At 59.0% G+C, this 105,261-nt stretch carries 92 protein-coding genes and 2 pseudogenes (1 of these 94 running past the window's edge); 58 read left to right on the forward strand and 36 right to left on the reverse strand.

What is annotated here, in order from left to right:
• The 7 genes from iscA to sseB all read left to right on the forward strand — a co-directional run.
• Positions 1-243: the 3' portion of an iron-sulfur cluster assembly protein IscA gene (iscA, locus tag ABLV54_RS21410; RefSeq protein WP_002913979.1), read on the forward strand. The gene continues 81 nt to the left of window position 1, outside the view; only the last 243 of its 324 coding nucleotides appear in the window; the start codon falls outside the window, past its left edge; it ends in the stop codon at positions 241-243.
• Positions 244-317: 74 nt separating this feature from the next.
• Entirely contained in the window at positions 318-833 is a 516-nt protein-coding gene (gene hscB / locus ABLV54_RS21415; protein ID WP_023290644.1) for a co-chaperone HscB, read from the forward strand.
• 15 nt (positions 834-848) lie between these two features.
• Positions 849-2,699 carry a Fe-S protein assembly chaperone HscA gene (hscA, locus tag ABLV54_RS21420; RefSeq protein WP_064155251.1) on the forward strand — a complete coding sequence of 617 codons (1,851 nt, stop codon included), beginning with the start codon at positions 849-851 and terminating at the stop codon, positions 2,697-2,699.
• A 1-nt stretch (position 2,700) separates the two neighbouring features.
• Positions 2,701-3,036 carry an ISC system 2Fe-2S type ferredoxin gene (gene fdx, locus ABLV54_RS21425; protein ID WP_004201872.1) on the forward strand — a complete coding sequence of 112 codons (336 nt, stop codon included), beginning with the start codon at positions 2,701-2,703 and terminating at the stop codon, positions 3,034-3,036.
• Between the two features lies 1 nt (position 3,037).
• Entirely contained in the window at positions 3,038-3,238 is a 201-nt protein-coding gene (gene iscX / locus ABLV54_RS21430) for a Fe-S cluster assembly protein IscX (protein WP_002913954.1), read from the forward strand.
• Positions 3,239-3,345: 107 nt separating this feature from the next.
• Positions 3,346-4,632 (forward strand): aminopeptidase PepB, encoded by a 1,287-nt coding sequence (pepB, locus tag ABLV54_RS21435; protein WP_023290642.1) that lies wholly within the window; start codon positions 3,346-3,348, stop codon positions 4,630-4,632.
• A 96-nt stretch (positions 4,633-4,728) separates the two neighbouring features.
• Complete coding sequence (sseB, locus tag ABLV54_RS21440) at positions 4,729-5,505, forward strand: enhanced serine sensitivity protein SseB (RefSeq protein ID WP_023290641.1); 777 nt, start codon at positions 4,729-4,731, stop codon at positions 5,503-5,505.
• Between the two features lie 66 nt (positions 5,506-5,571).
• On the opposite strand, the gene ABLV54_RS21445 is transcribed toward sseB, so the two are convergent.
• The 3 genes from ABLV54_RS21445 to sseA form a co-directional block, all read right to left on the reverse strand.
• On the reverse strand, positions 5,572-5,979 hold the full coding sequence (locus tag ABLV54_RS21445; protein ID WP_101881300.1) for a hypothetical protein: 408 nt from the start codon (positions 5,977-5,979) through the stop codon (positions 5,572-5,574).
• A gap of 101 nt (positions 5,980-6,080) precedes the next feature.
• Positions 6,081-6,731: a DUF5066 family protein gene (locus tag ABLV54_RS21450; RefSeq protein WP_023290639.1), complete on the reverse strand. Its 651-nt coding sequence runs from the start codon at positions 6,729-6,731 to the stop codon at positions 6,081-6,083.
• 164 nt (positions 6,732-6,895) lie between these two features.
• A complete protein-coding gene (gene sseA / locus ABLV54_RS21455) occupies positions 6,896-7,753 on the reverse strand; it encodes a 3-mercaptopyruvate sulfurtransferase (protein ID WP_023290638.1) in 858 nt (285 codons plus the stop codon).
• Positions 7,754-7,959: 206 nt separating this feature from the next.
• Between sseA and ABLV54_RS21460 the strand changes: the two genes are divergently transcribed.
• From ABLV54_RS21460 to ABLV54_RS21515, 12 genes are all read left to right on the forward strand, one after another.
• A complete protein-coding gene (locus ABLV54_RS21460; protein ID WP_135704383.1) occupies positions 7,960-12,909 on the forward strand; it encodes an alpha-2-macroglobulin in 4,950 nt (1,649 codons plus the stop codon).
• A complete protein-coding gene (gene pbpC / locus ABLV54_RS21465) occupies positions 12,910-15,234 on the forward strand; it encodes a peptidoglycan glycosyltransferase PbpC (protein WP_101881302.1) in 2,325 nt (774 codons plus the stop codon). It abuts the gene before it with no gap.
• A 160-nt stretch (positions 15,235-15,394) separates the two neighbouring features.
• Complete coding sequence (gene ndk / locus ABLV54_RS21470; RefSeq protein ID WP_004144312.1) at positions 15,395-15,826, forward strand: nucleoside-diphosphate kinase; 432 nt, start codon at positions 15,395-15,397, stop codon at positions 15,824-15,826.
• 414 nt (positions 15,827-16,240) lie between these two features.
• The gene (locus ABLV54_RS21475; RefSeq protein ID WP_002913894.1) at positions 16,241-17,407 is read left to right on the forward strand and encodes a bifunctional tRNA (adenosine(37)-C2)-methyltransferase TrmG/ribosomal RNA large subunit methyltransferase RlmN; all 1,167 of its coding nucleotides are present in this window, start codon (positions 16,241-16,243) and stop codon (positions 17,405-17,407) included.
• Between the two features lie 276 nt (positions 17,408-17,683).
• Positions 17,684-18,676, forward strand: coding sequence for a cytoskeleton protein RodZ (gene rodZ, locus ABLV54_RS21480; RefSeq protein WP_023290635.1), 993 nt, complete (start codon positions 17,684-17,686; stop codon positions 18,674-18,676).
• A 26-nt stretch (positions 18,677-18,702) separates the two neighbouring features.
• Positions 18,703-19,824 (forward strand): flavodoxin-dependent (E)-4-hydroxy-3-methylbut-2-enyl-diphosphate synthase, encoded by a 1,122-nt coding sequence (gene ispG / locus ABLV54_RS21485; RefSeq protein ID WP_004201890.1) that lies wholly within the window; start codon positions 18,703-18,705, stop codon positions 19,822-19,824.
• A 91-nt stretch (positions 19,825-19,915) separates the two neighbouring features.
• Positions 19,916-21,190: a histidine--tRNA ligase gene (gene hisS, locus ABLV54_RS21490; RefSeq protein ID WP_012540880.1), complete on the forward strand. Its 1,275-nt coding sequence runs from the start codon at positions 19,916-19,918 to the stop codon at positions 21,188-21,190.
• Positions 21,191-21,224: 34 nt separating this feature from the next.
• Entirely contained in the window at positions 21,225-21,845 is a 621-nt protein-coding gene (locus tag ABLV54_RS21495; protein WP_023290633.1) for a YfgM family protein, read from the forward strand.
• Between the two features lie 10 nt (positions 21,846-21,855).
• On the forward strand, positions 21,856-23,034 hold the full coding sequence (gene bamB, locus ABLV54_RS21500) for an outer membrane protein assembly factor BamB (protein ID WP_023290632.1): 1,179 nt from the start codon (positions 21,856-21,858) through the stop codon (positions 23,032-23,034).
• A 113-nt stretch (positions 23,035-23,147) separates the two neighbouring features.
• Positions 23,148-24,626, forward strand: a complete 1,479-nt coding sequence (gene der / locus ABLV54_RS21505) for a ribosome biogenesis GTPase Der (RefSeq protein WP_004144309.1) — start codon at positions 23,148-23,150, stop codon at positions 24,624-24,626.
• Between the two features lie 118 nt (positions 24,627-24,744).
• The gene (locus ABLV54_RS21510; RefSeq protein WP_101881304.1) at positions 24,745-25,827 is read left to right on the forward strand and encodes a Gfo/Idh/MocA family oxidoreductase; all 1,083 of its coding nucleotides are present in this window, start codon (positions 24,745-24,747) and stop codon (positions 25,825-25,827) included.
• Positions 25,828-25,876: 49 nt separating this feature from the next.
• Entirely contained in the window at positions 25,877-26,095 is a 219-nt protein-coding gene (locus tag ABLV54_RS21515; protein ID WP_004201901.1) for a zinc ribbon domain-containing protein, read from the forward strand.
• Here the strand turns inward: ABLV54_RS21515 and xseA are convergent.
• Positions 26,079-27,470, reverse strand: coding sequence for an exodeoxyribonuclease VII large subunit (gene xseA, locus ABLV54_RS21520; protein WP_101881305.1), 1,392 nt, complete (start codon positions 27,468-27,470; stop codon positions 26,079-26,081). The genes ABLV54_RS21515 and xseA overlap by 17 nt on opposite strands.
• A gap of 158 nt (positions 27,471-27,628) precedes the next feature.
• Here xseA and guaB point away from each other — a divergent pair, with 158 nt between their 5' ends.
• The 3 genes from guaB to ABLV54_RS21535 all read left to right on the forward strand — a co-directional run bounded on the left by guaB (position 27,629) and on the right by ABLV54_RS21535 (position 31,230).
• Complete coding sequence (guaB, locus tag ABLV54_RS21525) at positions 27,629-29,095, forward strand: IMP dehydrogenase (RefSeq protein WP_004151980.1); 1,467 nt, start codon at positions 27,629-27,631, stop codon at positions 29,093-29,095.
• A gap of 67 nt (positions 29,096-29,162) precedes the next feature.
• A complete protein-coding gene (guaA, locus tag ABLV54_RS21530; protein WP_008803811.1) occupies positions 29,163-30,740 on the forward strand; it encodes a glutamine-hydrolyzing GMP synthase in 1,578 nt (525 codons plus the stop codon).
• A 331-nt stretch (positions 30,741-31,071) separates the two neighbouring features.
• The gene (locus ABLV54_RS21535; protein ID WP_032700880.1) at positions 31,072-31,230 is read left to right on the forward strand and encodes an AraC family transcriptional regulator; all 159 of its coding nucleotides are present in this window, start codon (positions 31,072-31,074) and stop codon (positions 31,228-31,230) included.
• Here ABLV54_RS21535 and ABLV54_RS21540 read toward each other — a convergent pair.
• The 4 genes from ABLV54_RS21540 to mdlC all read right to left on the reverse strand — a co-directional run bounded on the left by ABLV54_RS21540 (position 31,227) and on the right by mdlC (position 37,032).
• Positions 31,227-32,135 (reverse strand): 2-dehydropantoate 2-reductase, encoded by a 909-nt coding sequence (locus ABLV54_RS21540; RefSeq protein ID WP_101881306.1) that lies wholly within the window; start codon positions 32,133-32,135, stop codon positions 31,227-31,229. The genes ABLV54_RS21535 and ABLV54_RS21540 overlap by 4 nt on opposite strands.
• Positions 32,136-32,524: 389 nt before the next feature.
• Positions 32,525-34,003: an aldehyde dehydrogenase family protein gene (locus ABLV54_RS21545; RefSeq protein WP_101881307.1), complete on the reverse strand. Its 1,479-nt coding sequence runs from the start codon at positions 34,001-34,003 to the stop codon at positions 32,525-32,527.
• A 34-nt stretch (positions 34,004-34,037) separates the two neighbouring features.
• Complete coding sequence (locus ABLV54_RS21550; RefSeq protein ID WP_101881308.1) at positions 34,038-35,372, reverse strand: aromatic acid/H+ symport family MFS transporter; 1,335 nt, start codon at positions 35,370-35,372, stop codon at positions 34,038-34,040.
• 70 nt (positions 35,373-35,442) lie between these two features.
• Positions 35,443-37,032 carry a benzoylformate decarboxylase gene (mdlC, locus tag ABLV54_RS21555; protein WP_046881834.1) on the reverse strand — a complete coding sequence of 530 codons (1,590 nt, stop codon included), beginning with the start codon at positions 37,030-37,032 and terminating at the stop codon, positions 35,443-35,445.
• 119 nt (positions 37,033-37,151) lie between these two features.
• On the opposite strand from mdlC, the gene ABLV54_RS21560 reads away from it, so the two are divergent.
• Positions 37,152-38,057 carry a LysR family transcriptional regulator gene (locus ABLV54_RS21560; protein WP_101881309.1) on the forward strand — a complete coding sequence of 302 codons (906 nt, stop codon included), beginning with the start codon at positions 37,152-37,154 and terminating at the stop codon, positions 38,055-38,057.
• Between the two features lie 157 nt (positions 38,058-38,214).
• On the opposite strand, the gene ABLV54_RS21565 is transcribed toward ABLV54_RS21560, so the two are convergent.
• Positions 38,215-39,498 carry an MFS transporter gene (locus tag ABLV54_RS21565; RefSeq protein WP_101881310.1) on the reverse strand — a complete coding sequence of 428 codons (1,284 nt, stop codon included), beginning with the start codon at positions 39,496-39,498 and terminating at the stop codon, positions 38,215-38,217.
• A gap of 73 nt (positions 39,499-39,571) precedes the next feature.
• On the opposite strand from ABLV54_RS21565, the pseudogene ABLV54_RS21570 reads away from it, so the two are divergent.
• Positions 39,572-40,484: pseudogene (locus ABLV54_RS21570) on the forward strand (LysR family transcriptional regulator).
• A gap of 97 nt (positions 40,485-40,581) precedes the next feature.
• Here the strand turns inward: ABLV54_RS21570 and ABLV54_RS21575 are convergent.
• Complete coding sequence (locus tag ABLV54_RS21575) at positions 40,582-40,755, reverse strand: YfgG family protein (protein ID WP_017900441.1); 174 nt, start codon at positions 40,753-40,755, stop codon at positions 40,582-40,584.
• A 370-nt stretch (positions 40,756-41,125) separates the two neighbouring features.
• Here ABLV54_RS21575 and ABLV54_RS21580 point away from each other — a divergent pair, with 370 nt between their 5' ends.
• Entirely contained in the window at positions 41,126-43,354 is a 2,229-nt protein-coding gene (locus ABLV54_RS21580) for an EAL domain-containing protein (protein WP_048297997.1), read from the forward strand.
• 54 nt (positions 43,355-43,408) lie between these two features.
• Here the strand turns inward: ABLV54_RS21580 and ppx are convergent, their stop codons facing one another.
• The 4 genes from ppx to purM form a co-directional block, all read right to left on the reverse strand.
• Positions 43,409-44,941 (reverse strand): exopolyphosphatase, encoded by a 1,533-nt coding sequence (gene ppx / locus ABLV54_RS21585; protein WP_004201914.1) that lies wholly within the window; start codon positions 44,939-44,941, stop codon positions 43,409-43,411.
• A 3-nt stretch (positions 44,942-44,944) separates the two neighbouring features.
• Positions 44,945-47,005: a polyphosphate kinase 1 gene (ppk1, locus tag ABLV54_RS21590; protein ID WP_002913838.1), complete on the reverse strand. Its 2,061-nt coding sequence runs from the start codon at positions 47,003-47,005 to the stop codon at positions 44,945-44,947.
• 179 nt (positions 47,006-47,184) lie between these two features.
• Entirely contained in the window at positions 47,185-47,826 is a 642-nt protein-coding gene (purN, locus tag ABLV54_RS21595) for a phosphoribosylglycinamide formyltransferase (RefSeq protein ID WP_023290625.1), read from the reverse strand.
• On the reverse strand, positions 47,823-48,860 hold the full coding sequence (gene purM / locus ABLV54_RS21600; RefSeq protein WP_101881313.1) for a phosphoribosylformylglycinamidine cyclo-ligase: 1,038 nt from the start codon (positions 48,858-48,860) through the stop codon (positions 47,823-47,825). Before purM ends, purN begins: the two co-directional genes overlap by 4 nt.
• Before the next feature lie 263 nt (positions 48,861-49,123).
• Between purM and bglK the strand changes: the two genes are divergently transcribed.
• The 5 genes from bglK to ABLV54_RS21625 all read left to right on the forward strand — a co-directional run bounded on the left by bglK (position 49,124) and on the right by ABLV54_RS21625 (position 54,483).
• The gene (gene bglK / locus ABLV54_RS21605) at positions 49,124-50,017 is read left to right on the forward strand and encodes a beta-glucoside kinase BglK (RefSeq protein WP_023290623.1); all 894 of its coding nucleotides are present in this window, start codon (positions 49,124-49,126) and stop codon (positions 50,015-50,017) included.
• A 9-nt stretch (positions 50,018-50,026) separates the two neighbouring features.
• Entirely contained in the window at positions 50,027-51,457 is a 1,431-nt protein-coding gene (locus ABLV54_RS21610) for a 6-phospho-beta-glucosidase (RefSeq protein WP_023290622.1), read from the forward strand.
• Between the two features lie 226 nt (positions 51,458-51,683).
• Positions 51,684-52,310 (forward strand): uracil phosphoribosyltransferase, encoded by a 627-nt coding sequence (gene upp / locus ABLV54_RS21615; RefSeq protein WP_004201927.1) that lies wholly within the window; start codon positions 51,684-51,686, stop codon positions 52,308-52,310.
• 86 nt (positions 52,311-52,396) lie between these two features.
• Complete coding sequence (uraA, locus tag ABLV54_RS21620; protein WP_023290621.1) at positions 52,397-53,683, forward strand: uracil permease; 1,287 nt, start codon at positions 52,397-52,399, stop codon at positions 53,681-53,683.
• Positions 53,684-53,781: 98 nt separating this feature from the next.
• A complete protein-coding gene (locus tag ABLV54_RS21625) occupies positions 53,782-54,483 on the forward strand; it encodes a DnaA inactivator Hda (RefSeq protein WP_020947395.1) in 702 nt (233 codons plus the stop codon).
• Here ABLV54_RS21625 and ABLV54_RS21630 read toward each other — a convergent pair.
• From ABLV54_RS21630 to bepA, 3 genes are all read right to left on the reverse strand, one after another.
• The gene (locus ABLV54_RS21630; protein ID WP_023290620.1) at positions 54,480-55,403 is read right to left on the reverse strand and encodes an Rpn family recombination-promoting nuclease/putative transposase; all 924 of its coding nucleotides are present in this window, start codon (positions 55,401-55,403) and stop codon (positions 54,480-54,482) included. The two genes, ABLV54_RS21625 and ABLV54_RS21630, sit on opposite strands and share 4 nt — an antisense overlap.
• A 126-nt stretch (positions 55,404-55,529) precedes the next feature.
• Positions 55,530-55,889, reverse strand: a complete 360-nt coding sequence (gene arsC / locus ABLV54_RS21635; protein ID WP_101881314.1) for an arsenate reductase (glutaredoxin) — start codon at positions 55,887-55,889, stop codon at positions 55,530-55,532.
• Positions 55,890-55,898: 9 nt separating this feature from the next.
• Positions 55,899-57,362 (reverse strand): beta-barrel assembly-enhancing protease, encoded by a 1,464-nt coding sequence (gene bepA / locus ABLV54_RS21640; RefSeq protein ID WP_004201932.1) that lies wholly within the window; start codon positions 57,360-57,362, stop codon positions 55,899-55,901.
• Between the two features lie 51 nt (positions 57,363-57,413).
• Between bepA and ABLV54_RS21645 the strand changes: the two genes are divergently transcribed.
• Entirely contained in the window at positions 57,414-57,530 is a 117-nt protein-coding gene (locus tag ABLV54_RS21645) for a hypothetical protein (protein WP_032429201.1), read from the forward strand.
• A 54-nt stretch (positions 57,531-57,584) separates the two neighbouring features.
• Positions 57,585-58,649 (forward strand): AI-2E family transporter, encoded by a 1,065-nt coding sequence (locus ABLV54_RS21650; protein ID WP_004201933.1) that lies wholly within the window; start codon positions 57,585-57,587, stop codon positions 58,647-58,649.
• A gap of 60 nt (positions 58,650-58,709) precedes the next feature.
• Here the strand turns inward: ABLV54_RS21650 and bcp are convergent, their stop codons facing one another.
• Both bcp and ABLV54_RS21660 read right to left on the reverse strand, forming a co-directional pair.
• Complete coding sequence (bcp, locus tag ABLV54_RS21655) at positions 58,710-59,180, reverse strand: thioredoxin-dependent thiol peroxidase (RefSeq protein ID WP_004201935.1); 471 nt, start codon at positions 59,178-59,180, stop codon at positions 58,710-58,712.
• A gap of 3 nt (positions 59,181-59,183) precedes the next feature.
• A complete protein-coding gene (locus ABLV54_RS21660) occupies positions 59,184-59,750 on the reverse strand; it encodes a glycine cleavage system transcriptional repressor (protein ID WP_002913804.1) in 567 nt (188 codons plus the stop codon).
• Positions 59,751-59,903: 153 nt separating this feature from the next.
• Here ABLV54_RS21660 and dapA point away from each other — a divergent pair, with 153 nt between their 5' ends.
• The 6 genes from dapA (at position 59,904) to ypfH (ending at position 66,552) form a co-directional block, all read left to right on the forward strand.
• Entirely contained in the window at positions 59,904-60,782 is an 879-nt protein-coding gene (gene dapA, locus ABLV54_RS21665; RefSeq protein ID WP_023290616.1) for a 4-hydroxy-tetrahydrodipicolinate synthase, read from the forward strand.
• 16 nt (positions 60,783-60,798) lie between these two features.
• The gene (gene bamC / locus ABLV54_RS21670; protein WP_195805876.1) at positions 60,799-61,833 is read left to right on the forward strand and encodes an outer membrane protein assembly factor BamC; all 1,035 of its coding nucleotides are present in this window, start codon (positions 60,799-60,801) and stop codon (positions 61,831-61,833) included.
• Between the two features lie 228 nt (positions 61,834-62,061).
• Positions 62,062-62,775 (forward strand): phosphoribosylaminoimidazolesuccinocarboxamide synthase, encoded by a 714-nt coding sequence (purC, locus tag ABLV54_RS21675; protein WP_002913801.1) that lies wholly within the window; start codon positions 62,062-62,064, stop codon positions 62,773-62,775.
• A gap of 119 nt (positions 62,776-62,894) precedes the next feature.
• Complete coding sequence (locus ABLV54_RS21680; protein WP_023290614.1) at positions 62,895-63,767, forward strand: neutral zinc metallopeptidase; 873 nt, start codon at positions 62,895-62,897, stop codon at positions 63,765-63,767.
• A 9-nt stretch (positions 63,768-63,776) separates the two neighbouring features.
• The gene (locus tag ABLV54_RS21685; protein ID WP_348814223.1) at positions 63,777-65,780 is read left to right on the forward strand and encodes a GNAT family N-acetyltransferase; all 2,004 of its coding nucleotides are present in this window, start codon (positions 63,777-63,779) and stop codon (positions 65,778-65,780) included.
• A 76-nt stretch (positions 65,781-65,856) separates the two neighbouring features.
• Positions 65,857-66,552 (forward strand): esterase, encoded by a 696-nt coding sequence (gene ypfH, locus ABLV54_RS21690; protein ID WP_023290612.1) that lies wholly within the window; start codon positions 65,857-65,859, stop codon positions 66,550-66,552.
• Positions 66,553-66,600: 48 nt separating this feature from the next.
• On the opposite strand, the gene ABLV54_RS21695 is transcribed toward ypfH, so the two are convergent.
• The 3 genes from ABLV54_RS21695 to ABLV54_RS21705 are packed head-to-tail and all read right to left on the reverse strand — an operon-like array spanning position 66,601 to position 68,315.
• A complete protein-coding gene (locus ABLV54_RS21695; protein ID WP_002913768.1) occupies positions 66,601-66,804 on the reverse strand; it encodes a YpfN family protein in 204 nt (67 codons plus the stop codon).
• Between the two features lie 26 nt (positions 66,805-66,830).
• Entirely contained in the window at positions 66,831-67,958 is a 1,128-nt protein-coding gene (dapE, locus tag ABLV54_RS21700; RefSeq protein ID WP_023290611.1) for a succinyl-diaminopimelate desuccinylase, read from the reverse strand.
• A gap of 3 nt (positions 67,959-67,961) precedes the next feature.
• Positions 67,962-68,315, reverse strand: a complete 354-nt coding sequence (locus tag ABLV54_RS21705; RefSeq protein ID WP_023290610.1) for an ArsC family reductase — start codon at positions 68,313-68,315, stop codon at positions 67,962-67,964.
• A gap of 366 nt (positions 68,316-68,681) precedes the next feature.
• Here ABLV54_RS21705 and ypfM point away from each other — a divergent pair, with 366 nt between their 5' ends.
• A complete protein-coding gene (gene ypfM, locus ABLV54_RS21710) occupies positions 68,682-68,741 on the forward strand; it encodes a protein YpfM (protein WP_100181659.1) in 60 nt (19 codons plus the stop codon).
• 127 nt (positions 68,742-68,868) lie between these two features.
• On the opposite strand, the gene acrD is transcribed toward ypfM, so the two are convergent.
• A complete protein-coding gene (gene acrD / locus ABLV54_RS21715; RefSeq protein WP_101881317.1) occupies positions 68,869-71,982 on the reverse strand; it encodes a multidrug efflux RND transporter permease AcrD in 3,114 nt (1,037 codons plus the stop codon).
• Positions 71,983-72,358: 376 nt separating this feature from the next.
• Between acrD and aegA the strand changes: the two genes are divergently transcribed.
• The 3 genes from aegA to ABLV54_RS21730 all read left to right on the forward strand — a co-directional run bounded on the left by aegA (position 72,359) and on the right by ABLV54_RS21730 (position 76,106).
• Positions 72,359-74,341, forward strand: a complete 1,983-nt coding sequence (aegA, locus tag ABLV54_RS21720; protein ID WP_135704375.1) for a formate-dependent uric acid utilization protein AegA — start codon at positions 72,359-72,361, stop codon at positions 74,339-74,341.
• A gap of 58 nt (positions 74,342-74,399) precedes the next feature.
• Complete coding sequence (gene nudK, locus ABLV54_RS21725) at positions 74,400-74,996, forward strand: GDP-mannose pyrophosphatase NudK (RefSeq protein WP_002913754.1); 597 nt, start codon at positions 74,400-74,402, stop codon at positions 74,994-74,996.
• A 63-nt stretch (positions 74,997-75,059) separates the two neighbouring features.
• The gene (locus ABLV54_RS21730) at positions 75,060-76,106 is read left to right on the forward strand and encodes a DUF1176 domain-containing protein (protein ID WP_101881320.1); all 1,047 of its coding nucleotides are present in this window, start codon (positions 75,060-75,062) and stop codon (positions 76,104-76,106) included.
• On the opposite strand, the gene tkt is transcribed toward ABLV54_RS21730, so the two are convergent.
• Together tkt and tal are read right to left on the reverse strand one after the other, a co-directional pair.
• Positions 76,096-78,090, reverse strand: a complete 1,995-nt coding sequence (tkt, locus tag ABLV54_RS21735; protein WP_023290606.1) for a transketolase — start codon at positions 78,088-78,090, stop codon at positions 76,096-76,098. The genes ABLV54_RS21730 and tkt overlap by 11 nt on opposite strands.
• Before the next feature lie 16 nt (positions 78,091-78,106).
• Positions 78,107-79,063, reverse strand: coding sequence for a transaldolase (tal, locus tag ABLV54_RS21740; RefSeq protein WP_101881321.1), 957 nt, complete (start codon positions 79,061-79,063; stop codon positions 78,107-78,109).
• A 294-nt stretch (positions 79,064-79,357) separates the two neighbouring features.
• Here tal and maeB point away from each other — a divergent pair, with 294 nt between their 5' ends.
• Positions 79,358-81,637 (forward strand): NADP-dependent oxaloacetate-decarboxylating malate dehydrogenase, encoded by a 2,280-nt coding sequence (gene maeB / locus ABLV54_RS21745; protein ID WP_023290604.1) that lies wholly within the window; start codon positions 79,358-79,360, stop codon positions 81,635-81,637.
• Between the two features lie 54 nt (positions 81,638-81,691).
• Here the strand turns inward: maeB and hemF are convergent, their stop codons facing one another.
• Both hemF and amiA read right to left on the reverse strand, forming a co-directional pair.
• On the reverse strand, positions 81,692-82,591 hold the full coding sequence (gene hemF / locus ABLV54_RS21750) for an oxygen-dependent coproporphyrinogen oxidase (RefSeq protein WP_101881322.1): 900 nt from the start codon (positions 82,589-82,591) through the stop codon (positions 81,692-81,694).
• On the reverse strand, positions 82,591-83,463 hold the full coding sequence (gene amiA, locus ABLV54_RS21755; RefSeq protein WP_060590130.1) for an N-acetylmuramoyl-L-alanine amidase AmiA: 873 nt from the start codon (positions 83,461-83,463) through the stop codon (positions 82,591-82,593). Before amiA ends, hemF begins: the two co-directional genes overlap by 1 nt.
• A gap of 211 nt (positions 83,464-83,674) precedes the next feature.
• Here amiA and ABLV54_RS21760 point away from each other — a divergent pair, with 211 nt between their 5' ends.
• The 4 genes from ABLV54_RS21760 (at position 83,675) to ABLV54_RS21775 (ending at position 86,167) form a co-directional block, all read left to right on the forward strand.
• A complete protein-coding gene (locus ABLV54_RS21760) occupies positions 83,675-84,100 on the forward strand; it encodes a GNAT family acetyltransferase (RefSeq protein WP_002913637.1) in 426 nt (141 codons plus the stop codon).
• Positions 84,087-84,536: a DUF2919 domain-containing protein gene (locus ABLV54_RS21765; protein WP_032453690.1), complete on the forward strand. Its 450-nt coding sequence runs from the start codon at positions 84,087-84,089 to the stop codon at positions 84,534-84,536. The genes ABLV54_RS21760 and ABLV54_RS21765 overlap by 14 nt, the downstream gene beginning before the upstream one ends.
• A gap of 61 nt (positions 84,537-84,597) precedes the next feature.
• Complete coding sequence (locus tag ABLV54_RS21770) at positions 84,598-85,173, forward strand: RpoE-regulated lipoprotein (RefSeq protein ID WP_032453689.1); 576 nt, start codon at positions 84,598-84,600, stop codon at positions 85,171-85,173.
• A gap of 94 nt (positions 85,174-85,267) precedes the next feature.
• A complete protein-coding gene (locus ABLV54_RS21775; RefSeq protein ID WP_048297987.1) occupies positions 85,268-86,167 on the forward strand; it encodes a Dyp-type peroxidase in 900 nt (299 codons plus the stop codon).
• Positions 86,168-86,245: 78 nt separating this feature from the next.
• On the opposite strand, the pseudogene ABLV54_RS21780 reads toward ABLV54_RS21775, so the two are convergent.
• Positions 86,246-86,542 (reverse strand): annotated as a pseudogene (locus ABLV54_RS21780) (DUF559 domain-containing protein).
• 200 nt (positions 86,543-86,742) lie between these two features.
• Here ABLV54_RS21780 and cysP point away from each other — a divergent pair.
• The 5 genes from cysP (at position 86,743) to cysM (ending at position 91,581) form a co-directional block, all read left to right on the forward strand.
• On the forward strand, positions 86,743-87,759 hold the full coding sequence (gene cysP / locus ABLV54_RS21785) for a thiosulfate/sulfate ABC transporter substrate-binding protein CysP (RefSeq protein ID WP_032444750.1): 1,017 nt from the start codon (positions 86,743-86,745) through the stop codon (positions 87,757-87,759).
• The gene (gene cysT, locus ABLV54_RS21790) at positions 87,759-88,592 is read left to right on the forward strand and encodes a sulfate/thiosulfate ABC transporter permease CysT (RefSeq protein WP_002913626.1); all 834 of its coding nucleotides are present in this window, start codon (positions 87,759-87,761) and stop codon (positions 88,590-88,592) included. Before cysP ends, cysT begins: the two co-directional genes overlap by 1 nt.
• A complete protein-coding gene (gene cysW, locus ABLV54_RS21795; protein ID WP_004201990.1) occupies positions 88,592-89,467 on the forward strand; it encodes a sulfate/thiosulfate ABC transporter permease CysW in 876 nt (291 codons plus the stop codon). The genes cysT and cysW overlap by 1 nt, the downstream gene beginning before the upstream one ends.
• Positions 89,457-90,551: a sulfate/thiosulfate ABC transporter ATP-binding protein CysA gene (cysA, locus tag ABLV54_RS21800; protein ID WP_004201991.1), complete on the forward strand. Its 1,095-nt coding sequence runs from the start codon at positions 89,457-89,459 to the stop codon at positions 90,549-90,551. The genes cysW and cysA overlap by 11 nt, the downstream gene beginning before the upstream one ends.
• A gap of 118 nt (positions 90,552-90,669) precedes the next feature.
• Positions 90,670-91,581, forward strand: a complete 912-nt coding sequence (gene cysM, locus ABLV54_RS21805; RefSeq protein WP_101881324.1) for a cysteine synthase CysM — start codon at positions 90,670-90,672, stop codon at positions 91,579-91,581.
• On the opposite strand, the gene ABLV54_RS21810 is transcribed toward cysM, so the two are convergent.
• Positions 91,578-91,973, reverse strand: a complete 396-nt coding sequence (locus tag ABLV54_RS21810; protein ID WP_023290596.1) for a nuclear transport factor 2 family protein — start codon at positions 91,971-91,973, stop codon at positions 91,578-91,580. The genes cysM and ABLV54_RS21810 overlap by 4 nt on opposite strands.
• Before the next feature lie 163 nt (positions 91,974-92,136).
• Positions 92,137-93,435: a transcriptional regulator PtsJ gene (gene ptsJ, locus ABLV54_RS21815; RefSeq protein WP_248861037.1), complete on the reverse strand. Its 1,299-nt coding sequence runs from the start codon at positions 93,433-93,435 to the stop codon at positions 92,137-92,139.
• An 82-nt stretch (positions 93,436-93,517) separates the two neighbouring features.
• Here ptsJ and pdxK point away from each other — a divergent pair, with 82 nt between their 5' ends.
• Both pdxK and ABLV54_RS21825 read left to right on the forward strand, forming a co-directional pair.
• Complete coding sequence (gene pdxK / locus ABLV54_RS21820; protein WP_023290594.1) at positions 93,518-94,384, forward strand: pyridoxine/pyridoxal/pyridoxamine kinase; 867 nt, start codon at positions 93,518-93,520, stop codon at positions 94,382-94,384.
• Positions 94,381-94,620 (forward strand): hypothetical protein, encoded by a 240-nt coding sequence (locus ABLV54_RS21825; RefSeq protein ID WP_044524307.1) that lies wholly within the window; start codon positions 94,381-94,383, stop codon positions 94,618-94,620. The genes pdxK and ABLV54_RS21825 overlap by 4 nt, the downstream gene beginning before the upstream one ends.
• Positions 94,621-94,660: 40 nt before the next feature.
• Here the strand turns inward: ABLV54_RS21825 and crr are convergent, their stop codons facing one another.
• The 5 genes from crr to cysZ all read right to left on the reverse strand — a co-directional run bounded on the left by crr (position 94,661) and on the right by cysZ (position 99,529).
• Positions 94,661-95,170, reverse strand: coding sequence for a PTS glucose transporter subunit IIA (gene crr, locus ABLV54_RS21830; RefSeq protein ID WP_000522253.1), 510 nt, complete (start codon positions 95,168-95,170; stop codon positions 94,661-94,663).
• Between the two features lie 42 nt (positions 95,171-95,212).
• Complete coding sequence (gene ptsI / locus ABLV54_RS21835; RefSeq protein WP_004201998.1) at positions 95,213-96,940, reverse strand: phosphoenolpyruvate-protein phosphotransferase PtsI; 1,728 nt, start codon at positions 96,938-96,940, stop codon at positions 95,213-95,215.
• 44 nt (positions 96,941-96,984) lie between these two features.
• Complete coding sequence (ptsH, locus tag ABLV54_RS21840; protein ID WP_002913505.1) at positions 96,985-97,242, reverse strand: phosphocarrier protein Hpr; 258 nt, start codon at positions 97,240-97,242, stop codon at positions 96,985-96,987.
• Between the two features lie 380 nt (positions 97,243-97,622).
• Entirely contained in the window at positions 97,623-98,594 is a 972-nt protein-coding gene (gene cysK, locus ABLV54_RS21845; protein WP_023290592.1) for a cysteine synthase A, read from the reverse strand.
• Positions 98,595-98,767: 173 nt separating this feature from the next.
• Entirely contained in the window at positions 98,768-99,529 is a 762-nt protein-coding gene (gene cysZ / locus ABLV54_RS21850; RefSeq protein ID WP_023290591.1) for a sulfate transporter CysZ, read from the reverse strand.
• A 230-nt stretch (positions 99,530-99,759) separates the two neighbouring features.
• Here cysZ and zipA point away from each other — a divergent pair, with 230 nt between their 5' ends.
• The 3 genes from zipA to ABLV54_RS21865 all read left to right on the forward strand — a co-directional run bounded on the left by zipA (position 99,760) and on the right by ABLV54_RS21865 (position 103,111).
• A complete protein-coding gene (zipA, locus tag ABLV54_RS21855) occupies positions 99,760-100,806 on the forward strand; it encodes a cell division protein ZipA (RefSeq protein WP_164481522.1) in 1,047 nt (348 codons plus the stop codon).
• Between the two features lie 69 nt (positions 100,807-100,875).
• Positions 100,876-102,891: an NAD-dependent DNA ligase LigA gene (ligA, locus tag ABLV54_RS21860; protein WP_032453683.1), complete on the forward strand. Its 2,016-nt coding sequence runs from the start codon at positions 100,876-100,878 to the stop codon at positions 102,889-102,891.
• A 1-nt stretch (position 102,892) separates the two neighbouring features.
• A complete protein-coding gene (locus ABLV54_RS21865) occupies positions 102,893-103,111 on the forward strand; it encodes a DUF3820 family protein (protein ID WP_004202007.1) in 219 nt (72 codons plus the stop codon).
• Here the strand turns inward: ABLV54_RS21865 and ABLV54_RS21870 are convergent.
• Positions 103,108-104,106, reverse strand: coding sequence for a bile acid:sodium symporter family protein (locus tag ABLV54_RS21870; protein ID WP_023290588.1), 999 nt, complete (start codon positions 104,104-104,106; stop codon positions 103,108-103,110). The two genes, ABLV54_RS21865 and ABLV54_RS21870, sit on opposite strands and share 4 nt — an antisense overlap.
• 88 nt (positions 104,107-104,194) lie before the next feature.
• Here ABLV54_RS21870 and ABLV54_RS21875 point away from each other — a divergent pair, with 88 nt between their 5' ends.
• The gene (locus ABLV54_RS21875; RefSeq protein ID WP_060590115.1) at positions 104,195-105,121 is read left to right on the forward strand and encodes a LysR family transcriptional regulator; all 927 of its coding nucleotides are present in this window, start codon (positions 104,195-104,197) and stop codon (positions 105,119-105,121) included.
• Positions 105,122-105,261: the final 140 nt, after the last annotated feature.

Below are 105,261 nucleotides of genomic sequence, written 5' to 3' on the forward strand. Positions count from 1 at the left end.
CTGGGCGTGAGAACCTCCGGCTGCTCAGGTATGGCCTATGTACTGGAGTTTGTTGACGAGCCGGCGGCTGAAGACACCGTGTTTGAAGACAAAGGCGTGAAGGTCGTGATCGACGGCAAAAGTCTGCAATTCCTCGACGGCACGCAGCTGGACTTCGTCAAAGAAGGCCTTAACGAAGGGTTCAAGTTCACTAACCCTAACGTCAAAGATGAGTGCGGCTGCGGCGAAAGCTTTAACGTATAATCGGTACTCCCCAACCCCACCGCGGTCACGCCGCGCGTGGGGTTTTCGTTTAGATGCATGACCCTGAGGTTACTATGGACTATTTCACCCTCTTCGGGTTACCAGCCAGCTATACCCTCTCGCTTGAACAACTGGCTGTCCGGTATCAGGATCTGCAGCGCCAGTACCATCCGGATAAATTTGCCAGCGCGCCCGCTGCGGAACAGCTTGCGGCGGTTCAGTATTCCGCCACCATTAACCAGGCCTGGCAGACGCTGCGCCATCCCCTGACCCGCGCAGAATACCTCCTCTCGCTGCATGGCTTCGATCTGGCCAGCGAGCAGCATACCGTTCGCGATACCGCGTTCCTGATGGAACAGCTGGAACTGCGCGAAGAGCTGGATGAGATCGGCCAGGCGAAAGACGAAGCGCGGCTGGAAGGCTTTATCAAACGAGTGAAAGCGCTGTTTGATACCCGCCATCAGCTGATGGTTGACCAATTGCATAATGAGAGCTGGGAGGCGGCGGCGGACACGGTTCGTAAGCTCCGTTTCCTCGATAAACTGCGCAGCAGTGCTGAAGAACTCGAAGAAAAACTGCTCGATTTTTAATTTTCGGAAGCAATTATGGCCTTATTACAAATTAGTGAGCCCGGCCTGAGCGCCGCGCCGCACCAGCGTCGTCTGGCGGCCGGTATCGACCTGGGCACCACCAATTCTCTGGTGGCTACCGTGCGTAGCGGCCAGGCCGAGACTCTGCCCGATCATCAAGGCCGCTATCTGCTGCCGTCGGTGGTGAATTACCACGCATCGGGGCTGACCGTCGGCTATGACGCCCGGGTGAACGCCGCCCAGGATCCCGCCAATACCATCAGCTCCGTGAAACGGATGATGGGGCGCTCCCTCGCCGATATCCAACACCGCTATCCGCATCTGCCGTATCAGCTGCAGGCCAGTGAAAACGGCCTGCCGATGATCCAGACCGCCGGCGGCCTGCTGAACCCGATTCGCGTCTCCGCCGATATCCTGAAAGCGCTGGCCGCCCGGGCCACTGAAGCGCTGGCCGGCGAGCTCGACGGCGTGGTCATCACCGTCCCCGCTTACTTTGATGACGCCCAGCGTCAGGGGACCAAAGACGCGGCGCGTCTGGCGGGTCTGCACGTGCTGCGACTGCTTAATGAACCGACCGCGGCGGCTATCGCCTATGGCCTTGATTCCGGCCAGGAAGGGGTGATTGCGGTCTACGATCTCGGCGGCGGCACCTTTGATATTTCTATTCTGCGCTTAAGCCGCGGGGTGTTTGAAGTGCTGGCCACCGGCGGCGACTCGGCCCTCGGCGGCGATGATTTCGATCATCTGCTGGCGGACTACCTGCGCGAGCAGGCGGGCTTCAGCGACCGTAGCGACAACCGCCTGCAGCGTGAGCTGCTGGATGCCGCCATCGCGGCGAAAATCGCCCTTAGCGATGCCGAGGTGGCGCACGTTGAGGTCGGCGGCTGGCAGGGCGATATCACTCGCAGCCAGTTTAACGATCTGATCGCCCCGCTGGTAAAACGCACGTTAATGGCCTGCCGCCGGGCGCTGAAAGACGCTGGCGTTGAGGCGCAAGAGGTGCTGGAAGTGGTGATGGTCGGCGGTTCCACCCGCGTGCCGCTGGTGCGCGAGCGCGTCGGCGAATTCTTCGGTCGCACCCCGCTGACCTCCATCGACCCTGACAAAGTCGTCGCCATTGGCGCGGCGATCCAGGCCGATATTCTGGTCGGCAACAAGCCTGACAGCGAACTGTTGCTGCTCGACGTTATCCCGCTGTCGTTAGGGCTGGAAACCATGGGCGGCCTGGTGGAGAAAGTGATCCCGCGTAATACCACCATTCCGGTGGCCCGCGCCCAGGAGTTCACCACCTTCAAAGATGGCCAAACGGCGATGTCCATTCATGTGATGCAGGGCGAGCGTGAGCTGGTGCAGGATTGCCGCTCCCTGGCGCGCTTTGCGCTGCGCGGTATCCCGGCGCTGCCGGCGGGCGGGGCGCATATTCGCGTCACCTTCCAGGTGGACGCCGATGGCCTGCTGAGCGTCACGGCGATGGAAAAGTCGACCGGCGTGGAAGCCTCTATTCAGGTGAAACCGTCTTACGGTCTGACCGATGGCGAAATCGCCACCATGATTAAAGATTCGATGAGCTACGCCGAACAGGATATTCAGGCGCGCATGCTGGCTGAACAGAAAGTGGAAGCCGCACGCGTCCTGGAGAGCCTGACAAGCGCGCTGGCCGCCGACGCCGCGCTGTTAAGCGCCGCGGAGCGTCAGGCTATCGATGCCGCTGCGGAGCAGGTACGCGCCGCCGCGGCAGGCGACGACGCCGACGCCATTAAAGAAGCGATTAAAAATATCGACACACAAACCCAGGAATTCGCCGCCCGCCGTATGGATCAGTCGGTCCGTATCGCGCTGAAAGGCCAATCCGTGGACGAGGTTTAAAATGCCAAAAATTGTATTTCTGCCCCACCAGGACCTGTGTCCGGATGGCATCGTTGTGGAAGCTGAGACCGGTGAAACTATTCTGGATGCGGCGCTGCGTAGCGGCATCGAGATTGAACACGCCTGCGAAAAATCCTGTGCCTGCACCACCTGCCACTGCATCGTGCGTGAAGGCTTTGACTCGCTTGCGGAAAGTACCGAAGATGAAGACGATATGCTGGATAAAGCCTGGGGACTGGAGCCTGACAGCCGCCTGAGCTGCCAGGCGCGCGTCACCGACGAAGATCTGGTCGTTGAGATCCCGCGTTACACCATCAACCACGCACGCGAGCACTAATATGGCACTGAAATGGACCGACAGTCGTGAAATCGGCGAAGCGCTGTATGACGCTTACCCTGACCTCGACCCAAAAACCGTTCGCTTTACCGACATGCATCAGTGGATTTGCGATCTGGAAGAGTTTGATGATGACCCGAACGCATCCAATGAAAAAATTCTCGAGGCGATTCTGTTAGTCTGGTTAGACGAAGCCGAATAATTTTCGCATCATGATTTATGCGGCGGTATAAAGTCGGATGAATCATTGAGCGAGAGAACGTTACGGGCTGCCATACGGTGGCCCGTTTGCTAAGAAGGATAATGATAATGACCGAAGCCATGAAGATTACGCTTTCCACTCAGCCAGCCGATGCGCGCTGGGGAGAAAAGGCGTCTTACAGCATTAATCATGACGGCATCGCCCTGCATCTCAACGGCAAAGACGATCTGGGCTTGATTCAGCGCGCGGCGCGTAAAATTGACGGCATGGGAATCAAACATGTCGCGTTAAGCGGCGAAGGCTGGAACACCGACCGCGCGTGGGCGTTCTGGGCGGGTTATAAAGGCCCGAAAGGCACTCGTAAAGTTGAATGGCCGACGCTGGACGATGCGCAGAAAAGCGAGCTGGATAACCGTCTGACCATTATTGACTGGGTGCGCGACACCATCAATGCGCCGGCGGAAGAGCTGGGCCCGGAACAGCTGGCGCAGCGCGCCGTCGACCTGCTGTGCAGCGTGGCGGGCGAGAAGATGAGCTATCGCATCACCAAAGGCGAAGATCTGCGTGAGCAGGGCTATCTCGGCCTGCACACGGTGGGCCGCGGCTCCGAGCGTCCGCCGGTTTTGCTGGCGCTGGACTATAACCCGACCGGCGATAAAGAAGCCCCGGTATACGCCTGTCTGGTAGGTAAAGGCATCACCTTTGATTCCGGCGGCTACAGTATCAAACAGAGCGCCTTTATGGATTCAATGAAATCCGATATGGGCGGCGCGGCGACTATCACCGGCGCCCTGGCCTTCGCTATTACCCGCGGGCTGAACAAGCGCGTGAAGCTCTATCTGTGCTGCGCCGACAACCTGATCAGCGGTAACGCTTTCAAACTGGGCGATATTATTCATTATCGCAACGGCAAAACCGTCGAAGTCATGAACACCGACGCCGAAGGTCGTCTGGTGCTGGCGGATGGCCTGATTGACGCTTCGGCGCAGAAGCCGGAGCTGATCATCGATGCCGCCACCCTGACCGGCGCGGCGAAAACCGCGCTCGGCAACGACTACCACGCGCTGTTCAGCTTTGACGATGCGCTGGCGAATCGCCTGCTGGCGAGCGCCCAGGCGGAAAATGAAGCGTTCTGGCGTCTGCCGCTGGCCGAATTCCACCGTCATCAGCTGCCGTCTAATTTCGCGGAACTGAACAATACCGGCAGCGCCGCCTATCCGGCCGGCGCCAGCACCGCGGCGGGCTTCCTGTCCCACTTCGTGGAAAACTACCACCAGGGCTGGCTGCATATCGACTGTTCGGCAACCTACCGCAAATCTGCCGTTGAGCAGTGGTCGGCGGGCGCGACGGGGCTTGGCGTACGTACTATCGCCAATCTGCTGACGGCTGAGTAATGGCCTTGCCGGGTGGCGCGACGCCTACCCGGCCTGGAAAATCCGCAGGCCCGTGCGGACGTAGCGCCGCCGGGCGATTTTTGAAGTAGCCAAACTATGTCCGAAACCAAAAACGAATTAGAAACCCTGCTGGAAAAAGCGGCTACCGAACCCGCTCATCGTCCGGCATTTTTCAGCGCGCTGCTTGAGGCCACCGTCTGGGTACCAGGCCGCGCAGCCGATGGCGAGCAGATTGTCGAGGATAGCGCGCTGGATCTACAGCACTGGGAAAAAGATGACGGCACGTCGGTCATTCCGTTCTTCACTTCGCTTGAGGCCCTGCAGCAGGCGGTGGAAGATGAACAGGCTTTCGTGATGATGCCGGCCCGCACGCTGATGGCGATGACTCTCGGTGAATCGCTGTTCCTCAACCCGAAGCTGCCGAACGGTAAAGCGTTTACCCCGCGCGAAATCAGCCATCTGCTCGGGGAAGAGGGCAGCCCGCTCAGCACCCAGACGGTGCTGGAAGGGGGCGAAGCGCTGCTGCTGTCTGAAGTCGCCGAGCCGCCGGCACAGATGGTGGATTCGCTGACCACGCTGTTCAAAACGCTGAAAACCGTCAAGCGGGCGTTCCTGTGCTCGATCAAAGAGCACGCCGACGCGCCCGCTAATCTGCTGATCGGCATTGAAGCGGAAGGGGATATCGAGTCCATCATTCAGACCACCGGCAGCGTGGCCACCGATACCCTGCCCGGCGATGAGCCGATCGATATTTGCCAGGTGGTGGAAGGCGAGAAGGGCATCAGCCACTTTATGATTGCCCATATCACGCCGTTCTATGAAAAGCGCTGGGGCAGCTTCCTGCGCGATTTCAAACAAAATCGCATTATCTGACAGCGGGGGCGGTTGCCCCCGGTTTCGGTATGCTTTCAGCTCGATGCAAAAGCGGAATTGCAAAGGTTAATGCAGGGCGGCAACGATCCGCGGATAGGCTGACACCATGTTATAGAGCAGAAATCCCGTCACGCACAGCGTGACGACGCCGTTGAAGAGCGCCATATCACCGCGCCAGGCACGGCACCTTTCCTCTCCCAGCAGATAGCGTAGCGCTGCTACCAGCCCGGCGAGCAGCACCATCAGAAAACCCAGCAGCGCCTGATGACCATAGGTGATCAGCGGGACGTCTTCCAAAGTGACGCCGAGAAAGCGGGTATAAACGGAAACTGGCGCAGGAACCAGGCTTAACCATGTCCGGTTCCATTGCGGCCAAAAATAGAGGATTGCGCCGCCGACCAGCAGGCCAGCTATGCCTCCCAGCCAGGGAAGGCGCGGGGAATAAGCAGAATGTGGGTTGGAGACTAATGCCATTTTCACGCCTTGTGGTGCCATCAGGTTATAGATTAAACGCTCAATCCTGGCGCTGGCCCCGACGGCGCGCGTTAATCGCGCTATCGGTGGGAGATGGTGAATTAGTCAGGACAACCTTCGAGCCTGGCGTAAAGATCCTCATGAATATATTCCAGCTCCAGCAAGGCGCCATCGCGTGACTCGTTGAGGGCTTGTTGATGCTGCCATTCGTCGTGGCTCTCCTTTCCACCGGTAAAAATCCCCTGCAAATATTCAATCAGCGACGATTCTGCCAGCCAAAGCTCATTCTCTTTACCCTCGAAGCGGACGACAGGATATTCACCCTGTTCATCACGCTCGGTGACATAGATAAATACCTGCTGATCCCCGGGATGGCAGAGGCGAATCAGGGCAGGAAGACGCGGATCGTCGTTCCAGACGGGCATTAGCTCTTCAAAATCCAGCCCGATCATATCAAGGCCATTCATATAATAAGCCTCTTCATCCAGTGAGTCGGAAAGCAGGACGCCATGTTCATCAATGGCGTTCAGAACTGATTCCAGCACCCGTTGACCGTAGGGGCTTGTCAGCTGGCAATCGTAGGCCAGCAGCGCTTTCAGACTCTCCGGAAGCGCCACGGTTTCGCTATTTTGCGGATCACGGTATTTCCGGACGCGCAGGCGATCCACTTCGTCTACGGGCATCGGTTTCGGGGTGGGATTGCGGTTGTGCTTGTGTACGACATCCATGAGATCCGCTAATGAAAAAGCCATCATTCAATTTCCTTATATAGTGGGCGGCAGTAAAGCCAACAGGGCAGGCGCAAGCCCTGCGGCAGCACAGAGTAGCTGGTTTAGCGACTGGCAGGAGAATGAGGCGGAGAAAATCAGAAATTATTTAGTGGCCGCGGGACGGGACGTCCGCGGCCATGCGGCGTTTACTGAGCGGCAGGAGCCGGTTCAATCGGCAGATCGCTGCGCGCCCCCCATTCGCTCCATGAGCCGTCGTACAGGCAGACGCCGTTCACGCCAAGCGTGGTGAGCGCCAGCACGACCACCGCCGCCGTCACGCCGGACCCGCAGCTGGCGATAATGGGCCGATCAAAATCGACGCCCTGACGCAAAAAGATGTCGTTCAGCTCGTCGACGGTCTTCAACTCGCCGTTAATCACCAGCTCTGTCCACGGGACGTTCAGCGCGCCGGGGATATGCCCGCGCCGCAGGCCCGGGCGCGGTTCGTCAGCCTGGCCGTTAAACCGGGCTGCCGGACGCGCATCGACAATCTGCGCCGATCCTTCATGGCTGACCAGCAGCACGTCGGTCAGGCGCTTAATTTGCTGAGGATCGAATCGCACGTCGAATTCTCCTTCGGCCACCTCCGGCACCCCTTGTTCCAGCGGCAGCTCGTCGCGACGCCAGCCCTCCAGCCCACCGGCCAGAATCGACACTTTCTCCACGCCAAAGGCGCGCAGCATCCACCAGGCGCGCGGGGCGGAAAACAGATTGCCTTCGTCATAGACGACCAGGTGCTTATCGCTGCAGACGCCCAGTTCGCGCATGGCCACGGCAAACGCCTCGGCGCGCGGCATCATATGCGGCAGCGGGCTGGTGTGATCGGACAGCGCCTCGATATCGAAAAACAGCGCGTTCGGCACGTGGCCGGCGCGGTACTCCGCGGCCATATCGCGCAGGGCCTCCTGCCCGGCGGGCGCCATGCGGGCGTCGATAATCTGGATCTCCGGGTCATCAATATGTTCCGCCAGCCAGTCGGCGGCGACAAAAAACGAGGTGGACATAGGTGCCTCCGTTTTACTATTCATGACTGAATTGTCGGCGTTTTATCGGGTGCTGACAAGTTAAGGACGCCAGAGTGGGGACGACGTCACGGCACTTTTCTGATTAATCGGCAGAAACCCGCGTCATCACTGTTGAGAAGCGCCGCCTTAACGCATAATAAAAAGTGATAATTTGCATCAGGCCCACCGGCCGAGGGGTTAGAAGGATGAAACCATTTCGTTTAGCGGCGCTGTCACTGGCGCTCCTTACCGCATTTTCATTAACCGGGTGTGATGACAGCGGTACACCGCAGGCTACGGCCCCGACGCCGGCCGCCGATAGCGGCCCTGGCGCGGCGGCAAAACCGGACAGCGCCCAGCTGGCGGCGCTGGCGGAAAAAAGCCAGGGCAAAGCGCTGACGCTGCTCGACGCCTCGGAGGTGCAGCTGGATGGCGCCGCGACCCTGGTGCTGACCTTTTCCGTACCGCTGCAGCCGGACCAGGATTTCTCCCGCAGCGTGCACCTGGTGGATAAGAAGAGCGGTAAGGTAGATGGCGCGTGGGAGCTGGCGCCGAACCTGAAAGAGCTGCGTCTGCGTCACCTTGAGCCAAAGCGCGAGCTGATTGTCTCGGTCGACCCGACGCTGACCGCCCTGAACAAGGCGACGCTCGATAAACCGTTCGAGAAGACCCTGACTACCCGCGATATCGCGCCAAGCGTCGGATTTGCCAGCCGCGGCTCGCTGCTGCCGGGCAACGTGATCGCCGGGCTGCCGGTGATGGCGCTGAACGTCGATAACGTCGACGTGAACTTCTTCCGCATTAAGCCGGAATCGCTCTCGGCCTTCGTCAGCCAGTGGGAATACCGCAATTCATTAAGCAACTGGGAATCCGACGAGCTGCTGAAGATGGCCGATCTGGTATACAGCGGCCGCTTTGACCTCAATCCGGCGCGCAATACCCGCGAAAAGCTGCTGCTGCCGCTGAGCGACATCAAGCCGCTCCAGCAGCGTGGCGTCTACGTGGCGGTCATGAACCCGGCGGGTCATTATAGCTACAGCAACGCGGCGACGCTGTTTACCCTTAGCGACATCGGCGTGTCGGCGCATCGCTACCACAACCGGCTGGACGTCTTTACCCAGAGCCTGGAAAACGGCGCCGCCCAGTCTGGTATCGATGTCCAGCTGCTCAACGCCAAAGGGCAGACCCTGGCGCAGGCGAAAAGCGATAGCCAGGGCCACGTCACCCTGCAAACCGATAAAGAAGCCGCGCTGCTGCTGGCGCGCAAAGAGGGACAGACCACGCTGCTCGACCTCAAACTGCCGGCGCTGGATCTGGCGGAGTTCTCCATTGCCGGCGCGCCAGGCTTCAGCAAACAGTTCTTTATGTTTGGCCCACGGGATCTCTATCGTCCGGGCGAAACGGTGATCCTCAATGCGCTGCTGCGCGATAGCGATGGCAAACCGCTGGCGGAACAGCCGGTGAAGCTGGAGGTGGTCCAGCCGGATGGCCAGGTGATCCGCTCGGTGATGAGCAAACCGGTTAACGGCCTGTACCAGTTTACTTATCCGCTCGACAGCGGCGCGGCCACCGGCATGTGGCACATTCGCGCCAGCACCGGCGACAACCAGCCCCGCGAGTGGGATTTCCACGTCGAAGACTTTATGCCGGAACGCATGGCGCTGAAGCTGACGCCGCAGGCGGCGCCGGTCGAGCCGAATGCCGATGTCGCCTTTGACGTCAGCGGCGCTTATCTCTACGGCGCGCCGGCCAGCGGCAACACGCTGCAGGGCAAACTGTTCCTGCGCCCGCTTCGCGACGCCGTCGCCGCGCTGCCGGGCTTTGAGTTCGGCGATATCGCAGAAGAAAATCTCTCCCGCAGCCTTGATGAAGTCCAGCTGACGCTGGATGAAAAAGGCCATGGCGAAGTGACCACCTCCAGCCAGTGGCAGGATAGCCATTCGCCGCTGCAGGTGGTGTTGCAGGCGAGCCTGCTGGAGTCCGGTGGGCGTCCGGTCACCCGTACGGTTAAGCAGCCGATCTGGCCTGCCGAGGCGCTGCCGGGGATCCGCCCGCAATTTACCCTGAAGGACGTTTACGACTACCGCACCGACACCACGGTGAAGCAGCCGGTGGTGGATGAAAACAGCAACGCCGCGTTCGATATCGTCTATGCCGACGCCAAAGGCGAGAAAAAAGCCGTTTCCGGCCTGCAGGTACGGCTGATCCGCGAGCGCCGGGATTATTACTGGAACTGGTCCGATAGCGAAGGCTGGCAGTCGCAGTTCGATCAAAAAGATCTGCAGGAGGGCGAGGAGTCGCTGGATCTGCAGGCCGGCCAGATCGGTAAAGTGAGCTTTCCGGTAGAGTGGGGCTCCTATCGCCTGGAGGTGAAAGGACCGGACGATGTCGTCAGCAGCGTGCGCTTCTGGGCGGGCTACAGCTGGCAGGATAACAGCGAAGGCACCGGCGCAGCGCGCCCGGACCGGGTCACCATGAAGCTGGATAAACCGAGCTATAAGCCGGGCGACACCATCAGGCTGCACATCGCCGCCCCGGCGGCGGGTAAAGGCTACGCGATGGTGGAATCCAGCGAAGGGCCGCTGTGGTGGCAGGAGATTGACGTACCCGCCGAGGGGATGGACCTGTCGATCCCGGTGGATAACGCCTGGAATCGCCACGACCTCTACCTCAGCACGCTGGTGGTTCGCCCCGGCGATAAATCCCGCTCGGCGACGCCGAAACGCGCGGTGGGCCTGCTGCATCTGCCGCTGGGCGATGAAAACCGTCGCCTGACGCTGGCGCTGGAGGCCCCGGATAAAATGCGCCCCAACCAGCCGCTGACGGTGAAAGTGAAAGCCAGCGTCAAAGAGGGAGAGGCGCCGAAGCAGGTTAACGTTCTGCTCTCGGCTGTCGATAGCGGGGTGCTGAATATTACCGATTACGCCACCCCGGATCCGTGGAACGCCTTCTTCGGCCAGAAACGTTATGGGGCGGATATTTATGATATTTACGGCCAGGTGATTGAAGGGCAGGGGCGTGTGGCCAGTCTGCGCTTCGGCGGCGATGGCGACGAGTTAAAACGTGGCGGTAAACCCCCGGTTAACCATGTGACCATCATCGCCCAACAGGCGCAGCCGGTGGTGCTGAACGATCAGGGCGAAGGGACGGTGACGCTGCCGATCGGTGATTTTAACGGCGAGCTGCGTGTGATGGCTCAGGCCTGGACGGCGGATGACTTCGGCAGCAGCGAAGATAAAGTGGTGGTGGCCGCCCCGGTCATCGCCGAGCTGAATACCCCGCGCTTCCTCGCCAGCGGCGACACCACCCGTCTGGCGCTGGATCTCAGCAACCTGACCGATAAACCGCAAACTCTGCAGGTACATCTTGCCGCCAGCGGACTGGTGACCTTGACCGAGGGTCAACTAACGTCGGTGCAGCTGGCGCCGGGGGCGCGCAGCACGCTGTTTGTGCCGGTGAGCGCGCTGCCGGGCTTTGGCGATGGCCAGGTGAGCGCCACTATCAGCGGCCTGAGCCTGCCGGGGGAAACCTTCGCCCCGCTGCAGAAGCAGTGGAAAATCGGCGTTCGTCCGGCGTTCCCGGCGCAGACCGTCAACAGCGGCGCCGTGCTGCAGCCCGGCGAAAGCTGGCAGGCGCCGGCGGCGCAATCGGCAGGTTTCGCCCCGCAGACGCTGCAGGGCCAGCTGCTGCTCAGCGGCAAGCCGCCGCTGAATCTCGCGCGCTATATCCGCGACCTGAAAGCCTATCCTTACGGCTGCCTTGAGCAGACCGCCAGCGGCCTGTTCCCCTCCCTGTATACCAGCGCGGCGCAGCTAAAAGCGCTGGGCATCAGCGGGGACAGCGACGAAAAACGTCGCGCGGCAATCGATGTCGGGATCTCGCGCCTGCTGCAGATGCAACTGGAAAACGGCGGCTTTGCGCTATGGGATAAAGAGGGGCCGGAAGAGTACTGGCTGACCGCTTACGCCATGGATTTCCTTGTTCGCGCGGGCGAGCAGGGCTATAGCGTACCGGTCAACGCCATTAATAAAGGTAACGAACGCCTGCTGCGCTATCTTCAGGAACCGGGGCTGATGACCGTGCGCTACAGCGACGACGCCCAGGCCAGCCGCTTTGCCGCTCAGGCCTATGCCGCGCTGGTGCTGGCGCGTCAGCAAAAAGCCCCGCTCGGCTCATTGCGTGAAATCTGGAGCCGTCACGACCAGGCGCGATCCGGCCTGCCGCTGCTGCAGCTCGGCATTGCGCTGAAAACCATGGGCGATGCGCCGCGCGGCGATGAGGCCATGAAGCTGGCGGTTGCCACGCCGCGCCACGGTGAGAACCGCTGGCTGGGCGATTACGGTAGCCCGCTTCGCGATGACGCGCTGAAGCTGGCGCTGCTGGAAGAGAACAAGCTGCTGCCGGAGGCGCAAAACACGCTGTTGAGCACGCTGTCGGAAGAGGCCTACGGCCAGCGCTGGCTGTCGACCCAGGAAACCAACGCCCTGTTCCTTGCCGGACGTACGCTTGCCGACCTGCCGGGCAACTGGCAGGCGCAAACCTCGCTGCAGGCTGAGCCGCTGGCCGGCGATAAAGCGCAAACCCGTAACCTCGACGGCGATCGGCTGGCGACGTTGCAGGTGAGCAACACCGGCAGTCAACCGCTGTGGCTGCGTCTGGACAGCAGCGGCTATCCGCAAAGCGCGCCGCAGCCAGGCGGCTACGTCCTGGGGATTGAACGCGCCGTTTTCGATACCCAGGGGCGGCAGAAGTCGCTGTCGTCGCTGCGCAGCGGCGAACTGGTGCTGGTCAAGCTGGAGGTGACCGCCAGACGCAACGTGCCTGACGCGCTGGTGGTTGACCTGCTGCCGGCGGGACTCGAGCTGGAAAACCAGAATCTGGCCAACAGCAGCGCCAGCCTGCAGGAGAATGGCGAAGCGGTGCAAAACCTCCTTAACCAGATGCAGCAGGCCGATATTCAGCATATCGAGTTCCGCGACGACCGCTTCGTCGCCGCTGTCGCGGTCAATGAAGGTCAGCCGGTGACGCTGGTCTACCTGGCGCGGGCGGTCACGCCGGGCACCTACCAGGTCCCGCAGCCGCAGGTGGAATCGATGTATGTGCCGCAGTGGCGGGCGACCGGGACCGCCAGCGGTCCGCTCACCGTGACGCCGTAAATGCGCGTAGTGCATCGGGTAAAACGCCGCTGGCGCTGGCTGGCGGCGTTTATTTTTCTGCTGTGGCTGGCGGTTATGACCGCCGATCGCCTGTGGCCGCTGCCGCTGCATGACGTCACGCCTGCCCGGGTGGTCGTGGCGGAGGACGGGACCCCCCTGTGGCGGTTTGCCGACGCGCAGGGCGTCTGGCGTTATCCGGTGACTCTCGCCGACGTGTCGCCGCGCTATCTGCAGGCGCTTATTCAGTATGAGGACCGCTGGTTCTGGCGCCATCCGGGGGTCAATCCCTTCGCTGTAGTGCGCGCCGCCTGGCAGGATCTCACCTCCGGGCGGGTCATTTCCGGCGGCAGTACCCTCACCATGCAGGTGGCGCGCCTGCTCGATCCCCACCCCCGCACTTTCGGCGGCAAGCTGCGCCAGCTGTGGCGGGCGCTGCAGCTGGAGTGGCATCTGTCAAAGAGCGAAATCCTGACCCTGTATCTGAATCGTGCGCCCTTTGGCGGCACCCTGCAAGGGATCGGCGCGGCCAGTTGGGCTTATCTCGGCAAGCCGCCCGCGCAGCTCAGCTACGGCGAGGCGGCGCTGCTGGCGGTGCTGCCCCAGGCGCCCAGCCGTTTACGTCCGGACCGCTGGCCGCAGCGGGCCCAGGCGGCGCGGGATAAAGTCCTTGCGCGCATGGTCAGCCAGGGCGTCTGGCCGAGGCTGGTGGTAAAGGAGGCGATGGAGGAGCCGGTGTGGCTGTTTCCGCGGCAGATGCCGCAGCTGGCGCCGCTCTTCGCCCGCCGGGCGCTGGCGACCAGTCGTGAGGAAAAAGTGGTGACGACCCTCGATGCCGGACTGCAGCGGCAGCTCGAGGATCTGGCGCTGAACTGGAAGTCGCGCCTGCCGCCGCGCAGTTCGCTGGCGATGGTTGTCGTCGACCACACGGATATGAAAGTCCGCGGCTGGGTGGGGTCGGCGGATATTACGGACGACAGTCGCTTTGGCCACATTGATATGGCGTCGGCGGTCCGTTCGCCGGGGTCGGTGCTGAAACCCTTTATTTATGCGCTGGCGATGGATGAAGGGCTGATCCATCCGGCGTCGTTATTGCAGGATGTGCCGCGGCGCTTTAGCGATTATCGCCCCGGTAACTTTGACAGCGGCTTTCACGGCCCGGTGAGCGCCAGCGACGCGCTGGTGCGCTCCCTGAATCTGCCGGCGGTCCAGGTGCTCGAAGCCTACGGGCCCAAACGTTTCGCGGCGAATTTGCGCAATGCCGGGTTGCCCCTGATGCTGCCCGCCGGCGCCGAGCCGAATCTGTCGTTGATCCTCGGCGGCGCCGGGGCGAGGCTGGAAGATATCGTCGCGGCGTACAGCGCCTTTGCCCGCCACGGGAAGGCGGCGCGGCTGCGCATGACGCCCGGAGACCCGCTGGTGGAAAGGGCGCTGATATCCCCCGGGGCGGCGTGGATCGTCCGGCGCATCCTGGCCGGCGAAGCGCAGCCGGTTCCCGATGCCTCACTCCCGCAAGTGGTGCCGCTGGCCTGGAAGACCGGCACCAGCTACGGGTATCGCGATGCGTGGGCGGTGGGCCTCAATGCGCGTTATCTGATTGGCATCTGGACCGGGCGTCCGGACGGTACGCCGGTGGTGGGGCAGTTTGGCTTCGCCAGCGCGGTGCCGTTGCTCAATCAGGTCAATAATCTGCTGCTCGCCCGCCCGGCGATGAGCCGCGGCGGCCTGCCGATCGATCCGCGACCGGCAACGGTCAGCCGAGGGACGCTCTGCTGGCCCGGCGGCCAGGCGCTGCCGGCGGGCGACAGCAACTGCCGTCGTCGCCTGGCCAGCTGGCTGCTGGAAGATAGCCAGCCGCCGACCCTGCTGTTGCCGGGGCAGGAGGGCGTGCGCGGGATCCGCTTCCCGGTGTGGCGCAATGAACACGGAGAACGGGTGGCGGCGGATTGTTCCGGGGCGCGCGAAAGTGTGGTGGAGGTCTGGCCGCTGCCGCTGGATCCCTGGCTACCGCCGGGGGAACGTCGCTCCGCGCGTCTGGGGCCGGCATCGAAGGCATGCCCACCGTTGCAAACTCAGGATGCCGCGCCGCTGGTGCTCTCCGGGGTCCGCGAGGGGGCGGTGATTAGACGTCTGCCGGGGGAGGCGCGGGTGATGTTGCCCCTGCAAACCAGCGGTGGTGAAGGGCGGCGCTGGTGGTTTATCAACGGCCAGCCGATAGATGCCGCCGGCGCGAGAACCACGCTAACTCTGGATAAGCCCGGCGAGTGGCAGCTGGTGGTGATGGATGAGGCAGGACAAACGGCGGCCGCGCGTTTTACCCTGCAATAACCAGGGTAAATTTGTTGTTGGCGGTTTGTGTTTTCAATACTCATCTTATTTTAACAAAATGTTACCTTCAGCCGTAGGCAGGGGCGGGGATGCTCATTATAATGCGCGCCAGGCCATACGATCGTATGCGCAACAACAGAACATTTAATTAGAGGTAATCATGGCTATTGAACGTACTTTTTCCATCATCAAACCAAACGCGGTGGCAAAAAACGTTATTGGCAGCATCTTTTCCCGCTTTGAAGCTGCAGGGTTCAAAATCGTCGGCACCAAAATGCTGCACCTGACCGTAGAGCAGGCTCGTGGTTTCTATGCTGAGCACGAAGGTCGCCCGTTCTTCGACGGTCTGGTTGAGTTCATGACCTCCGGCCCGATCGTGGTTTCCGTCCTGGAAGGCGAAAACGCCGTTCAGCGTCACCGTGACCTGCTGGGCGCCACCAACCCGGCAAACGCCCTGGCGGGTACCCTGCGCGCTGACTACGCTGACAGCTTCACCGAGAACGGCACCCACGGTTCCGACTCTGTAGAATCCGCTGCACGCGAAATCGCGTTCTTCTTTGCTGAAGGCGAGGTTTGCCCGCGCACTCGCTAATCTCCTGCGTCTTTCACGCCACAGCATTGTTGGCTTCCTTCGCGCACCCCGGTCACATAGTTATCTATGCTCCCGGGGATTAGCGAACTCGCCGCCTCGCTGTGACCTGAAATACTTTGGAGATACGAACCTCGTCTTTTCGACCGTCGCGGCGTTGGCTACGCGCGTTCACCCCGGTCACATAGTTATCTATGCTCCCGGGGATTCACTTGCTTGCCGCCTTGCGACAATCGAAAAGCCATAGAGGATTATGTACGCAGTAACAGATTTTTTATCATTGCTTTGTGCAAACGTGGCAATGATCCGCCAGAATTTGTAGAATATAGCGCCCCTGGACGAGCTGTCGCTCTCCGGGGCGTTTCTTTTTCAACCCACCTGGGGCCATAACGTGTAATAACGAGGCCGGAAAACATTATGTCTGAACAAATTGTCACGCCTGATACCGCCGCTCTGACGGTGCCGAACAAAGATGCCAAAATCAACCTGCTGGATTTAAACCGTCAGCAGATGCGCGAGTTTTTCAAAAACATGGGCGAGAAGCCTTTCCGCGCCGATCAGGTGATGAAATGGATGTATCACTACTGCTGCGACGACTTTGATGAGATGACTGACATCAACAAAGTCCTGCGCAGTAAACTGAAAGAAGTGGCGGAGATCCGCGCCCCGGAAGTGGTTGAAGAGCAACGCTCAACCGACGGGACCATCAAATGGGCGATTGCCGTTGGCGATCAGCGCGTCGAGACCGTCTATATCCCGGAAGAAGACCGCGCCACCCTGTGCGTCTCCTCCCAGGTAGGCTGCGCGCTGGAGTGTAAATTCTGCTCCACCGCCCAGCAGGGCTTTAACCGCAACCTGCGGGTTTCCGAAATTATCGGCCAGGTCTGGCGCGCGGCGAAAATCGTCGGCGCGGTGAAGACCACCGGCGTACGTCCGATCACCAACGTGGTGATGATGGGCATGGGCGAGCCGCTGCTGAACCTCAACAATGTCGTTCCGGCAATGGAAATCATGCTCGACGATTTTGGCTTTGGCCTCTCCAAACGTCGCGTCACCCTGTCGACGTCCGGCGTGGTGCCGGCGCTGGATAAACTCGGCGATATGATCGACGTCGCGCTGGCCATCTCCCTGCACGCGCCGAACGACACCATTCGTGACGAAATCGTCCCGATCAACAAAAAGTACAACATCGAGACCTTCCTCAACTCGGTGCGCGGCTATATTTCGAAGTCCAACGCCAACCAGGGCCGGGTGACCATCGAGTACGTGATGCTGGATCATGTCAACGACGGCACCGAGCACGCCCACGAACTGGCGGCGCTGCTGAAAGATACGCCGTGCAAGATCAACCTGATCCCATGGAACCCGTTCCCGGGCGCGCCGTATGGCCGCAGCTCCAACAGCCGCATCGACCGTTTCTCCAAAGTCCTGATGGAGTACGGCTTTACGACCATCGTGCGTAAAACGCGCGGCGACGATATCGATGCCGCCTGCGGTCAGCTGGCGGGCGACGTCATCGACCGTACCAAGCGCACGCTGCGTAAGCGGATGCAGGGCGAAGCGATTGACGTAAAAGCGGTCTGACAAATGATGGCCCGTGCAGCGCAGGCGGCACGGGTCATATTTATGACCAATAGCCAGGCGAAATACGCTGATTCGGTTAATAATTACGGTGCGTTTTTGTCGACTTTGAGGCAGTATGTAGCGGCACAACAACCGCTTAGCATTCAATTTTGATTCGTCTCTGTGATCGCGCGGCTGACAGTCCTATACTGTGAGGCTGACGTACCACAGATGTCTCGCGGCGCCGGCTTTTTCCCGCGCTGAACTTTAAATTTCACGTACCAGTAGTTGTAGCGAATGAATACTGAAGCCACTCAAGATCATCAAGAAGCAAACACCACGGGCGCGCGTCTGCGTCACGCCCGCGAACAACTCGGACTTAGCCAGCAAGCGGTGGCAGAACGCTTATGCCTGAAGGTGTCCACGGTTCGTGATATTGAAGACGATAAGGCGCCTGCCGACCTCGCTTCCACCTTCCTGCGCGGGTACATCCGCTCCTATGCTCGCCTCGTACATATCCCGGAAGACGAGCTGCTGCCGATGATGGCCAAGCAAGCGCCCATCCGCGCGGCGAAAGTCGCGCCAATGCAGAGCTTCTCTTTAGGTAAACGTCGCAAAAAACGCGACGGCTGGCTGATGAGCTTCACCTGGCTGGTGCTGTTTGTGGTTATCGGCCTGAGCGGCGCCTGGTGGTGGCAAGACCATAAGGCGCAGCAGGAAGAGATCTCCACCATGGCCGATCAGTCTTCCGCTGAGCTGAACAGCGGCGACACCAGCAGCCAGAGCGTGCCGCTGGATACCAGCGCCCCGGCAGCCCCGACCGCCGATAGCGCTGCGAACAGCGCGCCAACCGATACCGCCAGCGCCCCGACCACCAGCGCCCCGGCCCAGACGCCGGCGGACAATAACGCCGTTGTCGCGCCTTCCCAGGCCAATGTCGATACCGCAGGCGCGGCGCCGACGGCGCCGGCTACCCCGGCCTCGCCATTGCCGACCGATCAGGCGAACGTGACGAACCCGGCGGCGGCGGCGCAGGATCTGGTGATGAACTTTTCCGCCGATTGCTGGCTGGAAGTGAGCGATGCCACCGGCAAAAAACTGTTCAGCGGCCTGCAGCGTAAAGGCGGCAACCTGAACCTGAGCGGTCAGGCGCCGTATAAGCTGAAAATTGGCGCCCCGGCTGCGGTAGAGATCCAGTATCTGGGCAAGCCTGTCGATTTAAGTCGTTTTATCAGAACTAACCAGGTTGCGCGTCTGACCCTTAATGCCGAATCATCACCGGCGCAGTAACAGACGGGTAACGCGGGAGATTTTTCATGCATAACCAGGCTCCGATTCAACGTAGAAAATCTAAACGTATTTACGTTGGTAATGTGCCAATTGGCGATGGGGCTCCCATCGCCGTTCAGTCAATGACTAATACGCGCACCACTGATGTGGCGGCAACCGTAAATCAAATCAAAGCGTTAGAGCGCGTGGGCGCGGATATTGTCCGCGTCTCTGTTCCGACGATGGACGCCGCCGAGGCGTTCAAACTGATCAAACAGCAGGTCAACGTCCCGCTGGTCGCCGATATCCACTTTGACTACCGTATTGCGCTGAAAGTCGCGGAATACGGCGTCGACTGCCTGCGTATCAACCCGGGCAACATCGGCAACGAAGAGCGCATCCGCATGGTCGTAGATTGCGCGCGCGATAAAAATATCCCGATCCGCATCGGCGTTAACGCCGGCTCGCTGGAAAAAGATCTGCAGGAAAAATATGGCGAGCCGACGCCGCAGGCGCTGCTCGAATCCGCCATGCGCCACGTCGATCATCTCGATCGCCTCAATTTCGATCAGTTTAAAGTCAGCGTTAAAGCCTCCGACGTCTTCCTGGCGGTAGAGTCTTATCGCCTGCTGGCGAAACAGATCGATCAACCGCTGCACCTCGGGATCACCGAAGCGGGCGGCGCGCGCAGCGGCGCGGTGAAATCGGCGATCGGTCTTGGGCTGCTGTTGTCCGAAGGGATCGGCGATACGCTGCGCGTCTCGCTGGCGGCGGATCCGGTGGAGGAGATCAAGGTCGGCTTCGATATCCTCAAATCGCTGCGTATTCGTTCCCGCGGTATTAATTTCATCGCCTGCCCGACCTGTTCGCGTCAGGAGTTTGACGTTATCGGGACGGTGAACGCCCTGGAGCAACGTCTGGAAGATATCATCACTCCGATGGATGTTTCGATCATCGGCTGCGTGGTGAACGGCCCGGGCGAAGCGCTGGTTTCCACCCTCGGCGTGACCGGCGGCAACAAGAAAAGCGGCCTGTATGAAGACGGCGTGCGTAAAGATCGCCTGGACAACAACGACATGATCGACCAGCTGGAAGCGCGGATCCGCGCCAAAGCCTCGATGCTCGATGAAGCCCGTCGGATTGACGTTCAACAGCTTGAAGCAAAATAACGTGTTGGGAAGCGATACGCTTCCCGTGTATGATTGAACCTGCGGGCGCGAGGCGCCGGGGTTCATTTTTGTATATATAAAGAGAATAAACGTGGCAAAGAACATTCAAGCCATCCGTGGCATGAACGATTATCTGCCGGGCGAAACCGCTCTCTGGCAGCGCATTGAAGGCTCACTGAAGCAGGTGCTCGGTAGCTACGGTTACAGCGAAATCCGTTTGCCGATTGTAGAGCAGACCCCGTTATTCAAACGCGCGATCGGCGAAGTGACCGACGTGGTTGAAAAAGAGATGTACACCTTTGAGGACCGCAACGGCGACAGCCTGACGCTGCGTCCGGAAGGGACGGCGGGCTGCGTACGAGCCGGCATCGAACATGGTCTGCTGTACAATCAAGAACAGCGCCTGTGGTACGTCGGGCCGATGTTCCGCCACGAGCGTCCGCAGAAAGGCCGTTACCGCCAGTTCCATCAGATCGGCGCCGAAGTTTTCGGCCTGCAGGGGCCGGACATCGATGCGGAGCTGATCATGCTGACCGCGCGCTGGTGGCGTGAGCTGGGCATCTCCGATCATGTCAGCCTTGAGCTGAACTCCATCGGTTCTCTGGAAGCCCGCGCCAACTACCGCGACGCGCTGGTGGCTTATCTCGAGCAGTTTACCGATAAGCTTGATGAAGACAGCAAACGCCGGATGTATACCAATCCGCTGCGGGTGCTGGACTCCAAAAACCCGGACGTGCAGGCGCTGCTGAACGACGCGCCGGCGCTCGGCGATTATCTCGACGAAGAGTCGAAAGCCCACTTTGCCGGCCTGTGCGCGTTGCTTGACGATGCCGGGATCCGCTATACCGTCAACCAGCGCCTGGTGCGCGGCCTCGACTACTATAACCGCACCGTGTTTGAGTGGGTGACCACCAGTCTCGGTTCTCAGGGCACCGTCTGCGCCGGCGGCCGTTACGACGGCCTGGTTGAGCAGCTTGGCGGTCGTGCCACCCCGGGCGTGGGCTTCGCCATGGGTCTGGAACGTCTTGTTTTACTGGTCCAGGCAGTGAATCCGGAATTTAAAGCCGATCCTGTTGTCGATATATACCTGGTAGCCTCCGGGACCGATACTCAGTCCGCCGCCATGCGTCTGGCTGAGCAGGTTCGCGATGCGCTGCCCGGCGTGAAACTGATGACCAACCACGGCGGCGGCAACTTTAAGAAGCAGTTCGCCCGTGCCGATAAATGGGGCGCACGTATCGCCCTGGTGGTGGGTGAGTCAGAGATCGCTGACGGAAACGTGGTAGTGAAGGATTTACGCTCAGGTGAGCAAACTACCGTAACGCAGGAGAGCGTTGCCGCGCATTTGCGCACACTTCTGGGTTAATCTCCCGGGAATTATTAGTCAGGAGAAGGACTGCGTGGAAACTTTTAACAACGAGAACGATCAGGTCGATGCGCTGAAGCGCTTCTTTGCCGAAAACGGCAAAGCGCTGGCGGTCGGGGTGATTTTAGGGATTGGCGCGCTGGTTGGCTGGCGCTACTGGACCTCCCATCAGCAGGATACCGCCAGAGACGCGTCGCTGGCTTACGAAAAGGCGACTTCCGCGCTGAAATCAAATACGCCAGACGTGCTGTCAGGGGCGGAGAAGTTCGCGGCTGACAATAAAAATACCTACGGCGCCTTCGCCTCTCTCGAGCTGGCACAGCATTTTGTTGAACAGAACGATCTGCCGAACGCCGAAAAGCAGCTTCAGCAGGGGCTGGCGGCCGCGTCTGATGATAACCTGAAATCGGTTATCAGTATGCGTCTTGCCCGCGTTCAGCTGCAGATGAAGCAGGCTGATGCGGCGCTGAAAACCCTCGACAGCATTAAAGGCGAAGGTTGGACCGCGATTGTGGCTGATTTGCGCGGCGAAATTCTGTTGAGCAAAGGCGATAAGCAAGGGGCCCGTGCGGCGTGGGAAGCTGGCGTGAAAAGCGATGCTTCTCCTGCGCTCAGCGAAATGATGCGTATGAAAATGAATAATTTGTCCATCTGAGAGGGACTCGATGCAATTGCGTAAATTACTTTTGCCAGGGCTGCTTTCCGTTACCTTGCTGAGCGGGTGTTCGCTGTTTAATAGCGAAGAAGATGTGGTGAAAATGTCACCGCTGCCGACGGTAGAAAACCAGTTTACGCCGTCCACGTCCTGGAGCACCTCGGTTGGCGATGGTATCGGCGAATTTTACTCTAACCTTCATCCGGCCTTCGCCGACGGCGTGGTCTATGCCGCTGACCGTAAAGGCACCGTCAAAGCGCTGAGCGCTGACGACGGCAAAGAGGTGTGGTCGGTGAATCTGGCGGAGAAAGATGGCTGGTTCTCGCGCACCCCGGCGCTGCTTTCCGGCGGTGTGACCGTCTCGGGCGGCCATGTTTATATCGGCAGTGAGAAAGCGCAGCTGTATGCGCTGAATACCAGCGATGGTACCGTTGCCTGGCAAACCCGCGTCGCCGGCGAAGCGCTGTCGCGCCCGGTGGTGAGCGATGGCATGGTGCTGGTCCACACCAGTAACGGCCAGCTGCAGGCGCTGAATGAGACCGATGGCGCCGTGAAGTGGACGGTTAACCTGGATATGCCTGCGCTCTCCCTGCGCGGCGAATCCGCTCCGGCCACCGCCTACGGCGCGGCGATCGTGGGCGGCGACAATGGCCGCGTCAGCGCGGTATTGATGCAGCAGGGGCAGATGATTTGGCAGCAGCGTATTTCCACGGCCACCGGGCCGACGGAAATCGACCGTCTGAGCGACGTCGACACCACGCCGATTATCGTCAACGGCGTTGTCTATGCGCTGGCTTACAACGGTAACCTGACCGCGCTGGATCTGCGCAGCGGCCAGATTATGTGGAAGCGCGAGCTGGGTTCGGTGAATGATTTCATCGTCGATGGCAACCGTATCTATCTGGTTGACCAGAATGACCGCCTGCTGGCGCTGACTACCGATGGCGGCGTGACCCTGTGGACACAAAGCGATCTGCTGCACCGTTTGCTGACCGCGCCGGTGTTGTATAATGGCAATCTGGTGGTCGGCGATAGCGAAGGCTATATGCACTGGGTGAACCCGGAAGATGGCCATTTTGTGGCGCAGCAGAAAGTGGACAGCTCCGGTTTCCTGACCGACCCGGTTGTGGCCGATGGTCGACTGCTGATCCAGGCGAAAGACGGTACGCTGTACGCGATTACGCGTTAATTACCGCTGTCGTGAGTGATTAAGAAACGGCCCCTGGCAGACAGGGGCCGTTTTGACTTTTTTAAAAACGTCGTTATGACGATGTTGCTTAGTGATTGTATGAGGCATTTAACATGATACCTGTGGTCGCGCTTGTCGGGCGCCCTAACGTTGGAAAATCCACGCTCTTTAACCGCCTGACGCGCACTCGTGATGCGCTGGTTGCGGATTTCCCGGGGCTGACTCGTGACCGTAAGTACGGTCGGGCCGAAGTCGAAGGCCGCGAATTCATCTGTATCGATACCGGTGGTATTGATGGTACGGAAGAGGGCGTGGAAACCCGGATGGCGGAGCAGTCGCTGCTGGCAATCGAAGAGGCCGATGTGGTGCTGTTTATGGTCGATGCGCGCGCGGGCCTGATGCCGGCGGACATCGCGATCGCTAAACACCTGCGCTCTCGTGAAAAGCCCACCTTCCTGGTGGCTAACAAAACCGACGGCATCGACGTCGACCAGGCGATGGCGGACTTCTGGTCGCTCGGCCTGGGCGATATCTATCCTATTGCCGCTTCGCACGGCCGCGGCGTGACCAGCCTGCTTGAGCAGGCCCTGCTGCCATGGGTCGATGAGGTTAATCCTCAGGAAGAAGTGGATGAAGACGCCGAATACTGGGCAAAATTCGAAGCTGAGCAGAATGGTGAAGCGGAAGAAGAGCCGGAAGACGATTTCAATCCGCAGGATCTGCCGATCAAGCTGGCGATTGTCGGACGTCCTAACGTCGGTAAATCGACGCTCACCAACCGCATCCTCGGCGAAGATCGCGTGGTGGTCTACGATATGCCGGGCACCACCCGCGACAGCATTTACATCCCGATGCAGCGTGACGAGCGCGAATACGTGCTCATCGATACCGCCGGGGTGCGCAAGCGCGGCAAAATTACTGACGTGGTGGAGAAATTCTCGGTCATCAAGACGCTGCAGGCGATTGAAGACGCCAACGTCGTGCTGCTGGTGATTGATGCCCGCGAAGGCATCTCCGATCAGGATCTGTCGCTGCTGGGCTTTATCCTCAACAGCGGCCGCTCCCTGGTGATCGTCGTCAACAAATGGGACGGCCTGAGCCAGGAAGTGAAGGAGCAGGTGAAAGAGACCCTCGACTATCGTCTGGGCTTTATCGACTTTGCCCGGGTGCACTTCATCTCCGCCCTGCACGGCAGCGGCGTCGGCAACCTGTTTGAATCGGTACGTGAAGCCTACGATAGCGCAACCCGCCGCGTAAGCACCGCGATGCTCACCCGGATCATGAACATGGCGGCGGAAGATCATCAGCCACCGCTGGTTCGCGGCCGTCGCGTGAAGCTGAAATATGCCCACGCCGGGGGCTACAACCCGCCTATCGTGGTGATCCACGGTAACCAGGTGAAGGATCTGCCGGATTCCTACAAGCGCTATCTGATGAACTATTTCCGTAAATCCCTGGACGTGATGGGTACGCCAATCCGTATCCAGTTCAAGGAAGGGGAAAACCCGTTCGCCAACAAGCGCAACACTCTGACGCCGAACCAGATGCGGAAACGTAAGCGCCTGATCAAGCACATCAAGAAAAGCAAATAATCATTAAACCCGCTTCGGCGGGTTTTTTTGTGGCCGCCATGCCGGTAAATGTCAAAACCATCCGCCATAATCCCGCGATACTTCGCCGGGAACAGATCGGCTCAGGGGTGGACTAAACATGCAAATAGGATTTATCGGCCTCGGCGCGGTGGTGGAAACCGCCTATTTACCGGCGCTGCGTCGCCTCGGATACCGTATTGACAGCTGCCAGGGCTATGACCTGGACAGCAGCAGAGCGCTGCCGGGGATCCAGCGCTGCAGTTCGCTGTCGGCGTTGCTGGCCAAACCCCTGGATACGCTCTTCATCACCACGTCATCCCTCCAGCACCTGCCCGTGCTGGAGAGGGCGTTAGCCAGCGCCATTCCCCGCATCGTGGTGGAGAAACCGATAGTGGCCAACCTTGAGCAGGCCGCGCGGCTGCGGGCGCTGCTGGCGCCGGCGGGGGAGGCCGGTCGGGTGCTGGCCCTGGACCACTGGATGGCGCGTGGGTTAGCCCTGAACGCTCTTGCTCCGCCGTGGCAGGCGGAAGAGGAGGGCAGCGGCCTGCCGCCGCCGCACCTTTCATCAGCGCAGGATATCGCCTGGATAGAAGGCTATTTGCAGGAGCCAAGCGGCTTTAACGCTGCCGGAGAACCGGTCGCGCTTAACTTTGCCACCGGCGAGCTGGATAGCCGGCGGCTGCGTCATCCTGACGGCGTGATCCTCGATATCGGTACCCATGTCCTGGCGATGCTGCGGGAAACGTTGCTCGACTGCGGGGGCGATGTGACGCTGGACCTCGCCGTTCGGGCGGCGAAAGACCGTCTCGGCCGAGATATTGCTCATGGGGATACGGTCACTGCCGAGGGAGAGGCGCATCTGCAGGGACGCCTGGGCGATATCCCGCTGAATATCTGGCTTAACAAATATGCCGGTCCCGCGGGCGGGCAAAAGGGAATGCGGATAGGGCTGCGGGACGGGCGACTGCTTGCCCTCGATCGCGCCCCTGATGGCGAGGTGGCGACGCTACAGGACGGCGAGCGGATCCAGCGCTGGACCCGGCCCGGAGCGATCTATGCGCACTGTCTCGATGAGCAGATCCTTGGCGCGGAGAATGTGTTTACCCGGGCGTCCGAAAGCGTGGCCGGGCTGACGCGGCGTCGGCTTGAGGAAGTGGAATGGCTGCTCAGGTTGCAGCAGCAATTACGCGGCCCTCATTAAACCCGGAACATGATAAAATAGGTGCAGATAAACGTTGAAAGGAATGGTTATGGAACTTGATTGCCCTCTGTGCCACGCGCCGTTAGATGTCAAAGGCAGCAGCGCGCATTGCGCTCAGTGCGAAAGGGTATTTGCCCTTGAGGCGCGCTGCCCGGAATGCCACCAGCCGCTGGAGGTGCTGAAGGCGTGCGGCGCGGTGGATTACTTTTGCCAGCACGGGCACGGCCTGATCTCGAAAAAACGGGTGGAGTTTATTCCGCTGGTTTAGGCGGCGATGGCTTTCTGGCCCGCGTTTTTTTCACCGGCGCAATCTGCCTCACTTCGCTTTCGACCCAGCCGTCTTTCAGGCGGGTGGTGAGCAGATCGCCGGTTTTGACCTGTTTTGTCTGCTTCAACACCGTGCCGTCGCTCACCGAAGTGACGCTATAGCCGCGCGCCAGGGTGGCTAAGGGACTCACCGCCTCCAGATGGGTCACCGCGTGACCAAACCGTTCACGCCGCTCGCTGAGGCGGCTACGCATCGTTTCCGCCAGCCGGTATTCCAGCTGCTGGACGCGCGATTGCGCCCGGTGGATACGCGGCTGCGGGTTATAGTGATTCAGGCGCTGAACAGTGCGCTTTTGCCGCTGCTCGGCGCGTTTAAGCTGCGATTCCATGGCGATGCGCATCCGCTGGCGCAGGCGTTCCAGTGCGGTCTGCTGGCGGGCCAGCCGCAGCTGCGGGTGCTGCTGCTGCAGACGATGGAACAACTGGGTAAAACGGCGCTGGCGACTGGCGAGGAAATAGTCCATCGCCATCTCCAGCCGCTGCTGCCCGGCCTGCAGCTGGCGCAGCAGCTCCTGCTGATTACGGCTGACGATCTCCGCGGCGGCAGAAGGGGTCGGCGCTCGCAGGTCGGCAACAAAATCAGCGATAGTGACGTCGGTTTCATGGCCGACGGCGCTGACGATAGGGATCTGGCTGGCGAAAATAGCGCGCGCCACCCGCTCATCGTTAAAACTCCACAGATCCTCCAGCGAACCGCCGCCGCGTCCGACAATCAGCACGTCACACTCCTGACGCGCGTTCGCCAGCGCGATAGCGCGCACAATCTGCCCGGGGGCATCGTCACCCTGGACCGCGGTCGGGTAGACGATCACCGGCAGCCCGGGGTCGCGGCGTCTGAGGACATGAAGAATATCGTGCAGCGCGGCGCCGGTTTTCGAGGTGATGACCCCGACGCAGCGGGCGGGGGAGGGGAGCGCCTGCTTATGTTTTTGATCGAACAGCCCTTCCGCGGTTAACTGCGCTTTCAGTTGCTCATACTTCTGCTGCAGCAACCCTTCGCCGGCGGGCTGCATGCTTTCGACGATAATCTGGTAGTCGCCGCGCGGCTCATACAGGGTGATGTTGGCGCGAACCAGCACCTGCTGCCCATGCTGTGGGCGAAACGTGACCCGGCGGTTGCTGTTGCGGAACATCGCGCAGCGCACCTGGGCGTTATCGTCTTTTAAGGTGAAGTACCAGTGGCCGGAAGAAGGCTGGCTGAAGTTAGAGATCTCGCCGCTGATCCAGACCTGGCCCATTTCGCGCTCAAGCAGCAGACGCACCGTCTGATTGAGGCGGCTAACGGTAAAAATTGCGGGGGATTGAGAGGGTAACATGTGAGCAAGATCAAACTTTAAATCAGCAGGTTATTCAGTCGATAGTAACGCGCTCAGAGGGGATGGCAAGTATTATTTGCAAAAAAGGGTAGATGCAATCGGTTACGCTCTGTATAATGCCACGGCAATATTTATCCACCCTGGTCGAGATATTGCCCATGCTACGTATCGCTAAAGAAGCCCTGACGTTTGACGACGTCCTCCTCGTTCCCGCTCATTCTACCGTTCTGCCGAATACAGCCGATCTCAGCACTCAGCTGACGAAAACCATTCGTCTGAATATTCCTATGCTCTCCGCAGCCATGGATACCGTAACGGAAGCGCGTCTGGCTATTGCCCTGGCACAGGAAGGCGGCATCGGCTTTATTCACAAAAACATGTCCATCGAGCGCCAGGCGGAAGAAGTTCGCCGCGTGAAGAAACATGAGTCCGGCGTGGTCACCGACCCGCAGACCGTTCTGCCGACCACCACCCTGCGTGAAGTGAAAGAGCTGACCGAGCGTAACGGCTTCGCCGGCTACCCGGTGGTTACCGAAGAGAACGAGCTGGTCGGCATCATCACTGGCCGCGACGTGCGTTTCGTCACCGATCTGAACCAGCCGGTCAGCGTCTACATGACCCCGAAAGAGCGTCTGGTTACCGTTCGTGAAGGCGAAAGCCGTGAAGTGGTCTTTGCGAAGATGCACGAAAAACGCGTTGAGAAGGCGCTGGTTGTGGATGAGAGCTTCCACCTGCGCGGGATGATCACCGTAAAAGACTTCCAGAAAGCGGAACGTAAACCGAATGCCTGTAAAGATGAGCAGGGCCGTCTGCGCGTAGGCGCTGCGGTCGGCGCCGGCGCGGGCAACGAAGAGCGCGTTGACGCGCTGGTGGCTGCGGGCGTTGACGTCCTGCTGATCGACTCCTCTCACGGCCACTCCGAAGGCGTTCTGCAACGTATTCGTGAAACGCGCGCGAAATACCCGGACCTGCAAATCATCGGCGGCAACGTCGCCACTGGCGCAGGCGCGCGCGCGCTGGCGGAAGCCGGCTGCAGCGCGGTGAAAGTGGGCATCGGCCCGGGCTCCATCTGTACTACCCGTATCGTGACCGGCGTAGGCGTGCCGCAGATCACCGCGGTTTCCGACGCGGTGGAAGCGCTGGAAGGCACCGGTATTCCGGTTATCGCCGACGGCGGTATCCGTTTCTCCGGCGACATCGCTAAAGCGATCGCGGCCGGTGCGGCTGCAGTGATGGTCGGCTCCATGCTGGCCGGTACCGAAGAATCCCCGGGCGAAATCGAACTCTACCAGGGGCGCTCTTACAAATCCTATCGCGGGATGGGTTCCCTCGGCGCGATGTCGAAAGGCTCCTCTGACCGCTACTTCCAGAGCGATAACGCCGCTGACAAACTGGTGCCGGAAGGTATCGAAGGCCGCGTGGCCTATAAAGGCCGCCTGAAAGAGATCATTCACCAGCAGATGGGCGGCCTGCGCTCCTGTATGGGTCTGACCGGCTGTGGTACCATTGACCTGCTGCGTACCAAAGCTGAATTCGTACGCATCAGCGGTGCGGGCATTCAGGAAAGCCACGTTCACGACGTGACCATTACCAAAGAGTCCCCGAACTACCGTCTGGGCTCCTGATTTCTTCGCCCGACCTTGCGTCGGGCGATTTATTTACTCTGTTTCACTTGCCTCGGAATTAGCGTCAATGACGGAAAACATTCATAAACATCGCATTCTCATTCTCGACTTCGGGTCACAGTATACTCAGCTGGTGGCGCGTCGCGTGCGTGAGCTGGGCGTCTACTGTGAGCTGTGGGCATGGGATGTCACGGAAGCACAGATCCGCGAATTTAATCCAAGCGGCATCATTCTTTCCGGCGGCCCGGAAAGCACCACCGAAGAGAACAGCCCGCGCGCGCCGCAGTATGTGTTCGAAGCCGGCGTGCCGGTATTTGGCGTCTGCTACGGTATGCAGACCATGGCGATGCAGTTGGGCGGCCATGTAGAAGGATCTAACGAGCGTGAGTTTGGCTACGCGCAGGTTGAAGTGGTTAACGACAGCGCGCTGGTGCGCGGTATCGAAGACTCTCTGACCGCGGACGGCAAACCGTTGCTGGACGTGTGGATGAGCCACGGCGACAAAGTCACCGCCATCCCGTCTGACTTCGTCACCGTCGCCAGCACCGACAACTGCCCGTTCGCCATTATGGCTAACGAAGAAAAACGCTTCTACGGCGTGCAGTTCCACCCGGAAGTGACCCATACCCGTCAGGGGATGCGTATGCTGGAGCGCTTCGTGCGCGACATCTGCCAGTGCGAAGCCCTGTGGACCCCGGCGAAAATCATCGACGACGCCGTTGAGCGTATCCGCCAGCAGGTTGGCGATGACAAAGTGATCCTCGGCCTCTCCGGCGGCGTGGACTCTTCGGTGACCGCGATGCTGCTGCACCGCGCCATCGGCAAAAACCTGACCTGCGTATTCGTGGATAACGGTCTCCTGCGTCTGAACGAAGCCCAGCAGGTGATGGACATGTTCGGCGACCACTTTGGCCTGAACATTGTTCACGTCGAAGGCGAGCAGCGCTTCCTCGACGCGCTGAAAGGCGAGAACGATCCGGAAGCGAAACGTAAGATTATCGGCCGCGTCTTCGTGGAAGTGTTCGACGAAGAAGCGCTGAAGCTGGACGACGTCAAATGGCTGGCGCAGGGCACCATCTACCCTGACGTTATCGAATCTGCCGCTTCCGCTACCGGTAAAGCGCACGTCATCAAATCTCACCACAACGTGGGCGGCCTGCCGAAAGAGATGAAGATGGGACTGGTTGAGCCGCTGCGCGAGCTGTTTAAAGACGAAGTGCGTAAGATCGGTCTGGAGCTGGGTCTGCCGTACGATATGCTCTACCGTCATCCGTTCCCGGGTCCGGGCCTCGGCGTGCGCGTGCTGGGCGAAGTGAAGAAAGAGTACTGCGACCTGCTGCGTCGCGCCGACGCTATCTTCATCGAAGAGCTGCACAAAGCTGACCTGTACAACAAAGTGAGCCAGGCGTTCACCGTGTTCCTGCCGGTTCGCTCCGTCGGCGTGATGGGCGATGGCCGTAAATACGACTGGGTGGTTTCCCTGCGTGCGGTGGAAACCATCGACTTCATGACCGCGCACTGGGCGCACCTGCCGTATGATTTCCTCGGCCGCGTCTCTAACCGCATTATCAATGAAGTGAACGGTATCTCCCGCGTGGTGTATGACATCAGCGGTAAGCCGCCGGCAACCATTGAGTGGGAATGATTTCGCGTCTGGCAACAGCCTGCACGTAAAAGCAGTAAAGTACCTCTAAGCCCGCGTAACTGCGGGCTTTTTTGTTTTTATGTCTGGCACTTTCTGGCAGCTGTTAGCAACGGGAAGCACGGTTTTTTCAATGGAATTTTTGATGGTACTCTCTGGTTTTGAATTTTGATCTCCTCCCTGAAAACAGTGCCAGGGTCACCTTGCTGGTGTGGATTTCACGGCGCTCACGAGAGTGCTACCAGTTGGCCGCCAAGCCCAGGGAGCGCGGCCTGCAGTATCTGGAAAACCTGACGCTGCTGATCGAAAGTACCTCAGGGAACACCAGCGCATCATGCCCGAAGCCAAGGGCAACCTGATCTACACCTCGTTGACGGTTGGACAGGTCGCCGACAGCCTGGGGGTCGTCGAGCAGGCTTACTTCTCACGGTTCTTCAAGCGCACCACGGACCTGACCCTAAAGGCGTTTCGCCTTCAGCGCCGGGAAATCTAGCCTTCGCTCAACTTCACCAGGCTGAACAGCATCTCCAGCACCGGCGTGGCGACGCCCAGGCGCTTGCCGCGCTCGACCACCGCGCCATTGATGAAATCGATCTCGGTTTTGCGACCTGCCTCGACATCCTGCAGCATCGACGGTTTGTGCTGCTGGTGATTGCGAAAGGCATAGTCGACAGCAGCGATAACCCGCCGCTGATCAGCATCAATGCCAGCAGCCTGTGCAACCGCCACGGTTTCGCTGACGATGCGGGAGGTCACCTGCCGTCCCTCTTCAGCGTGGCCGAGCGCGCCCACGGTCCTGCGGGTCACCGCGCAAACCGAATTGAGCGCTGCGTTGAACGCCACCTTCTCCCAGATCGACACCTGCACCTGCGGATCGGCCTCGCACGGCAAACCGGCCTGGCTAAAATTCGCCGCGATTTCGTGCACGGTCGGGCTGTCCTTACCATTGCCTGCCCAGATATTGATGTGCCCTTCGCCGTGGCTGTGCACCACGCCAGGCGCGACAAGGTCTGCCGGCAAGTTGGTCATGCCGACGATGATGCGCTCGGCCGGAACCACGCGGGCGATGAGCTCGGCATTGCCCAGCCCGTTCTGCACCGAAAGCGCCCAGGTCTGCGGCCCCACCAGGTGGCGCACTGACTCGATGGCGGCGGCGGTATGAAACCCCTTGGTAAAGATCACCAGCAGGTCGAAGTGGCCTGTCACTTGGTGTGCACGAGAGATTGGCACCCAGACGCTTTCCTGTACGTCAGGCGTCTCCAGGCGCAAGCCCTGGCGAGAGATGACCTCGATGGTCGTCTCCGACGCCTCGACGAAAGACACGTCCTGTCCAGCCAAGGCCAGGCGCGCACCAAACAGGCCGCCCATCGCCCCTGCGCCCACTATTGCAATTTTCATCGCTGCTCCTTCGAGTAAATGAATGGCCACTTCAGGAAGCCATTCTCTGTCTCACAAATAAATGCGTACCTGGCAAAACATAAATGCCGTCTATGTCCTGAGGCATTGCACCACCGCTGACCCACGCCATGCCCGCCGATTGTCAGGGTGGTCATGGCGCCGTAACTCTTGTTGTCGATATCGCCATACAACGCTTTGCCGTCTTCACGGTTCTGGGAGTGGCGCAACTCGGTCTGCAACGAGTAGCCGGTCGACAAGACGGACGGTTGGACAAGTCCAGGTAATGCTGCTGATAAATGTCCTCGATCTGGCCGTAGAAATCAGAAGAATCACGGCGTCAGTGGATTCGCAGGACCAGGCGCAAGCCGGAAGGGACCTGCGCCAGTGTGCTAGAACGGGTATTTGCGTGGTGTCATCTGCACGCTGATCCAGTGATCGGTGGTGAATTCCTCGATTGCCCACTCACCATTGAAACGCCCCAGCCCCGAGTTCTTCTCACCGCCAAAGGGAGCGTGCGCCTCGTCGTTGACCGGAATGTCGTTCACATGGGTCATGCCAGCCTTGATTCGACGCGCGAAACGCGCGCCGCGCTCCAGGTCGGCGGTGAACACGGCGCTAGATAGCCCGAACTCGCTGTCGTTCGCAAGCGCCAGCGCGTGGGACTCATCTCGCGCGCGCTGAATGCCGACCAGCGGGCCGAAAATTTCCTCGCGGGCGATCTCCATTTCTGCCGTCACATCGGCGAACACGTGAGGCGGCAGCAGTTGCCCACGCACGTCACCTTCGACGACCGGACGGGCACCCTCCTCCCTGGCCCGCGCCACCTTGCTCAGCAACGTGTCCAGTTGCTTGCGGTTAATGATAGGCCCGACCACGGTATCCGGCTCGCTGGGGTCGCCCACCTTCAACGCCTTGACTCTTTCGGCATAGCGCTCGACGAAGCGGTCATACAGTGCGTCCTCGACGATGATGCGGTTGATCGCCATGCAGATCTGCCCCTGGTGCAGGAACTTGCCCATCACCGCCGCTGCTACCGCCTGCTCCAGGTCGGCATCGGCCAGCACCACGAACGGGCTGTTGCCGCCCAGCTCCAGTGCCACGTGCTTGAGGTGCTTGCCACCGCTGGCGATACGGCCAATGTTGGCGCCCACAGGGGTCGAGCCCGTGAAGGAGATGAATTTGGGTACCGGATGCTCGACGAACGCATCACCAATCTCGGCACCAGAGCCGACCAGCACGCTAATCACGCCTGCCGGAACGCCGGCTTCCTCGAAGATGCGCGCGGCCAGCAGGCCGCCCGTCACGGGGGTATCGCTCGCGGGCTTGATCACCACGGCATTGCCCAGGGCCAATGCCGGTGCCACCGAACGCTGGGTGAGGTGGAGCGGGAAGTTCCATGGGCTGATCACCCCCACCACACCCAGCGGCTCTCGGTAAACGCGATTTTCCTTGCCCGGGACGTTGGACGGCAGAATGCGCCCGTGCACCCGCGCCGGAAAAGAGGCTGACTCCAGGGTGATGCTGCGCGCAGCACCCCACTCGATTTGCGCCTTGATGCGGGTACTGCCCGACTCGCGGATGATCCAGCCGATGATCTCCTCGCGACGCTCATCGAAGATCTGCACCGCACGGTGCAGGATGGCAGAGCGCTGCCCCGGTCCTATCATCGCCCACTCGACCTGGGCGCGCTGCGCGGCCTGATAGGCTTCGTCCAGGTCATCGCGGGTAGCCTGCTTGATCTGCAGCAGGGTTTCTCCGTTGTACGGATCGCTGACCTGCAGTGATTGCGGCGCACTGCCTTCACGCCATGCGCCGGCAATCGGCAGCAGGTGAAGATCGCGATACGGCGTGTGATTGACTTGACTCACGGAATATCTCCTTTATCAGTATTGGGCACGTTGTTCAGTGATGGGTGTCTGCCGGCTGGGCATTCAAGCCCACGCTGGCAACGGCCCTTCTTTTGATCATGGCGATGGCGAAAATCGCCACCAATCCGGGGACCGCGCAGAGAATGAAATTGAGCTGCAGTGGCAGGTTAATGCTCAGCATCAGGCCGCCCATTGCCGGGCCAGCCACGGCCCCGAAACGGCCAATTGCCGAACACCAACTCACGCCCGTCGCACGGATCTCGCTCGGGTACTGCTGTGCAGCGAAGGCATGGATGACGGCCAGGGTGCCGATGGTGGTGGCACCGGCGATCAGCAACATAGCGTTGAGCAGCAGCGGGCCAGGCTTGATACCCAGCGTGCAGAGTGAGATCACCGCCAGCAGGAAGAACAGTATCAACGTGGGCTTGCAGCCCCAGCGATCGGCGAGCCAGCCACCACCCAGGGCGCCGAAGGTGGCGCCAATGTTCAAGGTCACCAGGAACATCAGGCTCGAACCCAGCGGGAAGCCACCGGAGACCATGATCTTCGGCAACCAGGTATTGAGCCCATAGACCATCAGCATGCACATGCCAAACCCCAGCCACAGGAACACCGTACCCACGCCACGTCCTTCGGTGAACAGACGCGACAACGGTGCCGCGCTCGAAGTGCGTACGGGCGCATCGAAACGTACCTGGTCAGCGTCGACGGCGGGATCGATGCGTTTGAGCAGCGCACTGGCCGCGGCCTTGTCCTTTTTCAGCAGGAAGTTCAGCGACTCGGGCAGTTGGCGGTACATCCACGGCAGGAACAGCAGCGGGATGCCGCCCACCAGAAACGTTGCCTCCCATCCAAAGCGAGGAATGATAAACATGGCTACCAGAGCCGAAAAAATTGCCCCGATCGAGTAGAAGCTGAGCATGATAGTGGTCATTCGGCTGCGACGTGCTTTCGGTGTCAGGTCATTCATCAACGCGACGATGTTGGGGATCGCCCCGCCCAGCCCGACGCCGGTGACGAAACGCAGAGTTGCGAAACTCTCCGCATCCCAGGCCCATGCGGTACCCAGCGTGCAAACACTGGCCAGCGTCATGGCGCTGAGAATAACTTTGCGCCGTCCCAGGCGATCTGCCAGCGGGCCGATGACGACAGCGCCGAACATCATGCCGAACAGCGCGGCACTGCCCATCCAGCCGGCAATGACCGGAGTCAATGCCCAATGCTCCATCAATTGCGGCACGACAGAGCCGTAGATGACCAGGTCATAGCCATCGAACAGCATGATGAAGGAACACCAGAAGAGTAGGGTATAGTGGAGTTTTCCAAGCGGAGCGGAGCCCGCGACATCCAAGGCACGTCGTTGAGTCATTGTTGTATCTCTTATTGTTGTTATCAAGATTAGTGAGCGAGGCGCCGGCGGCGACCACGTTCACATGAGGTTAGTGAGGCTGGATGGTCAGGGTCGGCACCTCAATGACGGTGGGTTCATTGGCGTCCAGCGCAGTTCGTAGTGCCGCTTCGAAGCTGTCCCGGGTATCGGTGTGTACGGCCTTGACCCCATAGCCTTTGGCAATGGCACAGAAGTCCAGGCCGGGAACGTCGAGGCCAGGGGAGTCCTCGGCCTTGAGCACCCCGGCAAACCAGCGCAGGGCACCGTAGGTGCCGTTCTTGAGGATGATGAACACCACGGGGACCCGGTATTGCGCGGCCGTCCAGAGCGCGGTGATGCCGTAGTTGGCAGAGCCATCACCGATCAGTGCGACGACTCGTCGCTGCGGTTGGGCGAGCTGCACGCCAACGGCGGCCGGCAGGCCGAAGCCCAGGCCACCCGCTGCCGGGAAGTAATAGCTGCCTGGATGACGCAGGTTCATGCGCTGCCAGAATGCCGTGGTTGTCGAGGTCGATTCCTTGACATAGATGGCATCGTGCGGGGCGACCGCATCGAGTACATCGAACAGCGTTTCCGGGTGCAGGTGGTGCGGCTCGTCGGTGACACACTCAGGCGCAGCGAGTGCTTCTGGATACGGCCGGGACTGCTGGACGACTTCTTCGGCCAGCACGCGCAGGGTTTCCCTGATGTCGCCGACCAGCGCATGGCCCATGGGTGCTCGTGTAGCCTCTAGCGGATCGGAGGTGATGTGCAGCAGTTGCGCCCCGACCGGCAGGTAATCACCGGGGGCAAACTGGTGATAACGGAACACCGGCGCACCCACCACGATGATCAGGTCATGGCCTTGCAGGGTCTTGCTGATGCCAGCGATAGCCGCTGGCAGCACGCCCCGGAAGCTGGGGTGACGGGTAGGGAACGGGCAGCGCGACGCCGACGGGGCGATCCAGACGGGCATGCGCAGCTTGTCAGCCAGAGCCACTGCGTGGTCGTTGGACAGCGTCGCATCGACATCGGGGCCCAGTACCAGCACCGGATTGCGAGCGTCTTGCACTTGCTGGACCAGCACCTGCAGTTGCCGAGCGTCTGGCGTACCGGCCGTCTGCACGTCGCGCTCGATCAGGTGCTCGACGCCGGGTCCCGAAGGCTGATCCCAGTCATCGTAAGGAATCGACAGGTACACCGGTGCTTTCGGCGTGGTGTTCGCATAGTGGATCGCCTGGCTCAGGGCTCGCGGTACGTCCTGGGCGTTGGCCGGCTCGTAGCTCCACTTCACCAGCGGCTTGGGCAGTTGCGTAGCATCGACGTTGGCCAGCATGGCCTCTACCCCGATCATCGGTCGCACTTGCTGACCCGCGGTGATCACCAAGGGGCTGTGCGAGTACCAGGAGTTGGTCAGCGCGCCCATACCGTTACCCGTGCCTGCCGCAGCATGCAGGTTGACGAACGCCGGCTTGCCGCTGGCCAGCGCATAACCGTCGGCCATGCCCACCACCGCACCTTCGTGAAGGCCGAGTACGTACTGAAAGTCTTCCGGGAAGCTCTTCAGGAACGGCAGTTCGTTGGAGCCGGGGTTGCCAAAGATGGTGGTCATGCCGTGGCGGCGCAGTAGCGCATATGCAGCAGAGTGAATTGTTTTCATAAAGTTAATATTCAGTAAATGTAATGTAGTTCAACTGTAGGAAGATGACTAAAATCGATCAAATAAATACTTTGACTTCAGCGCATAGACACTATCTATATACAACTGGAGATTAGCCAATGGCCGGTTTCGACCTCAACCTGATCACGACTTTCGTCACGCTTTATGAAACCCAGAGTGTCACCGTGGCTGCCGAGCGACTCTGCGTAACTCAGCCATCAGTGAGCTATGCATTGGCCAAACTCAGGGAACAGTTCGATGACGCCTTATTCGTACGTAACCAACAAGGCATGCAACCTACGCGGTTGGCTACTCAGCTCTATGAGGGATTCAAGGAAGCCAGCCGTAGCATCAATGATGCCGTTTCCGAGGCACGCAAATTTTCCCCATCAACCTCAAAGCGACGTTTTCGCCTTGCCTTGTCGGATTTGGGCGAAATTGCGTTGCTGCCAAGAGTGCTCGACCGTCTCAACCAGATAGCGCCCAGTATCGAGCTTGACATCGTGCCGCTTGAGATCGACCAGGTTGCAACATGGCTGAACGATGGGCATATCGACGCGGCTATCTGTAGTCAGATATTGCCGGGGGCCGGCATTGCCCACCAAAGGCTGATGAGCGAGCAATACTGTTGCCTGGTCGATGACGCTCATCCACGTATTGGCACGCAGATGAACATGCAGCAATTTCTCGCCGAACCCCATGCAATTGTCACCCGAACATCCGGCCATGGCATGGTAGAAGACGTCCTGAAAAAAATGGCCGTCGAGCGCCGAGTGCGGCTACGCATCCCACATTTTTCGGTACTGCCAAAGATCATCCCCGGGACCGAGATGATCACTATCTTGCCCTATCGCATTGCCTGGAGCTTTTGCGAGTTTCCAGGAGATAAGCCATTGAAAGTCGTCGCTCTACCTTTCGAGGTACCATCTTTCGAAGTGACCCTGCACTGGCATTCGCGAAGTGAAAAATCCACTTCACTGAAGTGGTTTTGCGAGCAGATTGAGGCTGCACTTGGTGAGCCTTAAGACCGCTACCGGCAGATTCTGTTGAAAAAGTAGCGACCTCTCCGTTTTACTGGTCTGTGCGGGGCTATTGATAATAGAGTGCGAGTCATCCCCGGCGTTAGCTGAAAGAAACGAAACCCTCTGTTTTTACAGAGGTTTTTTTACTTTAGACATCCCTTCAATCCCGTCGTCCCAGAAGGTTATCTGGCAGGGTGAGGTTTCCTTGTGAATTCCCCGTTTGCGGTTCCGGCAGATGTTCAGCTGGCCCATTTTTTGCCGCCGCCGTGCGGAGCGCGGAAAGTTTACCCGGCTGTACCTTACCCGCCCCACGCACCATCGCCAGCGCCAGTCCGGCAACGATCAGCGTTAACCCGGTGGAAATCCACATTCCACCCACGATACCCAGCCGATGGTTCAACCATGCGTAGGCAAAGGGGGAGGCAGCCGCCATCAGTTGCCCGGGGATCAGCAGGAGACCCGTGCGGCTGGCGTAGCTTTCTGCGCTAAACAGCGCCAGCGGCAGCGTCGCTTTAACAATCGTCACCAGCCCGTTTATCGCGCCATAGCCGAGCACAAACCCGGCTGCGCACCCGGCATAAGCCGTGCTGCTCACGCCAACGAGAAAACAGAGCGGCATGGCGAGAGCGGTAAAACGCGTCAGCGTGAGCGTGGTGACGCGTCGACCGGCCAGCACTTCCCCCAGCCGGGCGCCGGTCTGGCCAAATCCCCACAGCATTCCGAGGGCAACCGGCAGGCCAAAGTGGCTGATAAACTCCGGCAGATGGGTGGAGGTGCCGGTGGAGATGAAGGTGATCAGCGCAATAAAGAGCGCATAACGTATGCCGTTACGCCGATCGCCATCCGCTGTCGGGGCTTTCGCTTTCGTCGGTGAGCCGAGCCGCTGGCGGGGCAGCTGATAACTCAGCCATGCGCTCAGCAGGCCAAACAGCGCATAGATCCGCAGGGCATCCTGCCAGGACATCACCGTGAGTAAAGCCTCCCCCAGCGGCCAGAAGAGGGCAGAGGCCAGGCCGCCGGCGAGGGTGATGTGAGAGATGGTTTTCCGCGCCTGCTGGCCGTAAAGATTCACTACCGCGGCGAACAGGGCGTCATACAACGACAGCCGCATGCCGACGCCGGTCAGCAGCCAGGCGCCGTACCAGCCGACCAGCGAAGGGCGCCAGGCCATCATCGCGCAACTGGCGGCTATCAGTAAGGTTCCGCTGGTGACCACCAGCCGTCCGCCAAAGCGAGCCAGCAGCCTGGCGACCAACGGGGAGACCGCCGCCATGATCAGCATCGCAAGCGTCAGGCCAAGATAAATCTGCGGCGAGCTCCATCCCTTGTCGGCGGCGATTGCTCCGGCAAAAGTGCCGGGCATATAAAAAGAGATACCCCAGTTGATCAGTTGCTGAGCGCCCGCCGTGAAGGCGAGGCGTCGGGGAATAGCCGGTGTTTCCATGGTTTTTCATTCCGTTAAGAGAGTTGTCCTGAGCATACCCGGCAGGCTATTGTTCTGGCAGAGCGGCCACCTTATGCGCGGTATAAGAGAAACTTTGCATGACAACACTGAACCTGGGAAACCTGGCGACCTTCCGGCTGGTCGTACAGCGCGGCAGCTTCTCCGCCGCCGCCGACGCGCTGGGGATCTCCCAGCCTGCCGTCAGCCTGCAGGTGCGTCAGCTGGAGCAATTTTTACAGACTCGGCTGCTGGAGCGCACCGGGCGTGGGATCAAGGCGACGGCGGCGGGAATGGCGCTGCTGGCCCACAGCGAGCAGATCGATCGGGCGGTGAATAGCGCGGTGCAGTCGGTCAGCGCATTTAGCCAGGAAGTTAATGGCTCGTTGACGCTGGGGACCGGCGCGACGGCCTGCATTCATCTTCTTCCGCCGCTTCTGCAGCATCTTCGTCAGCAGCACCCGCTGCTGACGGTGGGGGTGACCACCGGCAACACGCTGGATATCGTCCGGGCGGTGGAGGAAAACCTGCTCGATCTTGGACTGGTTACCCTGCCCGTGCAGGGGCGCAGTCTGGCAGTGACCGCAGTGGTTGACGAGGAGTTCGTGGTCATTCATCCCAGCCACGAGGCGGGGATCCCGGCGGTGTGCACCCCTGAAGCGCTGCAGGCGCTGCCGCTCATTGCCTTCGAGGCGGGCAGCGGCACGCGGGATCTGATTGACCGCTGGTTCCGTTCGGCGGGCCTGGCGGTCACGCCGGTGATGCAGCTGGGAAGCATCGAGGCGATCAAACGCATGGTGCGGGCCGGGCTGGGCTACAGTATTGTGCCCCGCATGGCGGTGGAGCAGGCGGAGGATCGCTGTGGCTTAACGGTACATTCTCTGGCCCCGTCGCTGTACCGTCAGCTGGCGGTTGTCATGCGTCAGGATAAAGTGATTACCAAAGGAATGGCGGAAATGCTGCGTCTGCTACAGGCCGTGCGCTTATAAATCGCCAGCAGCAACATATGCCTCGTCAGGGATAGAGTCTCGAAAACGGGCGTCTCTGACAGCGGTTGGGGGCGCACCCGGCATCGGGCTCAACGGGTTACTCGCGGGCGGAAGGCTCGACGGTGAGCGTTGACTCCTGCGACGCTTTTTTATCCTGGTGATGGTACCAGGCGCCAATGGAGGAGTAGACAAAGCGTCCAAAGAAGAAGAGAAAGCTGATAAGCAGTACGATACGGGTCATGCGACGGTTAAATCGATGTCGTTTACGCATACTGGGTGCCTGACTCACAAAAGGTTCCTTGAAGTATACCCGAAGATGGGCGATGGGGGTATTAAGGCACAGGAACGAGGTGGGGTCAATTGATGCAGATGTAAAAGTGCGGCAGTGAAAACATTAATTAATGTTATATAAGATAATCGGCGTATTTACATGCTCACTTTATTAGCCAGGGAATGGTGAAAAAATAAGTTTTATTAATGTTGGTGTCAGCATTTGTTGATTTATATCAACAGCCTCATTCTCTTGGCCACTAAAATCAGCGGACGTTACCGTATCGTTATTACTTATGCGGACAGCATGGGGTGGTTGGATGCCTGCCTGAATATGCCTCGCAGGAGCAGAGGCTCTCTGTAGAGCACCTATGAATTTATTAAAATACTATCAACAATATCGCGACAAATGGTGGGCCTTACCGCTTCTCCTGCCTGTTCTGTTATTACCCCTTGCCAGAGGGATGAATACATATACCGTGCTGAATGGTCACATGGTTTATCTTTATTATCTTCCCCTGGCGCTGGTGCTCAGCCTGATGATGTTTTTCGGCTGGGCGGCGATCCCCGGTATTATCGTTGGCCTGCTGCTTACGCTGGCCCGGGGAATGACGCCGGAACAGGCCTTTGGCGTACTGTTCCATTTTCTGATCCCCTGCGTACTCTGCTGGGGCGGATACCGCATCTTTGTTCCCCAACGGCAGCAGGTATCGCATGGTAACGTCAGACTGATGCCGCATCGTTTGTTCTGGCAAATGCTGCTCCCTTCGGTCATTTTTCTGATTCTGTCGCAGATCGCAGAGTTTCTGGGGCTGCATCCGCGCACAACGGAGATGACCGGCATCTCGCCGTTTAGTTTACGGTCGTTAATCACCTTTCAGGCGCTGATGGTAGGCTGCCTGACCGGCGTGCCCTTATGTTATTTACTGCTGCGGGTAATTCGTAACCCTTTTTATTTGCGCGGATTTATTTCTCAGGTTCGTTTACAAATTGATCCAAAAATAAAAAAAATTGAAATCATCAGCTGGGTGGCGATATTAATCCTGCTGCTGGGGCTATTATTGATGCCGCTTAATGATAGCAGCACTATATTTAGTACAAATTATACATTATCCTTACTGATGCCGGTGATGCTGTGGGGGGCGATGCGTTTTGGCTATCGCTTTATCTCGCTGATCTGGACGCCGGTACTGATCGCCGTGATCCATTTTCATTACCGTTATTTACCCATTTATCCAAGTTATAACACTCAGCTGGCGATCACCTCGTCAAGCTATCTGGTGTTCTCGTTTATTGTCGCCTATACGGCGATGCTGGCGACACAGCAGCGGCTGATCTACGCCCGCGTCCGACAGATGGCCTTCCTCGACCCGGTGGTACATATGCCGAATCTGCGGGCGCTGAGCCGGGCGCTGAACGGCGCGAGCTGGTCGACGCTCTGTTTTTTGCGTATTCCTGAGCTTGAGCTGCTGGGCCGCCACTACGGGGTGCTGTTGCGCATTCAGTATAAGCAAATGCTGGCGAATCACCTGCGTGCGCTGCTGCAGCCGAACGAAGCGGTATATCATCTTGCCGGTCACGATTTAGTGTTTCGTCTCAACAGCGAAGGGCACCAGGCGCGCATTCACTTAATTGAGCGCTCCCTGCGACAGTTCCGTTTTCACTGGGACGGGGTCCCCCTGCAGCCGCGGATCGGCATGAGCTATTGCAACGTCCGCTCGCCGGTGAAGCATCTGTATTTGCTGCTTGGCGAGCTGAACACGATTGCCGACATGTCGCTGGCCAGCGGCCATCCGGAGAATTTGCAGCGCCGCGGCGCCGGGCATGTCCAGCAGGATCTGAAAGACAAAGTGGCGATGATGAACCGCATCCTCAAGGCGCTGGAGCAAGACCATTTTGTCCTGATGGCGCAACCTATCCAGGGCATTCGCGGCGACAACTACCATGAAGTGTTGTTGAGGATGAAAGGGGAGTCGGGGGAACTGACAGGGCCAAACGAGTTCCTGCCGGTGGCGCACGAGTTTGGGCTGTCCACGCGCGTGGATCAGTGGGTCATTGAGCACACCCTGGCCTTTATGGATGCCAACCGGCGGGCGCTGCCCGGTCTGCGGCTGGCGATCAACCTCTCTCCGGTCTCGCTGAGCCGCAGTCAGTTTCCCGAGGAGGTCGAAAACCTGCTGCAGGCCTATAACATTGAGCCATGGCAGATTATCTTCGAGCTGACCGAAAACTATGCGCTCAGCAACCCCGAGCTGGTTTGCCAGACATTAGAGCGTCTGCGGGCGCTGGGCTGCCGGGTGGCGATCGATGATTTTGGTACCGGCTACGCCAGCTATGCGCGGTTAAAAACGATGAACGTCGATATTCTTAAAATCGACGGCAGCTTTATTCGCAATCTGCTCGCCAGCAGTCTTGATTACCAGGTGGTGGACTCTATCTGTCGTCTGGCGCGGATGAAGAGCATGCAGGTGGTGGCCGAATATGTCGAGTCACCGGAGATACGCCAGGCGGTTATCGCGCTGGGGATAGATTATATGCAGGGCTATGATATTGGCGTCCCGGTACCTCTGGCGCAGCTGGCGGAGGGAATGAGCGCCTGAAGCGGTAAAAAGCCGGGCGCGATGGCCCGGCTCGAATGCTATCCACAGAGGCGATCAGGCGTCTGGCTCTTCTTCCGCAATCTTCAGCAGCCACTCCGGCACACCTTCCCAGTACTGCTGCTCTTTTTCCAGATCCAGCAGCACCAGCGCATTCTGGCTAAACCAGTTGTGCGGGAAGGTCAGCGTCCAGTGGTGAGCTTCCGTCTGCAGCCGTAGCGTCGGCGGCGTGGTGGTGGCCTGACGCTGGTTATTCAGCAGCACGCCGAGGCGCAGCAGCTGGATCAGCGGCAGAAACTGCTTTTTCCTGAACAGCGTAAAGCGCGGCAGGTCGTCGAGTTTTATCGCTTTCCGATGATAGCGCACCAGCGTGGCCATCAGCATCTGCTGCTCCTGGTTGAAGCCCGGCAGGTCGCTGTTCTGCAGAATGTAGGCCGAGTGGCGGTGCATGCCGCTGTGGTTAATATTCAGGCCCACCTCATGGAGCATCACCGCCCACTTCAACAGCGCCGCGAGGTGTGGATTGGCCAGCTTCGGATTCTGCTCCTGCCACTGCTCCAGCATAAGGGTGGTGGTTTCCAGCACCCGGCGCGCCTGTTCGCGATCGATGTTGTACTGATTCGCCAGACTCTGCGCCGTGCGGCTACGAATATCCTGGTGGCGGAAACGGCCTTCCATTTCGTACAGCACGCCTTCACGCAGCGCGCCATCAGACAGACGAAGCTCTTTAATGGCTAACGCGTCAAACACGCCGCACAGGATCGCCAGCCCCGGGGCAAAGACCGCTTTACGGTCTTCCGAGAGGCCGGGCAGGCTGAGCGCGTCGAAGTTTTTATGCTTCAGCAGCTCACTGACCAGCATTTCGAGGCGTTCCGGCGTAATAAACCCGTCCTTCTCGCCCATCGCCACCAGCACTTCCTGGGCGGCTTTAATGGTGCCGGAGGCGCCCAGCGCCACGGTCCAGCCCTGAATACGGAACTGCCAGGCCAGGGTTTCCAGCTTTTGCACCGCCGCCAGGCGAGCGCGCTGGAAATTTTCCTTATTGATCGTCCCGCCCGGGAAGTAGGCCTGGGAGAAACTCACGCACCCCATGCGGCGGCTTTCCACCAGGCGGGGCTCAAAATCTTCACCGATGACCAGCTCGGTCGAACCGCCGCCGATATCAATCACCAGCTTACGGCCGCGCTCCGGCTGCGTGTGCTCCACGCCCATAAATATCAGGCGCGCTTCTTCATTACCGGAGATGATCTCGATCGGGTAGGGGATCACTTTTTCCGCGCGTTTAAGAAACTCCGCCGCATTGGTCGCCTGACGCAGCGTATGCGTCCCGACGATGCAGACGCTGGAGGGAGAAAATCCCTGCAGGCGTTCGGCAAACAGCGACAGGCAGTTCAGCCCGCGGGTCATGGCTTCTTCGCTCAACACCGAGTTTTCATCGAGGCCATCGGCCAGATGTACGCGCTGTTTCAGGCGTCCGATGATCTGCATGGCGCCGTCGACGACACGGGCGATCACCATATGAAAACTGTTCGAACCAAGGTCAACCGCAGCGAACTCCTGCGGTCGAGGGGTTTTTTCGTTTATTGGCATAGGTTAGTCGGGTTGTTCGAGTGATTTGAGATAATCGTAAATCGCCATCTGAGCGCGCACTTTACGGCGATTGCCGCGCGGCACATAGCGATTACTCAGTTCTTTATCAAGATAGCGCGCTTTTACCGTATCGTTGAACAGGATATCAAAAATATCCAGCACCCGCTGTTTCAGGCGCGGGTCGAGCAGCGGGGCGGCAACTTCGATACGATAATCGATATTACGCGTCATCCAGTCGGCAGAGGAGAGCCAGACCTGCTTATCGCCACCGTTTTCAAAACAGTAGACCCGGTCGTGCTCGAGGAAACGGTCCACAATGCTGATGACGCGAATATTTTCGCTGATGCCTTCCAGACCGGGGATCAGCGAGCACATGCCGCGGATCAACAGGTTGACCGGCACGCCGGAGCTGGAGGCGGCATACAGTCTGTCCACCAGCCCTTTGTCCACCAGGTTGTTCAGCTTCAGGGTAATACCGGACGGTTGCCCGTTCTGCGCATTAGCGATCTCGCGGTCGATCATCTCATACAGCAGACGACGCGAGTTCTGCGGCGACACCAGCAGGTAATCGAAGCTAACCGGGCGGTAGGGGTTTTCAATAAAGTTAAACACCCGGCGGACTTCATTGGTAATGCGCGCATCGGCGGTTAACAGCGAATAGTCGGTATAGATCCGCGCGGTCTTCTCGTTGAAGTTACCGGTGCCGATGTGGGCGTAGCGCACCACCTCATCGCCTTCTTTACGCGAGATAAGGAACAGCTTGGCGTGGATCTTCAGGCCCGGCGCGGAGAAGATCACGTGAACGCCCGCTTCCGTCAGGCGCTTCGCCCAGTGAATGTTGGCCTCTTCGTCAAAACGCGCCTGCAGCTCCACCACCACGGTGACTTTTTTACCGTTGTGGGCGGCGTGGATCATCGCGTCGATGATGCGCGAATCCTTGGCCACGCGGTAGATGTTGATTTTGATCGCCAGTACGCTGGGGTCGAACGAGGCCTGGCGAAGCAGCTCCAGCACATGCTCAAAAGTATGATAGGGGTAGTAGAGCAGCACATCGCGTTCGCGAATGGCGTCGAAGCCGTTGCGGAATTTATCAAACCACAGATGACGCAGGCGCGGCATAGGTTTATTGACCAGATTGGCCTTACCCACGTTCGGGAAGCCGATAAAGTCTTTAAAGTTGTGATAGCGGCCGCCCGGCAGCATTGAGTCATAGTTGGAGATGGAGAGCTTATCACGCAGCATTTCGACCATCGCGTCCGGCATATCGCGCTGGTAGACGAAGCGAACCGGCTCGGCGGTCAGGCGCTGTTTCAGGCTGGAGGACATCAGCTCCATCAGGCTCGACTCCATCTCATGCACCAGATCGTACTCGGCGTCACGGGTCATTTTCATCGAGTAGGCGTTCAGCGCATCGTAATCAAAGAAGCCTTTAAAGATGTCGTCCAGGCAATAGCGCAGAATGTTATCCAGCAGGATCATTGGTTTACGGCGACGAGGCGCTTCCGGCGGCAGGTTTACGAAGCGCGGGACCTTATCCGACGGAATTTCCAGCAGGGCATAGTTGATGTTTTCCCCACGGATAATCTCCACCGCCAGATAGGTGTAATCATCTTTCAGAAACTGCACGAGGTCCGTTTCGCGGTTAATCAGGATCGGCGAGATATGCTGGCGCAAATACTGTTTAAAGTAGTTGCGCAGCCAGGCCTGCTGATTGACGGACAGCTGACGCTCATTGATCAGGAAGATCTGGTTGCGCGCCATCTCCAGCAGCAGTTCGTTATACAGACTATCGAATTCCTGATCGGCCTTCAGCACGCGGGCCTGGATTTTGCCTAACAGGTGGCGAGAATGGGCGGTACTGCCTTGTTCTTCACTGATAATAATCCGGCGCTTAAGCTCAGCGAAGCGCACTTTGTAAAACTCATCAAGGTTGTTGGAGTAGATCCCTAAGAAGCGCATGCGCTCAATCAGCGGGTTACTCTTGTCCGCCGCTTCCTGCAGCACGCGCTCGTTAAAAGACAACCAGCTGAGTTCTTTTTCGATGTATAGCTTTTCCTGGCCCATTACCGCTCACACTCCGTTTTACTCACAGGACGTAGACTATTATGACGAATTTTTCTGCATAGCGATTTACTGTGTCACAACTATATGACAGTAAGAAGAATTATTTCTGTGAGATGTTTGATTAATAAACAATTTTAATTAAAAAAAAGCCCCGCGATGGCGAAAGGCGGGGCTGTTGTTCATTCTTCAGCGGCATAGCCCTGGGGGGGAAGCTGTCGTTCATCCAGCCAGGCGTGGTTGCCCTCCATGCGCAGACGTCCCTCAACGAACCAGCTTATCACCAGCGGATAAATGGCATGTTCCTGGGTCTGAACCCGCGCCGTGACCTCTTCCTCGCTGTCGCCAGCAAAGACCGGCACTTTGGCCTGCAGGATAACCGGACCGCCGTCCAGCTCGTCGGTGACGAAGTGCACCGAGGTCCCATGCTCCTCGTCACCGTTTTCCAGCACCTGGCGGTGGGTATGCAGGCCAGGATACTTCGGCAGTAACGAAGGGTGGATGTTCAGCAGACGTCCCTGATAGTGGCTGACGAAGGCGGGGCTAAGGATACGCATATAGCCCGCCAGCACCACCAGATCCGGGGCGTAGGCGTCAATTTCATGCATCAGCTGACGATCGAACGCTTCCCGGTCGGCAAACTGACTTTGCGCCAGCGCGTGGGCCGGGATCCCGGCCGCGCGCGCGCGCTCAAGGCCGAACGCATCGGCCTTGTTACTGAATACCGCACGCAGGGTGCCGTTGATCTGTTTCCGGCCGCAGGCGTCGATGATCGCCTGCAAATTACTGCCGCTACCGGAAATCAGCACCACAATGTTTTTCATGCAATGACCACACGCTGTTCGGAATCGGAGGCTTTGATATACCCGATTTTCCACGCGTTTTCACCTTTCTCGTTCAGCAGGGCAATGGCCTTGTCTGCTTCTGCAGCCGGCAGGGCGATAACCATCCCCACGCCGCAGTTAAAGGTACGGTACATCTCATGCTGGCTGACGTTACCGGCGGTTTGCAGCCAGTTGAAGACGGACGGCCACTGCCAGGAAGACTCATCAATCACCGCCTGGGTGTTGTCCGGCAGCACGCGCGGGATGTTTTCCCAGAAGCCGCCGCCGGTCAGATGGGCGATGGCGTGGACGTCAACGCTGGCAATCAGGTCGAGAACCGATTTCACATAGATGCGGGTCGGCGCCAGCAGATGGTCGGCCAGCGGTTTGCCGTCAAGGTCGGTGGTCTGCGGGTCAACGCCGCTAACTTCAATAATCTTACGCACCAGCGAATAGCCGTTAGAGTGCGGGCCGCTGGAGGCCAGCGCCACCAGCACGTCGCCGTCAGCGACTTTGCTGCCGTCGATGATTTCTGATTTTTCCACCACCCCGACGCAAAAACCCGCCACGTCGTAATCTTCGCCGTGGTACATCCCCGGCATCTCTGCGGTCTCACCGCCCACCAGCGCGCAACCGGACTGCAGGCAGCCTTCGGCGATGCCGTTGATGACGCTGGTTGCGGTATCGACGTCCAGTTTACCGGTGGCGTAATAATCAAGGAAAAACAGCGGCTCAGCGCCCTGAACCACCAGGTCGTTCACGCACATGGCGACCAGGTCGATGCCGATGGTGTCGTGACGCTTCAGATCCATTGCCAGACGCAGCTTGGTACCGACGCCGTCGGTGCCGGAGACCAGTACCGGCTCGCGGTATTTCTGCGGCAGTGCGCACAGCGCGCCGAATCCGCCCAGTCCACCCATCACTTCCGGGCGACGGGTTTTCTTCACCACGCCCTTAATACGGTCGACGAGAGCGTTGCCTGCATCAATATCCACGCCGGCATCTTTATAGCTGAGAGAGGTTTTGTCGGTCACTGCGAAGTCTCCACGCGTTTGCGGTAAGCAAGAAAAATCGGCGCAATTCTAACAGGGAAAGCAAACGTTTGCGAGCCTGCTTTACAGTCGGCGTAAAACCGTTGGCGGATGGTCAAATTTGATACTGCTCACGAAAATGAAACCGGGTACAGCCTTGTGCTTGCCTCAGTCCCAGGGAATCCTCATCATACGACTGAAACCGGTTTCTGTGGTTGGCTGCCGTGTGGATCACCGGTGCATTATGCTCGACAGGGGAGGGATGAATGAAGATTGCGGCATTTGATATCGGCGGCACCGCGCTAAAGATGGGCGTCATGACCCGCGACGGCAGGCTGCTGGAAACCGCGAAGCAGTCAATCAATGACAGCGATGGCGATCATATCTTACAGACCATCCTGTCGTGGCTGGCGGCCCACCCGTCGTGCGAAGGTATAGCCATCAGCGCGCCGGGCTATGTCGATCCGCACAGCGGCTTTATCACCATGGGCGGCGCTATCCGTCGATTTGACAACTTCGCCATGAAATCGTGGCTCGAGACGCGAACCGGGCTGCCGGTCTCGGTGGAAAACGACGCCAACTGTGTGCTGCTGGCCGAGCGCTGGCAGGGCAAAGCGGCGGAAATGGCCAATTTTCTGGTGCTCACTATCGGCACTGGCATCGGTGGAGCGATTTTTTGCCAACATCAGTTGATCCACGGGGCGCGTTTTCGCGCCGGTGAGTTCGGCTATATGCTTACCGATCGTCCCGGCGGACGCGATCCCCGTCGCTACTCGATGAATGAAAACTGCACCCTGCGGGTGCTTCGCCATCGCTATGCGGAACATATTGGCGCGCCGCTGGATAGCGTCACTGGCGAAATGATTTTTGACCGCTACGACGCCGGCGACCCGGTTTGCCAGCGTCTGGTCGCCGAGTTCTTCAATGGCCTGGGCCATGGCCTTTATAACCTCGTCAATATCTTCGATCCGCAGACTATTTTTATCGGCGGCGGCATTGTGGAACGCCCTGGATTTCTGACGCTGCTGCGCCAGCATCTGGCCTGGTTCGGCATTGCCGACTATCTCGATACCGTCAGTCACGGCAATGATGCCGGCCTGATTGGCGCGGTTTACCATTTCAATCAGCACTATCGTTCGCCTGGCGACGATCGACCTTAGGGAGAGATTATGTCCGGATTTAAAGAAGGTTTTCTGTGGGGCGGCGCGGTGGCGGCGCATCAGTTAGAGGGCGGCTGGCAGGAGGGGGGCAAGGGGGTCAGCGTGGCGGATGTCATGACCGCCGGCGCCCACGGGGTGCCGCGGGAGATCACCGATGGCGTGGTAGCGGGGAAAAACTACCCGAACCATGAGGCGATCGATTTTTATCATCGCTACCCGCAGGACCTGGCGCTGTTTGCCGAAATGGGCTTTAAATGTTTCCGCACCTCGATTGCCTGGACGCGTATTTTCCCGCAGGGCGATGAACAGGAGCCGAACGAGGCTGGCCTGCAGTTTTATGACGATCTGTTCGACGAATGTCTGAAACACGGTATTGAACCGGTCATTACGCTGTCGCATTTTGAAATGCCCTATCACCTGGTCACCGAGTACGGCGGCTGGCGTAACCGCAAGCTGATCGACTTTTTCGTGCGCTTCGCCAGGGTCGTCTTCACCCGCTACCAGCATAAAGTGAAGTACTGGATGACCTTCAACGAGATCAACAACCAGGCCAACTACCATGAGGACTTTGCCCCCTTCACCAACTCCGGTCTGAAGTATGTGCCGGGTGAAGATCGGGAACCGGTGATGTACCAGGCCGCACATTATGAGCTAGTGGCCAGCGCCCTGGCGGTGAAAGCGGCGCGCGAGATCAACCCTGCTCTGCAGATAGGCTGCATGATCGCCATGTGTCCCATCTATCCGCTGACCTGCGCGCCGGACGATATGATGATGGCGATGAACGCCATGCACCGCCGGTACTGGTTCACCGACGTCCACGTGCGCGGCCGCTATCCGCAGCATCTGCTCAACTATTTTGCCCGCCGCGGCTTTAGCCTGGACATGACCGAAGCCGATCGTCAGGCGTTAACCGAAGGCTGTGTCGACTACATCGGCTTTAGCTACTATATGTCCTTCGCCACCAAAGCCACCGAAGATAACCCATTGCTCGATTATGATGAAACCACCAGCCTGGTCTCCAACCCGTACGTGAAAAAGTCGGACTGGGGCTGGCAGATAGATCCGGTCGGCCTGCGCTATTCGCTGAACTGGTTCTGGGATCACTATCAGCTACCGCTGTTTATTGTCGAAAACGGTTTTGGCGCGATCGATGTTCGTGAAGCGGACGGCAGCGTGGATGACCAGTACCGTATCGATTATCTCTCCGCCCATATCGCGGAGATGAAAAAGGCGGTGGTCGAAGATGGCGTTGACCTGATGGGCTATACCCCGTGGGGCTGTATCGATCTGGTTTCCGCCGGCACGGGGGAGATGAAAAAACGCTACGGCTTTATCTACGTGGATAAAGATAATGAAGGCAACGGCACGCTGGACCGCAGTAAGAAGAAGTCGTTCGACTGGTATAAGAAGGTGATTGCCAGCAACGGGGAGCAGCTATAATTTCCCGATGGCGCTGCGCTTATCGGGCCAGCGTGGTTTCCAGTCCGGGTAAGCGTTAGCGCCGCCCGGCAGAACCCCGCGCTAAAACCGGAGCCTCGTCTCCGGTTTTTTTGTCTCTAAATCACTTTGCTTGATATACGTCAAGCAAGATGGGTATGGCCTAATCCGAAAAAAGCGGTATAATCCCGCGATTTTTTTTGTGGCTGCCCCTCAGAGGAGAAAGAGAATGAAGATTGTGGAAGTCAAACACCCACTCGTCAAACACAAGCTGGGCCTGATGCGCGAGCACGACATCAGCACCAAACGCTTCCGTGAACTCGCCTCAGAAGTGGGCAGCTTACTGACTTATGAAGCCACCGCCGATCTGGCAACCGAGAAAGTGACCATCGAAGGCTGGAACGGCCCGGTGGAAGTTGAGCAGATCAAGGGCAAGAAAATTACCGTCGTGCCTATCCTGCGCGCAGGCCTCGGCATGATGGAAGGGGTGCTTGAGCACGTGCCAAGCGCGCGTATCAGCGTGGTGGGTATTTATCGCAATGAAGAAACCCTCGAGCCGGTACCTTACTTCCAGAAGCTGGTGTCCAACATCGATGAGCGTATGGCGCTGGTGGTTGACCCGATGCTGGCCACCGGTGGGTCGATGATCGCCACTATCGATCTGCTGAAAAACGCCGGCTGCACCAGCATCAAGGTGCTGGTGCTGGTGGCGGCGCCGGAAGGGATTGCCGCGCTGGAGAAAGCGCACCCGGACGTTGAGCTGTATACCGCCTCTGTCGATAAGGGACTGAACGAGCACGGGTACATCATTCCCGGTCTCGGCGATGCCGGCGACAAGATCTTTGGTACGAAATAATCGAATAACGATAAATAAGCCGACTTTGAGAGTCGGCTTTTTTTTGAATAAAACACACATAACTAACCATCTCAGAGGAAAACACTATGACGCGCCGTGCTATCGGGGTGAGTGAAAGACCGCCGCTTTTACAGACTATCCCGCTTAGTTTGCAGCACCTGTTTGCCATGTTCGGCGCAACGGTGCTGGTGCCAATCCTGTTCCACATCAACCCGGCCACCGTGCTGCTGTTCAACGGTATTGGTACGCTGCTGTACCTCTTTATCTGTAAAGGCAAAATCCCGGCGTATCTGGGATCGAGTTTCGCCTTTATCTCTCCGGTGCTGCTCCTGCTGCCGCTGGGCTATGAAGTGGCGCTGGGCGGTTTCATTATGTGCGGCGTGCTGTTCTGCCTCGTCTCCTTTATTGTCAAAAAAGCCGGTACCGGCTGGCTGGATGTGATGTTCCCCCCGGCGGCGATGGGGGCCATCGTGGCGGTTATCGGTCTGGAGCTGGCAGGCGTGGCGGCCAATATGGCCGGGCTGCTGCCAGCCGACGGCCAGTCACCGGACAGCAAAACCATTATTATCTCGATGGTAACCCTGGCGGTGACGGTGTTTGGTTCGGTCCTGTTCCGCGGCTTCCTGGCGATTATCCCGATCCTGATTGGCGTTCTGGTGGGCTATGCGCTGTCGTTTGTGATGGGCGTGGTTGATACCACCCCGATCGCCGAAGCGCACTGGTTCGCGCTGCCAACCTTCTACACGCCGCGTTTTGAATGGTTCGCCATCTTCACCATTCTGCCCGCTGCGCTGGTGGTGATTGCCGAGCACGTCGGTCACCTGGTGGTGACGGCCAATATCGTCAAACGCGATCTGATCCGCGACCCGGGCCTGCATCGTTCGATGTTTGCCAATGGCCTGTCGACGATCATTTCCGGCTTTTTCGGCTCGACGCCTAACACCACCTACGGGGAAAATATCGGTGTGATGGCGATTACCCGCGTCTACAGCACCTGGGTTATCGGCGGCGCGGCGATCATTGCGATTCTGCTCTCCTGCGTCGGCAAACTGGCGGCGGCGATCCAGATCATCCCGGTGCCGGTGATGGGCGGCGTGTCGCTGCTGCTGTACGGGGTGATCGGCGCCTCGGGGATCCGCGTACTGATTGAATCGAAGGTGGATTACAGCAAAGCGCAGAATCTGATCCTCACCTCCGTGATCCTGATCATCGGCGTCAGCGGCGCCAAAGTGCACATCGGCGCCGCTGAGCTGAAAGGGATGGCGCTGGCCACCATCGTCGGTATCGCGCTCAGCCTGATTTTCAAGCTTATCAGCGTCCTGCGTCCGGAAGAGGTGGTTCTCGACGCCGTGGATAGCGAAGAGGTTAAATAACGATCGCCTGACCGGGCGGCGATCCCGCCCGGTTCTCTCCTGACCTAAATCTGTGATAAACTCTTCGCGTTTTTCTGTAAGCCTATGTTGAGGTCCATCTGAACGCACCGGCACAGCTCTCTTTGCCACTGTATCTTCCTGACGACGAAACCTTCGCGAGTTTCTGGCCGGGTGATAATCCTTCTCTACTTGCTGCCCTCCAGAACGTACTGCGCCAGGAACACAGCGGGTATATTTATATCTGGTCACGTGAAGGGGCGGGTCGCAGCCACCTGTTACACGCCGCCTGCGCCGAGCTTTCCCAGCGCGGGGATGCCGTGGGCTACGTGCCGCTGGATAAACGCACCTGGTTTGTGCCGGAGGTGCTGGAGGGGATGGAACAGCTGGCCCTGGTCTGCATCGATAACATCGAGTGCGTCGCCGGGGATGAGCCCTGGGAAATGGCCATCTTTAATCTCTACAACCGGATCCTGGAATCAGGTAAAACCCGGCTGCTGATCACCGGCGACCGGCCGCCGCGGCAACTGAATCTTGGTCTGCCGGATCTTGCCTCGCGGCTTGACTGGGGGCAGATCTATAAGCTGCAGCCGCTGTCGGATGAAGACAAACTGCAGGCCCTGCAGCTGCGCGCCAGACTGCGCGGCTTTGAGATGCCGGAGGACGTGTGCCGCTTCCTGCTGAAGCGGCTGGATCGCGAGATGCGCTCGCTATTTATGACCCTCGATCAGCTGGATCATGCCTCGATTACCGCTCAGCGCAAGCTGACGATCCCCTTCGTGAAAGAGATCCTTAAACTCTAGTCCGCCTGCGGAGTCAGTTCCTCCTCCGTCAGCCCGGTCAACCGGGCGACCAGGTCGCGCGCCAGGCCACTGTGTAGCATAGCGGCGGCGATACGCTGCGCCTCTTCTTTCCGGCCTTCCTGACGGCCCTGCGCCAGTCCCTGCGCCAGGCCCCGCTCCAGACCCTGCTGTTCCAGATATTCCGCAATTGTCATCAACGTCTCCTTGTGCTGCGGCGTACGTAACGCCAGCTCGCGAATGAACTTGATCGGCTCTCGCGCGTTGCCTGCCTGCACCAGATAGTGCATCAGGGCTTGTACCTGCGATTCCGTCGCCAGACCAGTCAATAATAATTCGCTCAGTTTGTCGAGGAGCTGCGCCAGATCGCGTTGTCGAATATGTTTTTGCAGTAACTCCAGCGTCGCCATGCGCTGGTGGGTGGCAATGTCGTCATCCGGAATGACGGTAATGTCCGCCAGCGGAAACGCCCCGTGATAAAGGTGGCCGGCCAGCTCCGGAGCGACGAATTCATCGAGCCAGCGCAGTGAGAACGGGTAGGGGCTTACCAGACCGTGGTAGAAGAGAACAGGGATCACCAGCGGCAGCCGATCGTGGCCGGCATCAAGGTGGCGCTGCATGGCGGCGATGGCGTAGCGCATCAGACGAAAGGCCATATGCCGGTCGGGCGTGCTCTGGTGTTCGATAAGCGCATAAATATAGCCGTCTCCCGCCGTGGTTTTCAGGGAATACAGAATGTCGGCGTAAAAGGGACGCAGATCGTCTTCGACAAAATGCCCGGACTCGAGATGCAGCGTACGCAGATCGCACACTTTAAGCAGCGTCTCGGGCAGGTACAGCCGCAGAAAATCGCGGGCGGTATCAGGGTGGGAGAGATAGGTCTTAAATACGGCATCGTGAGGCGTTGAGGTTGGTTTTTTCATGTTCATCCGTCCAGTGGATTGAGCGTTAGATGAACAGTAGCACTGCAAGACGGGCGGGAGGGATTGGCGTGGAAGATCTGGAATCAGCTACGTAAAAAAAGCGCCGCGTAGCGCGGCGCGGGTAACTTAGCTCACGATCTCGAGGACCAGCTCCGGTGGTCGGCCAATACGCGCCTGGCCGCGGCTGACGACAATTGGGCGTTCGATGAGCTTAGGGTTGTCGACCATCGCCTGTATCAGCGCGGCGTCGCTGAGCGCCGGGTCGGCAAGATTGAGCGATTTATACAGATCCTCTTTCTGGCGCATGAGCTCGCGGGGGCTCTCCATACCCAGCAGCTGCAGCAGTTGACGCAGCGTCCCGGCATCCGGTGGCGTCTCAAGATAAAGCACCACCTCAGGATCGATGCCGTGGCTCTTCAACAGGCTCAGCGTTTCGCGGCTCTTCGAGCAGCGTGGGTTATGGTAAATTTTTACCGCGTCGGTCATGGGGTCTCCTTACATTTTTTGGTAGGGGCGGAAGCGGGCCTGTAGCTCACGTAGCTGGTCGATGCGGGCATCGTAGCGGGCCTGCTGCAGACTACCGAGTTTCACTTGCGAGCTGGCGCTGCTGAGCAGGGAAATCGCCTGTTCCAGCTGGCCGACCAGCGCCATGCTTTCTGCCCGCGCCGCCAGCTCCTGGTCGCGATTGCCCAGGGCGCCTTCCGCCTGCGCCAGCAGGTCCCAGCCGTTGCCATCCTCTTTATAGGTAAAGGTATAACGATTCAGGATGGTCGCCGCTTCCCCGGGCTGTCCGCCCTGCAGGAGGGCGTTGGCCAGGTTCAACTGCAGCACCGGATTGGTGCGCAGTTCACGAGCGTTTTTAAGACGGTTGATGGCGTCGCCGGTTTTCTTCTGCCCGAGGTCGATATCGGTGGCCAGATCGAGATACCAGGGATTTTGCGGATCGGCGCTGAGCAGCGGCTGCAGCGTTTTGCGCGCCTGGTCAAAGTTGTTGCTTTCCATCGCCAGCAGAGCGCGGCCATACTGCGCGGCATGCTGCTGGCGGATATTGCCTTTATCCCAGGCGTTGAGCAGATCGGTGCCTAGCTTATTGTCGCCGTTGGTGTACATTCCGAGGGTACGCGCCTTCGCCAGATAGAAGTCCGCTGAGGACTGCACGACAACCGGGCGCATCTGGTTGGCGCGGTTACGGGCATCGGCAAGCCGGCTTTCCGGCAGGGGGTGGGTGAGCAGCATTTCCGGCGGTCGCGTTGAGTAGCGCGACTCATCAAGCAGTTTACCCATAAACATCGGCATGGCCTGCGGGTCGAATCCCGAGCGTTGCAGAACCTGAATACCGATCCGGTCGGCCTCTTCTTCGTTCTGACGAGTGAAGCTGATCATGCCCTGTTGGGTGCCGGCCAGCGTCCCGGTCAGCGCCGCCATCCCGGCCTGCGGGCTGGCCATCGCCAGCAGAATTGAACCCAGCGCGCCGACCCAGGTCAGCGGCGCATTGCGTTTCTGATCTTCCATTGCGCGGGCGAGATGCCGCTGCGTAACGTGGGAAATTTCGTGCGCCATGACAGAGGCCAGTTCGCTCTCGTTATCGGAGTAGCGGAACAGGGCGGAGTGGAGGACCACATTGCCGCCGAAGAAGGCGAAGGCGTTAATTTGGTCGTTATTAATCAAATAGAAGTGGAACGGGGTGCGCACCGAATTCGCATGCGAGACCAGACGCATGCCCAGCCCGTTGATATATTGCACCAGCAGAGGGTCGTTGATCAGCGGCGCGCTGCCGCGCAGCTGGCGGACGTAGTAATCCCCCATCTGCATTTCCTGACCAATCGACAACGTGCTTCCTGCGGAGGTCCCCATGTCCGGCAGGGTATCTGCGGAGTCAGCAAAAGCAGGGCCTAACGAACCCAGCGTCAGCGACGCGATCACGGTCGCCACCAGCGTTTTCTTCAACTGCCTGAACATAACCTCTGTCCTGTAATGTGGGTGTGCCAGTTTGACCGATTGTGCGACGCAATGTTCCCTGGCCGCATCCCAGCGAGTTTAGCTGGCGTTAGACGCATTGAAAATAGGTTCTTCACGGCGGAGACGGGTTTGTCTGCTGCGCATCAAAAAGCGAAGTCTTTTTTGTGACATTTCGATACAATTCCCCCGTTTGTCGCCGCGTTGCGCTTCAGGGAAGGTTTTATGCTCGAGATGTTAATGCAGTGGTACCGCCGTCGATTCAGCGACCCTGAGGCGATAGCGCTGCTGGTTATTTTGCTTGCCGGTTTCGGCATCATGTTCTTTTTCAGCGGCCTGCTGGCCCCGTTACTGGTGGCTATCGTGCTGGCCTATCTGCTGGAGTGGCCGACCGTTCGCCTGGAGCGCATCGGCCTGTCGCGCACCTGGGCGACCTCGCTGGTGCTAATCCTCTTTGTGGGTATTCTGCTCTTGCTGGCCTTTGTGGTGCTGCCGGTGGCCTGGCAGCAGGGGATCTACCTTATCCGCGATATGCCGGGCATGCTTAACAAGCTCTCTGATTTCGCCGCCACGCTGCCGCGGCGCTATCCGGCGTTGATGGATGCCGGCATCATCGATGCGATGGCGGAAAATATGCGCACCCGGATGCTGACGGTGGGCGACTCGGTGGTCAAGTATTCTCTCGCCTCGCTGGTGGGGCTGCTCACGCTGGCGGTCTATCTGGTGCTGGTGCCGCTGATGGTCTTCTTCCTGCTGAAGGATAAAGAGCAGATGCTCAATGCGGTACGCCGCGTGCTGCCGCGAAACCGCGGTTTGGCCGGGCAGGTGTGGAAGGAGATGAACCAGCAAATCACCAACTACATTCGCGGTAAGGTGCTGGAGATGATTGTCGTCAGCGTCGCCACCTGGATAGGCTTTATCCTTTTCGGCCTCAACTACTCGCTGCTGTTGGCGGTGCTGGTGGGCTTCTCGGTGCTGATCCCCTATATCGGCGCGTTTGTGGTGACCATTCCGGTGGTAGGGGTGGCGCTGTTTCAGTTTGGCGCAGGCACTGAGTTCTGGAGTCTGTTCGCGGTCTATCTGATTATTCAGGGACTGGATGGTAACCTGCTGGTCCCGGTGCTGTTCTCGGAAGCGGTGAATCTGCACCCGCTGGTGATTATCCTGTCGGTGGTGATCTTTGGCGGTTTGTGGGGATTCTGGGGCGTCTTCTTCGCCATTCCGCTGGCCACGTTAATTAAAGCGGTGGTGCATGCCTGGCCGGATGGCCTGGTCGTCGACGACGACTAAGGCATTGAGGATAAAAAAAGACGCCGGGCGAGGTTTTCTCCCCCGGCGTCTTGCTTTGCATCAGGCGTTTTCTTTCAGCCAGTTCAACACCACGTCGTGGTGATTGCTGGTTTTGAAGTCATCAAAGACGTGTTCGATTTTGCCATCGGCATCGACGAGGAAGCTGATACGGTGGATCCCGTCGTAGGTTTTCCCCATAAAGGATTTTTCGCCCCAGACGCCAAACTGCTCGCAAACCTGATGGTTTTCATCAGACAGCAGCGTAAAGTTCAGCAGCTCTTTTTCGGCGAAACGGGAGAGCTTTTCCGGTTTATCGGTGCTGATGCCCAGCACTTCCACACCGGCTTTTTTCAGGTCGTCCATATTATCGCGCAAGCCGCACGCCTGGACGGTGCAGCCCGGGGTCATGGCTTTCGGGTAAAAATAAACCAGGACACGCTGTCCCTGGAAGTCGGTTAAATTTACTTCCTCGCCGTCCTGGTCCGGTAAGCTAAATTTCGGTGCAAGATCACCGGCTTTCAGTGGGGTCATGGGTTAAACTCCATCCTGTTCATCATGCTGTGAATAATTAACGATGTTAATACTGCCTTGTGCGTTGAGTTCTGTACATAGGGCTTTGAACGCTTGTTCGATATTTGCTGCATTTTGCGTCGCAGGGCTGTGAGCCGTTATCTGGATAAAAAGCTGCGCGGAATCGCCGTCTCCCGGCTGCGTGCGGGACACCAGTTCCGCGATATTCATATTCCATGTATCGCACAGGGCAGTGAAGCGCTCGATGATATGCGGTGAGTCCGGCACCTCAACCTGGACCCAGACGGTGTTTGGCATGGCCTGCGGCGGGCGCGCGGTGGTGCGTTTCATCACGATCAACAGCTCCAGCTCCGCGCCTTTCAGCGGCAGGGTTGATTCGATCAGGTTAATCGCATTCCACGAACCGGAAAGCAGCATGATAAACGTAAACTCATCACCGAGCATGGCCAGCCGGCTGTCTTCGATATTACAACCGCAGCTGCTGACGTGGCGAGTGATCGTATTCACGATGCCGGGACGGTCAGCCCCCAGGGCGGTAATAACCAGATAGTGTTGTAATGAGGCTGTCAAACCTGTTCTTCCTTTAAAAAGGTGAGGTAACATTAGGAAAGCATAAAAAAAACCGCCATACAACATCCCTGATGGCGTCGGGTCTCTTGCTTTTATTGCAGCTCCAAACGTAACATTGAGAATCTTGTCGCACTTCTGCTCTGAGGATGGCCCATGTTCACGGGAAGTATTGTAGCGCTTGTCACGCCGATGGATGAAAACGGTAATGTCTGCCGGACAAGCCTGAAAAAACTGATTGATTATCATGTCGCCAACGGAACCTCGGCGATCGTTTCGGTAGGGACTACCGGTGAATCCGCAACGCTGAGCCATGAAGAGCATGGCGACGTGGTGATGATGACGCTGGAACTGGCTGACGGGCGTATCCCGGTTATCGCGGGAACGGGAGCCAATGCAACCGCAGAGGCGATTAGCCTGACCAAACGTTTTAACGATAGCGGCGTAGTCGGCTGCCTGACGGTCACTCCTTATTATAACCGTCCGACCCAGGAAGGCCTGTTCCAGCACTTTAAAGCTATCGCCGAACATACTGACCTGCCGCAAATTCTGTATAATGTGCCGTCCCGTACCGGTTGCGATATGCTGCCGGAAACCGTTGGCCGTCTGGCGCAAATTAAAAATATTGTCGGTATTAAGGAAGCAACAGGGAACTTAAGTCGTGTTCACCAGATCAAAGAGCTGGTTTCAGACGACTTTATTCTGCTGAGCGGTGACGATGCGACCGGTATGGACTTTATGCAGCTCGGCGGCGTGGGCGTGATTTCCGTTACCGCCAACGTGGCGGCGCGCGAAATGGCCGACATGTGCCGTCTGGCGCTGGCGGGTCAATTTGCCGAAGCCCGGGCGATTAACCAGCGTCTGATGCCATTGCATACAAAATTATTTGTCGAACCCAATCCTATCCCGGTGAAATGGGGATGCAAGGCGTTGGGTCTTGTGGCGACCGATACGCTGCGCTTGCCGATGACGCCTATCACCGACCAGGGTCGTGAAGCCGTTACCGCCGCGCTGAAGCATGCCGGTTTGCTGTAAAGTTTAGGGAGATTTGATGGCTTACTCAGTACAGAAGTCGCGCCTGGCGAAGGTTGCGGGTGTTTCGCTGGTTCTACTCCTCGCGGCCTGTAGTTCCGACTCGCGCTATAAGCGTCAGGTGAGCGGTGATGAGGCCTATTTACAGGCGTCACCGTTGAGCGAACTTCACGCGCCGGCGGGGATGATCCTGCCGATTCAGGTGGGTGATTACAACATTCCGGTGGCCAACAGCACCGGCGCGGTCGGCAAGGCGCTGGACATTCGCCCGCCGGCGCAGCCGCTGGCATTGGTTAGCGGCGCCCGCACCCAGTTCAACGGCGATACCGCGACGCTGATGGTCGAAAACGGCCGCAGCGGTTCGCTGTGGGCGCAGGTTACCAGCATTCTTCAGTCGAAGAACTACGTTATCGCCAAGCGCGATGATGCGAGCCAGACGCTGAACACCGACTGGGTTGAGTGGAACCGTCTTGATGAAGATCAGCAGTATCGCGGTCGTTATCAAATCTCCGTCAAACCGCAGGGCTATCAGCAAGCGGTTGTGGTCAAGCTGGTGAATCTGGAGCAGGCGGGTAAACCGGTTGCCGATCCGGCGTCACTGCAGCGCTACAGCACCGCCATGCTGAACGTCATTTCGGAAGGCCTGGACATGAACGCCACCAACGCCCAGAACGCCGCTCAGCGCAGCGCGGGCGCCACCTTCGACGTGCAGAGCGCTGCCGACGATACAGGCCTGCCAATGCTCGTCGTTCGCGCGCCGTTTAACATGGTGTGGCAACGTCTGCCGGGCGCCCTCGAGAAAGTGGGGATGAAAGTGACCGACAGCACGCGCTCTCAGGGCAGCATGGCGCTGACCTACAAGCCGCTGTCTGACAGCAGCTGGCAGGAGCTGGGCGCACGCGACCCGCAGCTGGTCTCCGGTGACTACAAACTTCAGGTCGGCGACCTCGATAACCGCAGTAGCCTGCAGTTCATCGACCCGAAAGGCCACACCCTGACGCAGTCGCAAAATGACGCTCTGGTAGCCGTATTCCAGGCCGCATTTAACAAGTAATCAAAAGGGCTGGAGCAATCCGGCCCTTTTAATATATAGTGACGCAAACGTGTGCGTATACACATCATCCTTCAAATTGCCTCTTTGTTGGCCGCCTTCGTTCAACCCAGTCACTTACTTTTGTAAGCCCCTGGGGATTCGCTCAGTTGCCGCCTCGATGCACTTTGAATGATTTTGTGTATAGGTGGAAACGTATTTTTAGGCTCAATATCACTGGAGTAGTGAAAGATGAAAAAGCAAGCTGAGTTGTATCGTGGTAAGGCGAAGACAGTATACAGCACCGATAATCCGGACCTGCTGGTACTGGAATTCCGTAACGATACGTCAGCAGGTGATGGCGCGCGCATCGAGCAGTTCGATCGTAAAGGCATGGTGAATAACAAGTTCAACCACTTCATTATGAGCAAACTGGCAGAAGCGGGCATCCCTACCCAGATGGAAGCGCTGCTCTCCGATACCGAATGCCTGGTGAAAAAACTGGATATGGTGCCGGTGGAGTGCGTGGTGCGTAACCGTGCGGCAGGCTCGCTGGTAAAACGTTTAGGCATTGAAGAAGGTATCGAGCTGAATCCGCCGCTGTTCGATCTGTTCCTGAAAAACGATGCCATGCACGATCCGATGGTCAACGACTCCTACTGCGAAACCTTCGGCTGGGTGAGCAAAGAGAATCTGGCGCGGATGCGCGAGCTGACCTACAAAGCTAACGACGTGCTGAAAAAATTGTTCGATGACGCCGGTCTGATTCTGGTGGACTTTAAGCTGGAGTTTGGTCTGTTCAAAGGCGAAGTGGTGCTGGGCGATGAGTTTTCGCCGGACGGCAGCCGCCTGTGGGACAAAAACACCCTTGATAAAATGGACAAAGACCGCTTCCGCCAGAGCCTTGGCGGCCTGATCGAAGCCTACGAAGAAGTGGCTCACCGCCTGGGCGTTAAGCTCGACTAACCCGCCCGCCGCCAGAAGATGGTCTCTTCTTCTGGCGTCTCTTGCTGTTTCCTGTGGTAATCCTGCGCTGAACCGCCTACGATCTCTGCTATTGATACATAACAGGGAATGAGGTGCTTATGCGCTGGCAAGGGCGTCGCGAAAGCGACAATGTTGAAGATCGACGCGGTCAATCGGGCTCGCCGTTTGGCGGCGGGGGCGGCGGCTTCCGGCTGCCGAGCGGGAAGGGCGGCATTGTGCTGCTGATTATTGTGCTGGTGGCGGGCTATTACGGCGTGGATTTGACCGGCATGCTGACCGGCGAACCGATGCCGCAGCAGCAGACCTCCACGCAGCGCTCCATCAGTCCAAAAGACGATGAAGCGGCGAAATTTACTTCGGTGATCCTGGCCACCACCGAAGATACCTGGGGACCGATCTTTGAAAAGATGGGCCGCCAGTACCCCCAGCCAAAGCTGGTGCTCTACCGCGGCGCGACCCGTACCGGCTGCGGTACCGGCCAGTCGGTGATGGGGCCGTTCTACTGTCCTGCCGACAGCACGGTCTATATCGACCTGTCATTCTACGATGAGATGAAAAATAAACTGGGCGCCGACGGCGACTTTGCCCAGGGGTACGTCATTGCCCATGAGGTGGGTCATCACGTGCAAAAACTGCTGGGCATTGAGCCGAAGGTCCGCCAGCAACAGCAGCATGCCACCGAGGCCGAAGCCAACCGGCTGTCGGTTAAGATGGAGCTGCAGGCAGACTGCTTCGCCGGCGTCTGGGGCCATAATATGCAGCAGCAGGATATTCTGGAAACCGGCGATCTGCAGGAGGCGCTGAACGCCGCCGAGGCCATCGGCGACGACCGTCTGCAGCAGCAGAGCCAGGGTCGGGTGGTACCGGACAGCTTTACCCACGGCACGTCAAAACAGCGCTACACCTGGTTCAAACGCGGTTTCGACAGCGGCGACCCGGCGCAGTGCAACACCTTCGGCAGCGCCCTGTAATCGCCACCGATGATGGACGCGCTGCTTGACCTCACCGCGCAGATGGCGCGGGAGGGAATTCGCCGCCTGCTGGTACTCAGCGGCGACGAGGCCTGGACGCTGCAGCAGGCGCAGGCGCTGCGGGAGAGGCTCGCCGGCGATGGCCTGTGGGTGGGCCCCGAGCCGGTTTTCGCGCCCGGGGTGGCGCCTGGCGCCCTGAAGACGCTGCTGGGGCGGGAAGTCATGCACGCCTTTTTCGATGCCCGGCGCGGATTTGATGTAGCCGCCCTGGCGGCCCTGAGCGGTACCCTGCGGGCGGGAAGCTGGCTGGTGCTGCTGACGCCCCCCTTCGCCGACTGGCCGTCCCGGGTGGATGAGGACTCCCTGCGCTGGAGCGATACGCCCGACCCGATCTCTACCCCCCACTTTGTTCTCCGCTGCTGTCGGCAGTTTATCGCCGACCCCGATGTGCTGCTCTGGCGGCAGTCGGACTCGCCGCGGCTCCCGCTGGCCGTCCCGCGCCCTGACTGGCATCCCGCCGAGGGTCACCCGCTGGCCGAACAGGCGGTGATCCTTGCGCAATTGTTGCGTCTACCGCCCGGTATCGCGGCGGTGACGGCTGAACGAGGGCGTGGCAAATCCGCCCTCGCGGGCATGTTGCTGCGCCAGCTCGCGGGCGAGGCCATCGTTACCGCCCCGACCCGCAGCGCCGTCGATGTGCTGGCGAGCTTTGCCGGCGCGGCGTTTCGTTTTATGGCGCCTGATGCGCTGCTGTCATCGAAAGAAACGGCGTCCTGGCTGATTGTCGATGAGGCCGCGGCCATTCCGGCTCCGCTTCTCCGGCAGCTGGTAAGCCGTTTTCCCCGCACGCTACTCACCACGACGGTGCAGGGTTATGAAGGCACCGGGCGCGGGTTCCTGCTGAAATTTTGCGCCAGCCTGCCCCATCTGCAGTCGTTCAGCCTGAGCGCGCCGATCCGCTGGGCCGCGGGCTGTCCGCTGGAGTCAGCCATCAGTCAGCTGCTGATCTTCAGCGATGAGGTATTTCGCGATGCGCCGACGGGGGAGGTTGCCGTGGAAGAGGTCGATCAGTCCAGCTGGCAAACGCGGCCGGCGCTGCCGGAGGCGATGTACCAGCTGTTGTCCGGGGCGCATTACCGCACTTCTCCTCTCGATCTGCGGCGCATGATGGACGCGCCGGGCCAGGCTTTCCGCTGCGCACGCGCCGGCGGCGCGGTGGCGGGCGCGCTGTGGCTGGTGGCCGAGGGGGGACTTTCTCCTGAACTCAGCCGGGCGGTGTGGGCGGGTTTTCGCCGGCCGCGAGGGAACCTGGTCGCCCAGTCGCTGGCGGCGCATGGCGGCAGTCCCCTGGCGGCGACGCTGCGCGGGCTGCGGGTCAGTCGGATCGCCGTCCACCCCGCCCGCCAGCGCGAAGGGCTGGGGCAGCAGATGATCGCGGATATCGCCGCCGATGCCGCAGGTTATGACTATCTCTCCGTCAGCTTTGGCTATACCCCTGAGCTGTGGCGCTTCTGGCAACGCTGCGGGTTTATCCTCGTGCGGCTGGGTACTCATCGCGAGGCCAGCAGCGGATGCTATACCGCGATGGCTCTGTTCCCGCTGACTGCAGCGGGGCATCAGCTCGCGCAGCGGGAGGCGCAGCGGCTACAACGCGATGAATACTGGCTGCGCCCGTGGCGGGACGCGCCCGCGCCGCTGCCGGCCGTTTCAGGGGCTATGCTTAGTGAAGAGGACTGGCTGGAAGCGGCCAGCTTTGCCTTCGCCCATCGCCCGCTGGCCGCGGCGCTGGGTTGCCTCAATCGTCTGCTGATGCAGGTCGACATGCCGTTGCCGGCGCTGCGCGGGCGCCTGCAGGGGGAAGAAGAGGCCGAACTCTGCGCCGCGCTGCAGCTAACAGGGCGTAAAGCGCTGCTGGCGAGATGGCGTCAGGAGGCCGCTGACGCCTTGCGCTTCCTCGATGCAGCGCGCGCTGAGGCGCTGCGTCAGCAGGTGGCGCACCTGCAATTTTTTTAACTAACTCATTCAGTTAAATGGCATGGTCATATCTGGCGAGCGGCGTACACTGCCCGCATACACAAAGGAGACAGCCATGAAACACGATCATTTTATTGTTCAAAGCCCTGCGACGCCTGCGCAACAGCTGTTGCTGCTGTTTCATGGCGTGGGGGATAACCCGGTCTCCATGGGGCAAATTGGCAGCTGGTTCGCGCCGCAGTTTCCTGATGCGCTGATCGTTAGCATTGGCGGGGTGGAGCCTTGCGGTCCCAACGGCCGGCAGTGGTTTTCGGTGCAGGGAGTGACGGAAGAGAATCGTCAGCAGCGTATCGACGCCATTATGCCGACCTTTATTGACATTGTGCGCTACTGGCAGGAAAAGAGCGGCGTCAGCCCGCTGGCCACCGCGCTGATCGGCTTCTCTCAGGGGGCGATCATGTCGCTGGAGAGCATCAAAGCGGCGCCGGATCTGGCTTCGCGGGTGATCGCCTTTAATGGCCGCTACGCGACGCTGCCGGTCACCGCAACGACGGCCACCACCATCCACCTGATTCATGGTGGTGACGATCGGGTTATCGATCTGGCGTGGGCGGTGTCGGCTCAGGAGGCGTTGTTGCAGGCGGGGGGCGACGTGACCTTAGATATTGTTGACGATCTGGGGCATGCCATCGACGATCGCAGCATGCAGTTTGCGATTGAGCGACTGCGCTATACCGTGCCGAAGCACTATTTTGATGAGGCGCTGAGCGGCAGTACGCCGAAAGGGGACGATATCATCGAAATGCTGTAACCCCGGCGGGCGGGGTTACAGGCGGGCGGTACCGCGATAAAGGCAAACTTACGGTTTCTTCGACTGGTCGTGCTTCGGCCAGTCGTCGTCATCGTCCCATTTATCGTTAAAATCACGGTGCGGCGGCAGATCGGGTTTGTTGTTGAGGAATTTTTTGTGGTCAACGCGGTTCAGATCTTTAATCACGTTGATAATTACCCCCACCAAAAAGACCAGCACCAGAATCCACCAGTGTTTAATAAGCCATTCCATGCGCGCTTCCTCTTTACGTCAGTACGTCAGGCGACCAGCTGTTCCATTACGCGTTGATACATCCGCGCCAGCAGCTGCAGGTCGGCGGCGTTCACACATTCATTAATTTTGTGAATCGTGGCGTTCACCGGGCCCAGCTCTACCACCTGCGCCCCCATGCGCGCGATAAACCGTCCGTCTGAGGTGCCGCCGTTGGTTAACAGCTGCGGTTTGATCTCATTATAGTGCTCAATCGCGTTGACGACCGCATCCACCAGCTTGCCCCGTCCGGTGAGGAACGGCTGGCCGGAGAGCCACCACTCCACGCTGTAACGCAGCTGGTATTTTTCCAGCAGGGCGACCACCCGGGCTTTGATCATCTCGTCCGTCAGTTCCGTACTGAAGCGGAAGTTGAACTGGACGAACATATCGCCAGGGATCACGTTGTTGCTGCCGGTGCCGGACTGCACGTTGGCAATCTGCATGCTGGTCGGCGGGAAGTATTCATTGCCTTTATCCCACTCGATAGTGACCAGCTCCGCCAGCATCGGCGCCGCGCGATGGACGGGGTTATCGGCAAGGTGCGGATAGGCGACATGGCCCTGTACGCCGTGAATGGTCAGATTGCAGGTCAGCGAGCCGCGACGGCCGTTTTTCACCACATCGCCGACCACTTCGGTACTGGAGGGTTCGCCGACCAGACAGTAGTCCAGACGCTCGTTACGCGCCATCAGCGTCTCCACCACTTTGACGGTGCCGTTTTTGGCGCTGGCCTCTTCATCAGAGGTAATCAAAAACGCCAGCCGGCCCCGGTGGTTCGGGTACTGCGCGACAAAACGCTCAGCGGCAACCACCATCGCCGCCAGCGAGCCTTTCATATCCGCCGCCCCGCGGCCAAACAGCATCCCGTCGCGGATGGTGGGTTCGAACGGCGGATTGATCCAGCGGTCGGCGTCGCCTGCCGGGACCACGTCGGTGTGGCCGGCGAAGGCCAGCGTCTCGCCGTGGCCGCGCCAGGCCCAGAAGTTCTGCGTATCGCCGAAATCCATCGGTTCAACGGTAAAGCCGATCGCACGCAGGCGTTCAATCATTAACGCCTGGCATCCCGCATCATCGGGGCTAAGGGAAGGGCGGCGAATAAGCTGCTGAGCCAGCTCAATGACCGGGCAAGACATAGACTATACCTCGTTAAACTGCTGATAACTTGCTTCACTAAAACCCAGCAGCATAGGACGACCGGGCGCGCAGAGCAATGGGCGTTTGATAATCGCCGGCATTTCCAGCATCAATGCGGCGGCGGCATCGGCATTATCGATGCTGTTGCGCAGCGATTCGTCCAGCTTGCGCCAGGTGGTGCCGCGGGTGTTCAGCAGCGCCTGCCAGCCCAGTTCGGCAATAAAGGTATCCAGTTGCGCGCGGTCGAGGCCATCGGCGCGGTAGTCATGGAAGCGATAGTCAATCTGATGCGCTTCCAGCCAGCGGCGGGCTTTTTTAATGGTATCGCAGTTTTTAATTCCGTACATGGTGAGCATAGATAAACCTTTAACATTCAATTAAGCGGTTAACTCAGATATTTCCGAATATATAAGCCTTATTGAAATAATACGTGATTCAGATGAATAAATATAACTTTTTACCGGGTATCTTATGCCATGTTTTCGGGTGATTAAAATTCGCCCAGTCGCGGGCATGATGTGAGGGCACTAACAATATTACGAAAATGTTGCCTGATGGTGCTCTGCGTCACATAATTTTTACATACGAGACGGCATAGTGGCGGCAACCAGAGGTTTTATCTCTGTCAGCGGTCCACAAGACAATCAGAGCAATAGGGGAGCACAACTTCCCATCAGCAATGAAGTTATATAGAATCGACCATAATAATAAGAGAGGCTATTATGATTGAACATGAACTGGGGAACTGGAAAGATTTTATTGAAGGCATGCTTCGTAAATAAATTTCCGCAATGTGAGCAGGGGAATAACGCGACGTAAATAAGCGCGTCATGGTTCTGAACACATAAAGAAGGCGACCATCCAGGTCGCCTTTTCTGTTATTCCGGCTCGCCGCCGACGCCCGACGGTTTATTGCGGACGCTCCTTCAGCGGAAAGCGGCGGCGCACCAGCACAAAGAACAGCGGTACGAAAAAGATGGCCAGCACGGTGGCGGAGATCATCCCGCCCATCACCCCGGTACCGACCGCATGCTGGCTGCCGGAGCCGGCTCCGGTGCTGGTGGCCATCGGCAGGACGCCGAAGATAAACGCCAGCGAGGTCATCAGAATGGGGCGCAGGCGCTGACGGCAGGCCGACAGCGTGGCGCTGAGCAGATCCTGGCCTTTCTCGTTGAGCTCATTGGCGAACTCGACGATCAGAATGGCGTTTTTCGCCGACAGGCCGATCACCGTCAACAGGCCCACCTGGAAGTAAACGTCATTCTCCAGGCCGCGCATCCAGGTCGCCAGCAGGGCGCCAATCACCCCGAGCGGGACCACCAGCATCACCGAGAACGGCACCGACCAGCTCTCGTACAGCGCCGCCAGGCACAGGAACACCACCAGCAGAGAAATCGCGTACAGGGCCGGCGCCTGAGCGCCGGAGAGGCGTTCCTGATAGGACATGGCGGTCCATTCGAGGCCAAAGCCGGTTGGCAGCTGCGCGGCCAGTTTCTCCATCATGTCCATCGCGGTACCGGTACTGATGCCCGGCGCCGCCTCACCGACGATCTCCACCGCCGAATAGCCATTGTAGCGCTCCAGACGCGGCGAGCCGGTCTCCCAGCGCGAGGTGGCGAAGGCCGAGAACGGCACCATCGTGCCGCTGCTGTTGCGGACGTACCAGAGATTGATATCGTCAGGCAGCATTCGATATTTCGCCGCCGCCTGGACGTAGACTTTCTTCACTCTCCCGCGATCCATAAAGTCGTTGACGTAGCTCGACCCCCACGCGGTTTGCAGCGTATCGTTGATGTCGTCAATGGAGACGCCCAGCGCCTGAGCTTTACGCTGATCGATATCGACCTGCAGCTGCGGGCTGTCGTCGAGCCCGTTATGCCGGACCCGGGTCAACAGCGGGTTTTTACCCGCCAGCTCAAGCAGCGTATCGCGCGCCGCCATCAGCGCATCGTGCCCCTTACCGGCGTGATCTTCCAGCTCCATATCGAAGCCTGCCGAACTGCCGAGGCCGCTGATCGCCGGCGGGCTGCTGGCGATGACCCGGGCTTCGTTGATCTGATTAAACGCTTTGGTGGCGCGTTCAATAATGGCAAAGGAGGAGCCGGTTTGCGGATCGCGCTGGTCCCAGTCTTTGAGGCGCACGAACATACGGGCTACGTTCTGCCCGTTGCCGCCGGGGCCGGAGCCAACGGTAGCGAACACCGACTCCACGTTTTGCCTCTCGTTATTGAGGAAGTAATCTTCCGCTTTCTGCACCACTTTCAGCGTCTGCTGTTGGGTGCTGCCGCTCGGCAACTGTACCGAGGTGGTGAACATTCCCCGATCCTCCAGCGGCAGGAATGAGGTGGGCAGATGCAGGAACAGGAACACCATCCCGCCGAGCAGAACGACGTAGATCAGCATCCAGCGCAGCGAGCGATGAAGAATTTTGCCGACGAAGGTTTCATAGCGGCTGGCGCTGCGGTTAAAGGTGCGGTTGAACCAGCCGAAGAAGCCTTTTCTCTCATGAGATTCACCTGGCTTAACCGGTTTGAGCAGGGTGGCGCAAAGGGCCGGGGTGAGGATCATGGCCACCAGCACCGAGAGGACCATCGCCGCGACGATAGTAATTGAGAACTGGCGATAGATAGCGCCGGTGGTGCCGCCGAAGAAGGCCATCGGCACAAACACCGCCGACAGCACCATCGCGATCCCCACCAGCGCGCCCTGAATTTGTCCCATCGATTTGCGGGTGGCTTCCCGCGGCGACAGGCCTTCCTCGCTCATGATGCGCTCAACGTTTTCCACCACCACGATGGCGTCATCCACCAGCAGGCCGATAGCCAGCACCATCGCGAACATCGTCAGGGTGTTGATGCTGTAGCCACAGGCATAAAGCACCGCGAAGGTGCCCATCAGCACCACCGGCACGGCGATGGTCGGGATCAGGGTGGCGCGGAAGTTCTGCAGGAACAGATACATCACGAGGAAAACCAGCAGGATCGCCTCCAGCAGGGTTTTCACCACGTCGGTAATGGAAGCCTTCACGAAGGAGGTGGTCTCATAGGCGACTTTATATTCCAGCCCGTGCGGGAAATACTGCGACAGCTCATTGAGGCGAGCGATCACGCGCTCCGCGGTGGCCATTTCGTTGGCGCCGGAGGCGAGCTTAATTCCCAGGCCAGAGGCGGCCTGGCGGTTATAGCGGCTAAGATAGTCGTACTTCTCCGCCCCCATCTCCACGGTAGCGACATCGCCGAGGGTCACTTCTGAACCATCCTGATTGACGCGCAGGGTGATATTGCGAAACTGTTCCGGGGTTTGCAGCAGAGATTGCGAGTCGATGGTGGCGTTCAGCGCCTGCTTATCGACGGAAGGCGTGCCGCCGAGCTGGCCGACGGCAATCTGGGCGTTCTGCGAACTGATGGCGTCGGTAACATCCTTGGTGGTCAGCTGGAAGCTATTGAGCTTTGCCGGATCGAGCCAGATGCGCATTGAGTATTGCGAGCCGTAGGCGTCGATATCCCCTACGCCGTTGACGCGGCTGAGCGGGTCCTGAATGTTACTGGCGACGTAGTCGGCGATATCCTGTTTATCCATACTGCCGTCGGTGGAGACGAAGGCGAGGGTCAGGATATTGGTATCGCCAGTCTTGCGCACCGTTACCCCCTGGTTTTGCACCGCCTGCGGCAGTTTACGCATCGCCGACTGCAGCTGGTTTTGCACCTGCTGCACGGCTTCATCCGGGTCGGTACCGGCGGTAAAACTGAGGGTGATGGTCGCCTGGCCGGTGGCGCTGCTCTGGGATGACATATACATCAGGTTATCGAGGCCGGTCATATTCTGTTCGATAACCTGGGTGACGGTATTCTCCAGGGTTTGCGCGGAGGCGCCGGGGTAGTTGGCCGTGACCCGCACATTCGGCGGGGCCAGATCGGGATACTGTTCAACCGGCAGCGACAAAATGGCAAGGGTGCCCGTCAGGCATAACAGGATTGCCAGCACCCACGCAAAAATGGGGCGATCGATAAAGAAATTCGCCATCAGAATAAAAACCTCATATGCACATGTTCTTGTTATTGCACAGCCTGTGCCACTTTAGCCCCAGCGCCTCCGGCAATCGTGGAGAAATTAAGGAGATAGTGTAATTTATCATGTTGCTTTTGCCGTATCGTAAAGAAACATCGAACTTTCCTGCCGCCGGGTCGGCCACTCCGCTTCGCCCGCAGCACCCGGGGACGCATTATTCCTTGCCGGTGTGAAACCTGATTTCATTTAAGTCAAAAAAATTGATCCAAAACGGATTCTTTCCAGAAAAAGGGTATCCTGGGCAAATGAACATTGTTCCGGCCTCGTCTTGTCGGGTAATAAATAGGCATGCGCATTAAGGGGTTATTCACCAATAAGACAAAAGGAAGCCATGAACCACTTTATATTGAGCGATAGCCGAAAATGTATCGGTTGCCAGGCCTGCGAAGTGGCCTGCGTAATGGCGCATAACGAGGAGCAACATGCGCTGACCCCGCAGCGCTTTTTGCCCCGTATCACCGTGATTAAAGCAGAAGGGCAGCGTAACGCCATCACCTGCCGCCACTGCGAAGACGCCCCCTGCCTCCGCAGCTGCCCCAACGGCGCCATCGCCCAGACTGGCGACAGCGTTCAGGTCTGTCAGGAGAAATGCATTGGCTGTAAATCCTGCATGGTGGCCTGCCCGTTCGGGGTGATGCAGGTCGTGGTCACGCCGGAAGCCGCAGGCCAGGTGAAAGCCAGCGCGCAAAAATGCGATCTGTGCGCGGGCCGCGAGGCGGGACCGGCCTGTGTGGAAAACTGTCCGGCGCAGGCGCTGACCCTCGCCGACGATGAGACATTGACCACGCTGGCCAGGCAGCGGCGTCTGCGGTCGGCCTGCCAGGAGGCGCAGCCGTGGCAGCGCGGCGCGGCCCCCGCCAGGCAGCCCGACGCCGGCGAGAAGGCCTGGCAAATGGCGATGACGCCGCCGCGCGGAGAGCCGGATAAGCTGGCGGCGGAGGCGCGTAAGAGCCACTTTGAGGAGATCTATCAGCCGTTCACCCCGACGCAGGCCCGGCAGCAGGCCGCCCGCTGCCTGAAATGTGGAGAACACAGCATCTGTGAATGGACCTGTCCACTGCATAACCACATTCCGCAGTGGGTCGAGCTGGTGAAGGCAGGGGATATCGCCGCCGCGGTCGCCCTGTCCCATCAGACCAACTGTCTGCCGGAGATCACCGGCCGCGTCTGCCCTCAGGACCGGCTGTGTGAGGGCGCCTGCACCCTGCGCGATGAAAGCGGCGCGGTCACCATCGGCAATATTGAGCGATTTATATCCGACCAGGCGCTGGCCAGCGGCTGGCGTCCGGACCTCTCGCAGGTTAAGCCGAGCGGCAAACGGGTGGCGATTATCGGCGCCGGACCGGCCGGGCTGGCCTGCGCTGATGTGCTGGTGCGCCACGGCGTACAGCCGGTGGTCTTTGACCGTCATCCGGAGATCGGCGGCCTGCTGACCTTCGGCATTCCGGCGTTCAAGCTGGATAAGTCACTGCTGGCCCGGCGGCGGGCGATTTTCTGCGAGATGGGCGTCCACTTTGAGCTCAACTGCGAGGTGGGGAAAGATATCCCCCTGGCGACGCTGCTGGCTGAGTATGACGCGGTGTTCGTCGGCGCCGGAACCTATCGCTCCATGAAGGCCGGCCTGCCGAATGAAGAGGCGCCCGGGGTCTACGATGCGCTGCCGTTTCTTATCGCCAACACCAAACAGGTGATGGGGCTGACGGAATCGGCGCAGGAGCCTTATGTCAACACCGCCGGGCTGAACGTGGTGGTGCTGGGGGGCGGCGATACGGCGATGGACTGCGTGCGCACCGCGCTGCGCCATGGCGCCCGCCAGGTGACTTGCGCCTATCGGCGGGATGAAGCCAACATGCCGGGCTCGAAAAAAGAGGTCAAAAACGCCCGCGAAGAGGGGGCGCTCTTTGAGTTTAACGTCCAGCCGGTGACGCTTGAGCTGGACGAGAACGGACGGGTGAACGGGGTTCGCTTTTTGCGCACCGAGCTTGGCGCGCCGGACGCCGGCGGAAGACGCCGGCCGACGCCGATCCCCGGCAGCGAGTTTGTTATGCCGGCAGAGGCGGTGATCATGGCCTTTGGCTTCCACCCGCACCGCATGCCCTGGCTGGAAGCGGCCGGGGTGGCGCTGGACAGCCAGGGGCGGATTAAAGCCGGAGTGGAGAGCCGTTACCGTTATCAGACCAGTCAGGAGAAGATCTTTGCCGGCGGCGATGCCGTGCGCGGCGCCGACCTGGTGGTAACGGCGATGGCGGAAGGCCGTCACGCGGCGCAGGGGATCCTTGACTATCTGGGGCTGAAAACGACGCCGCTTCACTGACGACAAACCCGGCTCCGCAGCGTAGTATGAGGGCGTCCTTTTACGCTGTGGGGTCGGTATGTCACTCAATATTCACGTCATTAAAGATAAAATCCTCTCTGAGAACTGGTTCGTACTACGCAACATGACCTATGAGCTGACGCGGGCGGACGGCAGCGTCGTGCGCCACAAACGCGAGGTCTACGATCGCGGCAATGGCGCCACCGTGCTGCTGTATAACCGCCATAAGCAGACGGTGGTCCTGGTGCGTCAGTTCCGGGTCGCCACCTGGGTCAATGGCAATCATGACGGCATGCTGATTGAAACCTGCGCCGGGCTGCTGGACAACGACGAGCCGGAGGCCTGCATTCGGAAAGAGGCGGTGGAAGAGACCGGCTATGAAGTGGGCGAGGTGCGAAAGCTTTTTGAGCTGTTTATGTCGCCAGGCGGCGTCACCGAAGTGGTGCATTTCTTTATCGCCGAGTACAGCGACGCCCAGCGAACCACCAGCGGCGGCGGGGTGGATGACGAAGCCATCGAGGTGCTGGAGCTGCCCTTTAGCCAGGCGCTACAGATGGTCGCTGATGGGGAGATCCGCGACGGGAAAGCGGTCATTCTGCTGCAGTATCTGCAAACCTCCGGCCTGATGTCGGGGAACTCTGACAAATCCGATTGAGTCAGTGGCTGCCGTTGTCCAGGATAGGCGCCGTGGTCGGGTTTATCTGGGGTCGGGCGGTTCATGCTTTTTCGCATCATTTTTTTCCTCTTTCTGGCGGTGCTGCCTTGCTCACAGGCATGGGCGGCACCGGCGCAGCAGCGCTTTAACGACTGGCAGGTCACCTGTAATAACCAAAATTTCTGCGTCACCCGCAACGTGGGGCTGCATTATGGTCTGGTGATGACCCTCAGCCGCAGTGCCGGGGCGGCTACTGACGCCAGCCTGCGTATCGAACTGGGCGGCACCGGCAATCCGGTGGCGACGCTCGCGCCGATAGCGCCGCGCCTGCTGCTGGATGGTAAACCGCTGTCCCTGACCGACAAGCGCTGGCGCATTGAAGATAAACTCATTAAAACCGACGACAGCGTGACGATCGATGCCTTCCTCCAGCGGGTCCAGGAGGGAAAAACCCTCTCGCTGGCCAACGGCCTGCAGACCATCTCCCTGCAGGGGCTGAAAGCGGCCCTGTTATTTATCGACGCCCGGCAAAAGCGGGTGGGCAGCGAAACGGCCTGGGTCGGCAAAGGGGAGGAGCCGCCGCTCAGCGTACCGCCGGCGCCGGCGCTGCGCGCGGTGGCGAGCGCGGTCACGGCGCAGTCGCCGCTGGGACGTGATGAACTCAACGATCTGATGGATTACGGCAATGAGCGGATGAGCAACAGCAACTGCTCCCTCGATCCGTTCCGCCGCGAAATTCGCGTCACTGCGCTGACGGATGACAAAGTGCTGCTGATGACCAGCTGTGAATCCGGGGCGTACAACACCGTCTGGCTGGCCTGGCTGGTCTCCCGCCAGCGCCCGTATGTCGCCCGTCAGGTGCGGCTGACGCTGCCATTTCAGCCGCCCGGCGAGGCGCCGCGGGAGATTGAGCTGATTAACGCCAGCTATGATGACCGTCGTCATGAGCTGGTGACCCTGGACAAGGGGCGCGCGTCTGGCGATTGCGGGATCCAGACCCGCTGGCGTTTTGACGGCCAGCGGTTTAGCCTCTCCCGTTACGCACAGCAGCCGACGTGCGACAACTGGCAGGGGCCAGATGCCTGGCCCACGCTGTGGATCACCCGTTAAGCACCTGTTCGGCGGTGGCGACGATATGGTCGACCGTAAAGCCAAAGAACGGGAACAGCTGCTCCGCCGGGGCGGATTCACCGTAGCCTGTCATGCCGACGATCTTGCCTTTTAAGCCGACATATTTATACCAGTAGTCCGCTATCCCGGCCTCGACGGCCACCCGGGCGCTGACGTCCGACGGCAGCACCGACTCGCGCCAGGCCTCGTCCTGAGCGTCAAACACGTCGGTGGAGGGGAGCGAAACCACCCGCACATTCACTCCGTTGGCCAACAGTTTTTCCGCCGCCAGGACGGTGATTTCCACTTCCGAGCCGGTGGCGATGAGGATCAGGTCGGGTTTGCCGCCGGCATCCTTCAGCACGTAGCCGCCCCGGGCGATATCCTGAACCTGTTGCGGGGTACGCGGCATCTGCGCCAGGTTTTGTCGCGACAGGATCAGCGCCGTCGGTCCGCCCTGACGCGCGATGGCCGCCTGCCAGGCGACGGCGGTCTCCACCTGGTCGCAAGGGCGCCAGGTGCTGAAGTTGGGCGTCAGCCGCAGACTGGCCAGCTGTTCCACCGCCTGGTGGGTCGGACCGTCTTCCCCAAGACCGATGGAGTCATGGGTATAGACCATGATCTGCCGGGCCTTCATCAGGGCCGCCATGCGCGCGGCGTTGCGGGCGTATTCCACAAACATCAGGAAGGTCGAGGTATAGGGAATGAACCCTCCGTGCAGGGCGATGCCGTTGGCCACCGCGGTCATGCCGAATTCGCGCACGCCGTAGTGGATATAGTTGCCGGCGGCATCCTCTTTAATCGATGTCGAGCCAGACCAGATGGTCAGGTTACTCGGCGCGAGATCCGCCGAACCGCCCAGCAGCTCCGGGAGGTGCGGGCCGTACGCGTTCAGCGCATTTTGCGAGGCTTTACGGCTGGCGATCTTCGCCGGCTCGGCCTGCAGCTTCGCCACGTAGTCGCGCGCCGTCGCGGCAAAATCCTCCGGCAGGGCGCCTGCCATGCGACGGGTTAGCTCAGCGGCCAGTTCCGGGAACTGCTGCTGGTAGGCGGCGAATTTCTCGTTCCAGGCGTGCTCGGCTTTTTCGCCGCGTGGCCGCGCATCCCAACCCTGATAAATCTCTTTCGGGATCTCAAAGGGCGGATATTTCCAGCCCAGCTGCTGGCGGGCCAGGGCCACCTCTTTTTCACCCAGCGCCGCGCCGTGCGACTCCTCTGAGCCGGCTTTGTTGGGCGAACCGAAGCCGATGATGGTCCGACAGATGATCAGCGACGGCTTATCTTTCACCGCCTGCGCTTCCGTAATGGCCTGTTTGATGGCCTGCGGATCGTGGCCGTCGATATCGCCGATCACATGCCAGTGGTAGGCGCGGAAGCGTTCCGCTGTATCGTCGGAAAACCAGCCTTCGGTTTTGCCGTCGATGGAGATGCCGTTGTGATCGTAAAAACCGATCAGCTTGCCCAGTCCGAGCGTGCCTGCCAGCGAACAGGCCTCATGGGAGATCCCCTCCATCAGACAGCCATCGCCCATGAAAACCCAGGTGTGATGGTCGATAATCTCATGACCGGGGCGGTTAAACTGCGCCGCCAGGGTGCGTTCGGCAATGGCCATACCGACGGCGTTCGCCAGCCCCTGGCCCAGCGGGCCTGTGGTGGTCTCCACCCCGGGGGTATAGCCATGCTCCGGGTGACCCGGCGTTTTAGAGTGCAGCTGGCGAAACTGCTTCAGTTCTGACAGCGGCAGATCGTAGCCGGTCAGGTGCAGCAGACTGTAGAGCAGCATCGACGCGTGGCCGTTGGACAGAATAAAGCGGTCGCGGTCCACCCAGCCAGGGTTCTGCGGATTGTGCTTGAGAAAATCGTTCCACAGCACTTCGGCAATATCTGCCATCCCCATTGGCGCACCGGGGTGGCCGGAATTGGCTTTCTGCACCGCGTCCATACTCAGGGCGCGGATGGCGTTGGCAAGCTCTCTTCGGGACATAGTTTTCTCCGTGAGACTAAAGTGACAGTTTGGCGGCAAGCAGATCTTCCAGTTTGCGTTGATCGACGGCGAACAGGCGGATACCCTCCGCCAGCTTTTCGACCGCCATAGGATCCTGATTATGTTCCCAGCGGAACTCCGCCTCGCTGAGCGGCACCGGGCGCGGCAGGATCTGGCTGGCAGGGATCAGTTTGCGCACCACCGGGGCGTCGCTGGCCTGCAGCTCTTTTAATAAAGGCGGGGCGATGGTCAGGCGGTCGCAGCCGACCAGGGCGAGGATCTGCTCGGTGCGGCGGAAGCTGGCGCCCATCACGATGGTGGTGTATTTATGCTGTTTGAAGTAGTCATAGATATTGCGCACGGATTTCACTCCTGGATCTTCCTCAACCACGTAAGGATCCAGCGGTTTGCGCGCCTGATACCAGTCATAAATACGCCCGACGAAAGGGGAGATCAGATAGACCCCGGCTTCGGCGCAGGCCCGGGCCTGGGCGAAGGAAAACAGCAGCGTCAGGTTGCAGTGGATCCCCTCTTTTTCCAGCGTTTCGGCGGCGCGGATCCCCTCCCAGGTGGAGGCCAGCTTGATCAGGATCCGTGACTTATCAATGCCCATCTCCTGATACAGCGCCACCAGATGGCGCGCCTTCTCGATACTCTTCTCCCGGTTGAAGGAGAGCCGGGCGTCCACCTCGGTGGAGACACGGCCAGGAATGCTTTTGAGGATCTCCGCGCCAAAATTGACCGCCAGCTTATCGCAGGCGTGAGTTACCTGCGCTTCGCGGCTGCCTCCTTGCTTTTTGGCCCAGGCGATCGCGTCGTCGATGAGTCCGCTATAGGACGCCAGCCCGGCGGCCTTCAGCAGCAGGGAGGGGTTGGTGGTGGCATCTTCCGGATGGTAGTGGCGGATGGATTCGATATCGCCGCTGTCGGCGACCACGGTGGTGAACTGTTTAATACTGTCTAGCTGATTCATGGATAAGTCCTCCTGGAACAAGGTGTTACATGAGTGCTTGCCGGTATGCGGTATAAATATTGATGAGGTACATAACCAAAAAGCATAGCAGACGGGGCTATTATTGGCGGCGAATCCGGGTAACATAACCGCTATAAATTGATAACAACCAGATCATAGCGATGGCCAGAGTTTGGCGGTGTTCAAAGTTTATCGCCCCGCCAGGAGGGATACTGTCTGCCACTGAAAGGTGAACGACAGGATGGTCATCACGCTTTTTCCCTACGAACGATACGTGAAAGAAAGGAATATAAAATGGATGAGCAGTTAAAACAGAGCGCCCTCGACTTCCACGAATTTCCGGTTCCCGGAAAAATCCAGGTCTCGCCGACCAAACCTCTCGCCACCCAGCGCGATCTGGCGCTGGCCTACTCGCCGGGCGTCGCGGCCCCCTGTCTGGAAATCGAAAAAGATCCGCTGGCGGCTTACAAATATACCGCCCGCGGCAACCTGGTGGCGGTCGTCTCCAACGGCACCGCGGTGCTGGGGCTTGGCAACATCGGCGCCCTGGCCGGCAAGCCGGTAATGGAGGGCAAAGGCGTCCTGTTTAAGAAATTTGCCGGCATCGATGTGTTTGATATCGAAGTCGATGAGCTGGACCCGGACAAATTCATTAACGTCGTCGCCGCCCTCGAGCCGACCTTCGGCGGCATCAACCTCGAAGATATTAAAGCGCCGGAGTGTTTCTACATTGAGCAACAGCTGCGCGAGCGGATGAATATTCCGGTGTTCCATGACGATCAGCACGGCACGGCGATCATCAGCACCGCGGCGATCCTCAACGGCCTGCGCGTCGTTGAGAAGAATCTGTCCGACGTGCGGATGGTGGTCTCCGGCGCGGGGGCGGCGGCTATCGCCTGCATGAACCTGCTGGTGGCGCTGGGGATGCAAAAGCACAACATCGTGGTCTGCGATTCGAAAGGCGTTATCTATAAGGATCGTGAGCCGAATATGGCGGAAACCAAAGCGGCCTACGCGGTGGAAGACGACGGCAAACGCACCCTCGATGACGTGATCGACGGCGCGGACATTTTCCTCGGCTGCTCCGGTCCGAAAGTGCTGACCCCGGAGATGGTGAAGAAGATGGCGCGCGCGCCGCTGATCCTCGCCCTGGCCAACCCGGAGCCGGAAATTCTGCCGCCGCTGGCGAAGCAGGTCCGCGATGACGCCATCATCTGCACCGGCCGCTCCGACTACCCTAACCAGGTCAACAACGTCCTCTGCTTCCCGTTCATCTTCCGCGGCGCGCTGGACGTCGGCGCGACGGCGATCAACGAAGAGATGAAGCTGGCGGCGGTGCATGCCATTGCCGAGCTGGCCCACGCCGAGCAGAGCGAAGTGGTGGCCTCCGCCTACGGCGATCAGGATTTAAGCTTTGGCCCGGACTACATTATTCCGAAACCGTTCGATCCGCGGCTGATCGTCAAGATCGCCCCCGCGGTGGCGAAGGCGGCGATGGACTCCGGCGTGGCGACGCGCCCGATCGCCGATTTTGACGCCTATATCGAGAAGCTGAGCGAGTTCGTCTATAAGACCAACCTGTTTATGAAGCCTATCTTCTCTCAGGCGCGCAAAGAGCCGAAGCGCGTGGTGCTGGCGGAAGGGGAGGAGACTCGGGTGCTGCACGCCACCCAGGAGCTGGTGTCGCTGGGGCTGGCCAAACCGATTCTGGTGGGGCGCCCGAGCGTGATTGAAATGCGCATCCAGAAGCTGGGCCTGCAGATCAAGGCCGGCGTTGACTTCGAGATCGTCAATAATGAATCCGACCCGCGGTTTAAAGAGTACTGGAGCGAGTACTACCAGCTGATGAAACGCCGCGGCATTACCCAGGAGCAGGCGCAGCGGGCGGTGATTAGCAACACCACGGTGATTGGCGCCATCATGGTTCACCGTGGCGAAGCGGATGCGATGATCTGCGGCACCATTGGCGAGTACCACGACCACTACCGCGTGGTGCAGCCGCTGTTTGGCTATCGCGACGGCGTCAGCACCGCCGGGGCGATGAACGCGCTGCTGCTGCCGAGCGGCAACACCTTTATCGCCGACACCTATGTCAATCACGATCCATCGCCGGAAGAGCTGGCGGAGATCACCCTGATGGCGGCGGAAAGCGTGCGTCGCTTTGGTATCGAACCGCGGGTGGCGTTGCTGTCGCATTCCAACTTTGGCTCTGCCGACTGCCCGTCCGCCAGCAAGATGCGCAGAACCCTTGAGCTGGTGAAGGCGCGCGCGCCGGAGCTGATGATCGATGGCGAAATGCATGGCGACGCCGCGCTGGTGGAAAGCATTCGCAACGATCGCATGCCGGACAGCCCGCTGAAGGGGTCGGCCAATATTCTGGTGATGCCGAATATGGAAGCCGCCCGGATCAGCTATAACCTGCTGCGCGTCTCCAGTTCGGAAGGGGTCACCGTCGGGCCGGTGCTGATGGGGGTAGCGAAGCCGGTGCATATCCTGACGCCGATCGCCTCTGTGCGTCGCATCGTGAATATGGTGGCGCTGGCGGTTGTCGAAGCGCAAACCGAACCGCTGTAAACGTCATAAAAAAGCCCCGGTACTCCGGGGCTTTTTGGTCTGATTTGGCGTCGCTCAGATCCAGGCTTTCACTTTAATAAACTCGCTCAGCGCCGCCTCAGGGCTGCCGGCCTCCGGCTGGTAATCATATTCCCAGCGCACCAGCGGCGGCATCGACATCAGAATAGATTCCGTCCTACCGCCGGTCTGCAGACCGAACAGGGTGCCACGGTCCCAGACCAGATTGAATTCGACGTAGCGGCCGCGGCGATAGAGCTGAAAATGGCGCTCACGCTCGCCGTACGGCGTGGCTTTTCGGCGTTCGACGATGGGTAAATAGGCGTCAGCGTAACCGTTACCCACTGCCTGCATAAAGGCGAAGCAGTGGTCAAAATCCGGGGTGTTCAGGTCGTCAAAGAACAGACCGCCAATCCCGCGCTGTTCCTGGCGGTGCTTCAGATAGAAATAATCATCGCACCATTTTTTATAGCGCGGATAGACGGCTTCGCCGAACGGCAGACACAGATCGCGGGCGGTACGATGCCAGTGGACGGCATCCTCTTCAAAGCCGTAGTAAGGGGTTAAATCAAAGCCGCCGCCGAACCACCACACCGGCTCGGCGCCAGGCTTTTCGGCAATAAAGAACCGCACGTTGGCGTGGCTGGTGGGCACATAGGGGTTCAGCGGATGGACCACCAGCGAGACGCCCATGGCTTCAAAGCTGCGTCCGGCCAGCTCCGGGCGGTGGGCGGTGGCGGAGGCTGGCATGGCGTCGCCATGGACATGGGAAAAGTTGACCCCCGCCTGCTCGAACACATTGCCGTCGCGCAGCACCCGGCTGCGTCCGCCGCCGCCGCCTTCCCGCTGCCAGGCGTCTTCAATAAACGGCGCGCCATCCACGGCGCTTAGCTGCTGACAGAGGCTGTCCTGCAGCTGGAGCAGAAAAGTTTTAACCTGCGCGGCATCGGGTTTCATTAACGTCTCTTCGAATGGGCTTTCTGGTTATCGAACCAGTGGAAATAGCTGATAATGCCGTTGGCAATCGCGGTGGCGATTTTCTGCCGGAAGGCGGTGGTGCCGAGCAGTTTTTCCTCGTTCGGGTTCGTAATGAACGAGGTTTCCACCAGCACGGACGGTATAGACGGCGACTTCAGCACCACGAACGCCGCCTGTTCGGTATTGCGGCTGTGCAGCTTATGCACCGGCTTGATCTTTTTCAGGATATGCGAGCCCAGCGTCAGGCTGTTTTTAATGGTGTCGGTCTGTACCAGATCGAACAGCACCTGCTGCAGCAGATGGTCTTTATCCGTCGCTTTCTTACCGGCGACCTCGTCGGCGCGGTTTTCGCGATCGGAGAGGTATTTCGCCATGGCGCTACTGGCGCCGCGGTTTGACAGAGCGAACACCGAGGCGCCGGCAGCGCTCGGGTTGGTGAAGCCATCGGCGTGGATCGACATAAACAGATCGGCGCCGTGCTGATGGGCAATCTCCACGCGGTCATACAGCGGGATAAAGGTATCGCCGGTGCGGGTCAGGCGGGCGTCAATGCCGTTGCTGCGCAAGATGCTGCGCACGTTCTTTGCGATCGCCAGCACCACATGCTTCTCTTTCGAGCCGTTATGGCCGATAGCCCCTGTGTCGATGCCGCCGTGGCCCGGGTCGAGCATCACAATGCGGCGAGCGCCGGCCTTTTTGACGGCGGGTTTGCTGTGTCCATTTGATGTTTTCAGTGGCTGCTCTTTTGCGCTGACCTGTGCAGTGACGCCGCTCAGCGTCATGGCAGCCAGCCCGGCTTTCAGCACCTGACGGCGCGAAGCAAGTATTTTTAAGGGTTTAAAAGTGCTCATTCGGCCTGAATTGTAAACAAGTGATGTCCAATGTTATATCGTATCGCGTTTGCCGTTACGACCATTCAAAATAAGAATTGTTTTACTTTTCATTTCAATACATGACAAAGTCATATTATGCCATTTTTTGTCGCTGATTTCGCCTGATATTGGCTATCAGTCATATTCGCGCCATAATCACTGTTTTTAACCGTCAATGGTGGGGAATACCATGGAGATTCGCGTTTTTCGCCAGCAGGATTTCGAAGAGGTTGTGACGCTGTGGGAGCGTTGCGATCTGCTGCGTCCCTGGAACGATCCGGAGATGGATATTGAGCGCAAGCTGAATCACGATGTCAGCCTGTTCCTGGTGGCGGAAGTGAACGGCGAAGTCGTCGGTACGGTGATGGGCGGATATGACGGCCATCGCGGGTCGGCCTACTATCTGGGCGTCCATCCTGAATATCGCGGTCGGGGGATCGCGAACGCGCTGCTCAACCGTCTGGAGAAAAAGCTGATTGCTCGCGGCTGCCCGAAAATCAATATTATGGTCCGCGAGGACAACGACGTGGTGCAGGGGATGTACGAGCGGCTGGGCTATGAGTACGCCGATGTTCTGACCCTGGGCAAACGCCTGATTGAAGATGAAGAATACTGAGTTTATCCCCGCCGATTTTGATGCCCATGGCCGTCTGCGTCTGCCTTTCCTTTTCTGGTGCGTGCTGTTGTTACAGGCCCGCACCTGGGTGCTGTTCTTGATGGCCGGCGCGTCGCGTCAGCAGGGCGACGCGATTCTTAATCTGTTCTATCCCGATCACGACCGCTTCTGGCTCGGTCTACTCCCCGGCGTGCCGGCGGTGCTGGCCTTTCTGCTTAGCGGCTATCGTCAGCGCCTGCCGCGCCTGTGGCGGGCGATGCGCTGGCTGCTGGTGTTATCGCAAGTGCTGCTGTTGCTGTGGCAGCCGATGCTATGGCTGAGCGGCGAATCTCCTTCCTCGCTGACCATCGGACTGCTGGCGGCGGATGGGTATGCCCTGTGGTGGCTGGCGACCAGCCGTCGCCTCGGCGCCTGTTTTCGCCAGACCACCTTTTAATGGCACTTTTTGCCGATCGTGAACTCCAACATGCGTTGAATGACTCAGAAAGGATTGTGATATGAAATCGCTACGTGTAATGCTCTGCGCGCTTCCGCTGGCGCTGACCGGCTGCTCAACGATGAGCGCGGTCAACTGGTCGGCGGCCTATCCGTGGAACTGGTTTGGTTCTTCCACCGAGGTGACCGAGCAGGGGGTGGGGAAACTGACGGCGTCCACGCCGCTCAACGAACAGGCCATTAGCGATGCGCTGGGGAGCGACTACCGTTTGCGCAGCGGAATGAAGACCGATAAGGGGAATATCGTCCACTACTTTGAAGCGCTGAAAGACAACAGCGTGGCGCTGACCATCAATGGCGACAACGGCGCCATCAGCCGGATTGACGTCCGCGATGCCGAAATCAAAACCGCCAGCGGCGTGAAAATCGGCACACCGTTCAGCGACCTGTACAGCAAAGCCTTCGGCAACTGCCAGAAAGGCAGCAATGACAATGGCGCGGTCGTCGAGTGTCAGGCCGAGGGGAGCCAGCATATCAGTTACGCCTTCACCGGTCACTGGAGCGGCCCGGAGGAGCTGATGCCCTCCGACGATACGCTGAAAAACTGGAAGGTCAGCAAAATTATCTGGCGTCGCTAAATTGATCTGAAGAGACACGATGGCCCTGAAAAACGGTTACAATGGCGCGTTAGCAACGCGACAGCGTTGTAGTTGCATCATTTCAGGAGGAGCGATGTCTCAGGTTCAGAGCGGCATTTTGCCGGAACATTGCCGCGCGGCGATTTGGATTGAAGCCAATATCAAAGGGGACGTTAACGCCCTGCGCGAAGCGAGCAAAAATTTTGTCGATAACGTGGCCACCTTCCAGGCTAAATTCCCCGACGCTAAACTCGGTGCGGTGGTGGCGTTCGGCAATACCGTCTGGCGTCAGCTGAGCGGCGGCGAAGGGGCGGAGGAGTTAAAAGATTTTCCGGTCTACGGCAAAGGGCTGGCGCCATCCACCCAGTATGACCTGCTGATTCATATTTTATCCGCCCGCCATGAAGTGAACTTCTCGGTGGCGCAGGCCGCGCTGGCCGCCTTTGGCGACGCTATCGAGGTGAAAGAAGAGATCCACGGCTTCCGCTGGGTGGAAGAGCGTGACCTCAGCGGCTTCGTCGACGGCACCGAAAACCCGGCGGGGGAAGAAACCCGTCGTGAAGTGGCGGTGATCAAAGACGGCGTGGATGCGGGCGGCAGCTACGTATTCGTCCAGCGCTGGGAGCATAATCTCAAACAGCTGAACCGCATGAGCGTGCCGGATCAGGAGATGATGATTGGCCGCACCAAGGAAGCCAACGAAGAGATCGATGGCGACGCACGTCCGGTCACGTCTCACCTGAGCCGCGTTGACTTAAAAGAAGATGGCAAAGGGCTGAAAATCGTCCGCCAGAGCCTGCCGTATGGCACCGCCAGCGGTACCCATGGCCTCTATTTTTGCGCCTACTGCGCGCGTCTGTACAACATCGAGCAGCAGCTGCTGAGCATGTTCGGCGATACCGACGGCAAACGCGACGCGATGCTGCGCTTCACCAAACCGGTGACCGGCGGCTATTACTTCGCGCCGTCCCTGGAGCGTATTCAGGCGCTGTAATGCTTTCCCCTCACCCTAACCCTCTCCCTGAGGGAGAGCGCCGGGGTGAGGGGGAGAGTTCCTCGTGCGTGCGCAGGATCACCTGCAGCACGCCGGTTTCGTTCCGGTCATACTCGATATTCCAGAAGCGTAAAACGGTCCAGCCTTGCTGCTTAAGCCATGTTGTGCGCCGGGCATCGTATTCAGTCCGGCTGTCATGCTGGCCGCCGGCGAGCTCAATCACCAGGCAAAATCTTGAATATAGGGTCCGGCGGGATGCTGGCGGCGAAACTTGTAGCTGGCAAAACGGCGATCGCGCAGCTGGTGCCACAGGCGGCGCTCCTGCGGCGTCAGGTGGCGGCGCAACTGCCGGGCGTCATTTGTGCTGTTTTCCATTAACAAAGTGTGCCACGCTGTTCGCTCCTAGTCCGATTTCATCACCTTATTTGCCAGCCGCTTTCAGCTAAGCTTTGCCAGGTGCTTATTCCCTTTTCGACTTCCAAATCGCCAAACGGTATATAAAACCGTTACTCCTTTCGTACCCGTTATAAATATGATGATCATCAGTAAATGATCATTTTTGATAAGGGTGCGCAATGGCCGTTAAATCACTGAAAAAAGGATATCTGGCGCTGGCGGCTTCCATGCTGCTGGTGGCGCAGGCGCAGGCGACGGAGCTGCTGAACAGCTCCTATGATGTCTCCCGCGAGCTGTTTGCCGCCCTTAACCCGCCTTTTGAGCAGCAGTGGGCGAAGGACAATGGCGGGGACAAGCTGACCATCAAGCAGTCGCATGCTGGCTCGTCCAAGCAGGCGCTGGCGATCCTGCAGGGCCTGAAGGCGGACGTGGTGACCTACAACCAGGTGACGGACGTGCAGATCCTGCATGACAAAGGCAACCTGATCCCGGCCGACTGGCAAAGCCGCCTGCCGAACAACAGCTCGCCGTTCTATTCGACGATGGGCTTCCTGGTGCGCAAAGGCAACCCGAAAAACATTCATGACTGGAATGACCTGGTCCGCTCTGACGTTAAGCTGATCTTCCCGAACCCGAAAACCTCGGGCAACGCGCGGTATACCTACCTGGCGGCCTGGGGCGCGGCGGATAAAGCCGACGGCGGCGATAAAGCCAAAACCGAACAGTTTATGACCCAGTTCCTGAAGAACGTCGAAGTCTTCGACACCGGCGGACGCGGGGCGACCACCACATTCGCCGAGCGCGGCCTGGGCGATGTGCTGATCAGCTTCGAGTCGGAAGTGAACAATATTCGCAAGCAGTATGAGGCGCAGGGATTTGAAGTGGTGATCCCGAAAACCAACATTCTGGCGGAGTTCCCGGTGGCCTGGGTGGATAAAAACGTCAAAGCCAACGGCACGGAAAAGGCGGCGAAGGCCTACCTGAACTGGCTCTACAGTCCGCAGGCGCAGACCATCATTACCGACTACTACTATCGGGTAAACAACCCGAAAGTGATGGATTCGCTGAAGGATAAATTCCCGCAGACCGAACTGTTCCGCGTGGAGGACAAGTTTGGCTCCTGGCCTGAGGTGATGAAGACCCACTTCGCCAGCGGCGGCGAACTGGACAAACTGCTGGCGGCGGGGCGTAAGTAATGTTTGCTGTGTCGTCCAAGCGCGTGCTGCCGGGCTTTACCCTGAGCCTCGGCACCAGCCTGCTGTTTGTCTGTCTGATTCTGTTATTACCGCTCAGCGCGCTGGTGATGCAGCTGGCGCAGATGAGCTGGGCGCAGTACTGGGATGTGATCACCAACCCGCAGGTGGTGGCGGCCTATAAGGTGACGCTGCTGTCGGCGTTCGTGGCCTCGATTTTTAACGGCGTCTTCGGCCTGCTGATGGCGTGGATCCTTACCCGCTATCGTTTTCCGGGCCGCACGCTGCTGGATGCCTTAATGGATCTGCCGTTTGCGCTGCCGACGGCGGTGGCCGGCCTGACCCTGGCTTCGCTGTTTTCGGTTAACGGCATTTATGGGGAATGGCTGGCGAAGTTCGATATTAAAGTGACCTATACCTGGCTCGGTATCGCCGTGGCGATGGCGTTCACCAGCATCCCCTTCGTGGTACGTACCGTGCAGCCGGTGCTGGAAGAGCTGGGACCGGAATATGAAGAAGCAGCGGAAACGCTGGGCGCTACGCGCTGGCAGAGCTTCCGCAAGGTGGTGCTGCCGGAGCTGTCGCCAGCGCTGCTGGCGGGCATTGCCCTGTCGTTTACCCGCAGCCTCGGCGAATTTGGCGCGGTGATTTTTATCGCCGGCAACATCGCGTGGAAGACGGAAGTGACGTCACTGATGATCTTTATTCGACTGCAGGAGTTTGACTATCCGGCGGCGAGCGCCATCGCCTCGGTGATCCTGGCCGCCTCACTGCTGCTGCTGTTTTCCATCAATACCCTGCAGAGTCGCTTTGGTCGACGCGTGGTAGGTCACTAATGGCGGAAGTTACTCAATTGAAACGCTACGACGCGCCCCGCATCAACTGGGGAAAATGGTTTCTGATTGGCGTCGGGATGCTGGTCTCCGCCTTCATCCTCGTGGTGCCGATGCTTTACATCTTTATCCAGGCCTTCAGCAAAGGGTTAATGCCGGTGCTGGAAAACCTGGCCAATCCGGATATGCTCCACGCCATCTGGCTGACGGTGATGATCGCCTTGATTACCGTGCCGGTGAACCTGGTGTTTGGGACCTTGCTGGCCTGGCTGGTCACGCGCTTTACGTTCCCGGGACGCCAGCTGCTATTGACGATGCTGGATATCCCGTTCGCTGTCTCGCCGGTGGTAGCCGGTCTGGTTTATCTGCTGTTCTACGGCTCTAACGGTCCGCTGGGCGGCTGGCTTGATGCGCATAACCTGCAAATCATGTTCGCCTGGCCGGGCATGGTGCTGGCGACGATCTTTGTCACCTGTCCGTTTGTGGTGCGTGAGCTGGTGCCGGTGATGATGAGTCAGGGCAGTCATGAAGATGAGGCGGCGGTCTTGCTGGGCGCTTCCGGCTGGCAGATGTTCCGCCGGGTGACGCTGCCCAATATTCGCTGGGCGCTGCTGTACGGCGTGGTGTTGACCAACGCCCGCGCCATCGGCGAATTCGGCGCGGTGTCGGTGGTCTCCGGTTCGATCCGCGGAGAAACCCTGTCGCTGCCGCTGCAAATTGAATTACTGGAGCAGGATTACAACACCGTCGGCTCGTTTACCGCCGCGGCCCTGCTGACGTTAATGGCTATTCTGACCCTGTTTTTAAAGAGTATGTTGCAATGGCGTCTGGCCAATCAGGAAAAACGCGCGCAACAGGAGGGAAATCATGAGCATTGAGATTGCCAATATTAAGAAATCGTTTGGTCGCACCCAGGTGCTGAATGATATCTCGCTGGATATCCCTTCCGGACAAATGGTTGCGCTGCTGGGGCCTTCCGGCTCCGGGAAAACGACTCTACTGCGGATTATCGCCGGGCTGGAACATCAAACCAGCGGTCATATCCGCTTCCACGGTACCGACGTCAGCCGGATGCACGCCCGCGACCGTAAAGTGGGCTTCGTCTTCCAGCACTATGCGCTGTTCCGCCATATGACGGTGTTCGATAACATCGCCTTTGGCCTGACCGTGCTGCCGCGCCGCGAACGACCCAACGCCGCGGCGATTAAAGCCAAAGTGACCAAACTGCTGGAGATGGTGCAACTGGCTCACCTGGCGGATCGCTATCCGGCGCAGCTGTCCGGTGGTCAGAAACAGCGCGTGGCGCTGGCGCGCGCCCTGGCGGTAGAGCCGCAAATTCTGCTGCTGGATGAACCTTTCGGCGCGCTGGATGCGCAGGTGCGTAAAGAGCTGCGCCGCTGGCTGCGTCAGCTGCATGAAGAGCTGAAATTTACCAGCGTGTTCGTCACCCACGATCAGGAAGAGGCGATGGAAGTTGCCGACCGGGTGGTGGTGATGAGCCAGGGCAACATCGAACAGGCCGATGCGCCTGAACGCGTGTGGCGTGAGCCGTCGACCCGCTTCGTGCTGGAGTTCATGGGGGAAGTGAATCGCCTGCAGGGGGTTATCCGCGGCGGACAGTTCCACGTTGGCGCTCACCGCTGGCCGTTAGGCTATACCCCGGCATACCAGGGGCCGGTGGATCTGTTCCTGCGTCCGTGGGAAGTGGACATCAGCCGCCGAACCAGCCTGGATTCGCCGCTGCCGGTGCAGGTCCTGGAGGCCAGCCCGAAAGGTCACTACACCCAATTAGTCGTCCAGCCTCTGGGGTGGTATGACGAACCGCTGAGCGTGGTGTTAACGGGCGATGAGGCGCCGTCCCGCGGCGAACGACTGTTCGTCGGGCTGCAAAACGCGCGCCTGTACAACGGTACCGAGCGTATCGAGCCGCGCGGCGAGCTTGCTCTGGCGCAGTCGGCCTGATAGCTTAAATCCATGTGCTTTTGCCGGGTGACGCTGTGCTTACCCGGTCTGGAATTATCACGCGTCTGGTAGGCCGGGTAAGCGAAGCGCCGCCCGGCTTTTTTATTGAGTAAAAATCGTGAATACACTCGAACACACCATCGGCAATACCCCTCTGGTCAGGCTTCAGCGTCTGGAGCCGGACAATGGCAGCGAAATCTGGGTCAAACTTGAAGGCAATAATCCAGCCGGTTCGGTGAAAGATCGCGCTGCGCTGTCGATGATCGTTGAAGCGGAAAAGCGGGGCGAAATTCAGCCCGGCGACGTGCTAATTGAAGCGACCAGCGGCAACACCGGTATCGCGCTGGCGATGATCGCCGCGCTGAAAGGCTACCGGATGAAGCTGCTGATGCCCGACAACATGAGCCAGGAGCGCCGGGCCGCGATGCGCGCCTATGGCGCCGAGCTGATCCTGGTCACCAAAGAGCAGGGGATGGAGGGGGCTCGCGACCTGGCCCTGGAGATGGCTCAGCGCGGGGAGGGCAAACTGCTCGATCAGTTCAACAACCCGGACAACCCCTACGCCCACTACACTACCACCGGGCCGGAAATCTGGCAGCAGACCGAGGGGCGTATCACCCACTTTGTCTCCAGTATGGGGACCACCGGTACCATTACCGGCGTGTCACGTTTTCTGCGCGAACAGAGTAAACCGGTGACCATTGTCGGCCTGCAGCCGGAGGAGGGCAGCAGTATTCCCGGGATACGCCGCTGGCCGGCAGAGTATATGCCGGGGATCTTTAACGCTTCGCTGGTGGATGCGGTGCTGGATATTCATCAGCAGGATGCCGAGAACACCATGCGTCAGCTGGCGGTACAGGAAGGCATTTTCTGCGGCGTCAGCTCTGGCGGCGCGGTAGCCGGGGCGTTACGTATCGCTCGCGAAAACCCAGGCGCGGTGGTGGTGGCGATCGTCTGCGATCGCGGCGATCGCTACCTCTCCACCGGCGTGTTCGGCGAGGAACACTTTAGCCAGGGGGCGGGTATTTAATCATCGAGCAGGTCGGTGCCGTAGGAGTTATCGACGGTGCACAGCCAGCGCTCGCCCTGCTTCTGAAAGACATAGGTTGCGCGTCGCGTAACCTGTGTTATCCCCTGTGCCGTCGGGATATCCAGCCGGGTCTCCATAATCACCAGCGCATTGCCGCCGCCCTCGATGACCTCCATTTTCCCCTGAGTCACGATCAGCCGGTGCTGGAAATAGTCGGCAATGGCGATAAACGCTTTGCGGATATTCTCTTTCCCTCTGACCACCATGCCCGGTTTGACGACCAGCGCGGCGTCTTCCGCGTAATAGCCCATCAGGGTATCGTAATCTTCCTGCGAGATAGCGCGGTCGCAGGCCTCAATGACTGTTTTTAGCGTCAGGTCAATGTGATGCATCTCTGGTGCTCCTTATTGTGAGCGATTTATCAGCCACCGAGAGCGTTGTATCCGTCTCGACGTTCCGGTCATGCAGGTAAGACTACGCCAGTTTTCGTTTAATTTTTCAGTAACTTGTCGACAGCTGCCATCCCTCCCCGATGCGTTCGGCGCACTGCCTGCGTCAGGGGGCGTTTAACACCTGGGCTATATCGGCCGCCAGGCGGGCAATCTCAGCGTCGCTCAGGCGGCCCAGCGACAGGCGTAGCCCGTGGGAGGGCGTACGGATGCCAAACACCTCCCCCTCGCGGACCAGCCAGCCGGCCCGGGCCAGGCGTAAGGCGTAGGGTTGGCTCGCCGTTGGCAGCGGCAGCCAGAAATTGAGGCCATCGCCAGGCGCAGCATGACTGTCGCCGTGCCGGGCCAGCGCTGCCGCCAGTTTCTCATTCTGTTGCCGATAGTGACGGCGGGTCTCCGTCATCGAGGCGATAAACGCCTTATCGGTGAGACAGGCCAGCGTCAGATCCTGCAGCAGATGGCTGACCCACTGGCTGCCGGCGTTAAGCCGCAGACGCAGCGCGGAGGAGGTGTCGACATCGCTGGCGATAAAAGCCAGCCGCAGGTCTGGCCCGAGGGTTTTTGACATCGAACGCACCACCGCCCAGCGTTGGGTGCTCGCTGGCAAAGGAGAAAACCAGGGCGTGGCCGACAGCAGGGCAAAGTGGTCATCGACGATCGCCAGCACCTGCGGATAGCGGGCCAGCACCTCCCGCAGGGCATGCGCCCGGGTTTCCGTCAGGCTACAGCCGGTAGGATTGTGCGCGCGCGGGGTCAAGATCACCGCTCGCGCGCCGTTGCGTAACGCCTCCTCCAGCCCGTCTGGATCCATCCCCTCGGCATCCACCGCCACCGGGCAGGGGGTAAAGCCAGCGTAACGCACCATATTGATGCTGCTGAGAAAACAGGGATCTTCAACCACCACGCCGTCGCCGGGGAGCAGCAAGGCGCACAGCAGACGCTCCAGCGCGTCAATCGCCCCGCTGGCGAGATTCAGGGCAAAGGGAACGGTTATCTCCCTGGCAAACCATGCCTCAGCCCATTCTCCTAGCCGCGGCTCGATGGGGGCATCGCCATACAGGCGGGGCGTGCGGGCAATTTGGCCCAGATAGCGTGGTAAATCAGGCAGCCTGGCGGGATCCGGATTGCCGCTGGAAAGATCGTTCAGCAGCGTCGTGGGGTCACCGCCTTCCAGCGCTGGCAGCGGATCCCGGGCTTTGATAGCTGTGCCGTTTCGTCCATGGCTGACGGCCAGCCCGGAGGTGACCAGCCGTTTATAGGCGGCGGCGACGGTATTGCGATTCACCGCAAGCTGGCTGGCGAGCTCGCGGACCGGCGGCAGAACCTCTCCGGGCTGCAAGCCACCGCTCTGCACCAGATGGCGGATATGATCGAAGATATCGCTGGCGGTTTTTCCGGCAAACATTATTGACCTATGACAAAATGAAATTTAGCATAGGACGAATCATAATCAGAGCGTGACCCGCTGTCCAGCGGGGGGAGAAAAGATGGGCCAGCAAGATGACATACAATCAGTGCTCTTTCACGACAAAAGCCGGGCGTCGGAAGTCGATATCGTCGCCGTGCAGTCGCAGGTAGTCTACGGCAGCGTCGGCAACAGCATCGCGGTACCGGCGATTAAACAGCACGGTCTGCGCGTGCTGGCGGTGCCGACGGTGCTGTTCAGCAATACGCCCCATTATGAGACGTTCTATGGCGGCATTATCCCGGAGGAGTGGTTTGTCGGGTACCTGCAGGCGCTGGAGGAGCGCGACGCGTTGCGCGAACTGCGTGCGGTGACCACCGGTTATATGGGCAACGCCGTGCAAATTGAACGTCTGGCGCAGTGGCTGACGCGGGTCCGCGACCGCCATCCCGATCTCTGTATTCTGGTGGATCCGGTGATTGGCGATGTCGACAGCGGTATCTACGTCAAGGCCGAGATCCCGGACGCCTATCGTCAGCACCTGCTGCCGCTAGCGCAAGGCATCACCCCTAATCTGTTTGAGCTGGAGACGCTGAGCGGCCAGCGCTGTCGCAATCAGCCGGAGGCGGTCGCCGCGGCGCGTAGCCTGCTGTCGGACAGCCTCAAATGGGTGGTGATCACCAGCGCGCCGGGAGAGGCTGATTCGACGATCAATGTGCTGGTGGTGACGGCCGATGCGGTGGAGGTGGTGGTTCACCCGCGGGTGGAGACGGATTTAAAGGGTACCGGCGATCTGTTCTGCGCCGAGCTGGTGAGCGGGTTGCTTTCCGGCCTGGCGCTGGGTGCTGCGACGGAGGCAGCCGCCCAGCGCGTGCTGGAGGTGATGAACTGGACTGCCGCGCAGGGATGTGACGAACTGATCCTGCCGCCGCTGGAGAAACAGAGATGAAAAGCTATCGGTTAGTAATCCGTCAGCAGGGACGCATTGTTGGTCATTTTGATACTTCAGGGGAGGCGGCGCTGGAGGATGCCTGCGTGGCGCGGTCGCTGTTCGGCCTGGCCGGTGGATATCAGTGTGAACTGCTGGTCTCTGACAGCGAGCGGCGAATTCTGGAGAGCACTCCGGAAGGATTGCGTATCTTATCCCGCGAAAAATGCTATCAGCCGGTGACCCACGCGATATAAAAAAATGGCGCCGAAAGGCGCCATTTTTATGCAGCAGATATTACTTCTTGATGCGGATTACCGGGGTTTCACCCACGGTCACGCTACCGGACAGTTTGATCAGCTCTTTGATCTCGTCCATGTTGGAGATAACCACCGGAGTCAGGGTCGACTTGGCTTTCTCTTCCAGCAGCGGCAGATCGAATTCGATAACCGGGTCGCCGACTTTCACGCGCTGGCCTTCTTCAGCGATACGCTTGAAGCCTTCGCCTTTCAGTTCAACGGTATCAATACCGAAGTGAACGAACAGCTCGATGCCGCTATCAGATTCAATAGAGAACGCATGGTTGGTTTCGAAAATTTTACCAATGGTACCGTCTACCGGCGCGACCATTTTGTTGCCGGTCGGTTTGATGGCAATCCCATCGCCCACAATTTTTTCCGCAAAAACCACATCCGGCACGTCTTCAATGTTGACGATCTCACCGGAGAGGGGAGCAACAATCTCAATAGTTCCGGTGTCTTTCTTGTCATCAGAAACCAGAGATTTCAATTTATCAAACAAACCCATGATCTTCTCCTAAGCAGTAATTTGGGCCGCGCATCTCGTGGATTAGCAGATTGTTTTTTCTTCAATGAACTTGTTAACCAGCGTCATTAACTCGTCCGTTGTCGGTTGAGCAAGAGCCTGCTCTGCTAATACTTTCGCATCTTCGAAGTTCGTGTTACGAATAATCTTCTTGATGCGCGGGATGGAAATGGCGCTCATAGAGAATTCGTCCAGCCCCATACCCAGCAACAGAAGTGTAGCACGTTCATCGCCCGCAAGCTCACCGCACATGCCAGTCCATTTACCTTCAGCGTGAGAAGCATCAATAACTTGCTTAATCAGATTCAGTACAGACGGTGACATCGGCTGGTAAAGATGTGAAATCATATCATTACCACGGTCAACTGCCAGAGTATATTGCGTTAAATCATTGGTGCCGATACTAAAGAAATCAACTTCTTTGGCCAGATGACGAGCAATGGTCGCCGCAGCCGGTGTTTCCACCATCACGCCGATCTCAATGGATTCGTCAAATGCTTTACCTTCGTCACGCAGTTCCTGTTTGTAGATTTCGATCTCTTTCTTCAGCGCACGCACTTCTTCAACAGAGATGATCATCGGGAACATAATGCGCAGCTTACCGAAAGCGGAGGCACGCAGAATGGCGCGAACCTGATCGCGGAGGATCTCTTTACGATCCATCGCGATACGCACAGCACGCCAGCCGAGGAACGGGTTCTCTTCTTTCGGGAAGTTCATGTACGGCAGCTCTTTGTCGCCGCCGATGTCCATGGTACGCACGATAACGGCCTGAGAGCCACAGGCTTCAGCCACCGCTTTATAAGCCGCAAACTGCTCTTCTTCGGTTGGCAGCGCGTCGCGATCCATGAACAGGAATTCAGTACGATACAGGCCTACGCCTTCGGCGCCGTTGCGCTCAGCACCTTCGACGTCGCGAACGGTACCGATGTTGGCGCACACTTCAACCTGATGGCCGTCGAGAGTAATCGCCGGCAGATCTTTCAGTTTCGCCAGTTCGGCTTTTTCTTCCGCAACCTGAGCCTGCAGATTACGCAGCGCTTCAATTTGCTCGTTGGACGGGTTGATCAGAACCTGGTTGTTCACCGCGTCGAGAATCAGATAGTCGCCGTTTTTCACCTGCGCCGTGATGCTGCCGGTGCCCACGATGGCCGGCAGTTCGAGGGAACGCGCCATGATGGAGGTGTGGGAGGTACGGCCGCCCGCGTCGGTGATGAAACCCAGCACTTTTTTCAGGTTCAGCTGTGCGGTTTCTGACGGGGTCAGATCGGCGGCGACGAGGATGACTTCATCCTGAATCGCGCTCAGATCGATGATGGCCAGACCAAGGATGTTGCGCAGCAGGCGCTTACCGATATCACGTACGTCAGCCGCACGTTCTTTCAGGTATTCATCGTCCAGCTCTTCCAGGGCAGTGGCCTGACCGTCGATAACTTCATTGGCTGCCGCGTCGGCAGTCATATGCTTATCTTTAATCAGGGCTATGATTTCCTGCTCAAGCTCCTCATCTTCCAGCAGCATAATATGCCCTTCGAAGATGGCTTCTTTTTCTTCACCGAAAGTTTCACCAGCTTTGGTTTTGATGACCTCCAGCTGGGCGGAGGCCTTGGCGCGGCCGCTCAGGAAACGTTCGACTTCCTGATCAACCTTATCGGCAGAAATTTTCTTCCGGTCGATGACAATTTCATCTTCCTTCAGCAGCAGTGCTTTGCCGAAGGCGATACCCGGGGATGCTAAAATGCCTGAAATCATAACCCTACCTTACTTGTGACTGATATGAAAAAGAACCCGTGAACTTACTCGAGTTCAGCCATCAGTTTAACCAGATGCTCAACCGCTTTCTGTTCATCTTCGCCTTCCGCGGAGAGGGTTACTACGGTGCCCTGGGTCAGGCCCAGAGTCTGCAGTTTGAACAGGCTTTTGGCGCTGGCGCTTTTGCCGTTGGAGGTTACAGTGATCTCAGAAGTGAAGCCTTTAGCTTCTTTAACAAACTGAGCAGCAGGGCGGGTGTGCAGACCGTTCGGAGCGGTAATGGTAACTTCTTGCTGGAACATTATATTTCCCCAACTTATAGGTTTAGTGTTGTGGACCTAAAGTCTAGTCTAACGACTCGACTTTAGCCTGTATTGTTAGCGCCGGCGTTACGTTTCCGGCCTTGGCGTCGGCAGCGCCTGGCGCTGCGAAGACCTGCGGGCCATTGACGTCTAGCACGTCATTAAACATTATGCCGCGAAAGGAAGACTTGAACCAAATCATAAAATCGATTCAGCTGGCGGAAATCCTCTTCTGAATAATTTCGCGCATCAAAATAAATGTGCTGGTTAAATACCAGACCCTACGAGGTGAATCAATGCCAGGAGGGGTAAAACTTTGACGTATGCCACAAAAAAGCACCTGAAAAGGTGCTTTTTTACACATTATTTACAAGCTGGCACTACTGTTGCAGTTCTTTCTCGGTGAAGAGATCGGCAAACAGCGCGGTGCTTAAATAACGCTCACCCGAGGAAGGCAGGATAACCACAATATTCTTATTGGTAAAGGCTTCATCTTCCTGCAGCTTCAACGCCGCGGCAACGGCGGCCCCGGAAGAGATACCCGCGAGGATGCCTTCTTCTTCCATCAGGCGGCGTGCCGTGGAGATCGCTTCATCATTGGTGATACCGATCACTTTGTCCACCAGCTTCAGATCCAGGTTACCAGGAATGAAGCCGGCGCCGATGCCCTGAATTTTGTGCGGGCCCGGCTTGAGCTCTTCACCCGCCAGCGCCTGGGAGATAACCGGCGAATCGGTCGGTTCAACCGCGACAGTGAACAGATCTTTTTTGCCCTTGGTGTTTTTAATGTAGCGGCTGACGCCGGTCAGCGTACCGCCGGTACCTACGCCGGAGATGAAAACATCCACCTGACCGTCGGTGTCTTCCCAGATTTCCGGGCCGGTGGTCTTTTCGTGGATTTCCGGGTTAGCCGGGTTGCTGAACTGCTGCAGCAACAGGAATTTTTCCGGGTTGCTGGCGACAATCTCTTCCGCTTTCTGAATGGCGCCTTTCATGCCTTTGGCGCCTTCGGTCAGCACCAGGTTGGCGCCCAGCGCTTTCAGAAGCTTACGACGCTCGATGCTCATGGTTTCCGGCATGGTTAGCGTTAGCTTGTAGCCGCGAGCCGCCGCCACGTAGGCGAGGGCGATACCGGTGTTGCCGCTGGTCGGTTCGACCAGTTCCACGCCCGGTTTCAGCACGCCGCGCTTTTCAGCATCCCAGATCATATTGGCGCCGATACGGCATTTTACGCTAAAGCTCGGGTTACGAGATTCTACCTTTGCCAGGATACGGCCGTTACCAATGCGGTTCAGTCGTACCAGCGGCGTATGACCGATAGTCAGGGAGTTGTCTTCAAAAATCTTACTCATGGCCCGTCCTTAACTGTATGAAATTTGGGGGTACGGCATCAGCATACCCGCTTAAAGAATATGCGGAAGTAAGGATTTAGCATATCTATATGCGGAAGGGAAATAATGATGATCAAGAAGGAATAAGTGAGATATAAGGAGCGGCTTTCGCCGCTCCAGGGGAGGTGCTGCTGTTACTTCCAGCTGGCGTGTCTGTCGCGATAGCAATCGACCCACATGGCGGTGGCGCCGCAGATAGCCACCGGGAGGATCACCAGGTTTAACACCGGGATCATGGTGAACAGGCTGGTGAGCGCGCCAAACTGCATATTCATCACCTTGCGGCTGCGCAGCGCTTCGCGCATGGTCCTGAAGGGGACCTTGTGGTTATCGAAGGGGTAATCGCAGTATTGAATCGCCAGCATCCATGCGCTGAACAGGAACCAGAGTACCGGGGCCACCGTCTGGCCAACGCCGGGTATAAAGTAGAGCAGCAACAGTACGATGGCGCGGGGCAGGTACCAGGCCAGCTTCTGCCACTCACGCTTCATGATGCGCGGAATATCCTTCATGATGCCAAAGACGCCGACGTCCGGCGGGGTGGCGCCCGTCAGACGCGCTTCCAGCTGTTCCGCCAGCAGGCCGCTGAACGGGGCGGCAATCCAGTTGGCAATAGTAGAAAAGAAATAGCCAAACACCAGCAGGATCGACAGCACCACCACCGGCCACAGCAGGTAATTTAGCCACTGCAGCCAGTCAGGCACATGGCTCATCAGCGAAGGGATCCAGCTGTCGAGACGGGTAAACAGCCACCAGAAAGCACCGCCCATCAGCAGCACGTTAACCAGTAAAGGCAGGAAGACATAACGACGTATGCCCGGCAGCCTGATGAGTTTCCAGCCCTGCGAAAAGTAGTATACGCCGCTACGCGGGGTCGGTGCGGATGATGAAACCATAGCCAGGCATTGCTCCTTTTTGAACATCCAGTGTGAATGCTCGCTTATTTTATCGGGTCGTCAGACAATAACCAGTTAGGAAATGTTCGAAAAAACAGCAAAAAGCACGATTTAGTTCATCTTTATGTGGTGAAAGCGACCGACGCACTTGCACTTGAGGTAATCGGCAAATACTCTTAGTGAGTAAATGTTTGCCGTGGTGGCAAGGTGTTAGAACAACAGAGAATATAATGATGCAGGATTTGCGTCTGATATTAATCATTGTTGGCGCGATCGCCATAATCGCTTTACTGGTACATGGTTTCTGGACCAGCCGTAAAGAACGTTCTTCGATGTTTCGCGATCGCCCACTGAAACGTATGAAGTCGCGCGACGATGAGTCGGAAAACGACGACTTTGATGATAATGTTGAAGGCGTAGGTGAAGTCCGCGTTCATCCGGTGACTCACGCTCCGCACGGCGCGCAGGGGGAGCATGAAGCCCCTCGTCAGGCGCCGCAGCACCAGTACCAGCCGCCTTACGAGCGCCAGATGCAGCAGCCTGTGCGTCCTGAGGAACCGGTTCGTCAGGCGCCGCCGCGCCAGGCCCCGGCACAACCGCAGGGACAACCGTCTGCGCCGCATGCGGCTCCGCAGCCTGGCTGGCAACAGCCGCAACCCGCGCAGCCGCAACACCAGCCGCAACCTGCTGTGCAACAGCCTGTCGCGCCGCAGCCGGTGACCCCGACCGTCGCCCAGCCGCAGCCGGCCGCTCCGCAGCAGCCTGCGCCACAGCCTGTTGCCGCACCGCAGCCCGCGGTTGCTGAACCGCAGCCGACAGAGCCGCAGCAGCCTGCAGCGCCCCAGCCGAAAGAGCGTAAAGAGACGGTCATCGTGATGAACGTTGCCGCGCACCATGGCGCGCAGCTTAACGGCGAGGTGCTTATCAATAGCATCCAGCAGGCCGGGTTCAAGTTTGGTGAAATGAATATTTTCCACCGCCATCTGAGCCCGGACGGCAGCGGCCCGGTACTGTTCAGCCTGGCCAACATGGTGAAGCCGGGGACCTTCAATCCGGACAGCATGGCGGATATGATGACCCCTGGGGTGACTATCTTTATGCAGGTCCCTTCCTACGGTGATGAACTGCAGAACTTCAAGCTGATGCTGCAGTCTGCGCAGTATATCGCCGATGAAGTGGGCGGCGTGGTGCTTGACGATCAGCGTCGCATGATGACGCCGCAAAAACTGCGTGAATACCAGGATCGTATTCGCGAAGTGAAAGACGCGAACGCCTGACGTCGCGCGTTATCTCAACTCCTTCTCAACCCCCGCCTGTCGGGGGTTTTTTATCATTGATGGTGTGATATGGAACCGATCGAACAACAACTGACTGAACTGCGAACCACGCTTCGCCATCATGAATACCTGTACCACGTTATGGACGCACCGGAAGTGCCCGATGCGGAGTATGACCGGCTGATGCGCGAGCTGCGCGAGCTGGAGAGCCAGCATCCGGAGCTGATTACCCCGGATTCACCGACTCAGCGCGTGGGGGCGGCGCCGCTGACCGCCTTCAGCCAGATCCGCCATGAAGTGCCGATGCTGTCGCTGGACAACGTGTTTGACGAAGAGAGCTTTCTGGCCTTCAACAAGCGGGTGCAGGATCGCCTGAAAAGCACTGACCCTCTCATCTACTGCTGCGAGCTGAAGCTCGACGGCCTCGCGGTGAGCATTCTCTACGAAAACGGCGTGCTGGTGCAGGCGGCGACCCGCGGCGACGGCACCACCGGCGAGGACATTACCTCTAACGTGCGAACCATCCGCACCATCCCGCTCAGGCTGCATGGCGATAATATTCCCGCACGCCTGGAAGTGCGCGGGGAAGTATTCCTCCCGCAGGCCGGGTTCGAAAAAATCAATGAAGAAGCTCGACGCACCGGCGGAAAAGTGTTTGCTAACCCGCGCAATGCGGCGGCGGGCTCGTTGCGCCAGCTGGACCCGCGCATCACCGCGAAGCGACCGCTTACTTTCTTCTGCTACGGCGTTGGGGTGCTGGAGGGCGGTGAGCTGCCGGCCAGCCACTCGGCCCGTTTACAGCAGTTTAAAGCATGGGGATTACCGGTGAGCGATCGCGTCACCCTATGTCATACCCCCGAGGAAGTGCTCACTTACTATCGTAAAGTCGAGGAAGATCGTCCCCATCTGGGCTTTGACATTGATGGCGTGGTGATCAAAGTCGATTCGCTGGCGCTGCAGGAGCAGTTAGGTTTCGTGGCCCGCGCGCCGCGCTGGGCCGTGGCCTTTAAGTTCCCCGCCCAGGAGCAGATGACTTTCGTCCGGGACGTGGAGTTCCAGGTGGGCCGCACCGGGGCGATTACGCCGGTGGCGCGCCTGGAGCCGGTCCATGTCGCCGGCGTGCTGGTGAGTAATGCCACGTTGCATAATGCCGATGAGATCGAACGCTTAGGCTTGAAAATCGGCGACAAGGTGGTGATTCGCCGGGCAGGCGACGTGATCCCTCAGGTGGTCAACGTGGTGCTTTCCGAACGCCCGGCAGATGCCCGGGATGTTGAATTCCCGACCCACTGCCCGGTCTGTCAGTCCGACGTTGAGCGAGTGGAAGGCGAGGCGGTAGCCCGCTGTACCGGCGGCCTTATCTGCGGCGCGCAGCGTAAAGAGTCGCTCAAGCACTTTGTCTCCCGTCGCGCGCTGGACGTTGACGGCATGGGCGACAAGATCATCGACCAGCTGGTGGAGAAAGAGTACGTCCATACCCCGGCGGATCTGTTCCGGCTGACCGCAGGGAAACTGACCGGGCTGGATCGGATGGGGCCGAAGTCCGCGCAAAACGTGGTCAACGCTCTCGAGAAAGCCAAAGAGACAACCTTTGCACGTTTCCTCTACGCCTTAGGCATTCGCGAGGTAGGGGAAGCGACGGCGGCGGGCCTGGCGGCGCATTTCGGCACCCTCGAGGCCCTGGAGCAGGCTTCCATTGAGGAGCTGCAGAAGGTCCCTGATGTCGGCATTGTGGTCGCCACCCATACCTTCAACTTCTTTGCCGAAGAGAGCAACCGCGATGTCATCGCGCAGCTGCTGGCGGAAGGGGTTCACTGGCCGGCGCCGGTGGTGGTGAAGGCGGAAGAGATTGACAGCCCGTTTGCAGGCAAAACCGTCGTCCTGACCGGCAGCCTCAGTCAGCTGTCGCGGGATGACGCCAAAGCGCGTCTGGTGGCGCTGGGGGCGAAGGTGGCGGGCAGCGTATCGAAGAAGACCGATCTGGTGATTGCTGGCGAAGCGGCGGGTTCTAAGCTGGCGAAAGCGCAGGAGCTCGGCATCGAGGTGATTGACGAAGCCGAAATGATGCGTCTGCTGGGAGAATAACGTGGATAAAGCGCAGCTGGTGGAGATCGCCAATACTGAGATGCCGTTCGGTAAATACAAGGGGCGTCGTTTAATCGATGTCCCGGAGGAGTATTTATTGTGGTTCGCGCGCAAGGATCAATTCCCTGCCGGCCATCTCGGCGAGCTGATGGCGCTGACCCTGCTGATTAAAAGCGAGGGGCTGAGCGATCTGGTCCAGCCCCTGAAGAAAGCGCGTTAAGCTTTGGCGGCGTTGGCCTTTTCCTGAGCGAGACGCGCATCGGTTTGCTGTTTATAGCGCCGCGCCAGCACCGCGCAGACCATCAGCTGGATTTGATGGAAGATCATCAGCGGCAGCACCATGATGCCGAGGATGGAGGTCGGAAAGAGAATATTGGCCATCGGGATGCCGTTGGCCAGGCTCTTTTTCGAACCGCAGAAGACGATGGTAATTTCATCGGCTTTGTTAAAGCCGCAGCGGCGGGCGACGAACACATTGACCGCGATGACGATGGCCAGCAGCACCAGGCTGACCACCACGATAAACAGCAGCGATCCCAGACCCACTTTATGCCAGATGCCGTTCACCACCGCCTCGCTAAAGGCGGAGTAAACCACCAGCAGAATCGAGGTCTGGTCGGTCTTACCAATCCACTTCTTATGCTTCGCCACCCAGTTGCCGATCCACGGCCGCGATAAATGGCCGAGCACGAAAGGCAACAGCAGCTGCAACATGATCTTTCCGACCTGCTCGAGGCTACCGCCTGCGCCATGAAGGTTCATCAGGGCACCCACCAGCAGCGGTGAAACAAAGATGCCCAACAGGCTGGAGGCCGAGGCTGAGCAGACCGCCGCCGCGACGTTGCCTCCGGCCAGCGAGGTGAAGGCGATGGCGGATTGCACGGTGGCCGGCAGAATGCACAAATAAATAAAGCCGCTGTAGAGCATCGGATCGACCTTCACCGGCGCCCACCAGGCAAACAGGACCCCCAGCACCGGGAAGAGAATAAAGGTGCTGCACATCACCCACAGATGCAAACGCCAGTGGCTGCCGCCGGCGATAATTGCCTCACGGGAGAGTTTGGCGCCGTGCATAAAGAACAGCAGGGCGATGGCGGCGGTGGTCAGGTGTTCAAAGAAGGGGACGAAAGCGCCCCGGGCCGGGAAGAATGAGGCCAACAGGACAACGGTGACCAGGGTTGCCGTAAACGGATCGAGAATGCGGAAAAGTTTCATAAACGCTCCTGAAAAGAGATGCGTTATTGTGCTTTTTTTGATTTGAGAAATAAAATTGATTTATTGCATCTATTCATGAATAAAAAAGATGAATTACTCTCTGCGTCAGTTAAAAGTATTTGTTACCGTCGCCCGCGCCAGGAGCTTTAGCCGGGCGGGGGAGATGATTGGCTTAAGCCAGTCGGCCGTCAGCCACAGCGTCAAGGAGCTGGAGCATCAGACCGGGGTCCGTCTCCTCGACCGTACCACCCGGGAGGTGGTCCTCACCGAGGCGGGTCAGCAGCTGGCAGGCAGGCTGGAGCGCTTGCTCGATGAGCTGGCGGTGACGCTGCGCGATGCCGGTCGGGTAGGCCAGCAGCTGAGCGGCACCGTCAAGGTTGCCGCCAGTCAGACGATTTCCGCCCACCTTATTCCCCAGTGTATTGCCCACAGCAATCGTCGCTATCCTGATATCGATTTCGTCCTGCACGACCGGCCCCAGCAGTGGGTGCTGGAGAGTATTCGCCAGGGGGAAGTGGATTTCGGCATTGTGATTGACCCTGGCCCGGCGGCGGACCTGCAATGTGAAGTGGTCCTGGCGGAACCTTTTTTGCTGCTCTGCCGGGAGGATCATCCTTTTGCCAGCCTGACTGAAGTGCCATGGCAGGCGCTACAGAATGAGAGACTGATCCTGCAGGACTATGCCTCCGGCAGCCGTCCGCTGATTGATGCGGCTCTCAGCAGGCTGGCTGTCCGGGCGAACATTGTGCAGGAGATTGGCCATCCGGCAACGCTGTTTCCGATGGTGGAGTCGGGAATTGGCATCAGCGTACTGCCGGCGCTGGCGCTGCCGTTACCGCAGGGAAGCCATCTGGCGGTGAAGCGACTCACTCCGATAATGGAGCGGCAGCTGATGCTGGCATGCCGGAAAAATCGCTCGCTGTCGACCGCCGCCCAGGCGTTATGGGAAATCGTGCGAGAAGAAGGGGAGAATCTCACCGCCGCCAGGGTTGAAGATCCGCTGTATCAGCGTTGATAGCGGTTTATCGCCACGGGGAGGCTCGTGGCCAGAGCGTGCGTTCCGCGCATAGCAAAAAGGCGCCTTTAGGGCGCCTTTTTACATTGGTGGGTCGTGCAGGATTCGAACCTGCGACCAATTGATTAAAAGTCAACTGC

This window comes from Klebsiella sp. JB_Kp042 (genome assembly GCF_040065275.1).
In the GTDB taxonomy this organism is placed as follows: Bacteria; Pseudomonadota; Gammaproteobacteria; order Enterobacterales; family Enterobacteriaceae; genus Klebsiella; species Klebsiella quasipneumoniae.

What these genes read in the sequence shown, in the direction of transcription:
- bepA (WP_004201932.1), bottom strand. Translation starts at nt 57,362, where the DNA reads ATGTTCAGGCAGTTGAAGAAAACGCTGGTGGCGACCGTGATCGCGTCG.
- ABLV54_RS21575 (WP_017900441.1), bottom strand. Translation starts at nt 40,755, where the DNA reads ATGCGTAAACGACATCGATTTAACCGTCGCATGACCCGTATCGTACTG.
- ABLV54_RS21610 (WP_023290622.1), top strand. Translation starts at nt 50,027, where the DNA reads ATGTCCGGATTTAAAGAAGGTTTTCTGTGGGGCGGCGCGGTGGCGGCG.
- ABLV54_RS21460 (WP_135704383.1), top strand. Translation starts at nt 7,960, where the DNA reads ATGAAACCATTTCGTTTAGCGGCGCTGTCACTGGCGCTCCTTACCGCA.
- ABLV54_RS21695 (WP_002913768.1), bottom strand. Translation starts at nt 66,804, where the DNA reads ATGGAATGGCTTATTAAACACTGGTGGATTCTGGTGCTGGTCTTTTTG.
- guaB (WP_004151980.1), top strand. Translation starts at nt 27,629, where the DNA reads ATGCTACGTATCGCTAAAGAAGCCCTGACGTTTGACGACGTCCTCCTC.
- hscB (WP_023290644.1), top strand. Translation starts at nt 318, where the DNA reads ATGGACTATTTCACCCTCTTCGGGTTACCAGCCAGCTATACCCTCTCG.
- cysW (WP_004201990.1), top strand. Translation starts at nt 88,592, where the DNA reads ATGGCGGAAGTTACTCAATTGAAACGCTACGACGCGCCCCGCATCAAC.
- aegA (WP_135704375.1), top strand. Translation starts at nt 72,359, where the DNA reads ATGAACCACTTTATATTGAGCGATAGCCGAAAATGTATCGGTTGCCAG.
- xseA (WP_101881305.1), bottom strand. Translation starts at nt 27,470, where the DNA reads ATGTTACCCTCTCAATCCCCCGCAATTTTTACCGTTAGCCGCCTCAAT.
- ABLV54_RS21445 (WP_101881300.1), bottom strand. Translation starts at nt 5,979, where the DNA reads ATGGCATTAGTCTCCAACCCACATTCTGCTTATTCCCCGCGCCTTCCC.
- ABLV54_RS21535 (WP_032700880.1), top strand. Translation starts at nt 31,072, where the DNA reads ATGCCCGAAGCCAAGGGCAACCTGATCTACACCTCGTTGACGGTTGGA.
- cysA (WP_004201991.1), top strand. Translation starts at nt 89,457, where the DNA reads ATGAGCATTGAGATTGCCAATATTAAGAAATCGTTTGGTCGCACCCAG.
- ABLV54_RS21765 (WP_032453690.1), top strand. Translation starts at nt 84,087, where the DNA reads ATGAAGAATACTGAGTTTATCCCCGCCGATTTTGATGCCCATGGCCGT.
- purC (WP_002913801.1), top strand. Translation starts at nt 62,062, where the DNA reads ATGAAAAAGCAAGCTGAGTTGTATCGTGGTAAGGCGAAGACAGTATAC.
- ligA (WP_032453683.1), top strand. Translation starts at nt 100,876, where the DNA reads ATGGAACCGATCGAACAACAACTGACTGAACTGCGAACCACGCTTCGC.
- fdx (WP_004201872.1), top strand. Translation starts at nt 2,701, where the DNA reads ATGCCAAAAATTGTATTTCTGCCCCACCAGGACCTGTGTCCGGATGGC.
- pepB (WP_023290642.1), top strand. Translation starts at nt 3,346, where the DNA reads ATGACCGAAGCCATGAAGATTACGCTTTCCACTCAGCCAGCCGATGCG.
- ypfH (WP_023290612.1), top strand. Translation starts at nt 65,857, where the DNA reads ATGAAACACGATCATTTTATTGTTCAAAGCCCTGCGACGCCTGCGCAA.
- dapA (WP_023290616.1), top strand. Translation starts at nt 59,904, where the DNA reads ATGTTCACGGGAAGTATTGTAGCGCTTGTCACGCCGATGGATGAAAAC.
- hscA (WP_064155251.1), top strand. Translation starts at nt 849, where the DNA reads ATGGCCTTATTACAAATTAGTGAGCCCGGCCTGAGCGCCGCGCCGCAC.
- upp (WP_004201927.1), top strand. Translation starts at nt 51,684, where the DNA reads ATGAAGATTGTGGAAGTCAAACACCCACTCGTCAAACACAAGCTGGGC.
- crr (WP_000522253.1), bottom strand. Translation starts at nt 95,170, where the DNA reads ATGGGTTTGTTTGATAAATTGAAATCTCTGGTTTCTGATGACAAGAAA.
- ABLV54_RS21825 (WP_044524307.1), top strand. Translation starts at nt 94,381, where the DNA reads ATGAAAAGCTATCGGTTAGTAATCCGTCAGCAGGGACGCATTGTTGGT.
- guaA (WP_008803811.1), top strand. Translation starts at nt 29,163, where the DNA reads ATGACGGAAAACATTCATAAACATCGCATTCTCATTCTCGACTTCGGG.
- bcp (WP_004201935.1), bottom strand. Translation starts at nt 59,180, where the DNA reads ATGACCCCACTGAAAGCCGGTGATCTTGCACCGAAATTTAGCTTACCG.
- ABLV54_RS21705 (WP_023290610.1), bottom strand. Translation starts at nt 68,315, where the DNA reads ATGCTCACCATGTACGGAATTAAAAACTGCGATACCATTAAAAAAGCC.
- ndk (WP_004144312.1), top strand. Translation starts at nt 15,395, where the DNA reads ATGGCTATTGAACGTACTTTTTCCATCATCAAACCAAACGCGGTGGCA.
- sseA (WP_023290638.1), bottom strand. Translation starts at nt 7,753, where the DNA reads ATGTCCACCTCGTTTTTTGTCGCCGCCGACTGGCTGGCGGAACATATT.
- mdlC (WP_046881834.1), bottom strand. Translation starts at nt 37,032, where the DNA reads ATGAAAACAATTCACTCTGCTGCATATGCGCTACTGCGCCGCCACGGC.
- cysZ (WP_023290591.1), bottom strand. Translation starts at nt 99,529, where the DNA reads ATGGTTTCATCATCCGCACCGACCCCGCGTAGCGGCGTATACTACTTT.
- ABLV54_RS21870 (WP_023290588.1), bottom strand. Translation starts at nt 104,106, where the DNA reads ATGAAACTTTTCCGCATTCTCGATCCGTTTACGGCAACCCTGGTCACC.
- ABLV54_RS21630 (WP_023290620.1), bottom strand. Translation starts at nt 55,403, where the DNA reads ATGAAAAAACCAACCTCAACGCCTCACGATGCCGTATTTAAGACCTAT.
- arsC (WP_101881314.1), bottom strand. Translation starts at nt 55,889, where the DNA reads ATGACCGACGCGGTAAAAATTTACCATAACCCACGCTGCTCGAAGAGC.
- ABLV54_RS21685 (WP_348814223.1), top strand. Translation starts at nt 63,777, where the DNA reads ATGATGGACGCGCTGCTTGACCTCACCGCGCAGATGGCGCGGGAGGGA.
- iscX (WP_002913954.1), top strand. Translation starts at nt 3,038, where the DNA reads ATGGCACTGAAATGGACCGACAGTCGTGAAATCGGCGAAGCGCTGTAT.
- amiA (WP_060590130.1), bottom strand. Translation starts at nt 83,463, where the DNA reads ATGAGCACTTTTAAACCCTTAAAAATACTTGCTTCGCGCCGTCAGGTG.
- cysT (WP_002913626.1), top strand. Translation starts at nt 87,759, where the DNA reads ATGTTTGCTGTGTCGTCCAAGCGCGTGCTGCCGGGCTTTACCCTGAGC.
- nudK (WP_002913754.1), top strand. Translation starts at nt 74,400, where the DNA reads ATGTCACTCAATATTCACGTCATTAAAGATAAAATCCTCTCTGAGAAC.
- acrD (WP_101881317.1), bottom strand. Translation starts at nt 71,982, where the DNA reads ATGGCGAATTTCTTTATCGATCGCCCCATTTTTGCGTGGGTGCTGGCA.
- bglK (WP_023290623.1), top strand. Translation starts at nt 49,124, where the DNA reads ATGAAGATTGCGGCATTTGATATCGGCGGCACCGCGCTAAAGATGGGC.
- ABLV54_RS21645 (WP_032429201.1), top strand. Translation starts at nt 57,414, where the DNA reads ATGTTCCCTGGCCGCATCCCAGCGAGTTTAGCTGGCGTTAGACGCATT.
- ABLV54_RS21450 (WP_023290639.1), bottom strand. Translation starts at nt 6,731, where the DNA reads ATGGCTTTTTCATTAGCGGATCTCATGGATGTCGTACACAAGCACAAC.
- ABLV54_RS21770 (WP_032453689.1), top strand. Translation starts at nt 84,598, where the DNA reads ATGAAATCGCTACGTGTAATGCTCTGCGCGCTTCCGCTGGCGCTGACC.
- ABLV54_RS21775 (WP_048297987.1), top strand. Translation starts at nt 85,268, where the DNA reads ATGTCTCAGGTTCAGAGCGGCATTTTGCCGGAACATTGCCGCGCGGCG.
- ABLV54_RS21650 (WP_004201933.1), top strand. Translation starts at nt 57,585, where the DNA reads ATGCTCGAGATGTTAATGCAGTGGTACCGCCGTCGATTCAGCGACCCT.
- tal (WP_101881321.1), bottom strand. Translation starts at nt 79,063, where the DNA reads ATGAATCAGCTAGACAGTATTAAACAGTTCACCACCGTGGTCGCCGAC.
- ABLV54_RS21565 (WP_101881310.1), bottom strand. Translation starts at nt 39,498, where the DNA reads ATGGAAACACCGGCTATTCCCCGACGCCTCGCCTTCACGGCGGGCGCT.
- ABLV54_RS21680 (WP_023290614.1), top strand. Translation starts at nt 62,895, where the DNA reads ATGCGCTGGCAAGGGCGTCGCGAAAGCGACAATGTTGAAGATCGACGC.
- ABLV54_RS21730 (WP_101881320.1), top strand. Translation starts at nt 75,060, where the DNA reads ATGCTTTTTCGCATCATTTTTTTCCTCTTTCTGGCGGTGCTGCCTTGC.
- tkt (WP_023290606.1), bottom strand. Translation starts at nt 78,090, where the DNA reads ATGTCCCGAAGAGAGCTTGCCAACGCCATCCGCGCCCTGAGTATGGAC.
- ptsH (WP_002913505.1), bottom strand. Translation starts at nt 97,242, where the DNA reads ATGTTCCAGCAAGAAGTTACCATTACCGCTCCGAACGGTCTGCACACC.
- dapE (WP_023290611.1), bottom strand. Translation starts at nt 67,958, where the DNA reads ATGTCTTGCCCGGTCATTGAGCTGGCTCAGCAGCTTATTCGCCGCCCT.
- cysK (WP_023290592.1), bottom strand. Translation starts at nt 98,594, where the DNA reads ATGAGTAAGATTTTTGAAGACAACTCCCTGACTATCGGTCATACGCCG.
- der (WP_004144309.1), top strand. Translation starts at nt 23,148, where the DNA reads ATGATACCTGTGGTCGCGCTTGTCGGGCGCCCTAACGTTGGAAAATCC.
- ABLV54_RS21515 (WP_004201901.1), top strand. Translation starts at nt 25,877, where the DNA reads ATGGAACTTGATTGCCCTCTGTGCCACGCGCCGTTAGATGTCAAAGGC.
- hemF (WP_101881322.1), bottom strand. Translation starts at nt 82,591, where the DNA reads ATGAAACCCGATGCCGCGCAGGTTAAAACTTTTCTGCTCCAGCTGCAG.
- pdxK (WP_023290594.1), top strand. Translation starts at nt 93,518, where the DNA reads ATGGGCCAGCAAGATGACATACAATCAGTGCTCTTTCACGACAAAAGC.
- ABLV54_RS21760 (WP_002913637.1), top strand. Translation starts at nt 83,675, where the DNA reads ATGGAGATTCGCGTTTTTCGCCAGCAGGATTTCGAAGAGGTTGTGACG.
- bamB (WP_023290632.1), top strand. Translation starts at nt 21,856, where the DNA reads ATGCAATTGCGTAAATTACTTTTGCCAGGGCTGCTTTCCGTTACCTTG.
- uraA (WP_023290621.1), top strand. Translation starts at nt 52,397, where the DNA reads ATGACGCGCCGTGCTATCGGGGTGAGTGAAAGACCGCCGCTTTTACAG.
- ABLV54_RS21475 (WP_002913894.1), top strand. Translation starts at nt 16,241, where the DNA reads ATGTCTGAACAAATTGTCACGCCTGATACCGCCGCTCTGACGGTGCCG.
- pbpC (WP_101881302.1), top strand. Translation starts at nt 12,910, where the DNA reads ATGCGCGTAGTGCATCGGGTAAAACGCCGCTGGCGCTGGCTGGCGGCG.
- ABLV54_RS21550 (WP_101881308.1), bottom strand. Translation starts at nt 35,372, where the DNA reads ATGACTCAACGACGTGCCTTGGATGTCGCGGGCTCCGCTCCGCTTGGA.
- ABLV54_RS21510 (WP_101881304.1), top strand. Translation starts at nt 24,745, where the DNA reads ATGCAAATAGGATTTATCGGCCTCGGCGCGGTGGTGGAAACCGCCTAT.
- purN (WP_023290625.1), bottom strand. Translation starts at nt 47,826, where the DNA reads ATGAAAAACATTGTGGTGCTGATTTCCGGTAGCGGCAGTAATTTGCAG.
- ABLV54_RS21540 (WP_101881306.1), bottom strand. Translation starts at nt 32,135, where the DNA reads ATGAAAATTGCAATAGTGGGCGCAGGGGCGATGGGCGGCCTGTTTGGT.
- ppx (WP_004201914.1), bottom strand. Translation starts at nt 44,941, where the DNA reads ATGCCAATAAACGAAAAAACCCCTCGACCGCAGGAGTTCGCTGCGGTT.
- ABLV54_RS21810 (WP_023290596.1), bottom strand. Translation starts at nt 91,973, where the DNA reads ATGCATCACATTGACCTGACGCTAAAAACAGTCATTGAGGCCTGCGAC.
- rodZ (WP_023290635.1), top strand. Translation starts at nt 17,684, where the DNA reads ATGAATACTGAAGCCACTCAAGATCATCAAGAAGCAAACACCACGGGC.
- ptsI (WP_004201998.1), bottom strand. Translation starts at nt 96,940, where the DNA reads ATGATTTCAGGCATTTTAGCATCCCCGGGTATCGCCTTCGGCAAAGCA.
- ABLV54_RS21875 (WP_060590115.1), top strand. Translation starts at nt 104,195, where the DNA reads ATGAATTACTCTCTGCGTCAGTTAAAAGTATTTGTTACCGTCGCCCGC.
- cysP (WP_032444750.1), top strand. Translation starts at nt 86,743, where the DNA reads ATGGCCGTTAAATCACTGAAAAAAGGATATCTGGCGCTGGCGGCTTCC.
- ABLV54_RS21580 (WP_048297997.1), top strand. Translation starts at nt 41,126, where the DNA reads ATGAATTTATTAAAATACTATCAACAATATCGCGACAAATGGTGGGCC.
- zipA (WP_164481522.1), top strand. Translation starts at nt 99,760, where the DNA reads ATGATGCAGGATTTGCGTCTGATATTAATCATTGTTGGCGCGATCGCC.
- ptsJ (WP_248861037.1), bottom strand. Translation starts at nt 93,435, where the DNA reads ATGTTTGCCGGAAAAACCGCCAGCGATATCTTCGATCATATCCGCCAT.
- maeB (WP_023290604.1), top strand. Translation starts at nt 79,358, where the DNA reads ATGGATGAGCAGTTAAAACAGAGCGCCCTCGACTTCCACGAATTTCCG.
- ppk1 (WP_002913838.1), bottom strand. Translation starts at nt 47,005, where the DNA reads ATGGGCCAGGAAAAGCTATACATCGAAAAAGAACTCAGCTGGTTGTCT.
- bamC (WP_195805876.1), top strand. Translation starts at nt 60,799, where the DNA reads ATGGCTTACTCAGTACAGAAGTCGCGCCTGGCGAAGGTTGCGGGTGTT.
- ABLV54_RS21560 (WP_101881309.1), top strand. Translation starts at nt 37,152, where the DNA reads ATGGCCGGTTTCGACCTCAACCTGATCACGACTTTCGTCACGCTTTAT.
- sseB (WP_023290641.1), top strand. Translation starts at nt 4,729, where the DNA reads ATGTCCGAAACCAAAAACGAATTAGAAACCCTGCTGGAAAAAGCGGCT.
- ispG (WP_004201890.1), top strand. Translation starts at nt 18,703, where the DNA reads ATGCATAACCAGGCTCCGATTCAACGTAGAAAATCTAAACGTATTTAC.